At 38.7% G+C, this 115343-nt stretch carries 95 protein-coding genes, 5 tRNA genes, 3 rRNA genes and 1 riboswitch (2 of these 104 cut by a window edge); of the genes, 56 read left to right on the top strand and 47 right to left on the bottom strand.

Features of this window, described 5'->3' with window-relative positions; all coding sequences use genetic code 11:
• The 5 genes from QUE09_RS10335 to imuA form a co-directional block, all read right to left on the bottom strand.
• On the bottom strand, nucleotides 1-375 hold the 5' portion of the coding sequence (locus QUE09_RS10335; protein ID WP_286232679.1) for a flavin reductase family protein. 258 nt of this gene lie to the left of the window's left edge; 375 of the gene's 633 nt are visible here — the first part of the coding sequence; its start codon is at nucleotides 373-375; the stop codon falls past the left edge of the window.
• Between the two features lie 83 nt (nucleotides 376-458).
• The gene (locus QUE09_RS10330) at nucleotides 459-854 is read right to left on the bottom strand and encodes a hypothetical protein (RefSeq protein ID WP_286232678.1); all 396 of its coding nucleotides are present in this window, start codon (nucleotides 852-854) and stop codon (nucleotides 459-461) included.
• Complete coding sequence (locus tag QUE09_RS10325; protein ID WP_286232677.1) at nucleotides 854-3928, bottom strand: error-prone DNA polymerase; 3075 nt, start codon at nucleotides 3926-3928, stop codon at nucleotides 854-856. Before QUE09_RS10325 ends, QUE09_RS10330 begins: the two co-directional genes overlap by 1 nt.
• Nucleotides 3928-5349: a Y-family DNA polymerase gene (locus QUE09_RS10320; RefSeq protein WP_286232676.1), complete on the bottom strand. Its 1422-nt coding sequence runs from the start codon at nucleotides 5347-5349 to the stop codon at nucleotides 3928-3930. Before QUE09_RS10320 ends, QUE09_RS10325 begins: the two co-directional genes overlap by 1 nt.
• Nucleotide 5350: 1 nt before the next feature.
• Nucleotides 5351-6031, bottom strand: coding sequence for a translesion DNA synthesis-associated protein ImuA (imuA, locus tag QUE09_RS10315; RefSeq protein ID WP_286232675.1), 681 nt, complete (start codon nucleotides 6029-6031; stop codon nucleotides 5351-5353).
• Between the two features lie 100 nt (nucleotides 6032-6131).
• On the opposite strand from imuA, the gene QUE09_RS10310 reads away from it, so the two are divergent.
• The gene (locus QUE09_RS10310; protein WP_350226377.1) at nucleotides 6132-6902 is read left to right on the top strand and encodes an SOS response-associated peptidase family protein; all 771 of its coding nucleotides are present in this window, start codon (nucleotides 6132-6134) and stop codon (nucleotides 6900-6902) included.
• A 158-nt stretch (nucleotides 6903-7060) separates the two neighbouring features.
• Here QUE09_RS10310 and QUE09_RS10305 read toward each other — a convergent pair whose 3' ends face one another.
• The 4 genes from QUE09_RS10305 to QUE09_RS10290 all read right to left on the bottom strand — a co-directional run bounded on the left by QUE09_RS10305 (nucleotide 7061) and on the right by QUE09_RS10290 (nucleotide 10548).
• Complete coding sequence (locus tag QUE09_RS10305) at nucleotides 7061-7552, bottom strand: hypothetical protein (protein WP_286232674.1); 492 nt, start codon at nucleotides 7550-7552, stop codon at nucleotides 7061-7063.
• Nucleotides 7553-7782: 230 nt separating this feature from the next.
• Nucleotides 7783-8400, bottom strand: coding sequence for a PEP-CTERM sorting domain-containing protein (locus tag QUE09_RS10300; RefSeq protein ID WP_286232673.1), 618 nt, complete (start codon nucleotides 8398-8400; stop codon nucleotides 7783-7785).
• A 323-nt stretch (nucleotides 8401-8723) separates the two neighbouring features.
• Nucleotides 8724-9539 carry a hypothetical protein gene (locus QUE09_RS10295; protein WP_286232672.1) on the bottom strand — a complete coding sequence of 272 codons (816 nt, stop codon included), beginning with the start codon at nucleotides 9537-9539 and terminating at the stop codon, nucleotides 8724-8726.
• Between the two features lie 259 nt (nucleotides 9540-9798).
• Nucleotides 9799-10548: a substrate-binding periplasmic protein gene (locus QUE09_RS10290; RefSeq protein WP_286232671.1), complete on the bottom strand. Its 750-nt coding sequence runs from the start codon at nucleotides 10546-10548 to the stop codon at nucleotides 9799-9801.
• A 158-nt stretch (nucleotides 10549-10706) separates the two neighbouring features.
• Here QUE09_RS10290 and QUE09_RS10285 point away from each other — a divergent pair, with 158 nt between their 5' ends.
• Nucleotides 10707-10964, top strand: coding sequence for a DUF2999 family protein (locus tag QUE09_RS10285; protein WP_286232670.1), 258 nt, complete (start codon nucleotides 10707-10709; stop codon nucleotides 10962-10964).
• Nucleotides 10965-11006: 42 nt separating this feature from the next.
• Here the strand turns inward: QUE09_RS10285 and QUE09_RS10280 are convergent, their stop codons facing one another.
• A complete protein-coding gene (locus QUE09_RS10280) occupies nucleotides 11007-11588 on the bottom strand; it encodes a uracil-DNA glycosylase family protein (RefSeq protein ID WP_286232669.1) in 582 nt (193 codons plus the stop codon).
• 49 nt (nucleotides 11589-11637) lie between these two features.
• Here QUE09_RS10280 and QUE09_RS10275 point away from each other — a divergent pair, with 49 nt between their 5' ends.
• From QUE09_RS10275 to QUE09_RS10245, 7 genes are all read left to right on the top strand, one after another.
• Complete coding sequence (locus tag QUE09_RS10275) at nucleotides 11638-12003, top strand: Rieske 2Fe-2S domain-containing protein (protein ID WP_286232668.1); 366 nt, start codon at nucleotides 11638-11640, stop codon at nucleotides 12001-12003.
• A gap of 315 nt (nucleotides 12004-12318) precedes the next feature.
• Nucleotides 12319-12513 (top strand): hypothetical protein, encoded by a 195-nt coding sequence (locus QUE09_RS10270; protein ID WP_286232667.1) that lies wholly within the window; start codon nucleotides 12319-12321, stop codon nucleotides 12511-12513.
• A gap of 58 nt (nucleotides 12514-12571) precedes the next feature.
• Nucleotides 12572-13336, top strand: coding sequence for a DUF1835 domain-containing protein (locus QUE09_RS10265; RefSeq protein ID WP_286232666.1), 765 nt, complete (start codon nucleotides 12572-12574; stop codon nucleotides 13334-13336).
• 197 nt (nucleotides 13337-13533) lie between these two features.
• Nucleotides 13534-14751: a lytic murein transglycosylase gene (locus QUE09_RS10260; RefSeq protein WP_286232665.1), complete on the top strand. Its 1218-nt coding sequence runs from the start codon at nucleotides 13534-13536 to the stop codon at nucleotides 14749-14751.
• A gap of 530 nt (nucleotides 14752-15281) precedes the next feature.
• Nucleotides 15282-16955 carry a glutamine--tRNA ligase gene (gene glnS, locus QUE09_RS10255; RefSeq protein ID WP_286232664.1) on the top strand — a complete coding sequence of 558 codons (1674 nt, stop codon included), beginning with the start codon at nucleotides 15282-15284 and terminating at the stop codon, nucleotides 16953-16955.
• A gap of 97 nt (nucleotides 16956-17052) precedes the next feature.
• Complete coding sequence (locus QUE09_RS10250; RefSeq protein WP_286232663.1) at nucleotides 17053-17997, top strand: Gfo/Idh/MocA family protein; 945 nt, start codon at nucleotides 17053-17055, stop codon at nucleotides 17995-17997.
• A gap of 291 nt (nucleotides 17998-18288) precedes the next feature.
• Nucleotides 18289-18540, top strand: coding sequence for a hypothetical protein (locus QUE09_RS10245; protein ID WP_286232662.1), 252 nt, complete (start codon nucleotides 18289-18291; stop codon nucleotides 18538-18540).
• Nucleotides 18541-18650: 110 nt separating this feature from the next.
• On the opposite strand, the gene trpA is transcribed toward QUE09_RS10245, so the two are convergent.
• Genes trpA through aroF form a run of 7 tightly spaced genes read right to left on the bottom strand, consistent with a single transcriptional unit; the run spans nucleotide 18651 to nucleotide 26349 of the window.
• A complete protein-coding gene (trpA, locus tag QUE09_RS10240; RefSeq protein WP_286232661.1) occupies nucleotides 18651-19481 on the bottom strand; it encodes a tryptophan synthase subunit alpha in 831 nt (276 codons plus the stop codon).
• Nucleotides 19482-19483: 2 nt separating this feature from the next.
• Nucleotides 19484-20689: a tryptophan synthase subunit beta gene (gene trpB / locus QUE09_RS10235; RefSeq protein WP_286232660.1), complete on the bottom strand. Its 1206-nt coding sequence runs from the start codon at nucleotides 20687-20689 to the stop codon at nucleotides 19484-19486.
• Between the two features lies 1 nt (nucleotide 20690).
• On the bottom strand, nucleotides 20691-22082 hold the full coding sequence (gene trpCF / locus QUE09_RS10230) for a bifunctional indole-3-glycerol-phosphate synthase TrpC/phosphoribosylanthranilate isomerase TrpF (RefSeq protein WP_286232659.1): 1392 nt from the start codon (nucleotides 22080-22082) through the stop codon (nucleotides 20691-20693).
• On the bottom strand, nucleotides 22075-23097 hold the full coding sequence (gene trpD / locus QUE09_RS10225) for an anthranilate phosphoribosyltransferase (RefSeq protein WP_286232658.1): 1023 nt from the start codon (nucleotides 23095-23097) through the stop codon (nucleotides 22075-22077). The genes trpCF and trpD overlap by 8 nt, the downstream gene beginning before the upstream one ends.
• A gap of 11 nt (nucleotides 23098-23108) precedes the next feature.
• Nucleotides 23109-23708: an aminodeoxychorismate/anthranilate synthase component II gene (locus QUE09_RS10220; protein WP_286235920.1), complete on the bottom strand. Its 600-nt coding sequence runs from the start codon at nucleotides 23706-23708 to the stop codon at nucleotides 23109-23111.
• Between the two features lie 11 nt (nucleotides 23709-23719).
• On the bottom strand, nucleotides 23720-25336 hold the full coding sequence (locus tag QUE09_RS10215; protein ID WP_286232657.1) for an anthranilate synthase component 1: 1617 nt from the start codon (nucleotides 25334-25336) through the stop codon (nucleotides 23720-23722).
• Entirely contained in the window at nucleotides 25333-26349 is a 1017-nt protein-coding gene (gene aroF, locus QUE09_RS10210; RefSeq protein ID WP_286232656.1) for a 3-deoxy-7-phosphoheptulonate synthase, read from the bottom strand. The genes QUE09_RS10215 and aroF overlap by 4 nt, the downstream gene beginning before the upstream one ends.
• Before the next feature lie 322 nt (nucleotides 26350-26671).
• Here aroF and rnm point away from each other — a divergent pair, with 322 nt between their 5' ends.
• The 17 genes from rnm to QUE09_RS10125 all read left to right on the top strand — a co-directional run bounded on the left by rnm (nucleotide 26672) and on the right by QUE09_RS10125 (nucleotide 43251).
• The gene (gene rnm, locus QUE09_RS10205; protein WP_286232655.1) at nucleotides 26672-27553 is read left to right on the top strand and encodes an RNase RNM; all 882 of its coding nucleotides are present in this window, start codon (nucleotides 26672-26674) and stop codon (nucleotides 27551-27553) included.
• 58 nt (nucleotides 27554-27611) lie between these two features.
• Nucleotides 27612-28232: an L-threonylcarbamoyladenylate synthase gene (locus QUE09_RS10200; protein ID WP_286232654.1), complete on the top strand. Its 621-nt coding sequence runs from the start codon at nucleotides 27612-27614 to the stop codon at nucleotides 28230-28232.
• 42 nt (nucleotides 28233-28274) lie between these two features.
• Entirely contained in the window at nucleotides 28275-29084 is an 810-nt protein-coding gene (locus QUE09_RS10195) for a segregation and condensation protein A (protein WP_286235919.1), read from the top strand.
• Between the two features lie 3 nt (nucleotides 29085-29087).
• The gene (gene scpB, locus QUE09_RS10190) at nucleotides 29088-29705 is read left to right on the top strand and encodes an SMC-Scp complex subunit ScpB (RefSeq protein WP_286232653.1); all 618 of its coding nucleotides are present in this window, start codon (nucleotides 29088-29090) and stop codon (nucleotides 29703-29705) included.
• Nucleotides 29706-29746: 41 nt separating this feature from the next.
• A complete protein-coding gene (rluB, locus tag QUE09_RS10185) occupies nucleotides 29747-30610 on the top strand; it encodes a 23S rRNA pseudouridine(2605) synthase RluB (RefSeq protein WP_286232652.1) in 864 nt (287 codons plus the stop codon).
• Between the two features lie 7 nt (nucleotides 30611-30617).
• Entirely contained in the window at nucleotides 30618-31760 is a 1143-nt protein-coding gene (rnd, locus tag QUE09_RS10180) for a ribonuclease D (protein ID WP_286232651.1), read from the top strand.
• A 51-nt stretch (nucleotides 31761-31811) separates the two neighbouring features.
• Nucleotides 31812-32090 carry a YcgL domain-containing protein gene (locus QUE09_RS10175; RefSeq protein ID WP_286232650.1) on the top strand — a complete coding sequence of 93 codons (279 nt, stop codon included), beginning with the start codon at nucleotides 31812-31814 and terminating at the stop codon, nucleotides 32088-32090.
• Nucleotides 32091-32100: 10 nt separating this feature from the next.
• Nucleotides 32101-33135 (top strand): lytic murein transglycosylase, encoded by a 1035-nt coding sequence (locus tag QUE09_RS10170; RefSeq protein WP_286232649.1) that lies wholly within the window; start codon nucleotides 32101-32103, stop codon nucleotides 33133-33135.
• Between the two features lie 42 nt (nucleotides 33136-33177).
• Nucleotides 33178-33681 (top strand): YcgN family cysteine cluster protein, encoded by a 504-nt coding sequence (locus tag QUE09_RS10165; RefSeq protein ID WP_286232648.1) that lies wholly within the window; start codon nucleotides 33178-33180, stop codon nucleotides 33679-33681.
• 11 nt (nucleotides 33682-33692) lie between these two features.
• On the top strand, nucleotides 33693-34949 hold the full coding sequence (locus QUE09_RS10160; protein ID WP_286232647.1) for an ABC transporter substrate-binding protein: 1257 nt from the start codon (nucleotides 33693-33695) through the stop codon (nucleotides 34947-34949).
• Between the two features lie 90 nt (nucleotides 34950-35039).
• Nucleotides 35040-36254, top strand: coding sequence for an ABC transporter substrate-binding protein (locus QUE09_RS10155; RefSeq protein WP_286232646.1), 1215 nt, complete (start codon nucleotides 35040-35042; stop codon nucleotides 36252-36254).
• A 99-nt stretch (nucleotides 36255-36353) separates the two neighbouring features.
• The gene (locus QUE09_RS10150; protein WP_286232645.1) at nucleotides 36354-37892 is read left to right on the top strand and encodes a Re/Si-specific NAD(P)(+) transhydrogenase subunit alpha; all 1539 of its coding nucleotides are present in this window, start codon (nucleotides 36354-36356) and stop codon (nucleotides 37890-37892) included.
• 9 nt (nucleotides 37893-37901) lie between these two features.
• Nucleotides 37902-39305, top strand: coding sequence for a Re/Si-specific NAD(P)(+) transhydrogenase subunit beta (pntB, locus tag QUE09_RS10145; protein ID WP_286232644.1), 1404 nt, complete (start codon nucleotides 37902-37904; stop codon nucleotides 39303-39305).
• A 155-nt stretch (nucleotides 39306-39460) separates the two neighbouring features.
• Nucleotides 39461-39739 carry a hypothetical protein gene (locus QUE09_RS10140; protein ID WP_286232643.1) on the top strand — a complete coding sequence of 93 codons (279 nt, stop codon included), beginning with the start codon at nucleotides 39461-39463 and terminating at the stop codon, nucleotides 39737-39739.
• A gap of 78 nt (nucleotides 39740-39817) precedes the next feature.
• On the top strand, nucleotides 39818-41212 hold the full coding sequence (locus QUE09_RS10135) for an alanine/glycine:cation symporter family protein (protein ID WP_434017546.1): 1395 nt from the start codon (nucleotides 39818-39820) through the stop codon (nucleotides 41210-41212).
• Nucleotides 41213-41311: 99 nt separating this feature from the next.
• Nucleotides 41312-42595 carry a DEAD/DEAH box helicase gene (locus tag QUE09_RS10130; protein WP_286232641.1) on the top strand — a complete coding sequence of 428 codons (1284 nt, stop codon included), beginning with the start codon at nucleotides 41312-41314 and terminating at the stop codon, nucleotides 42593-42595.
• 2 nt (nucleotides 42596-42597) lie between these two features.
• Complete coding sequence (locus tag QUE09_RS10125) at nucleotides 42598-43251, top strand: hypothetical protein (RefSeq protein ID WP_286232640.1); 654 nt, start codon at nucleotides 42598-42600, stop codon at nucleotides 43249-43251.
• Nucleotides 43252-43279: 28 nt separating this feature from the next.
• Here QUE09_RS10125 and QUE09_RS10120 read toward each other — a convergent pair whose 3' ends face one another.
• Complete coding sequence (locus tag QUE09_RS10120; RefSeq protein ID WP_286232639.1) at nucleotides 43280-44170, bottom strand: GGDEF domain-containing protein; 891 nt, start codon at nucleotides 44168-44170, stop codon at nucleotides 43280-43282.
• Between the two features lie 295 nt (nucleotides 44171-44465).
• Between QUE09_RS10120 and QUE09_RS10115 the strand changes: the two genes are divergently transcribed.
• On the top strand, nucleotides 44466-46442 hold the full coding sequence (locus QUE09_RS10115; RefSeq protein ID WP_286232638.1) for a monovalent cation:proton antiporter family protein: 1977 nt from the start codon (nucleotides 44466-44468) through the stop codon (nucleotides 46440-46442).
• A 187-nt stretch (nucleotides 46443-46629) separates the two neighbouring features.
• Entirely contained in the window at nucleotides 46630-47325 is a 696-nt protein-coding gene (locus QUE09_RS10110; protein ID WP_286232637.1) for a hypothetical protein, read from the top strand.
• Here QUE09_RS10110 and QUE09_RS10105 read toward each other — a convergent pair.
• Nucleotides 47263-47517 carry an IS110 family transposase gene (locus tag QUE09_RS10105; protein WP_350226392.1) on the bottom strand — a complete coding sequence of 85 codons (255 nt, stop codon included), beginning with the start codon at nucleotides 47515-47517 and terminating at the stop codon, nucleotides 47263-47265. The genes QUE09_RS10110 and QUE09_RS10105 overlap by 63 nt on opposite strands.
• A gap of 54 nt (nucleotides 47518-47571) precedes the next feature.
• Nucleotides 47572-47754, bottom strand: coding sequence for a hypothetical protein (locus tag QUE09_RS10100; protein ID WP_286232636.1), 183 nt, complete (start codon nucleotides 47752-47754; stop codon nucleotides 47572-47574).
• A gap of 216 nt (nucleotides 47755-47970) precedes the next feature.
• Here QUE09_RS10100 and QUE09_RS10095 point away from each other — a divergent pair, with 216 nt between their 5' ends.
• Together QUE09_RS10095 and QUE09_RS10090 are read left to right on the top strand one after the other, a co-directional pair.
• Complete coding sequence (locus QUE09_RS10095; protein WP_286232635.1) at nucleotides 47971-48243, top strand: hypothetical protein; 273 nt, start codon at nucleotides 47971-47973, stop codon at nucleotides 48241-48243.
• A gap of 110 nt (nucleotides 48244-48353) precedes the next feature.
• Nucleotides 48354-48893, top strand: coding sequence for a manganese efflux pump MntP (locus tag QUE09_RS10090; protein ID WP_286232634.1), 540 nt, complete (start codon nucleotides 48354-48356; stop codon nucleotides 48891-48893).
• Between the two features lie 105 nt (nucleotides 48894-48998).
• Here QUE09_RS10090 and QUE09_RS10085 read toward each other — a convergent pair whose 3' ends face one another.
• From QUE09_RS10085 to QUE09_RS10040, 10 genes are all read right to left on the bottom strand, one after another.
• Nucleotides 48999-50150: a patatin-like phospholipase family protein gene (locus QUE09_RS10085; protein WP_286232633.1), complete on the bottom strand. Its 1152-nt coding sequence runs from the start codon at nucleotides 50148-50150 to the stop codon at nucleotides 48999-49001.
• A 200-nt stretch (nucleotides 50151-50350) separates the two neighbouring features.
• Nucleotides 50351-50710: a DUF3718 domain-containing protein gene (locus QUE09_RS10080; protein ID WP_286232632.1), complete on the bottom strand. Its 360-nt coding sequence runs from the start codon at nucleotides 50708-50710 to the stop codon at nucleotides 50351-50353.
• 66 nt (nucleotides 50711-50776) lie between these two features.
• A riboswitch (cyclic di-GMP riboswitch) is annotated at nucleotides 50777-50867 on the bottom strand.
• Between the two features lie 224 nt (nucleotides 50868-51091).
• Nucleotides 51092-51751 carry a CoA transferase subunit B gene (locus tag QUE09_RS10075; RefSeq protein WP_286232631.1) on the bottom strand — a complete coding sequence of 220 codons (660 nt, stop codon included), beginning with the start codon at nucleotides 51749-51751 and terminating at the stop codon, nucleotides 51092-51094.
• Nucleotides 51752-51760: 9 nt separating this feature from the next.
• Nucleotides 51761-52462 (bottom strand): CoA transferase subunit A, encoded by a 702-nt coding sequence (locus QUE09_RS10070; RefSeq protein ID WP_286232630.1) that lies wholly within the window; start codon nucleotides 52460-52462, stop codon nucleotides 51761-51763.
• Nucleotides 52463-52541: 79 nt separating this feature from the next.
• Nucleotides 52542-53447, bottom strand: coding sequence for a hydroxymethylglutaryl-CoA lyase (locus QUE09_RS10065; protein WP_286232629.1), 906 nt, complete (start codon nucleotides 53445-53447; stop codon nucleotides 52542-52544).
• The gene (locus QUE09_RS10060; RefSeq protein ID WP_286235917.1) at nucleotides 53447-55477 is read right to left on the bottom strand and encodes an acetyl/propionyl/methylcrotonyl-CoA carboxylase subunit alpha; all 2031 of its coding nucleotides are present in this window, start codon (nucleotides 55475-55477) and stop codon (nucleotides 53447-53449) included. The genes QUE09_RS10065 and QUE09_RS10060 overlap by 1 nt, the downstream gene beginning before the upstream one ends.
• 19 nt (nucleotides 55478-55496) lie before the next feature.
• Complete coding sequence (locus QUE09_RS10055; RefSeq protein WP_286232628.1) at nucleotides 55497-56312, bottom strand: enoyl-CoA hydratase/isomerase family protein; 816 nt, start codon at nucleotides 56310-56312, stop codon at nucleotides 55497-55499.
• Between the two features lie 8 nt (nucleotides 56313-56320).
• Complete coding sequence (locus tag QUE09_RS10050; protein ID WP_286232627.1) at nucleotides 56321-57928, bottom strand: carboxyl transferase domain-containing protein; 1608 nt, start codon at nucleotides 57926-57928, stop codon at nucleotides 56321-56323.
• Nucleotides 57929-58015: 87 nt separating this feature from the next.
• Nucleotides 58016-59185 (bottom strand): isovaleryl-CoA dehydrogenase, encoded by a 1170-nt coding sequence (locus QUE09_RS10045; RefSeq protein ID WP_286232626.1) that lies wholly within the window; start codon nucleotides 59183-59185, stop codon nucleotides 58016-58018.
• A gap of 55 nt (nucleotides 59186-59240) precedes the next feature.
• Nucleotides 59241-59636 (bottom strand): MerR family transcriptional regulator, encoded by a 396-nt coding sequence (locus QUE09_RS10040; RefSeq protein ID WP_286232625.1) that lies wholly within the window; start codon nucleotides 59634-59636, stop codon nucleotides 59241-59243.
• A 248-nt stretch (nucleotides 59637-59884) separates the two neighbouring features.
• On the opposite strand from QUE09_RS10040, the gene QUE09_RS10035 reads away from it, so the two are divergent.
• The 7 genes from QUE09_RS10035 to QUE09_RS10005 all read left to right on the top strand — a co-directional run bounded on the left by QUE09_RS10035 (nucleotide 59885) and on the right by QUE09_RS10005 (nucleotide 73254).
• Nucleotides 59885-61069 (top strand): acetyl-CoA C-acyltransferase, encoded by a 1185-nt coding sequence (locus tag QUE09_RS10035; RefSeq protein ID WP_286232624.1) that lies wholly within the window; start codon nucleotides 59885-59887, stop codon nucleotides 61067-61069.
• 138 nt (nucleotides 61070-61207) lie between these two features.
• Nucleotides 61208-61618, top strand: coding sequence for a hypothetical protein (locus QUE09_RS10030; RefSeq protein WP_286232623.1), 411 nt, complete (start codon nucleotides 61208-61210; stop codon nucleotides 61616-61618).
• Between the two features lie 217 nt (nucleotides 61619-61835).
• On the top strand, nucleotides 61836-64529 hold the full coding sequence (locus tag QUE09_RS10025; protein WP_286232622.1) for a glycosyl hydrolase family 18 protein: 2694 nt from the start codon (nucleotides 61836-61838) through the stop codon (nucleotides 64527-64529).
• A 325-nt stretch (nucleotides 64530-64854) separates the two neighbouring features.
• A complete protein-coding gene (locus QUE09_RS10020; RefSeq protein WP_286232621.1) occupies nucleotides 64855-68142 on the top strand; it encodes a TonB-dependent receptor in 3288 nt (1095 codons plus the stop codon).
• Between the two features lie 110 nt (nucleotides 68143-68252).
• On the top strand, nucleotides 68253-69767 hold the full coding sequence (locus QUE09_RS10015; protein ID WP_286232620.1) for a tryptophan halogenase family protein: 1515 nt from the start codon (nucleotides 68253-68255) through the stop codon (nucleotides 69765-69767).
• Nucleotides 69768-70014: 247 nt separating this feature from the next.
• On the top strand, nucleotides 70015-71052 hold the full coding sequence (locus tag QUE09_RS10010) for a glycosyl hydrolase family 18 protein (RefSeq protein WP_286232619.1): 1038 nt from the start codon (nucleotides 70015-70017) through the stop codon (nucleotides 71050-71052).
• 237 nt (nucleotides 71053-71289) lie between these two features.
• The gene (locus tag QUE09_RS10005) at nucleotides 71290-73254 is read left to right on the top strand and encodes an alpha/beta hydrolase family protein (RefSeq protein ID WP_286232618.1); all 1965 of its coding nucleotides are present in this window, start codon (nucleotides 71290-71292) and stop codon (nucleotides 73252-73254) included.
• A gap of 54 nt (nucleotides 73255-73308) precedes the next feature.
• On the opposite strand, the gene QUE09_RS10000 is transcribed toward QUE09_RS10005, so the two are convergent.
• Nucleotides 73309-74178, bottom strand: coding sequence for an AraC family transcriptional regulator (locus QUE09_RS10000; RefSeq protein ID WP_286232617.1), 870 nt, complete (start codon nucleotides 74176-74178; stop codon nucleotides 73309-73311).
• Between the two features lie 257 nt (nucleotides 74179-74435).
• On the opposite strand from QUE09_RS10000, the gene QUE09_RS09995 reads away from it, so the two are divergent.
• From QUE09_RS09995 to rrf, 9 genes are all read left to right on the top strand, one after another.
• Nucleotides 74436-77816, top strand: coding sequence for a methylmalonyl-CoA mutase family protein (locus QUE09_RS09995; protein ID WP_286232616.1), 3381 nt, complete (start codon nucleotides 74436-74438; stop codon nucleotides 77814-77816).
• Between the two features lie 119 nt (nucleotides 77817-77935).
• On the top strand, nucleotides 77936-78961 hold the full coding sequence (locus QUE09_RS09990; protein ID WP_286232615.1) for an oxidoreductase: 1026 nt from the start codon (nucleotides 77936-77938) through the stop codon (nucleotides 78959-78961).
• A gap of 8 nt (nucleotides 78962-78969) precedes the next feature.
• Nucleotides 78970-79731, top strand: a complete 762-nt coding sequence (locus QUE09_RS09985; protein ID WP_286232614.1) for an SDR family oxidoreductase — start codon at nucleotides 78970-78972, stop codon at nucleotides 79729-79731.
• Between the two features lie 82 nt (nucleotides 79732-79813).
• Entirely contained in the window at nucleotides 79814-80350 is a 537-nt protein-coding gene (gene gmhB, locus QUE09_RS09980; RefSeq protein WP_286232613.1) for a D-glycero-beta-D-manno-heptose 1,7-bisphosphate 7-phosphatase, read from the top strand.
• A gap of 512 nt (nucleotides 80351-80862) precedes the next feature.
• Nucleotides 80863-82405, top strand: a 16S ribosomal RNA gene (locus tag QUE09_RS09975).
• Between the two features lie 88 nt (nucleotides 82406-82493).
• A tRNA-Ala gene (locus tag QUE09_RS09970) sits at nucleotides 82494-82569 on the top strand.
• A 28-nt stretch (nucleotides 82570-82597) separates the two neighbouring features.
• Nucleotides 82598-82674, top strand: a tRNA-Ile gene (locus QUE09_RS09965).
• A 383-nt stretch (nucleotides 82675-83057) separates the two neighbouring features.
• Nucleotides 83058-85938, top strand: a 23S ribosomal RNA gene (locus QUE09_RS09960).
• Nucleotides 85939-86065: 127 nt separating this feature from the next.
• Nucleotides 86066-86180: ribosomal RNA gene (gene rrf, locus QUE09_RS09955) — 5S ribosomal RNA — on the top strand.
• Together the 16S, 23S and 5S rRNA genes with 2 tRNA genes alongside form the textbook arrangement of a ribosomal RNA operon.
• Nucleotides 86181-86750: 570 nt before the next feature.
• Here rrf and QUE09_RS09950 read toward each other — a convergent pair.
• The 6 genes from QUE09_RS09950 to QUE09_RS09925 form a co-directional block, all read right to left on the bottom strand.
• Nucleotides 86751-87167, bottom strand: a complete 417-nt coding sequence (locus tag QUE09_RS09950; RefSeq protein ID WP_286232612.1) for an ExbD/TolR family protein — start codon at nucleotides 87165-87167, stop codon at nucleotides 86751-86753.
• Nucleotides 87168-87397: 230 nt separating this feature from the next.
• Nucleotides 87398-87805 (bottom strand): ExbD/TolR family protein, encoded by a 408-nt coding sequence (locus tag QUE09_RS09945; RefSeq protein WP_286232611.1) that lies wholly within the window; start codon nucleotides 87803-87805, stop codon nucleotides 87398-87400.
• 116 nt (nucleotides 87806-87921) lie between these two features.
• Nucleotides 87922-88635 (bottom strand): 16S rRNA pseudouridine(516) synthase, encoded by a 714-nt coding sequence (locus QUE09_RS09940; RefSeq protein ID WP_286232610.1) that lies wholly within the window; start codon nucleotides 88633-88635, stop codon nucleotides 87922-87924.
• 674 nt (nucleotides 88636-89309) lie between these two features.
• A tRNA-Val gene (locus QUE09_RS09935) sits at nucleotides 89310-89385 on the bottom strand.
• 24 nt (nucleotides 89386-89409) lie between these two features.
• Nucleotides 89410-89485 (bottom strand) — tRNA-Val (locus QUE09_RS09930).
• A gap of 40 nt (nucleotides 89486-89525) precedes the next feature.
• Nucleotides 89526-89601: transfer RNA gene (locus QUE09_RS09925), tRNA-Val, on the bottom strand.
• 246 nt (nucleotides 89602-89847) lie between these two features.
• Between QUE09_RS09925 and gltX the strand changes: the two genes are divergently transcribed.
• The gene (gltX, locus tag QUE09_RS09920) at nucleotides 89848-91260 is read left to right on the top strand and encodes a glutamate--tRNA ligase (protein WP_286232609.1); all 1413 of its coding nucleotides are present in this window, start codon (nucleotides 89848-89850) and stop codon (nucleotides 91258-91260) included.
• A gap of 256 nt (nucleotides 91261-91516) precedes the next feature.
• Nucleotides 91517-94024, top strand: a complete 2508-nt coding sequence (locus QUE09_RS09915; RefSeq protein ID WP_286235916.1) for an acylase — start codon at nucleotides 91517-91519, stop codon at nucleotides 94022-94024.
• 29 nt (nucleotides 94025-94053) lie between these two features.
• On the opposite strand, the gene QUE09_RS09910 is transcribed toward QUE09_RS09915, so the two are convergent.
• Entirely contained in the window at nucleotides 94054-94518 is a 465-nt protein-coding gene (locus QUE09_RS09910; RefSeq protein WP_286232608.1) for a hypothetical protein, read from the bottom strand.
• A 128-nt stretch (nucleotides 94519-94646) separates the two neighbouring features.
• Here QUE09_RS09910 and QUE09_RS09905 point away from each other — a divergent pair, with 128 nt between their 5' ends.
• Genes QUE09_RS09905 through QUE09_RS09895 form a run of 3 tightly spaced genes read left to right on the top strand, consistent with a single transcriptional unit; the run spans nucleotide 94647 to nucleotide 96741 of the window.
• Nucleotides 94647-95987, top strand: a complete 1341-nt coding sequence (locus tag QUE09_RS09905; RefSeq protein ID WP_286232607.1) for a DEAD/DEAH box helicase — start codon at nucleotides 94647-94649, stop codon at nucleotides 95985-95987.
• 53 nt (nucleotides 95988-96040) lie between these two features.
• The gene (locus QUE09_RS09900; RefSeq protein ID WP_286232606.1) at nucleotides 96041-96331 is read left to right on the top strand and encodes a hypothetical protein; all 291 of its coding nucleotides are present in this window, start codon (nucleotides 96041-96043) and stop codon (nucleotides 96329-96331) included.
• Nucleotides 96332-96333: 2 nt separating this feature from the next.
• Nucleotides 96334-96741 carry a GFA family protein gene (locus QUE09_RS09895; RefSeq protein ID WP_286232605.1) on the top strand — a complete coding sequence of 136 codons (408 nt, stop codon included), beginning with the start codon at nucleotides 96334-96336 and terminating at the stop codon, nucleotides 96739-96741.
• A 47-nt stretch (nucleotides 96742-96788) separates the two neighbouring features.
• Here QUE09_RS09895 and QUE09_RS09890 read toward each other — a convergent pair whose 3' ends face one another.
• Both QUE09_RS09890 and QUE09_RS09885 read right to left on the bottom strand, forming a co-directional pair.
• Entirely contained in the window at nucleotides 96789-98315 is a 1527-nt protein-coding gene (locus QUE09_RS09890) for a carotenoid oxygenase family protein (RefSeq protein WP_286232604.1), read from the bottom strand.
• A gap of 10 nt (nucleotides 98316-98325) precedes the next feature.
• Nucleotides 98326-98745 carry a DUF2141 domain-containing protein gene (locus QUE09_RS09885; RefSeq protein WP_286232603.1) on the bottom strand — a complete coding sequence of 140 codons (420 nt, stop codon included), beginning with the start codon at nucleotides 98743-98745 and terminating at the stop codon, nucleotides 98326-98328.
• Nucleotides 98746-99017: 272 nt separating this feature from the next.
• On the opposite strand from QUE09_RS09885, the gene QUE09_RS09880 reads away from it, so the two are divergent.
• Both QUE09_RS09880 and QUE09_RS09875 read left to right on the top strand, forming a co-directional pair.
• The gene (locus QUE09_RS09880; RefSeq protein WP_286232602.1) at nucleotides 99018-99728 is read left to right on the top strand and encodes a LytTR family DNA-binding domain-containing protein; all 711 of its coding nucleotides are present in this window, start codon (nucleotides 99018-99020) and stop codon (nucleotides 99726-99728) included.
• A 47-nt stretch (nucleotides 99729-99775) separates the two neighbouring features.
• Nucleotides 99776-100603 (top strand): substrate-binding periplasmic protein, encoded by an 828-nt coding sequence (locus QUE09_RS09875; RefSeq protein WP_286232601.1) that lies wholly within the window; start codon nucleotides 99776-99778, stop codon nucleotides 100601-100603.
• A gap of 39 nt (nucleotides 100604-100642) precedes the next feature.
• Here QUE09_RS09875 and QUE09_RS09870 read toward each other — a convergent pair whose 3' ends face one another.
• The 5 genes from QUE09_RS09870 to QUE09_RS09850 form a co-directional block, all read right to left on the bottom strand.
• Complete coding sequence (locus QUE09_RS09870; RefSeq protein WP_286235915.1) at nucleotides 100643-102232, bottom strand: ABC-F family ATPase; 1590 nt, start codon at nucleotides 102230-102232, stop codon at nucleotides 100643-100645.
• Nucleotides 102233-102330: 98 nt separating this feature from the next.
• Nucleotides 102331-102942 carry a CPBP family intramembrane glutamic endopeptidase gene (locus QUE09_RS09865; RefSeq protein ID WP_286232600.1) on the bottom strand — a complete coding sequence of 204 codons (612 nt, stop codon included), beginning with the start codon at nucleotides 102940-102942 and terminating at the stop codon, nucleotides 102331-102333.
• Nucleotides 102943-103421: 479 nt separating this feature from the next.
• Nucleotides 103422-104153, bottom strand: coding sequence for a CPBP family intramembrane glutamic endopeptidase (locus QUE09_RS09860; RefSeq protein ID WP_286232599.1), 732 nt, complete (start codon nucleotides 104151-104153; stop codon nucleotides 103422-103424).
• 16 nt (nucleotides 104154-104169) lie between these two features.
• Complete coding sequence (locus QUE09_RS09855) at nucleotides 104170-105048, bottom strand: hypothetical protein (RefSeq protein WP_286232598.1); 879 nt, start codon at nucleotides 105046-105048, stop codon at nucleotides 104170-104172.
• 122 nt (nucleotides 105049-105170) lie between these two features.
• Complete coding sequence (locus tag QUE09_RS09850; RefSeq protein WP_286232597.1) at nucleotides 105171-107408, bottom strand: YgiQ family radical SAM protein; 2238 nt, start codon at nucleotides 107406-107408, stop codon at nucleotides 105171-105173.
• Nucleotides 107409-107665: 257 nt separating this feature from the next.
• On the opposite strand from QUE09_RS09850, the gene QUE09_RS09845 reads away from it, so the two are divergent.
• On the top strand, nucleotides 107666-110209 hold the full coding sequence (locus QUE09_RS09845; RefSeq protein ID WP_286232596.1) for a S9 family peptidase: 2544 nt from the start codon (nucleotides 107666-107668) through the stop codon (nucleotides 110207-110209).
• Between the two features lie 29 nt (nucleotides 110210-110238).
• Here QUE09_RS09845 and QUE09_RS09840 read toward each other — a convergent pair whose 3' ends face one another.
• Complete coding sequence (locus QUE09_RS09840) at nucleotides 110239-110559, bottom strand: hypothetical protein (protein WP_286232595.1); 321 nt, start codon at nucleotides 110557-110559, stop codon at nucleotides 110239-110241.
• Nucleotides 110560-110589: 30 nt separating this feature from the next.
• Nucleotides 110590-111348, bottom strand: a complete 759-nt coding sequence (cysZ, locus tag QUE09_RS09835) for a sulfate transporter CysZ (RefSeq protein ID WP_286232594.1) — start codon at nucleotides 111346-111348, stop codon at nucleotides 110590-110592.
• A gap of 137 nt (nucleotides 111349-111485) precedes the next feature.
• Between cysZ and smc the strand changes: the two genes are divergently transcribed.
• Together smc and zipA are read left to right on the top strand one after the other, a co-directional pair.
• Nucleotides 111486-114995, top strand: coding sequence for a chromosome segregation protein SMC (smc, locus tag QUE09_RS09830; RefSeq protein ID WP_286232593.1), 3510 nt, complete (start codon nucleotides 111486-111488; stop codon nucleotides 114993-114995).
• Nucleotides 114996-115004: 9 nt separating this feature from the next.
• Nucleotides 115005-115343: the beginning of a cell division protein ZipA gene (zipA, locus tag QUE09_RS09825; RefSeq protein WP_286232592.1), read on the top strand. 714 nt of this gene lie beyond the right edge of the window; 339 of the gene's 1053 nt are visible here — the first part of the coding sequence; the start codon lies at nucleotides 115005-115007; its stop codon lies beyond the right edge, outside the window.

The following is a 115343-nucleotide window of genomic DNA, read 5'->3' as shown; positions in this document are numbered from 1 at the left end:
AAAGGGCACTGTATTAAGTTCATTTTGAGCGATCATACTGAGCTCTGATTCATCATGAGGTAAGGTTGCTGCCGTTTGAGTCACGAGATCTGCTTGATCTTGGTTAGCGATGTGTATAACCATTTTTTTGTTTTCTAATACATTTGTTAATGTATCTTTTGTTTCGCTTGTTGGCTTTTTGCCTACGGATAGCATTAACAATGCAGGATCACTACTTATAGCGGTAAAATATGAAAAAGGGGCTAGGTTAAGTATTTGTTTTTCTGTGCCTAAATGTGAGGCGGTTAATGCCCAAGCAATTGGCCGTGGAATAATGGTTTGTGTCATTAAGTGATAACGCTGACTTGCGGAATATTCTGAAAAATTGAGGATCATAAAGAGATGTTCATTCGCTGATAAAGAGTATGTGCTTTATAACAATTTATCTTAGTTAGGGCTACCTGCGCGTGCTTGTTCAATTAAAACAATATATCTATCGAGTTAATCTCGCCAATTGCATCTCGATTTATTGCCGTCTGTCTTTCTTCTTCGTTTAGTATACCTACAAAGGGGGTTCGTCGGCGAAGTTTTCTCATTTTTGGTGTATCTTCTGTCATTGCTTGAATAAATACACTCGGCTGATCAATGAGCTCTAGTATGCTGTACCAGTTTATAAAGTGCCCATAGCTAATCTTTCCTTCATTTCTTTGGGTTTCTAATCGGCTTTTTACTTGTTCCGCAAGAGACAAATTTGCCAGTAATTTATCAGCAATTACTTTGTGTATTGCCGTAATTTGCCGATCAATATACTCGTCTTTTATACCTGTTTTCTTGATCGAATACGGTTTTCTACGTTTTTGTTGTTTATTATACATTAATGAAAGTCTCTTGATGTTATATTCAAATGAGTGAGTTCATGCGTTAAATCAATTAACTTGCCAGCAATAACGTGTATAACGTCACCGTCTCGTTCTAGTACCCCTTTAACCATTAGCATTCGTGCTGTCATGTAGGCTTGCTTTTGTGAACGCGATGTTGCTGACCACACAACAACATTGATATTGCCTGTATCATCTTCTAGTGTCATAAAAGTTACGCCCGATGCTGTACCAGGAGCTTGTTTTCCTGTTACAACGCCAGCAACCGTTACCAGAGCTTTATGTTGTTTTGTTGTTAATTCAGCCATGCGAGTGAACGCTTTTAGTTTTCCAGCTTCATCCATTAGCGTGATCGGATGCTTATTTAACGTTAACCCGATTGATGCGTAATCTTCCTTTAAGGAGGCTAGTTCATCAGGTACAAAATTAAATGTTTCTTGTGTAGAAGGCGTTTGATTAGCAAATAAGGGCATTTCACCTTCACTATCCATAATTTGCCAACGAGCAGTATAACGATTATCTGACATGGTATGAAAAGCATCAGCACTTGCAAGTTGCTCTATGGCGTAACGGTTAATGTTAAGTCTTTTAAGTTCATTTATCATGGTAAAGCCTTTAAGAGGACGATGTTTTAGTAAGACATCTGCTGCTTGCTTAGAAAAGCCTTTTATAATGCGTAAACCTAAACGTATTGCTTTGTTATGTTGATAATCAACAATACAATGATCATAATCAGAATGGTTTATACATACGGGTAATACAACAATATTATGGCGCTTTGCATCTTGTATAAGTTGCGAAGCTGAATAAAAGCCCATAGGAAGGCTATTAAGTAACGCGGTATAAAAAAGCGCAGGGTAATAATATTTAAGCCAAGCTGAAACGTAAGCAAGCACTGCGAAAGAGGCAGAATGACTTTCAGGAAAACCATATTCACCAAATCCGAGAATTTGATTAAAGATTTGTTCAGCAAATGCGGTGTCATAACCTTTTGCTTGCATGCCATTAATAAGTTTGGCTTTAAATGGCAGTAACTTCCCATTTTTTTTCCAACTTGCCATTGCACGGCGAAGTTGATCCGCTTCCCCACCGGTGAAACCTGCTGCAACCATTGCAAGTTTTATTACCTGCTCTTGAAATATGGGGACGCCTAGTGTGCGCGACAATACTGCTTTTACTTCTTCGGATGGATACTCGATAGGCTCAATACCATCACGTCTTTTTAAGAAAGGGTGTACCATTTCTCCTTGTATAGGGCCGGGACGCACAATGGCAATTTGAATCACTAAGTCATAATAATTTTTAGGCTTTAGCCTTGGTAACATGCTCATTTGCGCGCGAGATTCAATTTGAAATAGGCCAACTGTATCGGCTTTTTGTATCATGTTATAAACGTTTGGATCATCTTTCTTACGGGTAATGTCAGCAATACTGAGTTCACGTTGATTATGCTTTTTAATCAAGGTAAAACATTTTCTTATTGCACTGAGCATACCTAAAGCAAGTACATCAACTTTAAGTAGACCTAACGATTCTAAGTCATCTTTATCCCATTGAATAACCGTGCGTTCTTCCATGCTCGCATTCTCGACGGGTACTAATTCATACAAAGGACCTGCTGAAATAACAAAACCGCCTACATGTTGAGATAGATGACGAGGAAAGCCTTTTATTTCGTTAACTAGTTCTATGAACTGCTGTCCTTTGAGCGAGTCAGGTTGTAAACCTAATTCGATTAATTGTGATTGCCAATCTAGCCCGCTATCACGGCGATTGATATTTTTTATAAAAAATTCAAGTTGCGTAATATGTATGCCGAGTGCCTTGCCTACTTCACGGATAGCACTTTTTAATCGGTAAGTGACCACGGTAGCAGCTATGGCAGTACGTTCTCTTCCATACTTTTGATAAATGTATTGAATGACTTCTTCACGGCGTTCATGTTCAAAGTCAACATCAATGTCGGGGGGCTCATCTCGTTCTTTACTAATAAATCGTTCAAAAAGTACGTTGATTTGCCGAGGGTCAACAGAGGTGATCCCTAAGCAATAACATACTATTGAGTTTGCAGCTGAGCCTCTTCCTTGAAAGAGTATACCTTCGCGCATTGCAAACATGACGATATCGTGAATTGTGAGGAAGTAGTAAGGGTAATTTAGCGCTTCAATTAAGGCTAACTCTTTGTCGATAGTGTTTTGAATGCCCTGGTTGATACCTTCAGGAAATCGCTTTTTAATGCCGTGATTGACGAGTTCTCGTAAATAATCCATGGGTTTTTTATTGCTGGGAACAAGCTCTGTTGGGTATTCATAACATAATGTTTGCAAGTTAAAGTGACAACGTGCAGATAATAACAACGTTTCATCTAGCCATTGTTTATTAAAAAGTTTAGTAAGTTTTGGTATTGATCTTAGTGAACGCTCTGCATTAGAAAGCTTTTCGTACCCTAAGGTCTCGACAGTTGTTCTTGCTTTGATCGCTGTTAATATGTGTTGTAAAGCTTGTCGGTTAGCATGATGAAAAAGTACGCCACCACATGCTGTAATCGGTAAATTAAAGTTCTGAGATAATGTCGTGCAATGTTGAATATATGATCGGTCATTATTAAGTAGTCGCCTTTGCACGCCTAACCATAGTCGCGAGTGGTGGTATTTTTTTAGCCATTCTCCCCAATGTTGATCACTGGTGTGCTCGGATGGTAACCAAATAATCAAACAGTATTTGAGTGACATAAGATCCCATTCTTGGAGGTTGTATTTCCCCTTATTACCACGTCTTCGTGCATTTGTAATAACGCGGCATAATTCTGCATAGGCTTTACGACAAGGACAAAGTAGCACTACTTGCAATGTTTTACCAAGCCTAAACATACTACCGACAATGAGCTTTATCGCTAAATTGTGCTCTTTAATTGCAGTATGCGCTCTAACGACACCTGCAACTGAACATTCGTCTGTGATAGCAATGGCTTGATAGCCAAGAAAGTGAGCTTGTACTACTAGTTCTTCTGGATGAGAAGCGCCTTGTAAAAAGGAGAAGTTACTTTGACAAAACAGTTCACTATAAGCCATTAACTAAATACTCCATGAACAAACCAACGCTTATTTTTATCCTTGTATAGCCATAGCCATTTTCCTTGTGTTGTTCGGGCAATGAAGTAATCTCTTGCTACTTGGTACTCATCCCACCAACCAGTAACGATGCGTTCAGGGTAGGGAAGCAAGGTTACTTGCTCTCTTAGTGGCAAAGGAGAAGGTAATAGTATGCTAGGTCGTAATGTCTGTTTGATATTAATATCAGTACTCTTAGTGGTTAACTGTTTCTGTAAAGGAGAGCAAAGCTGATTGGCTATTTCGGGCCTATAATCTTCTTCGAGGTTAATACCTTTTACGCTATGTTGACCTAATTTAGCAATGAGCATTGCTATGAGTTCTTTTGAAGTGTACTTACCTTGAGGACCATAAAAAAGGTCTGTACCTTGTGCATATTTACTGATCGTGCGCTTTGTTTTGACGGTTAAACCAATAACAGGTGCTGATAGTATTGAAGACTCAAGACTCAGTTTCGTTAATTGTAACCACTTGTCTGCTTTATACTCTCCTTGAATTGCTGATATACATAACGTTAATTCTTCGGCGTCTCGTTGCTGAAGTAACAGTTCAATTTCAGTGGCCAATTTATCCTTTAATGTCAAATAACGTTCGAGTAGGCGGTAGAGTTTTAATATCGGTTTTTCTAATCGGTTACTACTTGATACTTCGTAATAGAGTTCTAAATATTGTTCGAAGCTTTCGGGAGGAATATAAAAATGTACCTGATGCTGAGTATTACCTTTTAGTTGGGCAACATAATTAACCACCTCAACATCAAAGCGCTTAGCGAGTGAACTGAGTGGAAGTGCTAATAAGTGAGAGAAGTGCGTTACTCCAACCTTTTGTAATCTCATTCGTGTGTTAGTAGCTAGATCTGAACTTGATAAAGGCTGTTTTTTTATTTGTTTTAGTAGCCACGCTTTGTCATCAGTAATATGATTTATCTGCTGCTTTGCTAAGATTTTTGCCATGTGCGGTGAGTAACCAGTGGCATAGCAATAATTAAAGGGGAGTCGATTTAAGTGTTGAGATAGCGTTTGCCAGTAACAGTCTAAGTTTTGATGTAAGGTCAACATATTATTGACTCGAAGGAGCAAGCCTTTTGGTGGGCATAATGCAATATCTGCTGTCACTGAATACAGCCATTTTGCGATACGTGTTAAGGTTCGCTTCTCTAACGTTTGATCGTAGGATTTAACGTGTAATCGACTACACAGTGAAGATGCGGTGCCTAAACCCATACCCACTTGTAGCCCCTCTGTACGAGCTGATGAATTTAGCTGAACAATTTCATTTTTATTCTCATCGATAATACTTAATGGCAAAGCTGGTTTTTCTTTGTGTAAGTACATTGCATCTAACTGTAGTGTAGGAAAATAAAGATAAAGCCATAAAGTCATATTAACTCACCTTTACCTTGGGAAATGGTACTAAATTATTTGGTAATGGCTGTAGCGTTAGCATTGGCCAGTACTTTTCCATGTTGATAATAAACTTATCCGAAGGCCAGCCACCTTTACGCTTGTTTATACAAGCTATTAAACCTTGAGGGTGAGGTTTTAAAGATAGACTTAACTCTACGGGTAATGACAAAGATTCTTGTTTGTTGGTACGCAAAATAAACTGATGACTATTGCCAGCTTCGCTAGCAATTTGTAAGCGTTTTATTTGGTGCATTGCTAATGATTTATCGAACCACATCACTACACTATGACAAACGCCACTACGAAGGCATTGCTCTGCAGTCCACAAAGCGTCTTGGTGTTTATCTGGATATACGAGTAAAAAGTTCTGGAGATCAAAACCTTGAGTTACCAACATTTGCGGACTAATTAACCCACGAGGGGCAATAAACACGACTAATCGTTGTTCTTCAATTGCATATTTAAGTGTTGGTAATAGTAATCGCAGTTCGCCAATGCCTTCCATGCTCCTTATTTCAGTAACACCTTGTAAGAAACCACCATCAAGGTGTTGATCCAATTCTTCAAAGCCTGTTGATTGTTTTTTTTGTGCTGGCGTTTTGATTGAACCTTGCCAAACCAAATGCTGATGTTGGAGTAATTCAATTAATTCATTCATAATAATACCTGTATTTATATACAGTATAAATGAAAGGTGGCGATTTTCTAGCACAAATTTGATAAATTTTAAGACAATTCGTTTTTCTTTATGAAAGTAATTGAATTTATTATTAAAAAATTACTTAGTATTTTTATCCTTACTTGCTTTTGGAGGCGTAATGTGTGGTCGATTAAATATTACAGATGATCAGTTTGTTTTGGCGTTGATAAAACAATTAGGTGTTGATTTAAATTTATCTCCTGTGCAACCCAAGCGCTTTGTACGCGCGGCGAGCCCTGTGCAAGTTATTGTTCAACAACAGGCACAACGTTATATGAAACAAGCGCTATGGTGGCTGTTACTAGAACCATCAAACAATGGCTTTAAACCTTCTAGATATACTAGCTTTAATACACGTTATGATAAGTTGAATGTACCTAGAACAGCCGGTTATCAACCATTTAGACAGTCTCGTTGTATTATTGTTGCTAAAGGCTTCGGTGAAACAGAATTTATACAACAAGGAAGTAGAAAAGTACCTCAACATTATTATGATATGACCGCGGTTAATGGTGCTATCGCATTTGGTGGTTTGTATAAAGAGTATGTGTGTAAAGAAACAGGGGAAGTGACTATTGGCTGCAGTATTATTACATTACCCGCTCACGAAAAACTTAAACGGATTCATACAAAAGCAAGCCCACTGATGTTACCGCAAGATACAATAACACTTGATGCATGGTTAGATCCTAACTATCAAGACGTACAAGCGTTTACACACTTACTTAAACCCGCGATTAGACAAGATTTATCTGCAGTAAAAATTGATAAACCCAGTACCTTTAAAGCGGTGGCAGATCCTATTTTTATTGAAGCCGATGCATACTAGCTTTTATGTTTATGTGTAATATTCGTAAAATATAATTGCTTGTTGGCTTTGTTTTCATGTTGCTTGCGATAACAAGTTATATCATTATTTTATGAAAAATAGATGCAGGGAATGCGACGTTAACCAAAAGGGTAAGATGCGATATGAGCGCCTATATCTTAGCTTGTTAACTTTTCATCTTGATGAAAGCTACGTTTAGCAAGTTCTTTTTGTGCAAGGCTTTCTTCAATGATTTTCTCTTTCATTTTTTCTAACTCTTCAAGCGCTTTTTGTTTTTGTTCTGGACTAAGATTTTCGTTATTTGCTATTTCTTTCATCATGGCTTCAATTTCTTCGAGTTTCTCACGATCAATACCCAATCTTTTATCCAAAATGCTTTGCATCATTTCATTGAAACGTTGAGATTTAGGTGACAATGAATCTTCTGAGGTACCTAGTGCTTCTGGTCTTGACGAAGATTTGCTTGGTTTGTCGTAGGTGTTAGCAACATTAGTTGTTTCTTGTCCTGCTAATTTATCTTGTGCTTCTTTTGAGAGTGTAACGGTATCTTGTGATACTGGCGTATTAATTGGTTTTGATAAATCTACAAATGTTGCCCCGCTTTGCCTTGCAAAGGTAACTATGTCGGCGTAATTGTTGTTGATAAGCATGTTTCGTGTCCTTACGTATTAATTCGTCAGTCATAAGTGTCATGTATTTACTCGGTAAAGTGCATGCATAAAGCAAGCCATAAAACTTTACTTTGTATATGCTGTTTTATAAGGGAAAGCGATTAATTGACTTATATGAATTTCATTTAAAAGGGCAATAATTGCCGTTTGTGGAAATTACGGCAACAAAAAAGGCCGCATTAGCGACCTTCGAATATATACTATGTTAGCTACTTTTTCACTGAAAGCTTAGTTCTTGCTGCTAAGCCAACTAAACCTAATGCAAAGATAATAAAAGTGCCTGGTTCCGGTACTTGCGTACAAGGTACACCCGGTGTTGGATTACAGCCGCCAGTATTACCGCCTTGGCCATCATCAACAATTAACACAGATTTTGCTAAGGTGACAAGCCAGCCTTCACTATTAGCATCAATATCCATTTTAACTTGAAGCCCAGCATTTACTTGATCGTTTGCCCAAGCGTAACCAGAAAGATCAAATTGTGTAAATTCCCAAGAATCATTAATACCTGTTAATGAGCCTAAGCTTATAAATGCATTACCATCCCAAACACTAATATTGTCAACTTCGTCTGGTGAATCAACATCATATGCAGAAATATCTAAAGTAATTGAAGTGAAAGTACCTGCGATACCGTTATGCATCCAACCCCAGTCTTCACCAGCACCTCTATAGTAAGGTGAATTATCTTTGTTGCTGTCTACATCAACAAAATATTCTGTTGCGGTATTGCTTGAGTGGTCTTGTTCATCAATGATGAGTGTCGCGGCGGCATTTAGTGAAATCATTCCTGATACTGCTAAAATTAATGTTCTAACTAACTTCATATTGTTCTCCATTACACCTGTTGGTAGTTATTGTTCAATACAGCGACTTAACGCTTAACGTACTGTAGTTCTTAATTTGGATTAACTTTAGCACTAATAATGCCATTTTAATTTTTTTCTTTATATTCAGTTGATTAGGTTGGTTTTTTGCCTGGGCTAACTAATTGTATTGGAAAAGTGTAAAAAAAACAGACAGTAAATTAACTGTCTGTTTTTTTATGTAAATCAAGCTAAAAATAGATAGATCAAATAAGGCAAGCCAGGCAGGCATAAGATGCCTTAACTTGCTTAAATTAATGGTGCATTTAATTACATATCACTCATTAAACAGTACGGTGAAAGAAGCGTAATGTTAAAAGCGCTATCGTAAATATAAAAATTGTCGATGGCTCAGGCACTTCTGTGGCCTCAAAATCAAAGGTTTTGTCAAAGTTTCCAACATTGATATTTACATTATCGACATAGCTAGTAACGCCTTGATTATACGTACCAATACCTATAGCTACATTAACAAGGGATGCACCTTCAAAATCAATATTAGCAGCTGTACGTGTATCAGCTAAGCTAATACAGCCAACTGAACCGCAGCCGCCAGCACCACTTGCTAATCCGAAACCACCTGTATTCCAAAAATTGCCTACATTGAGATCTATTTGCACATTTTGCCATTGCTCATCAACGAGTTGACTATTGAAGTAAGGTTCAAATATGAGTTGGAAATAGCAATCTCCGAGGCAGTTACTTTTATAAAAACCGAGTTTTAATGCAGGAGCAGCAAAATTGTTACCACTAGGATCATTTGTACGATAATAGTCATAAGAAAATGATAGATCCTGATTGAAAATATCTGAAACCAAGCCAAAGTCATTGCTTATTCCTACTTCTGCTTTATCATTATTTGCTAAACCAGTCGTTAACATTAATGCATCATTACCAAGCGGAGCATTTGACTCTAGATTACCGCCTAGCCCTGTTAGGCTGACGATATTGGCTGTACCGCCATCCCTCATATCACCATATTTCCATACATCTAAACCACTACTTTCGATAGTGTCTACAGGAGTGATGATACTAGCACTCGCATTGATAGCGAATAACGATAAAAGGGTGAAGCCCAATATTTGTTTTATGTATTGCACAGTATATTCCTTATTGATTGTTATTAAACGTGATGCATAGTTGCGTTACCGCTTCTTACAACCAAGCTAAATCAATAAAGCAATATTAATTCCATTAAGAAAAAGTGTTATAAAATCAGTTGGTTAAATTTTTCTCTATCAAGGTAGGGAGAGTGAATGTAAAATAATTGGACAATTGCACAATAAATATAAAATTGACCTAACGATTAAAATAGATAAGTTTAAATTTGCTAACTTATAGCTTCACTTTATGACGTGTTTAATCGCCAATGAGTTGATATTTATGTCTTAATTGTCGATATTGTTCAGTGCTTAAAAATATTTCTAATTGCTGATTAAAGTCGTTTAACAAACGACTATTTTTAAAGGCTGCACTGTAGTGTGTTTTTGGAAAAATTTGGTGAATAGCTAAATTTGTAAAGTCTTCACTTGGATAAAGTTTTTGTAAATAATAATTAAAGATATTTAAGTCCATGATAATCACATCGACACGCTCTTTAAACAGCATTTCCAATTGAATTTTTTGTTTTGCAATTTGAATATATACAGGGCTCACCTCAGCAGCTTTTGCAAATTCGTTGCCTAAAACTTTATGGGCAGATTGAAACGTTGCTAGGGAATGGTTTTTAAGATCTTTAATGGTATTGATAACAAAGTTATTCTTATTCAACGAAATAGCAACGTTTTGATAAGTGATATAGGGTTTTGAAAGATATGCTTTATTTTTAATAATAAAGTCATTTACCGTTAATATCATATCAATATCATGTTCTTTTAACATACGCTCTGAACGACCAAAAGGTACGTAAATAAATTCGGGTGATTTATTTTGTTGCGCTAATACATTTTCAATAAGCTCTAGCTCAAAACCTGAGTTTAAATCAGCAATAACGTAAGGGGGTTTAGTTAGACCTACCACGACATTTAGTGATTCTTTCGCTGATACAGAAAGCGAAATAAACAATGAGAGTGTGAAGAGGAGTGTCTTGGTAAAAATCGTCAAACGCATTTGAATATCCAAATATACTCGATAACTGTATTGTAATGAGGAATTTAATAATTCGCTAGCTTTAGCTCGCAAAGAATTAAAGAACGTTAATCAAAAGTTTTTCTTTCAATAAATTCACTTTATAATCGGTGTCATTGAAATTATGTATAGAGACGGTTATGAACCCTATTATCCAGTTACTAAAAGAAGAAAACATTGCTGACGATGAAATAGAATCTATTTTTGTTGAGTTAACGAACAACCCATTAATGGCAATGAATACTATTGCCCAATTGGGTATTGCTCAAGAAAAATTACAAGCAGTTATGATGCAGGTCATGACTAATCCACAACTCATACAAGATGCTGTAGCAGAACTAGGGTTGGACAGTGAAGCACTTGAAAAAGCAAAACAAACGCTTAATCAGTCTCAATAAGTTGCGGCATGCTTGTTTTTCACATGTTACGTAATGTACGTTTTATTGTATGATCGCTTCGACTTTTTGTTGAAGTACGGGTAAAAGTGTTGTTTCGAACCAATGATGTTTCTTAAGCCAAGGGTTATTTCGAGGGCTTGGGTGCGGTAAAACCACAATGTTGTTGTCGAGTAATGTTTGCCATTGGCGCACAAGTTCTGTTAATGAAGTGGTGTTTGACAAATGCCAGTTAGCAGCATGCTTCCCTAGCAAAATGGTTAATTCACAGTTTTTGAGATGTGAAAGCAATTGCTTTCTCCACGTATCAGCACATTGTTTAATTGGCGGTAAATCACCTGACTGTGCCTTTCCTGGGTAACAAAATCCCATAGGTAATATAGAAAAAAACTGTGAATTATACAGTTGTGATGAGGTGATATTTAACCAAGTCATAAGCCTTATACCACTTTGATCTGCAAAAGGTATTTGAGCTTGGTGTGCAGCAGTTCCAGGAGCTTGTCCTGCAATTAAAATTTTACTTTGAGGGTTAAACTGAAGTACAGGGTTGGCACCTAGTGGTAATGAATGGTGGCACAACGCACATTGCGTAATGTTATTCAAAAGGTTGTCCGCAGCATTCGTCATAAGCTTACTTGTTAATAACACCGTAAAATTTGGAAGTACTATAACAATTATGAACAAAGATGCATTAATTCAATATTTCCCAGCAGGAGGTGTTGTAGACCATGATATTGAAATTTTTGATGCCGTTAAACTGTCGTCTAATACTAATAGTGTATGGCGCGCAAATGCAGCATTACCGCCTGCGCATGTCGAAAAGGCCATATTAATCTTTGAATTAGAGGATGGAGAGCACAGGGAATATCGGGCAATTCCTGCAAAATGTCCACACCAAGGAGCGGATCTTTCTAATGATACGCTCAAGAAAGATGGCAATGTTTATTGTCATTTACACAAACGACCAATTTGTGTGTTTAGCGAATATAATTACGCATTTAATGTCGAGAAACGGGGTGATAACTTTGTGATCACCCCTTAGTCACTGTTACAGAAATTGAGTCAAGCTATTTGTCATTTCAGCTCAGTTTAAAATTTCTTCTATTCCTTCTTTTATCAAGACAAACTTTGAAGACTTATAAAATTAGTAATAGATAAAGGTCGCTGGTAAGCCTTGGTATTGCTAATAAAGCTTTTATATTCTGTTGACTATTAACGGTGTAGAAACGCGATCAGGTGTGTTGTAAACGATTGGAAATATAAAAACACATTTTTAGCAACGTTTACCTGTATTTGAACAACGATTTTTGGGGCATTGCTATACTCATTAAGTGAACTTACTATCAGGAGCAACAAAATGGTTTCTTCAATTTCAAATGATAATGGCTTATCGCAAGTATTAAGAGAACAGCAGCAAAAAGCATCGCAAACACAAGAAAAGACTCGTCGAGAGCAATTAGAGATTAAACGACAAGAAGAAAGGCAATCTAGTCAGCCTACGGAGCGTCAGACAGGTGAAACCAAAGGTATTAATATTGATGTTTCTGTCTAACGCGTTGTGTTATGAATCGTGATAAATTGCTGAGATATTTTATTGAGTATAAAAGGTGATGATACACATATTAAACGGTGATGCATTATTGCAGCGTTTTCCTGAATTGATTACAGGAGAGCGGATTGTTGCGCGTGAATGCTTAGTAGATGGAGATCTCGCTGGTAACACTTTCGACGAGTTTATGGTAATTCGCGCCAAGTTTATTGATAATTATCCGCAATGCAGTAAGCAACAATATTTATCAGAGTCTAAACCTGAATTTGCTAAAATAAAAAAGCTGCCTGAAAATAGTGATGTTGTGCTGTGGTTCGAGTTAGATTTATTTTGCCAAGCTAATATGTGGTATGTCCTACATTTATTGCAATCTGTTGGTGTTTCCTCGATTCGCTGGGCTCATCCCAATAAAGGTAACGAGTATAACTTTGCTGGTATGGCAGACGATGATTTGCTTCAGGCATTAAGTCATGCGAAGTTGTTATCTAACGAAGACGTTAATTTCTTTAATTGTTGCTGGCATGCGTTTAAACAACGTGATGTAAATGAATTAACGCAATTAAGAGATTGCATACCTACCAATATTAAATCAGTAATTGCAGCTATCGACGCTGAACTTGCACGACAACCTGATGAACATGGCTTGGGCTATCCAGAACGTGAATTATTGAATATTATGCATCAGGTTGCTGAAAAACATGCGCTAAGTTTTGCTGTTGTCTTTAAAGCGTACTATCAAAAAATGGCGGTTTATAGTTTCGGTGATCTCCAAGTACACCGAATGTACCAACAGCTAAAGCATCAATATTTTCCATCAGTTAAGTAACTAGTTGTGTAATTGAATCGGTGTTTTTGACTATATGAACTCGGTTAATTACGGTGAAAAAAGAGAAGACTGTATAACAAATATACCGTTGATATTAATAGCAACAGCTAAAGTACAAATTTTTGTAAAGCAGCTTTACTCCGATTGGTTAATTGTATAACGTGCAAGGCTCATGGTTTTTAAATTTGGATTTTTCAATGCAGCAATTAATTTCTCTTAAGCTATCCAAATCGCTTATCGGTTTATCAGCATCGTTAGCAATTTTTCATAGCACAGCCAGTGAAATGGAAACTTTTGAACAGTGCCAACAACGGTTTTCAACTCAAGCGAGTCAGCAAGGTTACTCAGAGCGTATTCAGCAAGTTATTCAATCACTCTCGCCTGTTGAACGTGTAATAAAGCTTGATAAAAGCCAACCAGAATTTGCGCAAAGTTTTGCTCAATACGTAGATAAGCGTGTAAGCCAATACCATATAAAGCATGGGCGTAAAATGCTTAAAGAGCATGCAAATTTATTGGCTCGGTTACAGAAAAAATATGGTATAGCCCCCCAATATTTGGTGTCTTTTTGGGGGTTAGAAACGGTATTTGGCCGACACAAAGGCAAGATGTCTATCCTAAACTCTATCGCAACATTAGCCTGTGATAAGAGACGTAAACAATATTTCACGAGTGAATTATTTAATTTGTTTACATTACTCGATAAAAACACTGTTGCTGTTGAGCAGCTTTCAGGCTCATGGGCTGGCGCAATGGGGCATATGCAGTTTATGCCTTCGGCGATGCTAAAGTATGCAATTGATGGCGACGATGATGGCAAAATTGATGTATGGCAAAGTGAAGCGGATGCATTAACGAGTGCTGCAAATTACTTGAGTAAAATAGGGTGGCAACCCTCCGTTCGCTGGGGGCGTGAAGTATTATTGCCTGATAACTTTGATTTCAGTCGTTTTAATTTTGATACACAATACCCGTTAAGTAAGTTTGCTGAGGCAGGTGTAAAGCAAGCCAATGGTCATTCACTGCCAAAGGCCAGTATTAAAGCAGAGTTAGTTTTACCTAATGGTCATAAAGGGCATGCTTTTTTAGTTTATCGAAATTTTGATATCATCATGAAATGGAATTTATCAAAAAATTATGCGCTTTCTGTTGGTATACTTGCCGACAAGTTAGTTGGTGCGCCTGGCGTACAAACGATTAAAGATCCTAAACCATTAAGCTTTAGCCGCAATCAAATGGAAAAACTACAAGCAAAACTTAATGAGATTGGCTTTGAAAGTGGTAAACCCGATGGAATTTGGGGGCCGAATAGCCGTAAAGCTATTAGAGCGTTTCAGTTAAAACATGCGTTAGTCGCTGATGGCTTCCCTAATAAAGAAGTATTTTCGGCATTGGAGTTAGCGGCTGATAGTTAACATAACACGCTAAGGTAATAATGGGAGGATTGCATCGACAATATACTCCCATTTTAACTAAACATGTCGGTGTGACTAAGTACACATTTATATACGCTAGCTTCTAGAGCGTGTTGATCTTTCATGTTTACTTTTGCCGCAATTGGTTTGGTATATATACAAGGCAGCGCTTACGCCGTGTAGTTATTCTACTCTAGTCAAGCGTTAACACAGTAGAAATGCCAAACAGATGCAGCCCGAAGGGTTCAATTAAACGCCTCTTGCTCTTTGTTACATGAGCTAACCATAGAATGACTATGCAATAATTCAAGTGCCACGATCAGAAGGCGTTTAATTTAAACAAAACTCAAACAGCAAAGAGCAACACGCTCTAGTTAATGAAATGTTGTCAAATCCCCATATTGATAGGTTTATGCATACAAGAAAAGAATTTCTTGTATGCAGCATTTTACGCTGTAAGTTCGTAACGCTTTTTGACATAATGCGCGATTAGTTTATCGCTTTTTTAGTTTTTTAAGGATTAACCGTTCATGTCGGAAGTTGAAAGCCGTCCAAGCAACTTTATTCGTCAAATTATTGATGCTGATCTTGATAGTGGCAAGCACACCACTATTCAAACACGTTTTCCGCCTGAGCCTAATGGTTATTTACATATAGGCCATGCAAAATCGATTTGTCTTAATTTTGGATTAGCTAATGATTATCAAGGTCAATGTAATCTGCGCTTTGATGATACTAATCCTGAAAAAGAAGATATTGATTATGTTAATTCGATTAAAAATGATGTTCATTGGTTAGGCTTCGAGTGGGCTGGTGACGTTCGCTATTCTTCTAACTATTTCGACCAACTATATGGTTTTGCCGTAGAATTGATTGAAAAGGGTTTAGCTTATGTTTGTTTCTTAAATAATGAAGAGACACGTGAATATCGTGGTACGCTTAAAGCGCCAGGCAAAAATAGCCCATATCGCGATACTAGCGTTGAAGAAAATCTAGCGTTATTCGATAAAATGAAGCGTGGTGAATTTAAAGAGGGTGAATGTGCATTACGTGCCAAAATAGACATGAGCTCAAGTTTTATGTGTATGCGTGATCCTGTTATTTACCGAATTAAGTTTGCACATCATCATCAGACCGGTGATAAATGGTGTATCTACCCAATGTATGACTTTACGCACTGTATTTCAGATGCGATTGAAAATGTAACTCATTCATTGTGTACACTAGAGTTTCAAGATAATAGGCGCTTATACGATTGGGTAATTGAACATATTACAATTGATGCTGAGCCTCACCAGTATGAGTTTTCTCGTTTAAACCTCGAATATACGGTAATGAGTAAGCGAAAATTAAATGCCTTAGTAGAAGAAAAACTGGTTTCAGGATGGGATGATCCTAGAATGCCAACTATTTCTGCATTACGCCGTAGAGGGTTTACTCCACATTCAATTCGTGAATTTGCTAAACGCATCGGTGTTACTAAGATGGATAACACCGTTGAAATGGGCGTATTAGAAGCTTGCATTCGTGAAGACCTTAATGATAATGCGCCGCGTGCCATGGCCGTGCTTGACCCAATTAAACTTGTTATTGAAAACTATCCAGAAGAACAAGTAGAAGAGCTAACGGTTAAGAATCATCCTAGTGATGAATCGCAAGGCACACGTATCGTGCCTTTTAGCAAAGAATTACTTATCGAATCAGAAGACTTTCGAGAAGAAGCGAATAAAAAATACAAACGTTTGGTATTAGGAAAAGCAGTTCGTTTACGTGGTGCTTATGTGGTTACGGCAACCCGCTGCGATAAAGATGCTGATGGCAATATAACGACGGTTTATTGCTCTTATGATGATAAAACATTAGGTAAAAACCCGGAAGATGGCACTAAGCCTAAAGGTGTTATACATTGGGTGTCAGCTGCTCATGCGCTTGATGCAACAGTGCGTTTGTATGATCGTTTGTTTACGGTGCCAAATCCTGGGGCTGCAGAAGACTTTCATGCAGTGATTAACCCTGAGTCTTTAGTTGTTATTGAACATGCTAAAGTAGAGCCAGCATTAGCGAGTGCTAAGCCTGAATTTGCATATCAGTTTGAACGTCAAGGTTATTTTTGTCTAGATAACAAAGACGCAACAGATGGCAATTTAGTTTTTAACCGCACTGTTGGGTTACGCGATACTTGGGCAAAAATATCAGGTTCGTAATCACGAACGTTTGTTTTTATAAAAAGCGCTACTCTTAGGACAGCGCTTTTTTTGTTTTTGAGTTCGGCAATTCATATCTAAGATACAAAGGAATAACATGTTACAACAGACCTCATCAGTTAAGAAAAACATTGCCTTAATAGGGTTAGGAGATATTGCCAAAAAAGCTTATCTACCTATTGTTGCTGCACATGGTGCTATTGCACCAATACTTGTGACGAGGAACCTTGAAACACTTGATGTGCTGTCAAGAAAGTATCGTATTGATAAAAAATATCAAACACTTAATGAACTGTTTATATCACAACCTGACGCGGCAATGATCCATAGTGCAACGCCGACGCATTTTACAATGGCTAAACAATTGTTGGCGGCAAACATACCAACTTTTGTTGATAAACCATTAAGTTTTGACATAGATGAATGCCGACAACTTGTCACCTTAGCGAGAGAGCAAAACGTTCCCTTGTTTGTGGCTATGAATAGACGTTATGCGCCATTAATTGGCACATTGAAATTAAAAAAGCCTGTTCACGTTAGATGGCAAAAAAACAGAGATAATATTCTATCATCGGCAATTGATACCATTTTCAATGACTTTATTCATGTGGTTGATGGTTTACTGTTTCTTTCAGGGGCTACCTTAACTGAAGCCATAGAAACGCTAACCGTTGATACTTATTTTGTTGGAGAAGCGCTAGGTAATATAAGTATTCGTTTTAGTGCTGCAGGCGCACTATTTGAAGGTAGTATGAATAGAGTAGCAGGCATAAATGAAGAAAGAATTGAGTATTTTTCTGAGCATTGTAAAACAGAAATTGAAAATTTGACCCATGGATACCATGTGCAATCAGGAAAACGCACTCAGCTAGGTTTTTCTGATTGGCAAAGTTATTTGCATACAAGAGGGTTTGAAGACATGTTAGCTGACTGGTTAAGGATGATTGATAATTCTGGGGGAGCGGATCAAACTCACCTCGATAGTGTATTGGCTACACATGAGTTGTGTCAGGTTATTGCGGATAAATCGCGTATTGATTAACGATAATGCTTTATGGAAGGCTGGCATACGATAGTATTTTTTAGAAAAATGTTCGTAGGGGTGTAATAAACCCGGTTGCCGATAGACTAATCGTTTAAATATAACGAGTAATTATTTACGAAAATATCAAAAACAACGTAAGTTAGGGGCAACTTTACTTTGGCCTACGCTTTTTACATCTTTGGCTTCTGCCATTTCTTAAAATGTTGAAAGCCGCTTGTTGGAATTTTTACTCGAGTTGTATTATTTCAAGGTTGTTCTGAATCAAAAGAGATAAAATAAAGGTTTAACATGGAACGAATTGCATATTCAGTTTTTGCTAAGGCTATAGGTACGTGCTTGCTAGTTTGTAGTATTATTTTAGCGTTTAATTTATTGCAAGGTGAACCCGCGGCTATTGTTATGTGGTTGACGCATCAAGCATTACATATTGAAGTTGATTTATACGGTTACTTCGACAAAATGCTCACTGTAGCCTTGATCACGATTATTGCTTATTGTGCAGTTAGAGCATTGTTTTATAATAAAAGCGCTAAAGTATAGGTCTATGGGCCTACCAGATTAGGTGGTAATGATTGCGCTTATTATGCATGTAAATTACTTAGGTTAAAAAGCCAACTAGTTTCACTAGTTGGCTTTTTGCTTTCTAGCCACTATTTAGTTGCTGCTTTCATATCGCTAATAAAATCATGGAGAGCACTTAACATAGTCTTTTTATCATTCAAGTTATTCTCTATCACTTTAACAACCGCGGAGCCGCTTATTGCTCCTCTTGCTCCTGCTTTTAGCGCGTCTTTCACTTGTGATGGTGTTGATATACCAAATCCAATAACAGCTGGTGCAGCTTGATGCTTAGCTAATGTTGTTATCAAGTGTTCAGCTGGCGTACTCGCCTTAGTTTCAGTGCCTGTTACCCCAGCTCTACTTAATACGTAGGTATAGCCTTTACTGTGTTGGGCTACAGCAGCAAGCTTTTCGTCGCTTGCATTAGGTGGAGCGATAAAAATAGGGGCAATGCCTGCAGTATGAGCTGCCTCGACAAACGGTTTGCTTTCCCTTATTGGAAGATCGGCAATTAGTACTGAATCTACACCCGCCTGCGCCATATCCTGATAAAATTTATTTATCCCTCGCGCAAAAACAAGGTTTCCATAAAGTAATAAACCTATGGGGATATCTGGGGCGTAAGCGCGAATTTCAGCTAAAATTTCTATGCAAATATCGGTATTTACGCCTGCAGCTAAAGCACGCTTTGCTGCCTCTTGAATTGTGATACCATCAGCGCTCGGATCTGAGAAGGGAATACCTAATTCGAGTGCATCTGCGCCTGCGTCTATCAATGTTTTAATGATCTTAACGGATAGCTGAGGGGTGGGATCTCCGATAGTCACAAACGGAATAAATGCCCCTTGTTTTTGTTCTGCAAGTGAAGCAAAGCAATTTGTGTAGCGTTGGCCTAGGGTATTTGTTGATACTTGAGTCATCTTTATTGTTCCTCTCCATGTAACACTGTGTGTACATGCGCTAAATCTTTATCACCACGTCCCGATAAATTCACTAAGAAAATTGTTTCTTCGGTTACGTCTTTCGCCATTTTTAGTGCTTGAGCAAGCGCATGCGACGACTCTAACGCCGGTATTATACCTTCTGCTCTGGCTAGTGTTTGAAAGGCCTCTAACGCTTCATCATCGTTAATTGGCACATACTGTGCTCGACCTGTCTCTTTTAAATGCGCATGCTGTGGCCCAACTGCTGGATAATCTAAGCCTGCAGACACAGAGTAGGACTCCTCAATTTGGCCATAATTATCTTGCATAATATAGGTGTAATTGCCGTGTAGCATACCTTTAGTACCAGCAGACAATGTTGCGCCATGCTCATGAGTATCAATACCTTTACCGCCTGCTTCTACGCCAATAATGTTGACACTTTCTTCATGTATAAAGTCGTTAAACATACCTATGGCATTTGAACCGCCTCCGACGCAAGCAATAACGTAATCAGGTAAACGTCCTTCTTGGCTCAATAGTTGTTGCTTTGCTTCTTCGCCAATCATTTTTTGGAAATCTCGAACAATGGTTGGGAAGGGATGTGGGCCCGCTGCTGTGCCCAATAAATAATGTGCGTTGTCGTAATTTGCTGACCAGTCTCGTAGCGCTTCATTAACGGCATCTTTTAGCGTGCCTGCACCAGCGGTTACTGGAATTACTTCCGCCCCCATTAATTTCATTCTAAAAACATTTGGTTGCTGACGTGAACAATCTAATGCGCCCATATATACGCGACATTTTAGCCCTAAGAGTGAACAAGCGATTGCCGTAGCTACACCATGCTGACCAGCGCCTGTTTCAGCAATAATTTCGGTTTTTCCCATGCGTTTTGCAAGTAGTGCTTGCCCAAGTACCTGATTTGTTTTATGTGCACCACCATGCAATAAATCTTCACGTTTAAGATAGATTTTGGCTAATGGATTTGGCGAAACATTTCGCGTTAACGTTAATGGTGTTGGTCTACCCGCGTAGTTCTCCAGTAGGTCGTTAAACTCTTTTATAAACGACTCATCTTGCTGTGACTCGAGATAGGCTTGTTCTAATTGTTCTAAAGCCGGTACCAATAGTTCTCCAACAAACATGCCACCAAATTCACCAAAGTAGGCGGGCAGTGTTGTCTTTTTCTGTGAAATTTTAGTCATGTTAATAATTCCGTATCTGTTTGAAAGTGCGAGTCAATTTTTCTCGACTTTTAATACCCGGTGATGTTTCAACACCTGAGTTGATATCTAGCCCAAAGAGCTCTTGTTGTGTAAGAAGTTGCAATGCCTGTTCAATATTGTCTGGACACAACCCACCGGCCAAAAAGCTATCTGACAATGAAAAATGCGTGTTTTCTAACAACTGCCAATCAAAAGGCTGTCCACTGCCAGGGTTGCTACCGTCTAAGACTAAATGCTCTATGTCTGAATGTTGCATATTGTTTAACGAAGAAGACACTTTGTTGGCACGCCAAATTTGGCAGGTGTCGCCTAATAACGCTTTTAAGTCGCTTATATAGCTGTCGTCTTCACTGCCGTGCAGTTGCACAGCATATAATCCGAGCGACTTTGCTAATGCTGCAACAAATGTAATATCACTGTTGACAAAAACACCGACATAATTCAACAAAGGCGCGTTAGTAACAATATCCTTTGCTTGTTGCTCATCGATAGCCCGAGGCGATTTTTCAGCGAAAATTAATCCTCCATATATGGCGCCTGACTTGGCCGCCTGTTGCGCATCTTCCGCGCTCGTTAAGCCACAGACTTTATTCTCTCCATAAATTAGCTTACGACACGCTAAGTCAATATCATGTTGAGCCATGATAGAACTCCCTACTAAAAAGCCATCAACAGCTGGCGCTAACTCTCTTACCTGTTGATTGGTATAAATACCTGATTCTGAAATAATGATTCGATCATCGGGTATTTTTGGGGCAAAGTCGAAAGTACGAGAAATGTCGGTGGAAAGATCACGTAAGTTACGATTGTTGATGCCAATGAGTTTCGCGTTTAGCGTTACGGCTCTTGCGAGTTCTTCATCGGTAGATACTTCGGTTAACACATTTAAGTGCAGTTTCTCAGCAACCCTTGCAAGCTGCGAGTATTCTTCATCGTTTAGGACGCTAAGCATTAGTAAAATAGCATCAGCACCATAATATCTCGCCAAATAAACTTGGTAAGTATCGATAAAAAAGTCTTTGTTAAGCACAGGGCAACTCACCATTTCTGTAACGGTTTTTAAGTATTCAAAGCTACCCTGAAAGTATTTTTCGTCAGTTAATACTGAAATTGCTGCAGCGTATTTGTCATAGGTACGGCAGATATCTGCCACGTTAAAGTCTTGTCTTATTAACCCTTTTGACGGTGACGCCTTTTTACATTCTAAAATAAAGCTTGCATGTGAGGAACCGTGTTTTCGATCTAGCGCTTGATACATATCTTTTGAGGATGGTGTTAATGTATCAACAAAAGACGCTAACGGTTTTTGCTTCTTTAAGGCGTCAATTTCAATGCGCTTATCGGCAATGATTTTTTCTAATACATTAGCCATTAAGGCAGTCCTCTTGATTTGAAAGTTTTACGAGTTGTTCTAATGTTAATAAACCTTTACCTGAGGCAAGTACTTCACTGGCAATGGTTGCAGCCATGGTTAAATCTTTAGCTTTACCGTGTAAGTAGAGTAAAGCAGCACAATTAATGATCACTGCACTATTATGTGCTGGTTGTCCTTCGCCTGACAGTATTTGTCGTATGATATCTGCGTTTTCTTTTGGTGTGCCACCTTTAATATCATCTAAGGTATAACGACTTAAACCAAAGTCTTCAGGTGTAATGATTTTGTCGATAAGTTGACCATTCGCTATTTCACAAACTTGCGTTTCTCCGTGTAGCGCTATTTCATCAAGGCCACTGCCGTGAACAACCCAACCACGTTCAACACCTGTGAGCTGTAAACTCTTTGCCATCGTGTGAATTAGGCTAGGTGTATACACGCCTAATAACATAACATTTGGCGATGATGGGTTAACTAAAGGGCCTAGAATATTAAACAAAGTACGAATTCCCATTGCTTTACGTACAGGGCCAGCATATTTAAATCCAGGATGATACGCGGGCGCATATAAGAAGCAAAGGTTCGCTTTTTGTAAGCAATTATTCGCCGTTTCAGGCGACATCGTTAAATTTACGCCGAAAGCCTCCAGTAAGTCTGCTGAGCCAGACATGCTCGAAACGCTGCGATTGCCGTGTTTCGCCATTTGAATTCCACATGCAGCCGCTAAAATAGCCGCCGTTGTTGAAATATTGATAGTATTAGCGCCATCTCCTCCGGTGCCTACGCAATCGCTTACTGGTGCGTGTTGTGTCGGGAATGTTGTTGCAAACTCTCGAACTGCAATAGCAGCGCCAGCGATTTCTTCGGGAGTTTCACCTTTAACCTTTAAAGCTGTTAATACCGATGCAAGTAACTCAGCAGATACTTTACCTTGCATCACATCACTAAAAAATGCCTGTGATTGTGTTTGGTTAAGTGCTATACCATCTACAAGTTGTTGTAATACGTTCATTGAGTAATCCTTTATACAAATTCGGTTAAACAGCGAATGCTTTGCGCAAGTAATGTGCTGCCATAAGTCGTTAAAATAGATTCCGGATGAAATTGAAAACCGATGGCTCGGTCAGTTGAATGTTCTATTGCCATTGGTAAAATGTCACCTTGGTCGGTAGAAATTTCAGCAGTAATATTTAAACAATCAGGTATGTCGATACCGACAAGAGAATGATAACGGGCTACAGGCAAAGGTTGTTGCATATGAGCGAAAGTACCAACGCCGGAATGGCTAACACTGCCTGCCTTACCATGGACAATCTCAGGGGCACGGCCAACGCTGCCACCATAATGTTCTATTAAAGCCTGATGACCTAAACATATACCTAGCATTGGATACTTTCCTGCTGCTTTGGCGATAAGCTCCATTAAGCAACCTGCATCCGCAGGTGTGCCAGGACCAGGTGATAACACGAGTAATACTTTAGACTGGCATGCTTCAATTTGTTCAAGGATAAAGGATGCTGACAGTGTATTTCGGTAGATTACAGGATCGAAACCTAATACTTGTAGTTCATCAACTAAGTTATAAGTAAATGAATCTACATTATCGATCATAAATACTTTAATGTCTTGGCTCATTATTCATGCTCCTGCAGCGTTTTAACATTTTCTAACGTGGCTGCCTTTTGAATTGCATTTATTACCGCTTGTGCTTTTTGACGTGTTTCATTAGCTTCTGCTTGCGGATCTGAGTCATAGACAACACCAGCACCAGCTTGTATATAAGCTGTTTGGTTATTAACAAAAGCGCTACGAATAACGATGCATGTGTCCATATCTCCTTCACCGGTAAGGTAGCCTACCGCGCCGCCATAACTGCCTCTGCGTTTACCTTCATGTTGCCGTATGAGTGACGTTGCACTGACTTTTGGTGCACCGGATAGTGTGCCCATATTCATACATGCTTGATAGGCGTGTAAGGCATCAAGATCGTCTGAAAGGGTGCCACATACGCGTGAAACTAAATGCATTACGTGGGAGTACCTATCTGTTTTCAATAAATCTGCTACGTGCCTTGTGCCAGGTTTACATACTCTTGCAACATCATTTCGAGCAAGATCAACTAACATAATATGTTCCGCTAGTTCTTTTTGATCTTGGCGAAGCGCTAATTCAATACGACAATCTAAGTCAGGTGAGAAACTTCCATCTTCGTTAAAACCTCGTGGTCTTGTACCCGCGATAGGGTAAATTTCAACTTGCCGGTTATGTTGTTGGTATTTTATCGCCGATTCTGGCGATGCCCCAAACATACAAAAATAATCATCTTGTAAGTAAAACATGTAAGGGCTTGGGTTACTCTCTCGCAAACACAAGTAGCCATTAAAAGTATCTTCACAAGGTAAACTAAATGTGCGGGATGGAACGACTTGAAAAATGTCTCCAGCGCGAATATGTTCTTTTAATTGCTCAACGGTTTGACAAAAATCTTCGTCACTTACATTAGTATGAACAGCTAATGGTGGCTGTTTTTTCTCTATGGTTTGAGGTGGAGCGATATCTGATTCAACAAGTGATTTAATAGCAGATAGACGTCGCGCGATTTCAAAGTGACATTTTTGTTGTTCAGGCCCTGAAAAAACATTACCGATAACTTCACTAGAACGTTTTTCGTGATCAATAACAACAAGTGTTTCAGCTAAATAAAAGACAAAGTCAGGGCATGTGTTTTCGCCTTTGTCTACTGCAGGTAGAGACTCTGACATGGTAATCATGTCAAAAGCAAAAGCGCCAGCTAAAAACACGGCAAAAGGGTGATGATTTTTATTATCAAAAGCCTTGAATTGTCTTAGTGCTTGAAAAGCATTTGCGGCTAACAAACGTGATTTTTCATCTAACTGGTGGTCAACTTCTGGAAACGTAGCGATTAATGACGTTTCTTCCATGGTAAGTTGAGCACAATCAAAGAGTTTTTCTTTAGCGAATGCTATTGCTGCTTCGCCATTGAGTGATAACGGGATAAAACGAACCTTGTTACCTTCACAAACTACTTTTAGTGCAGCATCGATCAATAACAGACTTTTTAGTTGATGTTTTTTGTCTATTTCTGCCGATTCAAGTAATAGGTTATTTTTCTTATTACCACATAACTTTTTAAACAACGTTAAAGGGTCTGCTTGATATTTTGCTTTGCCCGATAATGTCGTTACTTTACCAAATGATGTATCGGTGTCTGGTGTAAGTAAGGCATTCATAAGGTTTTACCTGCAGCTGTTACGAAAGGCTTAATATCAGCCATTAAGGTTGCAAAATCATCACCAGTTAATGCTTGGTGACCGTCAGAAAGTGCCTCTTTAGGATTAAGATGAGTTTCAACAATGATGCCATCGGCACCGACAGCCACGGCAGCACGTGATAATGGGTTTATTAGTGATTTAACGCCTGTTCCATGTGAAGGATCTACTAAAACCGGTAGGTGAGTTTTTTCTTTTAATAGGGCAACTGCATTAAGGTCTAATGTATTTCTGGTTGCGGTTTCGAAAGTGCGTATACCACGCTCACACAAAATAACATTTGGATTACCGGCATTAATAATATATTCAGCAGCTAATAATAATTCTTCTATTGTCGCACTCATTCCTCGTTTTAATAGCACAGCTTTATCTGGATGTTTGCCAACGGCTTCTAACAACCGAAAGTTTTGCATATTGCGTGCGCCAATTTGGTAGCAGTCGATGTAGTCGTGCATGAGCTCTGCATCATTAGGGTCAATAATTTCTGAGACGATACCAAGGTCATACTTTTCTCTTGCCGCTTTAAGTAAAGTTAGTCCTTCAACACCTAATCCTTGAAAGGAGTATGGGCTTGTTCTCGGTTTAAAAGCTCCGCCTCGTAAAAGCGTAATATTTTGTGTGTTTAGCATTTCACTAATGCCAAAAAGTTGCGTTTGACTTTCGACTGAGCAAGGTCCCGCAATTACGGTAAATGCACCGCCGCCAACTTTTACACCACCGATGGATACGATAGAGTCATGTGATTGTAACTCTCTGCTTACAAGCTTATAAGGACTAAGAACGGGTTTGATCTCATCAACCATTGGGTAGGCATCTAGGTGTAGTTGACTGAGAATACGTTCATCACCTAATGCACCAAGAACAGTACGTTCAATACCGGGCATATAAAGGGGCTTTAAGCCAAGACTTGCTATTTTATCTAATATTTCATTGGCATCTTTTTCAGATGCTTGGGGTTTTAATACAATTATCATTTTTTAATTCCTAATTTATCTGTTTGTGTGTCATCCGGCATAAATTGGCTGAAGCCACCAGATAAACCAGCTTTTTACTTTCGTTGTTAGCATGTTATTTCTCTTTAATATACGGATAATAAAAAACCCGCTTAGTAAAACTACGCGGGTTTTTCTTGAATTTTTCGCAAATACAGCAAACGTTCACAACCCACTATGTTGAGTTATGCCACCACCAAATGTTTGTCATTATAGTTTTCATTGATTTCATGTTTTTTAGTTGGCTATTTGCCATTTCCCATTTACAATGCGTTTGCTTAAATCCCCTATAGAAAACCTTATTATGACCTTGATGTCAACCGAAAATTTAGCAAGCTTATCAACTCAACGTGTCGACCTACATAGTCATACAAATTGTTCAGACGGTTCGCTATCGCCCAAAGAGCTGATAGACAGGGCGATTAACTTTCAAATTGATGTGTTAGCGATTACTGATCATGATACGGTGGCAGGTCTTGATATTGCTAAAGGTTATATTCAAGAAAAAAATTATCCAATCACACTCATTGATGGTATCGAAATATCAACCCGTTGGCATAACTTTGAAATTCATATTGTTGGCTTAAATATTGATGCTAGCGATCCTAAATTAACCGCTTTAATTGAGGAGCAGCAAGCAGCAAGGGAGTCTCGTGCAACTCAAATGGGTGAAAAGTTAGCCAAATGTGGTTTTAGTGATGTATATCTGCAAGCGAAGCAGTTAGCGGGGCAAGGATCAATAACTCGCGCTCATTTTGCTAAGGTGTTGTTGCAGCAAGGTCATGTAAATCACCTACAGGCTGCCTTTGATAAATATCTAGGTAAAGGCAAGCGAGCCTATGTAAAACCGCAGTGGTGTGACATAGAAACTGCAATAGCGGCGATTCATAGCGCTGGAGGAACAGCCGTAATGGCTCATCCGATACGATATGATATGACAACTAAGTGGTTAAGGCGTTTAGTGATTGAGTTTAAAACACATGGTGGTGATGGTTTAGAAATTGTTTTACCGCAAATGAATAACGAACAACGAAAATTAATGCTAAGCTTTTGTTTAGAGTATCATTTACTTGCTTCGCTGGGGTCTGATTTTCATTACCCAAGCAAATGGTCTGATCTTGGCAAAAATTTGGTACTTCCAAGTGAGGCAAAACCGATTTGGCAGGCATGGCAACAATGTGGCTAACCATTGAATAAATGACTAATTTTCTATGTATGATTAGTTAATTAACAAGGATTTCATTATGAGTCAGTTTTTCTATGTACACCCTGATAACCCGCAAGGTCGTTTGATGAAACAAGCCGCTGAGATTATTAACCAAGGTGGTGTTATTGTTTACCCTACAGATTCTGGTTACGCTTTAGGTTGTCACATCGGAGACAAAAAAGCGCTGGAACGTATATGCCGTATTCGTGATATCAGTAAAGACCATAATTTTACGCTAGTATGTAAAGATTTATCAGAATTGTCTGAATATGCGCGTGTTGATAACACCGCATTTAGGTTGTTAAAAAACAATACACCTGGTGCTTACACGTTCGTGTTTAAGGCGAGTAAAGAAGTGCCGAAAAGGTTAATGAACCCTAAAAGACGCACAATTGGTATTCGTGTGCCAGATAACGCTATTGTGCAAGGTTTACTCAGTGCACTTGAACAACCGATCATGTCTACGAGCTTAATAATGCCTGGCAATATCATGGCTGAATTTGATCCTGAAGAAATTCGTGACAAATTAGAACATCAAGTTGATTTAATTATTCACGGTGGGCACTTAGGAGAACATCCAACAACAGTTGTTGATTTTTCTGATGGAGACGGGCAAATTATCAGGGTAGGCGAAGGTGATCCTAGCCCCTTTGAGTAATAAAGTTTTCAATGCAATTGAGGCGTAAGTTTGATTGAATCAATGAGTAGAAAAGGGGAGATGCAACAGCAAGCGTTACCCTTAGCATTTATTCGTGGTGAAGCACTCGTTGAGAAACCTCAAGATCTATTTATACCCCCTAATGCCTTAGAAGTTATTTTGGAAGCGTTTGAAGGGCCGCTTGATCTCTTATTGTACCTAATAAGAAAACAAAAGTTTGATATTCTTGATTTACCCATCGCGCCTATTACAACACAGTACATGCACTATGTTGAGTTGATGAAAGAACTTAACATGGAACTTGCATCAGAATACCTCGTTATGGCGTCAATTCTGGCAGAAATTAAATCTAAACTGCTACTGCCAAAGCAACCTATGGAAGATGAAGAACATGACCCTCGCGCCGAACTTATTCAACGATTAAAGGAATATGAAGTGATAAAGCATGCCGCAGAGTCACTTGATCAATTACCGCGTTTAGAGCGTGATTATTTATGTGCAAGCGCGGTATTGTCTTCGGATCTAGGTATTGAGACAATTCTGCCGAGTGTAAGTTTAGTTGATATTACTGACGCTTTACTGAGTGTTTTACAACGGGTTCAAGCGTTTGAACATCACCATATTACCAAAGAAGTGCTATCTACTCGTGAACGCATGAGTGCGATTCTTTCAACACTTGAGCACTCCGATGATCAGACTTTTATTAGATTCGAACAACTCTTTGCATTCGATGAAGGACGCCAAGGCGTATTAGTAACTTTTCTTGCAATACTAGAATTATTAAAAATGCAGTTGATAGAATGTCAACAATCTAGTGAGTTTGGTGTTCTTTATGTCCGGCAGAAAAGGTAATTAATGAATACGCCTGAAAAGTTGCAAAAGCAACAGCAAATGAAGATGTTAGTAGAAGCGGCATTATTTACTGCCAGTAGCCCGCTATCGTTACAGTGGATTAAAACACATACTCTTGGTCAATATCGGGTAAATACTAAAGTGTTACAACAGATACTTGAAGAGTTACAACAAGATTATGAAAATCGTGGGGTACAATTAGTAGAGGTTGCTTCAGGTTTTCGTTTTCAAGTGCCCATAGGCATTAGCGAACAACTTGTAGATATTGCTCAGAGTAAACCGACAAAATATTCACGTGCATTGTTAGAAACCCTTGCGTTAATTGCTTATAAACAACCAATTACGAGAGCAGAGATAGAAGATGTGCGTGGCGTTGCTGTCAGTAGCCATATAATGAAGACACTACTTGAACGAGAATGGATCAAGGTTATTGGTCATAAAGAAGTGCCCGGTAAACCTTCACTGTATGCTACAACGAAAGAATTTTTAGATTATTTTTCACTAAAATCACTGGATCAGTTACCTGATTTAGTGCCGATAGCAGATTCTGCTATCAACCAAGAGGGGATACAAGATATAATGCATTCCTATGATACACTGACAAAAGAGACAGAGACTTAGCAATAAACAATATTGTGATGTTACTGCCGGGAAACTAAACGATGTCAGAAAAACTACAAAAAGTACTTGCAAGAGCTGGTAAAGGCTCTCGCCGTGAATTGGAAGCTATGATAAGCGCAGGACGCGTAAGTGTTGATGGTAAGGTTGCTAAACTGGGCGACCGTGTTGAAGGCAATGAACAAATCCGCCTTGATGGCCACAATGTTAACATTCAACAACCAACTGAAGATATTTGTCGCATATTAATGTACCACAAACCTGAAGGTGAAATGTGTACGCGAAAAGATCCAGAAGGTCGTCCTACCGTTTTTGATCGTTTGCCGCCAATAGAAGGTTCTCGCTGGATAGCTGTAGGTCGCTTGGATATAAATACCTCTGGTATGTTGTTATTTACAACTGACGGAGAACTAGCCAATAGGTTAATGCATCCTTCTCGTAAAGTTGAACGTGAATATGCGGTACGTATCTTTGGCGAAGTAGATGATGCGATGCTTCAACGCCTTAAAAACGGTGTTAAATTAGAAGACGGCCCAGCAAAATTTCAGCAAATTTTTTATCGTGGTGGTGAAGGTAGAAACCATTGGTTTCATGTGGTTATCTCTGAAGGGAGAAACCGAGAAGTTAGACGCCTATGGGAAAGCCAAGACGTACAAGTAAGCAGGCTTATCCGCGTACGGTACGGTGATATTGAACTTCAGCGTCAATTACCATCAGGTGGTTGGACCGAGTTGTCGTTAAAAGACGTGAATTATTATCGTCAACTTGTTGAATTACCACCTGAACGTAAATCTAAAGTGAAAGTGGACGAAAAAGCGATTGATAACGCAAAGGCAAGACGTATTCGTCGTAGCGTTAAAAAACACCAACATCGAAACATGCAAAAAACAAGAAGACGTAGAAATTAGGTAGGTTGTGATCGAGCACTTAATCATAGAACAGCAAACGCTCATTGATATTTGCCAGCGCTTTGCAGAAAAAGACGTTTTAGCGGTTGATACTGAGTTTGTTCGTACAAGAACATATTTCCCTAAGCTTGGGTTAATTCAGTTATGTGACGGTGAAGAAGTCGCGTTAGTTGATCCGCTATCGGTTGACGACTTGTCACCTGTTTGGCAATTATTTGAAAACCCTAATATCGTGAAAGTGCTTCATGCGTGTTCAGAAGACGTAGAAATATTTGTTAATCAAGGTAAATGTAACTTAAAAAATATTATAGATAGTCAAATCATGATGAGCTTCCTCGGACATGGCTTGTCTGTTGGATATGCAGCAATGGTTCAGCATTACCTTGATATTGAGTTAGATAAATCAGATTCTCGTACAGATTGGTTAAAGCGCCCTTTAACACCGAGTCAACTCGCTTATGCCAGTGCTGATGTTACCCATCTAATAAAAATATACCCTAAGTTGCTTAACGATCTTAAAGCAACATCTTGGTTTGAAGCTGCAATTGATGAAACTAATCTATTGATCGAAAAAAAGCAGCAAGTAATAGATGAAAATACCCTTTATAAAAACATTAAAACAAGTTGGCGGCTTTCACCAAAGCAGCTTAATAACCTGAAATATTTAGCACGTTGGCGATATCAACAGGCAATTAAACGAGACTTACCATTAAGTTTTGTTGCTAAAGATACGACACTGATCATGTTAGCTCAACATGCACCTAAAAGTACGAGTGCAATGCTAAACCTTGAAGGTGTTGATACGCTAGATGTCAGACATAAAGGCAAGCAAATGTTGATGGTATTAAAAGAAGCACGTAATGTTGAGCCGGACAATTATCCAGAGAAAATAAAGCGACTTGATCAGTTTCCAGGTTATAAACAACTTTATAAAAAGATAAAAGATTTTGTTGCAAGTGTTGCTGAAGCACAACAACAACCTGTTGAGAACTTTGCCTCTAAAAAACAGATTAATCAATTATTATCATGGTATTACGGGCAAAATTCATCTACAGAGAAAATTGAAGTCCTCGCGACATGGCGTGCTGAATTATTTGGTGATGCATTACTTGAGCATGCAAACAATCAATTTAAATCATTACCACTATAATTAGCGTAATGTAGTTCTCAATAAAGGCATATAATTTGTTAAAGGTTTAACATGCTAACTGCAATATATAAAAGTACGAAGAAAGAACAAACATACTTATTTGTAAAACAAAGAGATGACTTTACAGATGTACCAGAAGCGTTAATGGCTATGTTTGGTAAACCATCACTAGTCACTATTGTAAATCTACAAACAAAAGAAAAACTCGGTTTTGCAGATATTGATAAAGTGCGAGAGAGCCTACTCGAACAAGGGTTTTACTTGCAATTACCTCCTCCTAAAGAAGATTTATTAGCAGAACATAAAGCGGCGAACAAAGCTGCAAATTAAGAGTAATACTATGAAACACAGAATTTCACGTTACCTCGTTGCTACTGTCCTTTTATTTACAACCTTCGTTAGCGTGGGTGTTGAGTTAACAAAAGAAAATTTTCTTCGTTATGTTGAAACATTAAAAGTAGAAGCGAAGAAAAAAGGATTTTCAGATCAACTTATCGAGAGTAGCTTTAAGGGAGTCACCTTTCACAAAAGAGCAGTTAAAGCAGATAGAAGCCAACCTGAAATTGTAGAAACGCTTGATACCTATTTACCTAAACGTGTGCCAACATGGAAGGTAAATAAAGCCCGTGCTTTGTATAAAAAGCATGAGGCATTGTTAAAAGAAGTGACAGAAAAATACGGTGTACAACCGCGGTTTATTGTTGCACTTTGGGGGCTAGAAACAAATTTTGGTAAGATAACGGGTAACTATAATGTCATCTCTGCCTTAAGCACATTAGCGTTCGAAGGGCGCAGAGAGGCATTCTTTAAAAAAGAGCTCTGGGCAGCGATGACTATTCTCGAACAAGAGCATATTACTGTTGATAAGATGAAAGGCTCTTGGGCAGGCGCAATGGGACAGAACCAATTTATGCCAAGCTCATTTCTAGCTTATGCCGTTGACGGCGACGGTGATGGTAAAAAAGATATTTGGAATAACTTGGCTGATATATTCGCGTCGATGGCGAATTATTTGGTGCAAGAAGGTTGGAATGGTAATTACACTTGGGGTAGGCAAGTGAAACTACCGCCAGGATTTGACCATACGTTAGCGATCCCAAAAAAAACCGGTGGTAGGGCAAACTGGTTAAAAGCTTGGGCAAAGAAAGAAAAAAACATGTCACAGTGGCAAGCGTTAGGGGTTAGACGAGCGGATGGTACTGACTTACCAAAAGTGAATATAAAAGCCGCTTTGGTTTACCCTGATGATGAAAATGGTCGTGTGTATTTGGCGTATAATAACTATAAGAGCTTAATGCATTGGAACCTTTCTTACTATTTTGTTAGTTCAGTTGGGCATTTATCTGATCGAATAAAATTTCCGCCTATTCAGTAAAATAATAGACGCGCAGTAACGACAGTAGTTGAGGCTAATTACATGACGATACCTTTTTGGCAAGCTAAAACGTTGAATGAAATGACGCGTGAAGAGTGGGAGTCTTTATGCGATGGTTGTGCAAAGTGCTGCTTACACAAATTTATTGACGACGAAGAAACGACTGACGATACCGAGCTAAAACCAACAGATTATATTAAAGAAAATGAGCAAATGGTGTACTCGAACATTGCTTGTCATTTGCTCAATGATAAAACATGCCAATGTTCACAATATGAAAAAAGAACAACATTAGTGCCAGATTGTGTGCAATTAACACAGGATAACCTTGATGATGTGTTTTTTATGCCGCCAAGCTGCACATATCGACGGATTAAAGAGGGAAGAGGTTTACCATCTTGGCATCCTTTGTTGCATAAAGGTAAAAAATCGGCAATGCATAAAGCAGGTATGTCTGTCAGAGGGAAAGTGATTAAAGATAATGAGGTCGACGTAGAGTTTTTTGATGAGTATATTGTTACATGGCCCTTAGCTGATTTAGATTAAAGGTACTATAAATGATCATTAAGCGGTTTTATTGGTTTCAACTTTTAATTTGGTGCTGTTTGTTATCGTTGAACAGTGCGCCTGCTAAAGCAGAAAAAGAAGTCTTAACTTTTGCAATGATGGGGTTTTCAAAAGTAAAAGAACAAATATATCGCGATCAAATTAATGCTTTTGAGCAAGAATATCCGCAATATAAAGTTCGCATGGTCAAGTTAATCTCTCGCAGTTACCCCGAGCTACTAGCAGAGACACTCGCCTTAAAAGATAAAATTGATGTAATTAATTGGTTTGCAGGTGATCGACTTCATAGCCTTGTAAAAGAAGACATGTTGGTGAGTCTATCTCATTTTTGGCAAACACATGATCTTGAACAGCAATTTAACAGTGCAACCAAAAGTGCTGTGACTTATAACGGCGAAGTGTATGGGGTGCCGATTACATCTTATGTCTGGGGGTTTTATTATAAAAAGGCCTTATTTAAACGACTATCATTAAAAGAGCCACAAAATTGGCAAGGGTTTCTTGATGTATTAGAACGTCTTAAAGCTGAACGTATTGCTCCTATTGCTCTAGGGAGCCGCTATCCATGGCAAATTGCGGGATGGTTTGATTATATAACATTGAGATTGCATGGTGAAAAAATTTACCGAGAAATTGTAAAAGGCAATCGCTCTTTTAAATCACCTGAAGTGTTAGAGGTTTTTAAGTATTGGCGTGAGTTATTAACAAACGAATACTTTTTTCCTCAGCATAAGTTTTATGATGGCGAAGAATTGATGCCACTGCTATATCGTGAAGTGGTTGGTGTTAATCTTATTGGTACGTTTGTGCTAAGCAGTTTGCCAGAACATACACAAAAGGAAATTGGTTATTTTGCTTTTCCGCAAATGGGTACACGTAACAATAATAGTGTATTAGCACCTTTGTCTTTAATTGCATTAACAAAGCAAGGCCAGCAGAAAAAAAGTGCCATGCAGTTAGTTTCATTTTTTACATTACCAAGCGTACAAAGAAAGTTAAACGAAAATTTTTATACGTTTTCACCGATAAAAGGGATTGGAACACCGAGTAATGAGCTCATGAGTTCTGCCTACCAAACGTTATTGCAGGCAGAATATCAAAGCCAATATTTTGATATTGAAATGCAATTTGAAATGGCTGAATATGCCAAAGAGAAGTTCGCAGAGTTTATTGAACATTATGATATTGATAAAGTAACAAGCGAGCTAGAAAGTAAAAGAAAACAATTGTTTAGCATTGAAAACTAGCAAAGTAATTATTGCATTTATGTTAAGGCTCTTTAATATTAAGGGTATTTATTTGCGAAAAGTTACGTAAAGTAATACTGATGGGGTAATGTGAGTCTAACCAAAACTATACTTATCGCAGTAACCTTGTATTTTGCGAGTTGTGTACATGCAGAGCAAAATATTGTTAATTTTGCTGTTCTTTCGCAATCTGAAAAACAAGAAACAGTTCTACGCCAACAAATTCGGATATTTGAGCAATTATACCCAACCGCTAAAGTTCGTCTACGTATGTTAGACGGTAAAAATTATGTAGACCTCCTTGAAAACTATAAAAAGATTGCTGACTCGGTTGATGTTGTAAATTGGTATGCAGGAGAGCGTCTACAATACTTCATTGAGAAAAACTATGTCGTTAATATCGATGCTTTCTGGCATAAACATAACCTAGAACGGCGGTTTAGCAATGCTGTCGTAACCCAAGTAAAGTATCAAAATAAAGTCTATGCGATACCTCTGAGTTTGTATGTTTGGGATGTTTTTTATAAAAAAAGTGTATTCTTGAAGTTAGGGTTAACCCCTCCGGTTAATTGGCCAGACTTTTTAGAACTTTTAACGACACTTAAAGCACATGATATTACGCCTATTGGCCTTAGTACCAACCCTCCTTGGCATGTCGCTGGCTGGTTTGATTATTTAATGTTGAGGCTTAATGGTGCTGAGAAATATCAAAAATTAATTGAAGGTAATTTAGCTTTTAATTCACCAGAGGTTATTAACGTATTTGTTTATCTAAAATCACTACTCTCACGTGAATACTTTAATGAAAACCACAAATATATTCATGGTGGCAAAATTATGCCGATACTTTATCGTGAATTAGTGGGCGTTAGCTTAATCGGAAGTAGTTCTTTGGGAGGCATTGCGCAAGAGGTAAGGGACCAAATAGGATCTTTCCCTTTTCCACAAATAGGTGATTCATCAGACAACAGCATTATTGCACCCATGTCGATACTTGCTTTGACACCTAAAGGGGAAGGTAAACCGTATAGTGAAGAATTACTTGCTTTCTTTTCACAACAAAAGGTACAGAAAAAGCTCAATTTGGCCACAGCAACAATATCACCAATTATTGGTAGTAAAGGTTCACAAACATCGGTAGAAAAAGAAATTAATAGTGCCGATTATATCTTTCAATTTTTAGACCGAGAAATGCCATATGATATGGCTGAATTTACAAAAAACGCGTTGGCAGAGTTTGTTGTGCATAGAGATATCAAAAAGGTAACGGAGTTACTAGAAGCCTACCGAAAAACACAACCTTAAATGTGTTTGCTAAAAACATATTTTTAAAATAGCTTGAATTTTAAACACCAAACGGTTAATTATTTAACAAACAACAATAATTAACTTAAAGGTCTTTTTATGATCATTGGTATTGTAAAAGAGTCTTTGCGGGGCGAAAATCGTGTCGCTGCATCGCCTTCAAGCGTTTCTTCACTCATTAAACTTGGTTTTACTGTCACAGTGCAAAAGGGAGCCGGCACCAAATCAAGCTTTGAAGAGCAAGCATATATTGACGCTGGTGCTGAAGTTGTACCTAAAAAGAAATGTTGGCAAAGTGATGTCTTGCTAAAAGTTAACCCACCATCGCTTGATGAAGTAGACCACATTAAAGAAGGTGCGATACTGATAAGTTTTATTGCACCTGCACAGTCACCTGAACTGCTAGCTAAGTTAAAAGAAAAGTCGATTACAACCCTTGCTATGGATATGGTTCCTAGAATGACACGTTCACAGTCATTAGATGCATTAAGCTCAATGGCTAATATTGCAGGCTACCGTGCTGTTATTGAGGCAACCAATGCCTTTGGTCGCTTTCTTACCGGTCAAGTTACCGCTGCTGGTAATTTGCCGCCAGCAAAAGTACTGATCATCGGTGCCGGAGTTGCAGGGTTAGCAGCAATAGGCACAGCTGGAAGTTTAGGGGCAATTGTCCGTGCTTTTGATACTCGCCCTGAAGTGCAAGAACAAATAGAAAGTATGGGAGCAACATTTTTATCTTTAGACTTTGAAGAAGATGATGCAGGCACAGACGACGGTTATGCAAAGGAAATGAGTAAGGCCTTTATAGATGCTGAGATGGCGTTATTTGCAGAGCAAGCTAAAGAAGTTGATATTATTATAACAACTGCAATGATCCCTGGTAAAACTGCACCAATACTAATCACTGAAGCCATGGTAAAATCAATGAAACCTGGCTCTGTTATTGTTGATATTGCTGCTGCAGGTGGTGGTAATTGTGAATTAACTACTGCAGGTAAAGTTGTTAATAAAAATGGGGTTACCATTATAGGTTATACTGATCTAGTCTCAAGATTACCTAACCAATCTTCTCAGCTTTATGCGAATAACCTGGTGAATTTAGTCAAGTTACTTTGTAAAGAAGCAGATGGCGTTATAGAGCTTAACTTGGATGACCAAGTCATTAGAAATATGGTCGTCGTAAATAAAAATGAAATTACTTTCCCGCCCCCAGCGATTAAGGTTAGCGCAGCTCCAACTATTACTAAAAAACCAGAAACTATCAAAAATGAGAGTAAAGAAGAAGTTCAGCAGAGTAACCCAGTTAAAAAGCTTGCCTTTGCAGGGGGAGGAGCACTTTTGTTTACTTGGATTGCAAGTGTAGCGCCAAGTGACTTTTTAGCACATTTTACGGTGTTTGTATTGGCATGTGTGATTGGTTATTACGTTGTGTGGAATGTTACTCATGCTTTACATACGCCGCTAATGAGCGTTACAAATGCAATATCAGGCATAATTATCGTTGGTGCTTTGTTACAAATGGGTAATCAAAGCCTTATTGTGCAAGTGTTGTCCGGCATTGCAATATTAATTGCGACAATTAATATTGTCGGTGGCTTTGTGGTGACTAAACGCATGTTAAAAATGTTTCGGAAGTAGGGGCGGCACATGGAATTTAATCAAGGAATCATTGGCGCTGCTTATTTAGTTGCCGCATTGCTGTTTATTTTTAGTCTTTCAGGCTTAAGTAAGCAAGAGTCAGCGCAAGCGGGCAATAACTATGGTATTGCTGGTATGGTTATCGCGTTGCTTGCAACGTTAGCAGACCCAAGAGTAGACAATATTGTTTTTATCTTTATTGCGATGGTCATTGGCAGTGTTATCGGCTTAAAGTTGGCCAAGAAAGTTGAAATGACACAGATGCCTGAGTTAGTTGCAATACTTCATAGTTTCGTTGGTTTGGCTGCGGTTTTAGTCGGTTATAATAGCTACTTTTCTATTGAGCATACCACTGTTCTTATGTCAGATGAGCAGTTAATTAAAGCCAATATTCATTTAACTGAAGTCTTTTTAGGCGTATTTATTGGCGCTGTAACGTTTACCGGCTCTGTAGTAGCGTTTGGTAAATTAAGGGGAGTTATTAATTCTTCTGCATTAATGTTACCGCATCGACATAAAATGAATTTGGCGGCGGGCATATTTTGCTTTTTATTAATGATAGCTTTTGTTCAACAAGGAGGTATGGATTCTGCCTTGTATTTAATGACAGTTATTGCGCTAGTTTTTGGCTGGCATTTAGTGGCATCTATCGGCGGTGCAGATATGCCAGTTGTTGTTTCTATGCTCAATTCTTATTCAGGTTGGGCTGCAGCAGCAGCGGGCTTTATGCTCAGCAATGATTTATTAATTATTACGGGGGCGTTAGTTGGTTCATCAGGTGCAATTTTATCGTATATTATGTGTAAGGCGATGAATAGATCCTTTATCAGTGTTATTGCAGGGGGGTTTGGTACTGATGTTGTGGTGGATAACGATAAAGACTACGGTAGTCATGTAGAAATAAGTGCTGAAGACGTCGCGAATCAGTTGTCAAAGGCTAAATCAGTTATTGTTACCCCAGGTTATGGTATGGCGGTAGCGCAAGCACAATATCCTGTTTTTGAGTTGATAAAAAAATTGCAAGCGAAGGGCATTGATGTTCGGTTTGCTATTCACCCTGTTGCTGGTCGTTTACCTGGTCATATGAACGTACTACTTGCAGAAGCTAAAGTACCTTATGATATTGTTTTTGGTATGGATGAAATCAATCAAGATTTCAAAGAGACAGATGTCGTTTTGGTTATCGGTGCTAATGATACCGTTAATCCTGCTGCCGCAGAAGATCCTTCTAGCCCAATAGCGGGTATGCCTGTATTAGAAGTATGGCATGCAAAGCAAGTTGTTGTATTTAAGAGAACGATGAACACTGGTTATGCAGGCGTACAAAACCCACTGTTTTTTAAAGAAAATAGTAGGATGCTGTTTGGTGATGCAAAATCATCCGTAGAGAGTATTACGGCTGCGATGAAGTAATGTGTAACGTTTAGTGATAAGCTAGGCGCTTGTTATTTTTTGATCACTACCTTAGAAATAAACCTTTGAGCAGTCGTTTTGGGCTAATAAACGTATATAAAACCTATGTAATGACATGTCTGTTAAGCAAATGAATATGAAAGCGTCAATTTAATATGGTTAGTCGAAAATCAATATATCAATTTGCAACACTCTTTGGTTTGTTTGGGCTTGTTTTAGCTGTTCTGGCTCACACCATTCATTTTTACTTTGCAGATATCACCATGCCCGGCTACTCAGTTTTTATGGCGCCAGGCATGTTATTACTTAGCTTTTTTACCGAAGAACTCAGTTATAAAGTGAAAATGATTTTACTTTTGAGCGGACAATTTATCGGTTATGCAGTTATATCGGCTTTTATCGCAGTAATTAGACGTAAGTTATTCAGTGAATAACTTAGTCGATATTGAAAACTGAAAGTAAGTAAATTCTTTGATATCCTACCGAAAACAATTAAATAGAGTAAGTTTGTGATTTTTGATGCTGTTAGCCAACTCAATGGTTATTTATGGGGTAGTGTTTTAATTTATCTGTTAACCGGCTGTGGAATTTGGTTTTCCTTTAGGCTCAAGTTCATTCAACTTCGCCATTTTTTTCATATGTTTACTTTGTTACGTCATAGTAGACAAAAAAGTCATCATGGTATTTCCTCCTTTCAGGCATTATGCACCTCATTAGCGGCTAGGGTTGGCACTGGTAACTTAATGGGAGTCGCTGTAGCTATTACACTTGGTGGTGCGGGAGCTGTATTTTGGATGTGGGTTATTGCTTTCGTAGGTATGGCAACGGCTTTTGCAGAAAGCTTATTAGGTCAGCTCTATAAAGAAAAGGATATCTTAGGTAACTATAGAGGTGGGCCCGCTTATTATATGCGTAAAGGGCTAAACAGTAAGTTTCTCGCGATTACTTTTTCTCTCTGTTTGTTTTTTGGCTATGGCTTTGTATTTAGCTCTGTGCAGGCAAATTCCATAACAAGTGCATTTTCAGGTTCCTTTGGTGTAGAGCCAATTTATACCGGCGTGTTTATTGCAATTTTAACTGCTTGGGTAGTGTTAGGTGGGTTAAAGAACATTGCTCGCTTTTCTGAAATTATTGTTCCATTTATGGGGCTTGCCTATTTTGCAATTTGCATTGTAGTGATGGGGATGAATGCTGAACATTTACCAGGTATTTTTTCTTTAATCATAAAATCTGCATTAGGCTTAGAGCAGGCGGGTGGTGGCTTAGTGGGAGCCGCGATTGTTCAAGGTGTAAAACGAGGGTTATATTCAAATGAAGCTGGTATGGGGAGTGCGCCTAATGTTGCAGCAGCTGCAACAACATATCCAGCACACCCAGCATCACAAGGCTATATTCAAATGCTTGCGGTATTCTTCGACACGATTATTATTTGTACTTGTACAGCGTGTTTAATTTTACTGTTTAATAATACAGAGCAAGGTATACAAGGTATTCAACTTACTCAACAGGCGTTAGCGTCTCAAGTTGGTGCTTGGGGCAGTGACTTTATCACGTTAGCGATATTATTTTTCGGGTTTACTTCAATTATTGCGAGTTTTGCTTATGCAGAGACGAACCTTAAATATTTAAATCTTGATAGTCGTTTAGGGCACTGGATATTAAGAGTTGGCTTTTTGTTTATGTTAATTTTTGGTTCTGTAGCAAGCTTACCGCAAGTTATCGCACTAGCTGATTTGTCTACAGGTGTAATGACTGTTATTAACGTAACGGCATTATTTTTACTTTCAAAAGTTATCGTTCATGTTACTAAAGATTACCACCAACAATTAAAAAATAACGTGATACCAAGTTATCAACCAAGTGATGAAGAAAAAGCTAAATTTAAGCTGACTCCGAAAATTTGGTAAATGCTAAAGGTAATATTTACTACTGCGCGGATAAAAGTACTGCATCGTGAGTGAAACTTGCTATAATTCGCGCGATTTTTTATGGCTAAGGTGAATAAAGTGAGTGTAGATGCAATTGGCTTGTCGGCTGAACTATTAAGGGCAGTGAAAGCTTGTGGTTATAAATCCTTAACACCTATACAACAAAGAGCAATTCCTGCGATTAGAAGTGGGCAGGATATTTTAGCGAGTGCGCAAACAGGCACAGGTAAAACCGCGGCTTTTACATTGCCGTTACTTGATTTACTAGCACAGCAAAAACATGAACAACAGTCTGTTTTACGTGCTGTTATTTTAACGCCAACCCGCGAGCTTGCTATTCAAGTTGCTGAAAATATAAAACAATATAGTCAAAATTTGCCGCTCAATTCTGGTGTTATTTATGGTGGTGGAAAAATGGCTGCCCAGGCAAATATGCTAAAGAGTGGTCTTGATATTTTAGTAGCGACACCTGGTCGTTTATTGGAACATTTAACATTGCGTAATGTTTCTTTGTCTCAGGTAAAGTACTTGGTACTTGATGAAGCTGATCGTATGCTTGATATGGGCTTTCTTACCGACATTGATAGGATTCGAGCCAGTATTAAAGTGGCGCCACAAACCATGTTGTTTTCAGCAACGTTTTCTGAAAAAGTAAAGTCACTTGCAAAACAAATGCTTAATACGCCTAAAACCATTGAAGTTTCAAAGCAAAATACAACATCCGGTAAGGTAAAACAGTTTGTTTATCGAGTGAGTGAGTCGAGAAAGCGTGAACTGCTATCCGAACTGATTGGTGTTAATAATTGGCAACAAGTTCTTGTGTTTGCAGGGACAAGAGAAAGTGCGAATCAACTAGCGAAAGAATTAAAACTAGATGGCATTAAAGCTGTACTGTGTCATGGGGAAAAATCGCAAGGTGCACGTAATAAAGCGTTAGAACAATTCGCTACTGGTCAAGCTAGAGTCTTGGTAGCCACTGATGTTGCAGCGCGCGGATTGGATATTCCTGATTTACCTTACGTGGTGAATTTTCATTTACCATTTCTTGCAGAAGATTATGTTCATCGTATCGGGCGTACAGGTCGAGCTGGCAAGTCAGGGACCGCGGTTTCATTAGTAAGCCCTAAAGACGAAAAATTTCTTGGTAATATTGAGTTACTTATTCAACGAAAATTTGATTATGTGGTATTACCCGGCTACGAATTTGATCCAATGAGTGAGAAAAAACAAACTGCTTCACCTAAGAAAGTCTCTGAGAGCAAAAATCGTTATCAAGCAACACGTGAAAAAAATATTGCCATAAAACAAAAGCAGAACATTAAAGCAAAGAAGAAACTAAAAGGTAAAAAGAAACGTAAATAGTCATGACGGTGGAATATTTAGCGACAGAAACTCCTTTTGCTTTTCGCCATCATTGTTGGTTTTGTGGTGAGCCTTGTGACAAGTTTTTCGCTTTTCCACAAGGTAATCATTACGTACCTTCTTGTATTCATCCGCCACTTACTATTCCGAGTTGTACAGAATGTTTACGTTTCGCTAATGCCAGTAAAGCCGATAATATTTGGCAAGTAAATGTTGTAGTTAAAAATAATTTAATTAAGAAATATCGTAACCATTTGGCTATTGGCATAAATTGGACAAAGCAAGAGCTTGAAGATAGTCAGTTTGAACATGGCAACTTTGCATCTTTTCAGAAAAGTGCGTGGAAGATGTATGAAATTGCACGTGAACGCGTGAATTTTACTGGTTGGCGGTTAGAAATTAATGGCGTTAAATTAGAAGTAGAAGGGGCTTTTGCAGAGCAGTCCTATACATTTGATGGGGTTACTTATCCTTCCATTGATCGGGCTATTGAACATTATGCAACGACGTTTTCATTACATAAACAATATCTTAGACAGGTACTTTCTATAGTCGGCATAGCGCAGTTTTCAAAAGCAATTCGGTTTTGTCGATTACAAATAAACGCAACGCCTCAAGAAAGAGCACAAGCATTGCGAACATTGAAACAGGATTAGTCACGGTTAAAATGTTCGCTAAACGATACTAAATGACACTAAGTCGACAAGGTTGTTTTAACTTTTGTTGATATAAGTGGCTGTCAGCGCGCTCAAATAACGTATCTTCGTTGTCGATACGCGTCATTAACGTACTGCCAAGTGATGCACTGACTTTATAATTATTTAGCAGTGTGTCGCAACTTACTGCGTGGTGTATTCGACTTTCGATAATTGTTAAAGTCTGCTCGCAGGCATCTTCTACGATGATGGCAAACTCATCACCACCAAACCTAAATAGACTTTCAGAGTCTCGCACACATTCTGATAATGCATTAGCAAAGTTTATTAGTACTTGATCACCAATATGATGGCCAAATGAGTCGTTTACTGCTTTAAATTTATTAAGATCGCATACAATTAAGCCTACTTTGCTACCTTGCCTGTTTGCATGATGCATCGCTCGTTTCAACTGTTGATCATATTGGCGTCTGTTACCAAGGCCTGTTAAACCATCTTGCATTGCTAGGCTAAGTGCTTGCTGATACAGCATTGCATTATTCAATGGATGCACGAGCAATTTATGTAACTTTTTTAACTTATTAAAAGTGGCCAGACTCATAGGCTTGTTTATTGCGTAGCTTAGCGTACCTATATAGCGATTGTTGATTTTTAGTTCAAACAGTCGCTCTTTTCTCGCCAGTTTACTACCGCGCATTTCACCACTAATAGCATCACTTTTAAAGTATAATCCTGTAAATTCTACAAACCTCGCTGCTTCCATGGCAAAGATATTTAAAATACTGTTTAGCTCCAAGCTTGTTTGTAATTGCTCGGCTAAGGCAAGTTTCCTGTTATTTTCTTGGTGATCTTGCGTATCAAATAACGTAAACGCGTTAAACTCAACGTGATCAGTATTGACCAAATTTAGCGTTTGCATAAAAGCACCTCTATCGTGTAATTAAACTTTTTTTGCAAGATAAGTGCCAAAAATATAACCGCATGATTATGCTTGTAATTGTTTGTGAGTAACTAAATTTTTAATGCGATAGTACCTGTTTTAATTGGCGTTGACGGCAATTTGACGGCAACGATTGCCGCAAAAATTTTTAAACAGCATTGCCGTTTATTTATGTTGGCATGAAAAAAATTTCATCGTCCCTGAAAGAGTTTGAGCTTAAACGGTGAGCAATATACTATGATTATAGTTAGTTTATATTTTTATTAGGTTTTTTGTGACTTCTCATATCGAAATACTGGCAATTTTAACAAGTGCAGTGGTTATTGTTTGGCTGTTTAGAAAGCTACATTTACCCGCAATACTCGCTTATTTAGTGGCTGGTATGCTGGTAGGTGAACATGGATTAGCATTTGCTCAAGAGCATGTAGATTATGAGCATTTTGCAGAGCTTGGTATTGTATTTTTACTGTTTACGTTAGGGCTTGAGTTTTCATTACCTAAATTAATGGCTATGCGTCATTTAGTACTTGCTGTTGGTAGCCTTCAAGTTGTCTTATCGCTGACATGTTTTACTGTCATCGCCATGTTTTTTGGTCAATCATTTGGTAGCGCGCTTGTTATTGGCGGAGTGCTTGCGTTGTCATCAACAGCAATTGTTATACGTCAGCTAAGTGAATCTGGCGCCATGAAACGAAAATCTGGCCAAATTGCCGTTGCAATATTGCTTTTCCAAGATGTTGCCGTTGTACCACTGCTTATCATTATACCTATGCTTGCACCGAGTACGGAAGGCTCAATGGTGCTTGCTCTATTTTCGGCGTTAGTGAAAGGTGTTTTTGTAGTTGGTATTTTACTCGCAGTTGGTAAGTGGGTTTTACCAAGATTATTCAATTTAGTCGCACAAGTAAGAACTGATGAGTTATTTGTATTGACTACCTTGTTGGTTACGCTTGTTGCTTCTGCATTGACACAATGGTTTGGTTTATCAATGGCGTTAGGAGCCTTTCTTGCCGGTATGATGTTAGGTGAAAGCCAGTATAAGCATCAATTAGAAGCGGATATTCGTCCTTATCGAGATATTTTATTGGGGTTATTCTTCGTTACGGTTGGTATGAAGTTAGACATAAAGGTATTGATTGCTTCACCTTTGATGATTGTTAGCTTAGTGATGGGGTTTATGCTGTTAAAAATCATACTTATTAAGGTGTTGGCGATCAAAGCAGGAGAGCAAGAAAAAGACGCTTGGGCCTCAGGTATTATGCTTGCTCAAATGGGGGAGTTCGGTTTTGTATTAATTGCATTAGCTACTCAAGTTCAAGTGTTACCTTTAGACGTTGCTTCGATGTTACTCGGTGCTGGTATATTGAGCATGGGGGTTACGCCTTTTATGATCACTAATGCAAGACAATGGGGTGGTTGGTTAGCAAATGAAAAAACAGTAGATCTTGATGAACATCAGGAATTAAAAGAACTACACGTAAATACTGAGCTTAAAGATCATGTTATTATTTGTGGTTTTGGTCGTATCGGGCAAACGGTTAGTCGCTTTTTAAAGCAAGAGCACATTGATTTTGTTGCGATAGATATTGATCCACTTAGAACAACAAAAGCGAGAGAAGCTGGTGAACATGTATTATTTGGTTCATCTAGAAAAACAGAGCTTTTAGAAGCGGCTAGGTTATCTAGCGCTAAACTTGTTGTGATTGCATTTGGTGAAGATAAGCAGTCAATTGAAGTGATAAGAAAAGTACGAAGTTTATCACCTAAAGTACCAATATTAGTGAGAACACGAAATGATGATCAGCTTGATAAATTGCAAGCTGCGGGGGCTGATCAAGTTGTACCGGAAAGCCTAGAGGGCAGTTTAATGCTTGTCTCACAAGTTTTGTCACTTTCCGGTGTACCTTTCTCTCACATTGTAAAAAGGGTTCAAAAGGAGCGTAAAAACCATTACAGCCATCTTCATGGCTTCTTTCAAGGTGAGCATACTGATATGAGTCCAGATGCTATTGATAGGATCGAGTTTGCTAACGCGATCAATTTAACCAATGATTCTTTTGCAGTTGGGCGTACTTTAGAATCTTTAAAGCTGCCTGCTCGTCGAGTAACAATAGTTGCCTTACGCAGAGGGGGTATTGAAGAGGAAGAACCTGACGACCAAACAATTTTAGCGCCACAAGATACGGTGATTATTCGTGGTAAACCTCGACGTGTTGAGCGCGCAGAGCGTTATCTACATGAAGGTGGTTAATGCTTTATCTGATAGGTAGTTAAGAGCGAACAACGGACACTCAGGTTTATAAATTGATGGATATAAAGTAAGCTATTTCGTACTTTTCTGATATTGTTAGGTATCACTACGATAGCTTGTGAAACTTTTAGAGTTACAGCTTACAAGGATGTATAAACTATTGTTTTTTAATACTTCAAGATTTCCATTGAACCGTAAACATAATTACGATGCCTTTGGCAACAGCATCGTAGGTCATATTCAAGAACGTGAAAATACACGTAAACTTCAAGAGCAAATCAGTAAAGCGTTCTCTCGTTCAGGCGAGCAAGGTGCTGTTAACCTTAACCTCGGTGAGTTTGAAAACCCTGTCGCAGAATGGAATCGACTTGAGCAATCTGGCCAATTAGATTCGTTACCTGATGATGAATACTATGCACTGGCAAAAGCTGCAAATTCTGTTGAGTACCTAGCAGGTACAGAAGGTAGAGTTGAAGCTGCCAACAATGCATCACTTGCAAGAAATGCGGCTCGTTCTCAATATGTTGCTGATTATGGTAATTACCTAACAGACATGGCTAATTGGAGTAGTTACAAATTAGCTTATGACACATTCCAAGACAGAACAGAAAGCCTTAATAATAGGATGGAGCTAGCTGCTGCGCAGCAAAGACGTTTTGCTTATGGTAATGCTCAAGCAGCGGCTAGTTTTGATGCGTTAAGACCAACCGGTTTTGATGGTAACTTTACTGATGCTGAGTGGCAGGCAAAAATTAACAATAAGGTAAATCAGTGGGCACAACCTGTTTATGACACGTTTGGGTATGTAACAGATGCTGCGTTATTGATGACTGGTGTTGGTGCTATAGCGCCCTTTAGCGATAACAATACCAAATTCAGATAACAAGCCTCGCAGTTGATTAATCATGGTGGTGCGCTCTTTCACTAACCCTTGGCGTACACGATGTAACGTCATGACGGCTTGTTGGTCAGCTGTTTTCACTGGCACATGCCAAATATTAGGTCGCATTGCTGCTTCACAAATCGCTTCGGCATCGTTATTATCGTTTTTACCGCCAGTGCGAAAAGGTTCGATGAACTTGGCGGCAATAATCGCGACTTGGTGTCCGAGAGATTTACACTGACGCGCCTAATAATGCGCGCCACTACATGCCTCCATGGCAATGAGGCAAGGATTGAGTTGAGCAATAAAGGGAAGTAGTTTTTTACGTGATAACGTTTTCCTTAATACAATTTTTCCAAACTCATTCATGCCAACCAGGCTAAACGTATTTTTTGCTAAATCGATACCAAGTGTTTTAATGTTATTCATGATGGGCTCCTTTTTTAAGTTTCGCACCTTAAGTTTGGCAAAATTTTACAAAGTCAGGGGGAGTCCATCTCATTCGTTATGTTTCCGTAAATTGAGAGTGGCTAATTTATGAATGTGTTCCTATTATTGGCAGGTTTTTTAACGATATTAGTTGGGTTAGTCCACTCATTCTTAGGTGAAAAGCTAATATTTTCCCATTTAAAAAGGGGGCAAGTAGTGCCTACGCACATTGGTACACCACTTAGAGAGCGGCATATCCGTATAATTTGGGCGACCTGGCATATCGTATCAATACTTGGCATTGGAATGGCTGGCCTCCTGTTCTGGTTAGCCTTACCCTCAACAAGTATTGAAAATGTGCCGTTAATAAAAAATATTATTGCGATTCCAATGTTCATATCCGCTATGTTGGTTCTATGGGCAACAAAAGGTAGGCACCTAGGCTGGTTAGGTTTGTCGCTAGTGGCTATATTTGTTTGGGCCAGTTGAAAATGAATAAAAAACATAACAATCGCTTCAAAGGCGACGCTTGTAACTCGCGGGCGTTATATGGGTGAAGTTATTTACCTCATTGATTTTTTTAGAAGAGAATTTATTAAGTGCTTGAAGTTATAATTTTAGCAGTGGCATTAAGTATGGATGCTTTTGCGGTATCTATAGGCCTAGGATCAAAACATGTTAAGCAAACAAAGTCTCTGGCTCTTATGTCAGGTATATATTTTGGTCTATTTCAGGGGGGAATGCCTTTAATTGGCTATATGGGGGGAAAGGGAGTTCTCGGTTGGGTTGAGGAGTATGCAAAATGGGTAGCATTTGCTCTTCTGATATTGATTGGCGGAAAAATGATTTATGAATCAATTACCGAAGGTATCGAAGAAGATATAATAAAAATCACGCATAAAGTAATGCTTATTCTTGCTATCGCCACAAGTGTAGATGCAATGGCTGCTGGTTTTACGCTGACCCTTATTGAAATAAATCCATTATTAGCCTGTGCAATTATCGGGGCTGCTACACTATTCTTTAGTTGGATTGGCGTATTTATCGGAGCGAAAAGTGGAACATGGCTTGAGAGTAAGGCTGAGCTATTGGGCGGTATGGTACTTATCTTAATAGGCTTTAAGGTATTACTCTTCTGAAATATAGCAGTTCCAACAAACCTCATATAATGCTCGCTTTTGGTTGTGAGATTTGATGAAGTTCTGTTCATCGAATCTGATGGATCACGTTAAAACTTACTCGCCTTATTTTAATGCTAAAAATGCCCTAATTTTTGTTTCATTTTCTAAAGCGTCTTGATAGCCAAGTTTGATCAATTGTTGGCAATAAGTTCGGTCAAAGAGTAGGTAACTTACAATACTTGACTCGGAGTCATTTGTTATGCCAATTGCTCTAAGTAATAGCCGTATAGCCAACGGTAAATTGTGATAGTACTCAACAGCAATGGCATTAAAGTCATGGCTAGGGTTAATCACAAGAGTTTCAATTGGCTTTAACCCCTCTTGTGAGTTTTTATCTTTATCTGATATTAACGATAATGTTTTATTAACGCGCTTAAGGCGTTCTAAATCACTTTGTAAAGTATCAGAAAATATACCATCAAGTAGGTGACCCGCAATTGTTGCACTTGTTGGCGGGTGAGGATTATTCTCTGTTTGATGTAAAGGCTCTGAAGGTTGTTCAACGCCGATAATAAAAAGTTTCTCTCCCCCTAAATGAATAGCAGGGCTTAATGGAGATAACTGGTGTATAGAGCCATCACCATAATGCTCTTTACCTAATTTTACCGATGGAAATACTAACGGTATTGCCGCAGATGCAAGCAAATGGTCGCTATTTATTTGGCAAGGCAATCCTTTTCTTTTCTCTCTAAACCAAGGTGAAATTGTTGCGTTTGATTGATAAAAGCTAATCGAATCACCACTGCTATAACTGGATGCAGTGACTGACAACGCGCTTAAATGCCCCTTTAACAAATTGTTGTCAATTCTATTAAAATCAACGACTTCGTTTAATAACTCTCGTAATGGTGCGTTATTTAATAAACTACGTGCTCTTTTATTGGCATAATCTGCTTGAAAGCTTGCAAGCGCACCTCGCGTGATATGGCTGAATACGCGAGCAGGATCACTGTGATAAATTCTGCTTGTGGTTAGATTTTTCCATATCCATTCAAGTTTCTTCACCCCAAGTTGAAAGCATGAGGCGTAACAAGCTAAACCTGTCGAATTAATTGCGCCTGCCGACGTACCACAAATGATTGAAAAGGGCGTCGGGTAATGTCTTGGTGAAAATTTGGAAACAGCCGATAATACACCGACTTGATATGCTGCTCTTGCACCACCACCTGTTAACACTAAAGCTGTTTTTTGATGTTGGCGTGATCGATATGTCACTGGTTAATCACGTATACTTAATAGTTAATTAGCTTAAAGTTTATCGCTTATTAATAAGATTTCCAAATGAAATTAGCGAGGATATCGCTAATTCGCAGATAAAAAAAAGCCAGCATAAGCTGGCTTTTTTAAATCGACAGAAGAATTATTAACTAGTAAAGCTATTTACTAAACAAATAACGCCTACTAAAAAATAATTTTTAGCTGCTAACGCGTTCGTTAGCTGCATCTATCAATGGTTGCGATCCATTCTGGATATTTGCAAGATTATCTGAAACAACTTTCTTTGGTAGCTTACTTACTATCATTGAACCTGTTTCAACTGAACCTCGATCTGAAGCAAATACCAGCAAGTTTTTACCATTACACTGAATACCATCAAAAACTCTACGGATTTTAATTTTATTCGTTCTTAAAAATGAGCGCATACGTTTCTTATCGTCTGCTGCTACATATTCACATAAGCTCTGAGCTATGTTTGATGCTTCTGCTTTCGGAGCAGAAACGATAGACGTCATTGTTAACGCTGTAATAGTAGAAACTAGTAATAATTTTTTCATTTTAATAACCTTTAATTCATGAATGAGTTTATTAAAAGAAAAAACCACAGGACGTACCTAATTGAACTCGGTAACTCCGCTGTCATAGATAAGATAACTTACCCTTAGACCGGTGGTTTTGCGTAACATGTTTTCGCATGTTTTGCCTTTTCTTTGTCAATTTTAGTATTACGAATTTGAAAGATAAAATCAAGTCTTGTGAAAATTATGTAAATCTTAGTGTGTCAATAGTATTTATAATAATATAAATTACAATGAGTTAGCGTTAAAAACCTCGTGAAAGGGGATGCGGATTATTACATAAGCGTACAAAATATTATGACAAAGGAGCACTAAGGCTCCTTTTAATATTCTGATTTGTTATAGGTTTATTCTTTTTGGTTATTTAAATGTCATTTCTGGTACGTGCTCCGGTATAATAAGTTCACCTGCCGTTAATGACTTAATTTCTTCGACTGATACACCCGGTGCGCGTTCAATTAGATGAAATTTATTATCTTTAATTTCAATGAAAGCTAAATCAGTTAATACTTTATTGATACAGCCTTTACCGGTAAGTGGTAGTGTACATTGTGGGAGTAATTTTGATTCGCCATGTTTAGATGCGTGTGTCATGGTGACGATTATATTATCAGCACCTGCAACTAAATCCATAGCTCCCCCCATCCCTTTTATTAATTTACCTGGGATCATGTAAGAAGCAATATTTCCTTGAACATCAACTTCAAAAGCACCGAGTACAGTCAAATCAACATGACCACCACGGATCATGGCAAATGATTCTGCGGAATCAAAAATAGAGGCGCCTTTTGCTGTGGTTACCGTTTGCTTACCTGCATTGATAAGGTCTGCATCAATTTCTTCTTCCGTTGGAAATTGTCCCATACCCAGTAACCCATTTTCAGACTGCAACATTACTTCCATACCTGTTGGTACGTAATTAGCAACTAAAGTAGGAATACCAATGCCAAGGTTTACGTAGTAACCATCTTGTAATTCTTGTGCTACGCGTTGCGCAATTTGTTCTCTTGATAAAGCCATGTTAACTCCTTATGCGCTTCTCGTTGTGCGTTGTTCTATACGTTTTTCGAACGTGCCTTTGATAAGACGATTTACGTATATACCTGGTGTGTGGATTTCATCGGGTGCTAATTCACCAGGCTCTACAATTTCTTCAACTTCAACAACGGTTATTTTACCTGCTGTTGCTGCCATAGGATTAAAGTTACGTGCTGTTTTTCTAAAGATAAGGTTGCCATATCTGTCTGCTTTCCATGCTTTTACAATGGCAAAATCACCCGTGATCGCTTTTTCAAGAATATAATGTCGTCCGTCAAATTCGCGCTCTTCCTTACCTTCAGCAACAGGGGTACCGTAACCCGTTGCTGTGTAGAATGCTGGAATTCCAGCACCACCAGCACGCATTTTTTCTGCAAGTGTACCTTGAGGCGTTAACTCTACTTCCAATTCACCACTCATCATTTGACGCTCAAACTCGGCGTTTTCACCAACATATGAAGCAATAATTTTTTTAATTTGGCGGTTGGGTAATAAGACGCCTAAACCAAAGTCATCGACACCGCAATTATTGGAAACCACGGTTAAACCAGTTGTGCCTTTGCGTTGAATTTCGGCAATAAGGTTTTCCGGAATACCACATAGGCCAAAGCCACCCGCGATAACTGTCATGTTGTTTGTTAATCCAGCTAACGCTTCTTCATAGCTTGACACCACTTTGTCAAAACCTGCCATGATTTACTCCTTGATAAAAGTAAGAGCACCAATACGTTTAGTTACTCTCAAATTAAATTTCAATTGTTGTTGATATTATTTATTCGCATTTTGCTCTAAGCGCATTGGATACCTTAGAAACAGGCTGCTTACCAAGCTTGTCACTAATAAACCAGCCTGCTTTGAGCAACTTGTTCAAGTCAATGCCTGTTTCAATAGCTAAACCATTTAGCATGTATACAACATCTTCTGTTGCCACATTGCCTGAAGCGCCTTTAGCATAAGGACATCCACCTAAACCGGCAACGGCTGAGTCAATAACACTGATACCATGTTGTAATGCCGCGTAAATATTCGTTAACGCTTGGCCATAGGTATCATGGAAGTGCACAGCGAGGTATTGTATGGGTACTCGGGCGCTTACTGCCTGTAACATTTTATTGACAGAGGCTACTGTGCCCACGCCGATTGTATCGCCAAGTGAAATTTCATAGCATCCCATTTGGTAGAGCTTCTCGGCAACATTTGCAACTGTATTTGGTGAAATCTCACCATCATATGGGCAGCCTACTACGCAGGAAACATAACCTCTTACGGGAATATTATGTTCTTTGGCGGCATTAATAACGGGTTCAAATCTCGCTAAACTTTCATCGATTGAACAATTAATGTTTTTTTGGCTAAATGCTTCAGATGCCGCACCAAAAATAGCAACTTCGGTTACACCTGCAGCGAGCGCTGATTCAAAGCCTTTTAAATTGGGGGTTAAAGCAGCATAGGTAACACTAGTATTACGTTGAATCCCTGCCATGACTTCCGCAGATGTTGCCATTTGTGGCACCCATTTTGGGGATACAAAGCTAGCGGCTTCAATGTAACTGAGTCCAGTTTCGCTTAAAAGGTTTATCAGGTGAATTTTATCATTTACGTCAATGGAAGTTTTCTCGTTTTGTAGGCCATCTCTAGGGCCTACTTCAACAATCTTAACCTTACTTGGCATTGCCATTATGATAACTCCTTTGGTGTAAATGCGAGTAACTCTGCACCACCATCGACCATTTCACCTGATTGATAAAAGATAGTATCAATAGTGCCATCAGTTGGCGCTTTGATTGTGTGCTCCATTTTCATCGCTTCCATGATCATTAAAGGCTGGTCTTTTGATACCGTATCGCCAGCAGAGACAAGTACACTTACCATCGTACCGTTCATTGGTGCCGTTAAACCATTTGTTTGGTCTTCAGTATTATTCAAGCCGCAATCAGGACGAATATAAGTGAAATTAAACACACCGTTAGCTCTAAAGAGGCTGATATTGTCATTTTCTCGACTGATTGTTGCTTGGCTTCTGTAGCCATCAATACTTGTGTATAGCTCGTCACCATCAATCCAACCTTGGCAGTCTAGTGCGCGTTCTTGGAAGGTTTCATGTTCAACTCTAATTAGATAATAACGACGGTTTCCCATGCGTTTCTGCTCAACAATAACCGGATAATGTATATCGTTGTGCGCCAATGTTAGCTTATGAATATGCGCTTCATTTAACCGCCATGCGTTAGTATGATTCCACGGTGAAAAGGGGTCTGTTGTGTCTTTTGCAATCGACTTAGAACGCTGTGCTAAAGATAACACCATATAAAGGGCTGCCATTGGCAATTCGTCCGTCAAGGCTTGCTCACTGTTATGGAAAATGTCGTCGTGATTTTTTTCGATAAAACCAGTATCGATATTACGTTCAATAAACGCCTTACTTGTCGCCAAGTTATATAAAAAGTCTAAATTAGTTACCACACCGTTTATACGGTATTCAGTGAGTGCTTTTGAAAGTCGTTGTAACGCTTTCTCACGGTTTTCATCCCATACAATGAGTTTTGCAATCATAGGGTCGTAATAAACACTGACTTCATCACCTTGTCGTACACCAGTATCAACTCTTACATGGTTACTTTCTTGAGGCGTACGTAAAAAGCTTAAGGTACCTGTTGCAGGTAAAAAGTCGTTATTGGCATCTTCAGCATAAATACGTGCCTCAAAAGCGTGCCCATGGATCTTTAGTTGATCCTGACTCTTTGGCAGTACTTCACCAGCAGCAACACGTAATTGCCATTCAACGAGATCTTGACCAGTAATAAGCTCTGTTACAGGATGCTCAACTTGTAGACGAGTGTTCATTTCCATAAAGTAAAAAGAACCGTCTTGATCTAGCAAAAACTCAACGGTTCCAGCACCTCTATAGCCAATGGCTTTCGCCGATTTTATTGCCGCTTGACCCATTTTTTCACGTAATGTTTGTGACAAATTAAAGGCTGGTGCTTCTTCAATTACTTTTTGATGTCGACGTTGCACTGAACAATCACGCTCAAATAAATAAACAGCATTATTGTGATTGTCACAAAATACTTGAATTTCCACGTGGCGAGGTTGTGTTAAGTATTTTTCAACTAACATCGTGTCATCGCCAAATGAAGATTTTGCTTCGCGTTTGGCTGCAGCAAACCCTTCGGCAAATTCGGCTTCACTCCATACTTGGCGCATGCCTTTACCACCGCCACCAGCAGTGGCTTTTAATAAAACGGGGTAACCCATTTCGTCTGCGGCTTGTTTGATTACCGCTTCTGATTGATCATCACCATGGTAACCCGGTACCAATGGTACCTTTGCTTTCTCCATGATGGATTTCGCTGCTGACTTAGATCCCATTGCTTCAATTGCGCTAACAGGAGGACCGATAAAGATAATTTTTTCTTGCTCACATAAGCGGCAAAATTCAGCATTTTCCGATAAAAAGCCATATCCAGGGTGAATTGCTTGTGCGCCTGTGCGTTTCGCCGCTTGAATGACTTTTTCGGATAATAGATAGCTTTCACGGGAAGGAGAGGGGCCAAGGTAAACTGCTTCATCGGCCATACTTACGTGTAATGCGTTTGCGTCGGCATCCGAATAAACCGCTACGGTAGAAATACCCATTTTTCTAGCCGTTTTAATGACTCTACAGGCTATCTCACCGCGATTGGCGATGAGTATCTTGGTAAACATTGTTGAAGACTTATGCATATTATTGTCCTTCATTATGTGGTTCTTTTTGCCAAAATGGTTGACGCTTTTCAAAAAAAGCATTGAGTCCTTCTTGGCCTTGCTCAGAGACGCGAATTGAAGCAATACGTTCACTGGTTATGCCCATCAGCTCATCATCAATTTCTTGGTAAGCAACATCTAAAGCCAGTTGTTTTGCTTGAGTTACAGCGTCCGGTCCATTAGCTAAGACCGTTGAAACCATGTTATCAACCGCGCTATTTAACTCTTCTAGTGGGACAACTTCATCAACCAGGCCAAGTTGTGCGGCTTTGTCGGCAAAAAACCTTTCTGCTGTTTGAAAATAGCGTCGTGCAGCTTTCTGACCTATAGCAGCAACAACGTATGGGCTGATAGTCGCAGGGATCAAGCCTAATTTTACTTCACTTAAACAGAAACTAGCGCGATCACTTGCAAGCACAATATCGCAACAACTTGCTAGCCCAACGGCACCACCAAATGCTGCGCCCTGTACTTTTGCTATTGTCGTTTGAGGTAAGAAGTTTAGTGCATGTAGCATCTGTGCTAAGTTGTTGGCATCATTTAAATTTTCTTCATAACTATAGGTTGCCATGCGTTTCATCCAGCCTAAGTCAGCACCCGCTGAAAAACTTTTTCCATTTGCTGCTAAAACCATGATACGAATATCACGACGCTTGGCGATATCAATGAACAAAGTTTTTAAGGTGTCAATAATAGCGTCGTCGAAAGCGTTATGTTTATCGGGAGTATTTAACGTGACTGTAGCGACACCATACCTATCAACATCAAAAAGCACGGCTTTATCGATTGTATTCATGTTGTCTCCTACATTCTGAAAATACCAAACTTGGTATCTTTGATCGGTTTATTTAATGAAGCAGAAATTGCAAGGCCTAATACTTGACGCGTGTCTGCAGGGTCGATAACGCCGTCATCCCATAGTCTAGCCGACGCATAATAGGGATGCCCTTGATGTTCATAGGTATCGATAATAGGCTTTTTAAAGGCGTTTTCTTCTTCTGTTGTCCAAGACTCTCCGCGTTTATCTTTTTGATCACGTTTTACCTGAGCGAGCACACCTGCCGCTTGCTCTCCTCCCATCACCGAAATACGGGCATTTGGCCACATAAACAAAAATCGAGGATCATAAGCACGGCCGCACATACCATAGTTACCAGCACCGAAGCTTCCGCCTATAAGTACGGTAAATTTAGGTACCTGCGCTGTAGCAACGGCGGTTACCATTTTGGCACCATGTTTTGCTATGCCACCTGATTCGTATTGTTGACCAACCATAAATCCGGTGATGTTTTGTAAAAATACCAGAGGGATTTTACGTTGAGCACATAGCTCAATAAAATGTGCGCCTTTTTGAGCTGATTCGCCAAAGAGAATGCCGTTATTGGCAATAATGCCGACCGGGTATCCAAAGATGCGAGAAAATCCACATACTAATGTTGTACCGTACAATGCTTTAAACTCATCAAATTCACTACCATCGACTACTCGAGCAATAATTTCTCTAATATCAAAAGGTTGCTTAGTATCCTTTGGAATAATGCCGTAAATTTCTTCGGCAGGGTATTCGGGTTCAATAACGGGTTTGATATCTATTTGTACAGGCTTAACACGATTAAGGTTTTTAATTGCTGTTCGTGCTAGTTCCAACGCATGATTATCATTTTGGGCGTAGTGGTCGGCTACACCAGAAGTACGACAATGTACATCTGCTCCGCCTAAATCTTCTGCAGATACGACTTCTCCGGTTGCAGCTTTTACGAGTGGAGGACCTGCAAGGAAAATAGTACCTTGCTCTTTTACAATAATGGATTCATCAGCCATTGCTGGTACATAAGCACCACCAGCTGTACATGACCCCATCACTACAGCAATTTGGGGAATTGCATTGGCTGACATGTTTGCTTGATTAAAGAATATACGACCAAAATGTTCCTTATCAGGAAATACATCATCTTGATTGGGTAAGTTAGCTCCACCGGAATCTACTAAATAGATACAAGGGAGGTTATTTTCTTGCGCTATCGTTTGTGCTCTTAAATGTTTTTTAACAGTGAGCGGGTAATAGGTTCCACCTTTTACCGTAGCATCATTAGCAACAATGACACACTCTTGTCCACCTACGCGGCCAATACCCGTAATAATACCTGCTGCAGGCACGTTATCATCATAAACTTCATATGCAGCAAGTTGCGAAAGCTCAAGGAATGGTGAACCTCTATCGAGTAATTCGTTAACGCGATCGCGTGGTAAAAGCTTTCCTCTCGACAAATGGCGCTCTCGGCTTCGCTCACCACCACCTTGCTTTATTTGTCCCAATTTTTCTTTTAAGTCGTTGACTTGAAGCTGCATATGTTCAGCATTTTCAATGAATTCAGGGCTTCTAGCGTTAACTTTTGAAATGATCTTAGCCACGTTGCTACCTTTATAATTTTATAAACAACTACAATGTAAGTTGAAACGAGAAAGACGACGTAATAGGGTCGCCTCTTTCAATGCAATTTATTTACTTTCGTTGAAGAGTTCTCGCCCAATTAACATTCGACGAATTTCTGAGGTGCCAGCACCAATTTCATAAAGTTTTGCATCACGCAATAAACGTCCAGCAGGAAATTCATTGATATAGCCATTACCCCCCAATAATTGAATAGCATCTAATGCCATTTTAGTTGCTAATTCCGCCGAATATAAAATGACAGCAGCGGCATCTTTACGCGTTGTTTCACCGCGATCACATGCTTGTGCAACCATATAAACGTAAGACTTAGCTGCATTCATTTGTGTATACATGTCTGCGACTTTCCCTTGTACAAGTTGAAATTCGCCAATAGATTGACCAAACTGCTTGCGATCATGAATATATGGGACAACAAGATCCATACAGGCATCCATGATGCCTAATGGGCCGCCTGACAGTACTAAACGTTCGTAATCTAAACCTGACATTAATACGCGAACACCTTTGCCTTCTTCACCAAGGATATTTTCAGCTGGTACTTCACAATTTTCAAAAACAAGTTCACAAGTGTTAGAGCCGCGCATGCCTAATTTATCAAGTTTTTGATGACGACTAAAACCAGGGAAATCACGTTCAACAATAAAAGCGGTAATACCTTTTGAACCGGCCGAAACATCAGTTTTCGCATAAATGATATAAACATGTGCATCAGGACCATTCGTGATCCACATTTTATTACCATTTAAAATGTACTTATCGCCTTGCTTTTCGGCGCGCAGTTTCATGCTAACAACGTCAGAGCCAGCATTGGGTTCTGACATTGCCAAGGCGCCAATATGTTCACCAGTACAAAGTTTCGGTAGGTATTTCAATTTTTGTTCGTGGCTGCCATTTTTACGTAATTGGTTTAAACATAAATTAGACATCGCGCCATAACTTAAACCTACAGATGCAGATGCTCGAGAGATTTCTTGCATTGCAACAACATGTTCTAGATAGCCAAGTTCAGAGCCACCATACTGCTCTTCTACGGTCATACCAAGTAATCCCATATCACCAAATTTTCGCCATAGGTCATGAGGGAATTCATTGTCTATGTCTATTTGGGCTGCACGCGGAGCAATCTCATCGCGAGCGAATGCATTAACTTGATCGCGGATCATCTCAACGGTTTCGCCAAGATTAAAGTTAAGTGATGAAAATGTAGAAATCATGTTGTTTCCTTAATTTGTAATATTTTGCCTAGCATTGGGTGCGTTATTTATCTTTTTAATTATCTTGTATTGCTTCTAAAGCAACTTTACAGTTTTCTTCTAACCCCGTTAGTTCTACTAAAACTGCTTTAATATCTTCAAGTTGCTGCGTTAGATCAGATTTCTTTTGGTTAATTAAGTCCATAATTGTTATTAATTGCGTAGCACTTGATTTATCAGCGTCATATAACTCGAATAACCTGCCTGTTTCTGCTAATGAAAAACCTAGACGTTTCCCTCGTAAAATTAACTTTAGACGAACTTTGTCTCTTTGGTTATAAATTCTTGTTTGGCCTTTTCTTGTTGGATGAATTAACCCTTGGTCTTCGTAAAAACGAATACTTCGCGTGGTCACATCAAATTCTTTTGCCAACTCTCCAATAGAGTAGGTTGCATTATTTTTCTTGCTCATTTAGCACCCATTATGAATAATAGTATTGTTAACATAGCATGAAGTTTACGTTTACGTAAACTTCCTTTTCTTCAAAATCACAAATCCTCTAAAAATATGACTATAGTGTGATACGCAGAGTGGAAATTTTCTAATACACTGTTACTAGATTTCAATTTTTATATACTTAAGTTTACGTTGGCGTAAACGTAAATATGAGTTAGTCTGTTTTTAAGTCGAATGACAATGTTTTAATTTTGGAGAATTTTATGTCGACACATGACCCGGTTGTTATTGTTGCTGCGAAGCGCACGCCTATGGGAGGTTTTCTTGGCGGCTTATCCGCTGTTGCTGCGCCAAGCTTAGGAGCTACGGCGATAAAAGCTGCTGTTGCTGAATCAGGCGTAAGTGCAGATCAAATTGATGAAGTCATTATGGGCTGTGTTTTACCAGCTGGTTTAAAGCAAGCACCTGCACGTCAAGCTGCGCTTGAAGCAGAACTAGACCTTTCTACTGTTTGCACAACGATTAATAAAGTGTGTGGCTCTGGCATGAAAGCGACGATGCAAGCACATGACGCATTATTAGCAGGTTCTATTGATATTGCTGTTGCAGGCGGAATGGAAAGTATGACCAATGCACCACATATATTACCTTCTGGCCGCTCGGGTATTAAAATGGGAAGTGGACAGCTACTTGACCACATGATGGTCGATGGGCTTGAAAATGCATATGATGGTATTTCAATGGGGTGTTTCGCTCAAGAAACCGCCGATGAGGCAAGTTTTACCCGTGAAGAAATGGACGATTATGCAATTCGTTCATTATCTCGCGCCAATGCAGCGATAGAAAAGGGCGCCTTTGATAGTGAAATTGCCCCAGTATCTATTAAATCCCGTAAAGGTGAAGTTATATTTGATACCGACGAACAACCTGGTAATGCTCGACCAGACAAAATCCCTTCTTTGCGTCCGGCATTTAAAAAAGATGGGACGATCACAGCAGCTAACTCAAGCTCAATCTCTGATGGCGCTGCAGCATTAGTGATGATGAAGCTGTCAGAAGCAGAAAAGCGTGGATTAACCCCGTTATGTAAAGTTGTAGCACATGCGACGCATGCTCAAAAGCCGGCTGAGTTTACGGTTGCACCTGTTGGCGCGATGCAAAAAGTGTTAAATAAAGCTAACTGGAGCACCGATGATGTGGAGTTATGGGAAATTAACGAAGCGTTTGCAATGGTAACGATGCTAGCGATAAAGTCACTTGAATTAGATGTGGAAAAAGTGAATGTTAATGGTGGAGCTTGCGCATTAGGCCATCCTCTTGGAGCGAGTGGCGCACGAATAATGGTGACGTTAATTCATGCCTTAAAGAATAAAGGACTAACCAAAGGCGTAGCATCACTATGTATTGGTGGAGGAGAGGCAACCGCCGTTGCCTTAGAAATGCTATAAGCTGTAGTAGTAGTTTTAAAATAATAGCCACCTAATTTTTGGGTGGCTTTTTTGGTTAAATGCCTAGTTGGTATGTGTTTTGAATAAAAGTATATTAATACTTTATTTCGTCAATTTATTAACACTATGCTTGCTATTATGTCTGAAACATTACCTATTTCGCTTCATGTTGCCAGCGACGCTCAACATTCATTAGTGAAAATCTGCTCAGTAGCAAACAGATTAGAAGCACAACTTAATTTCATTACCATGACTGCTGGTTGGTTTGCGGATCCTGAAAATGAAATATTGATTGAATTTTATATCAATAGCTCGCCGTATTTCCCTGAAAAACAATTTCCAGCATCTGACGAGTTTATTGTTTTAGCCGATGATGTTCACCTTGCGTATTATAAATCCGAGCACTGTTATCAATGTTACATTGAATTAACGGTTGCAGAGGTTAATGCAGCTAAACAAAAAAATGCAGTATTAACAGCAATACTCGATAAAAAGCTATCGATTGTACTAAATAAAATAGCGAATAAGCATGAGATGCCGAGCATTTAATCTTTTTGTGTATATAAAACTAGTAAAAAAGAATACTTATTCACATTGGTGGTGTTTTTCGTTATGCTACAACCATAATTAAAATAACGACATGCTGTTGAAATGTATCAACTTCGGGTAAATGCTACTTACATTTAAATCTTCTCTTTTCCTTAAAAAACATTCATTGCGCCTGTTCTGTTTGTCTATTTTTTTATTGTTACCCATTGGCAACTCATTGGCATTCAATAGTGGCGAACTTAATAAATCTCCAGCAATAATGGGGTACTATTCTCAGTGGTCTATTTATAGCCCCAATATACATATTCGTGATCTGCCAACCCACTTAATGACACACCTTGTTTATAAGAGTGCTGACTTAACCAAAGAAGGCGACGTTATTCTTGGTGATTCGTATGCTGATATTGAATTTCTATATCCTGGTGCTGATAGAAACGATCAATTTCTTGGTAGTTTTGGGCAATTAATAAAGGTAAAAGAACGCCAACCTGAGTTAAAGGCAATAATTAGCATTGGCGGGTGGGGGCGTTCTGAGCACTTTTCGACATTGGCATCATCTAAAAATGGTCGAATTAAGCTTGCTAAAAGTGCTATCCAATTTATGCAAAAATATCAATTTGACGGTATAGAAATTGACTGGCAGTTTCCGATATATCGAGCATCAAGTACAAAAATTACTAGTTATCGTAAAGAAGATGCTAAGCACCTAAACTTGTTGCTCGCTGAATTAAAACGCCAATGCGAACAATTGAACATAGACTGTTGGATACAAGCAGTATTAGCTCCTTATTCACTTGAAAAGCCATGGGATGCATCTCTACTTAGTAATAGTGTTGATGCAATTGTTGTCGATGTAACTCGATTACCTGGTGATGTTGGAGAATTAGCTGAACCGCAATCTCCATTGTTTGCTAAAGAGGGTGAACGCTCAGTTGATACCGTTATTAATACCATGGTTGGCTATGGTATGAAGCGAGATAAAATAGTGATGTCGATTGCATCTTTTGCCGTTGGTTGGGAAGGCGTACCGGCAAAGAACAATGGCTTTAAGCAACCCCATAAAACATTGAGTTGGGGCAGTTGGGATAGTAGAAGCAGTGGGGCGACAGGGATATATAATCAAAAGAATCTGACCTACTTTTTAGCGACTGGAGAGTATAAGCATTACTGGAATGAGTTCGGGAAATCTGATTATGTCTATAACCCTGATAAATATGATGGACACTTTATTAGTTATGAAGGTTACAAATCGATAGCGGCTAAAACTGATTATGTAAAACAGAACAAACTTGCAGGCGTTGCGATTATACAGTTACACCATGGTGATGCAGCTTTGTTTAATGTTTTTGCTCAATTCCATTTTGTAAAAAGTAGCTATTACAAATTGATTCAATTTTGGCAAGATAACAGCGCGGCTTTGATTGTATTATTTCAAATGCTTACTGTTATGGTTATTGGTATTACTGTTTTTATTCTTTTGCATACCAAAAAAACTAAAGAGTCTTATTTGCAAAAACAGCAGTTTAAGCGCATACAATATTGGATGCAAAGTATTGAGTGGCCTTTACTTAATGTCGTGACCGTTGCCAAGCATGCACAAGAAAAAAGACTCCTAAGAACAGAGCAAGTGGAATTACTATCGAAATTATCTGCTGAGGTATTGCGTCCTATCTCTTCAATTATTTCAGAAACAACATTAAAGTCTTCAGTAAATCAGGGGTTGAAGGAGGTTGTTGATTTACAACAGATTATCCAAAATGTTGCTACACTATTAGCGATAGAAAATAAGCGACTTTTAACGTGGAATAAAGACGTTAAAGCGCGTTTATTGATTAATCCTGACAAATTTCAACAATTTTTATTTTACATCTGTGATTATGTAAACCAGCAATCGAGTTCAAAAGAAGCGATTGTATTAAACATCGTTGCGATAAATGAACGTTTACAGCTTAACGTGCTATTGCCGCTTGATACTGAAAATAATCACGTTAGCCATACGCGATTAAATACGTTATTTCATCAGGCAAAATTACTTGGTTTGACAATAAGTTTTGACAAAGGTGAACGGCAGTTATCTGTACTAATTAGCAAAGATGTTTTTGCGAGTAGCAAGTATTTAGATGCACTAATTTTTAAGTTCGATCAGAAAGTGATGCCAATATCTTCATTGCAAATAGGTGAAGATAAAAGCGAAGAGCACAATGAAAAACAAGCATTAGTCACGCAAGAAGGCCCAAAAAGTATAGAGGAGTATTCTACTCTTTTTACTGCTATCACCTCATTTAATATGTCGGCAGAGCCAAGTAAGGATATTTATAAAGGCCTTGAACAAGCCTGTCAGTATTTTATTGATATATTGCAACAAGACGCAAAAGTTAACATCATTCATCATGAGCATGTCGTTTCAAAACTGGGCAAGGAGACATTGATATCTCGTCATGAGATCCTCGTTAACTCGGACGATGTAACCGTCGAGGTTGTTACTCAGCAAGAGCTTAGTGAGGCCGAACAACAATTAATACAAGTATTGGTTTATCAAACGTTGATGGTGCAAAAAGCCATACAGTCTCTATTAAAGGAGCCGTCAATTTTAGCCGAGCTTTATGAGTTAACAAGGTATAAAGAACGAATAAAGTACCTTAAGGCCGAATCTGGGTATACAGGAATATACATTCAATCACTTAAAGAGCCACGTTATATTTCGATGCGCTTACGCACAATTAAACAATATTTTGATGATATTACATTGGTGCAAGTGCATCGTTCTTATTTGGTCAACCCGAAGAAGGTTAATAGAATTAATGCAATTGCCAAATTGAAATTTGAGTTAGAATTAGGCACTACTAAAATTCCCGTTAGTAGAACATATATTCCCATGCTCAAAGAAAATTTCCCACACTGGTTTTCTTAAGCGCTCGCGTCTCTGGTTAATCATTTCATCGCTTTTCCTTAAAACAGTGGTTCATTTCATGATTATATAACAAATCAACATTGCTGATTTAAATTAAATATATCAAAGGGTTATGTTGTTCTTAAGTACGCTTCGTGATGGATACTGTTGCGCAATATATTACTTCATAAGGTTGATTGATATAGTCAGAATCGAGGTGACAGCGCTGTCAAATGTTGTTATTAATATGTATAAGAAATAAACAAGTATTGTTATGTAATAGGGGTTGACTAAAATTACACCAAGCGCTCCCTCAAAGACAAATTAACGCTAATGAGAGTGGAACATGACTAAACAATTTAACAAGAATTTATTATCGATAGCCGTTTGTAGTGCATTAGCATATTCAAATACGGCCATTGCTTATCAAGAAGAATCGCAAGAAAATAAAGCTGAAGATAAAAGTGTTGAAGTCATTGAGGTGCTAGGGATACGTAAGAGTATTGCTTCAGCTCAAGACCTGAAACGTATGGCTGATACGGTTAAAGATGTTATTACGGCAACAGACATTGGTTCCTTGCCTGATAAGTCAGTAACAGAAGCGTTACAACGTGTACCAGGGGTAACTATTGAGCGTTTTGCAGCTTCGGATGATCCTAAGCATTATGCCGATGAAGGTACGGGCGTGTTAGTGCGTGGTCTTGATCGTGTGCGTAGTGAAATTAATGGTCGAGACGCTTTCTCAGCAAACCCCAGTGGTGGTTTAAGCTACGAAGACTTTCCAGCAGAATTACTTGGTGCCGTAGAAGTTGTTAAAAACCAAACTGCTGATCTTATTTCAGGCGGTATTGCTGGTACTGTTAATCTAATTACACGTAAGCCGTTTGATTCCCCTGACAGAATGTTTGCCTTTGGTGTTAAAGGAAATTACGGTGATTACCGTAAAGAGGCTACACCATCATTCAACGCGTTATTTTCTGATAACTGGGAAACAAACTCAGGTAAATGGGGTTTACTCGTTGCAGGCTCTAGAACTGAATTTAAAACTAAAGGTGATGGTTTTGGTTTAGGTAATTATCATAGTCGCGGCCCTTTCTCTGCTTTCTCTTATGAAAGTTGGGGGGAGTTAAGAGGTCCTGGTGTAGAGGCTGGCTTTTGGGATGGCCCTTGTTCGCCTTCTGTTCAAGCTTGGGATGGTACCTGTGAACCGTCAAACCTTTATACCGAAGAAGATGAAGAAAACTACGTAAGCGAGTATGAAGGTGGTCCCGTAGAAGGGCAACCAGATGGCGTTACTTATTACACACCCGCAGCGTTAACAATTACGACGGCTGAAAATGAACGAAAACGTACTGGGCTTACTGCATCTGTACAATGGGAAAGTCCAGATGAAAGAACGTTAGTGACAGTTGAGCATATATACTCGAAAGCATCGTTAGATTGGCGAGAGTATGTTATTAATAATGGTGAGCGAGGTTTTATATCAACGGTACCAGACGGTATTAAATGGTCTGCAGGCAGTAATCGTTATCCTTTAACGGTAGATAAAAATGGTTACGTAACCTCAGGTGTTGGCGATTTAACCACGACTCAATACCATCACAATTTCTTTTCGCGTTATAACAATACAGAAAGCGAGATCGCTGACTCTTCAATCAATATTAGATTTAAAGCGACTGATAGCTTAACAGTACATTTTGATTATCAGAACGTTGACTCTGAACGAACTGTTGATAATTATCAGCTTACAGCTTCAATGCGTGGTGGTGATTATACTGACCAATATGCACCATTTTTCTTAGACCTTCGTAATGAAACGCCATCTGTGGAGTTTCTCAATCCTGGGATTTCTAATCCACCAGATGTTCCTGGACCAACATTGAACGATGAGGGTGATCTTGAATTTACCCACCCAGTATTGAGTTTATACTCAGGCTTGCCTCACATAGAAGCGAATGATGCTGAGTCAGATTCATTTAAATTAGACTTAGAATATGTGATTGAAAAGGGCGTGTTTACGCGAATTCATGCAGGTGCGTATTACTCAGATAAAGACTTAGTGGCACGCAGTACTGAGTATGAAGGGTGGCAACCGCTAAATAAGCGGTGGGTTGCAGAAGAGGCATATCTTTCTTCAACGCAAGTTGCACCAGAATTATTTGAACGAGTAAATTTTAGAGATCATTTCAGAGGTGATACGTTTGAAGGGCCGTTTACCAGTTTCTTATTCCCGAGAATGAACTTAACTGAAAACTTTAATCAAACACTACGTGAAGGTTGTGGTACTTACTTTTCACCCGATAATGCTTGGGATCAAAGTGGCAATTGTGCGCTACCCTATGATGACATGACGGGCAGAGTTGATGGGCCATTTGCTGCTCGACATATTAGTGAAACCAACACTAAGCGCACCGAGTTCTATTTACGTGCAGATTTCGAAGTAGATTTATCAGATGATGTATATCTTACTGGTAATATTGGCTTACGCTCTGTCGATTATGATCTTGAATCAACAGGTGCTGTTACACTGCCAGCGCCTGCTTCGGTAAGTGAAGTAGGTAGTGTTCGTCATCAAGTTTGGCAAGATCTTTATCCTGAATTAGTTAGTCTATCAACCGGTGAAGCATTTTTCTCCACGGTAGATCATAATTATTCAACTGTATTACCAAGCTTAAACTTAAATTTTGGTATTGGTGATGACTTTGTTGTGCGTTTTGGCGCATCAAAAGGGATTTTCTTTCCTAGTTTAACAGACTCAGTGAATAAGATGTTTGTCAGTTTAAGTGCGGAAAGTGTACTTCAAGATCCAAACCAAGCAGAGAACGATGAAACAAATCCCGTTATTGATTATAAAAATATAGAAATAACAGCGAATGCCCGAAACCCATATTTAGATCCTGAAGAGTCGGTTAATTTAGATGTGACCGCTGAATGGTACTTTGCAGAAACTGGTTCTTTGACGGCTGGTTTATTCCGTAAGAAGTTAGACGGTATTATTCGAAATAAATCTTTTGCATCAACTGTTGAAGCGAATGAACAAGACTATACGGTGTCTGCTTATGGGCCAAGTAATGTAGGTTCAGGAACCATTCAAGGTTATGAAGTTTCATATACCCAGTTTTACGATATGTTACCTGGTGCATTGAAAGGTTTGGGACTACAGTTGAACTACACCTATATCGACCAAGATGGCCTTGAAGATCCAAATGAGAATCCAACAGTACAATCTCGTTTCTCAAATGGCTCATTGGAAGCACCTGATGGTCGAAATACTTTTAGGCAATTCAGTGGTTTACCCTTGGTTGGCTATTCAGATCAAAATGTCAATATTGTTGGTATGTATGAATATGAAGGTATTTCAGCACGTTTAGCATATACATGGCGTTCTGAGTACTTATTGGCACTGCGTGAGTCGACAGAGTTTGTCCCTGTATATTCAGAAGCACAGGGCTTGATGGACTTTAGTATACATTACAATATTAGTGACAATTTTAAAGTTGGTTTCGAAGTAAGTAATGTTCTTGGGGAAAATACAAATACTAAGTATCAACAAAATCAAGAAGGTACTTTGACCGATGCATTTACCTTTACGACTGATCGTCGTTATGCATTATCACTAAGAGGAAGTTTTTAATTGAAATATCATTAGTGATGTTTATTGCCACGCAGTAATCGCTGCGTGGCAATATAGAATGCTAAATTAAAAAGATTAAATTCTTCAACAATGATTAACATGGTAAGAGCATGCAGCAAGGTATTAATTCAATTTGTATTGTAGGTGGTGGCACGGCGGGCTGGATGGCAGCCTCGTTGCTATCTAATGTACTTAAAGGATGTCAAATTAAGATCACCGTTGTCGAATCTCCCGATATTTCAACGATTGGTGTCGGTGAGTCCACAGTACCTTCGATCACAGGGTTTTTAAATACCAGTCAAATAGATGTAAAAGAGTTTATAAAAGCCACATCTGCTACGTTTAAGTTAGGTATTCGTTTTGACGATTGGTATAGCGTAGATGAGCAGTACTTTCACCCATTTGGCCACATAGGTAGAGATCTAAATGGTTTTGATTTTTATCAGGTATGGCTTAAGTCATTATCGGAAGGAAATCCCGCTTCTTTGATGGATTATTCTGTAAATGCTGAAATGGCTAAAAATAACCGTTTTGTTTTCAGACCTAAGCAAACGAAAGACTGGGTATTGGCTAATAGTTCACATGCTTTGCACCTTGATGCGACACAAGTTACTTGTTTTTTACGAGATGTTTGTTTGAAGCGCGGTGTTGAGCGAGTTGAGGCGACTGTTAACGAGGTAGAGCTTAATGAGGACGGTTTTATAAAGCAATTGCATACCGATTGTCAAAAGCTAATAAGTAGTGATTTTTTTATTGATTGCACCGGATTTAAAGCGTTACTCATAGAAAAGTCATTAGGTGTTTCCGTTGAAGAGTGGTCACAATATTTGCCATGTGATCGCGCTGTAACTATACAAACAAAAACTGACCAACCGCCCGTACCTTATACCATAGCAAAGGCTCAAGCAGCTGGTTGGACATGGACTATCCCATTACAACACAGGACGGGTAATGGTTATGTCTTTTCAAGTCAATATTGCAGTGATGAACAAGCAATAAAAACGCTCACTGACAATATACAAGGCACAATGCTGACTGAACCTAAAATTATTCCATTTACCACTGGCAAAAGAAAAAAAGTATGGCATAAGAACTGTTTAGCTTTGGGGTTAGCTGGTGGCTTTTTAGAGCCATTAGAATCTACTGCTATTCATTTGGTTTACAAAACATTAGTGAATTTTATTCAGCATTTTCCTGATGCTGATATTGGCATACAAAATGAGCAATTATTTAATAAAAAGATGGATTGTGATTATCTCGAAATAAGAGATTTTATTATTTTACATTACGCGACAGCACAGCGCACGGATACAGACTTTTGGCGATGGTGTAAAGATATGCCAATTCCAGACAGTCTTGACCATATAATATCAGTGTTCAAAGAACGTGGTGAACTTCAAAATGTTTATGGTGATTTCTTTACTAAAAACAGTTGGTGTGCAGTGTTAGAAGGGATGCATATTCGTCCTAAAAAATATAACCCTTTAATCGACGGGTTTCATCAGCAGGAGCTTGCTAATATGTTGATGCGAAGTGTCAAGTCGATTCAAGACACGGTAAGTACCATGCCACTTCATGATGAGTTCATTCGACAACATTGCCGAGCGAACATGCCAGAAACTTGAGGGTTGTAAAGCGCAAAAAAATAGTACTTATCAGTACTACTGTAACGAAGTTAAAGCATTTAATCTCTCCAAAATAGTTAAAACTTTTTGTCATCACAATGATGTGTTTTAGCGTTTAATAATATGCAAAGCATTGATTAGCCTGCATATAAAACTTAGCGTTCCTGTAGGTCCTGTGGGCTTATTCCCGCTAATTAAATTTTTTAAACATCAGGTTAACTGATGATGTATACAAGGTTATTGAAATATGTGTAGATTGTTAAAAAGTATGTCTGTAGTGATAGGACTCGTTTTGCCAATATACGGACATGCAATGCCAAAGGTGATCGGCTATTTACCGAGTTATCATGGCATAGAGAATCAACTAGAACGTATAAATTTATCGAAAGTCACGCACTTAATGCTCGCTTTTTTACACCCTAACAAGCAAGGTAAGTTTGTTGAAAATAACCAGCCGAGTTGCATGGTAGGACAACATGGTTTTCCATTAAGGTTAGGGGAAATACATCATCTAATTGATAAAGCACATCGCTCAAATGTCAAAGTGCTGGTATCTATTGGTGGTGCGGCTTATCCAGATTGTGCCGGGGATTGGCGTATATTATTATCGTCAGAAAATCGTGACAAAACGATAAAAAATCTGTTGGCTTTTGTCGATGAATTAGGTTTCGATGGTCTGGATATAGACATTGAAAGTAAAGTGTTAACTGACATTGACAACAACGGCGACTTTTTACCTTTCATTAAATCATTACAACAAAACCTGATATTGCAAGATAAATTACTGACTGCTGCAACTGGTTCATATGTTGGTGGAATGTTACCTGAGTCTACTTTGCCTTACTTTGATTTTGTTTCCGTTATGTCATATGACGCCGTAGGTCCAACTTGGGGAAACGTGGGGGTTGAGCATTCTACATTAGCAAAAGCTAAAGCTGATCTAGCGTTATGGCGAAGTAAGGGACTCACTAAAGAGCAATTAATATTAGGATTACCTTTTTATGGCTATGGCTTTGGAAAATATAAGAAAAATTATACTTTTGACGATATTTTAGGTGAGTTTGGACCTGAAAAAAGCCAGGGCGATTTGATTGGAAAAAATTGCGCTCAGTGCGATTACATTACCTTTAATGGTTACCAAACAATCAAAGCTAAAACCGAACTTGCGTTACAATTTGGCGCTGGTGTAATGATTTGGGAACTATCGCAAGACTTACCTTCTAGTTTAGGGTTGCTTCACACGATTAACGAAACGATCAATAAAAATAAAAATGAGAGCAGGTGACCATAGTTCACACCTAGGCAAATTAGACTTTCCCTAATATATGCCACCGTAAATACTTCGGTATTTACGGTTTTTTTATTAAATAAAGTTGTGTTATTGCATCTCTATGACCTTATTATAATAAACGAAGCGTTTCGCCTTTTATTCATACGATATATCAGCTTCTATCCAGCAATCAGTGTTACCCCTTATTGTTTTATTTCAATGTGTTACAAATTGTAAAAAAAGTGTTAACCTTTGACGAAACATACAGCAAAGGGATTTGAAATGCTCAAACACTTTTTATTTTTAATATTGATTATTCTTACTGCAAACAGCCTTGCATTTGAAGGTGAGTACCTGTTTGATAACCCTACCTATACCGATGTTCAGCTGTCACCTGATGGCAAAATAATGGCTGTTAAGGCAGAGGTAGAAGAGAAGTTTGTTATTATTTTTATTGATACCAAACAGAACAAACCTGTAAACATTGTGAGTTTAGCTGGAAGCCAAGAGGTTGGTGATTTTGGCTGGGTAAACAATGAACGCGTTGTCATGACAATTAAGTATCGAAAACCTTGGGTTAAAGAGCTTTCATCTTATGGAGAACTGTTTGCGATTAATTATGACGGTAGCCAAAGTGAAATGATTTATGGCTACCAGAGTGGTGAGCAACAAGTTGGATCAAATATTAAGAAGAAGAAAAGTATAAGAGGATGGGCAAATATTATCGATATGTTGCCTGAGGACAAAGAGCATATTCTCATATCATCAACCCCTTGGAGTGCTTCTCGCGACAAATTAAGTACCGTATATAAGTTAAATACTTATAGTGGTAAGTTGGTAAAGAAAATTGCTAAAGCGCCTATTTCATATGCTAGTTTTGTGACAGATGAAACAGGAGAAGTCGTGATTGCTACAGGCAGAGATGAGGACAATAACCAACAAGTCTTCATTCGTCGGGGTGAAGAATGGCAAAAATTATCTCAATCAGGCTTTGGTAGTAGTTTTATACCGTTAACTGTGACTAAATCGGGAAATGAGCTCTATGTGCTTGATCGTTATCAACAAGACAAAACGGGTTTATTCACGTTTAATTTAGACGATTTAAGTTTTAAGCATATTTATACCAATAAAAATGTTGATATTACAAATGTTTCTCGAACGATTGATAAACGTAACATTTATGCGATAAGAGTTGATGATGGTCGACCAGCGTATGTATTAATTGAACAAGAGCTAGATGAAGCGAAGATATTTCGCTTATTAACACAGTCGTTCCCTGGTAAGAAACTTGATATTACTAGTCATACTGAAGATGGCTCTAAATATGTTGTTAGGGTATCTTCAGATACAGATCCGGGTGCTTTCTATTTATATGATAGTAATAAAAACCAACTAGGATTAATTTTTAAATATTACCCTAAAATTGATGAGCGTAAACTTCAAACAATGGAACCAATAACATTTACGTCTTCTGATGATTACAACGTTCATGGGTTTTTTACACAGGCAGTCGGTAATAATACAACAAATCCGCTCGTTATTTTGGTTCATGGTGGCCCTCACGCGAGAGATTATTGGGGCTTTTCTGCACAAGTTCAATATTTAGCTCAAAATGGCTTTTCAGTGTTACAAGTAAACTTCCGTGGTTCCACTGGCTATGGTGAGGCTTTTAAGGAAGCAGGCCATGAACAGTGGGGGGGAAATATTCAACGAGATATTTATGAGAGCTACTTGTGGGCAGTAAAAAATAAAAAGGTAGATGAAAATAATGTATGCATTATGGGAGCAAGTTTTGGTGGCTATTCAGCCATTCAGAGTGCGGTAAAGTATCCTGATGTTTATCGTTGCTCTGTTGCTAACGCAGGTGTTTATGATTTACCTCACTTGTTTAACGAAGGCGATGTGAAAGACTTAAGCTTTGGTGAAAGTTATTTATCAATGACACTAGGTACAGATGAGGAAAAAATGAAATTATTTTCTCCTAATTATCACGCCGATAAAATTAAAGCTGCTTTATTTTTAGCACATGGTGAAAAGGATGTACGTGCACCTTATGAGCATGTTGTTCGTTTAAGAAAATCACTCGATCGCATTGATAAACCTTATGAATGGTTTGTATTAGAAAAAGAAACACATGGCTTTCATGATCCTGTTAATCAATCAGCTTATATGAAAAAAGTTGTACATTTCTTAAAATCACATCTAACAATGAATTAACCTTAATTGGTGTGTATAGCGCAGGTTAAACATGCTCTATGCACACATCATATATTAATTTTCTCTATATCGTTTTGGTGACATACCAACGATTTTTTTAAATAATCGTGAAAAGTAATATGGGTCATTATACCCTAACGATTCACCTATCTGTTTCACCGTATCTACAGTATTATCTAATTGAAAGCACGCTTGTTGCATCTTCATATTGATGAAGTATTGAATGGGTGATGTATCCGTGAGTTCTTTAAATTTTTTAGCGAAATGAAATTTCGATAATTGACTGTAGTGGGCAAGCGTATCTAAATTGAGCTCTTGATGCAGGTTGTCTCTCATAAGCTCGTCGATTGCATCAATGCTAAAACTTGTACCCTTATTGAATGACTCTATTCTCAATTGCAACGCTAAAAAGCTTAATGTTTGTTGAAGTACATGAACAGCATGTATAACATTTGTAGCCGTGTAACCTCGACTACCTAATGCAATCAGATTATCGTAATCTTTGTAGATATTTTCTTGTACATTTACAAAGCCTAAACCATCCTCCATTTTCATTAATAAACGTTCAGCAAAATCATCAGCTAGTTTCCCTGTAAAGTTAATCCAATATACGGCATTTTTACTGCCCGTTTTTCGTTTATATTGAAACGGTTGGTTTGGCGATATCAACACAAGATCACCACGTTTTACGGTTCGTGTTTTATTCTTATAGTTCAAACAACCTTCACCGTATTGACAATAAATCAGTTGGTGCTGCTCAATTTGTGATTGTTCGATTTGAACGGAAGTTTGCTGTGAATATTTTCCTAGTGCAGTAGGATAAAGTCCTGCAGTTAGCGGATGTATTCTTAATTTTTCTAGCAGAAACTTAGGTATAACTAATCGAATATCGGCAAATGAGCGTGTATTACTTAGAGTATTCATTAGAAGATAACTTGAAGATGTAATGACAATATAGTCCATCATTGAGACAATAAAATCAATGTCGTCCAGATTCTATATATGCTTAAATGTGTATTAATAGCGATTTAAATAACAAACAGGCACAAAAATAACGCATTGCACATGAAACGCTAGTTATTGATTAGCGAAAAAAGCAATTGTGAGCAATAGTTGTAATTCAACGCCTGTGGTTTGATGTTGCGGTACTAAAGCAACGTGCATAACGGAAGAGACTCAAAATGACGACAGAAAGATATCAATTGAAAAATAAAGTACGAGTTGTAACAGCCGCATCTTTATTTGATGGTCATGATGCTGCAATAAATATCATGCGAAGAATATTGCAGGCGAGTGGCGTAGAAGTAATTCACCTTGGCCATGATCGTAGTGTGGAAGAGGTAGTGAATACCGCTATTCAAGAAGATGCAAATGCTATCGCTATGACCTCATATCAAGGCGGTCATAATGAATACTTCAAATATATGTATGACTTGCTAAAAGAACGTGGTTGTGAGCATATTCGCATTGTCGGTGGTGGTGGTGGTGTAATATTGCCTGAAGAAATTAAAATGCTGCACGACTATGGTATTACGCGTATTTATTCGCCTGATGACGGTAGAGAGCTAGGGTTACAGGGTATGATCGACGATATGATCATGCGATGTGACTTTAAAACAGGTGTTAATGTTAAAAAAGATGACGTTGCTAATTTAAAGAAAAACGATAAACAGGCAATCGCACGGTTGATTTCAGCCACCGAAAACGCCCCCGAAGAAAATAAAGCTGCATTAGATAAAATTAAAAAAATAGCCGCTGTAAGTAAGACCCCTGTTTTAGGTATTACGGGGACCGGTGGTGCAGGTAAATCGTCATTGGTTGATGAATTAATAAGACGTTTTTTACTTGCTACAGAAGACAGCAAAATTGCCATTGTATCTGTTGACCCATCCAAACGTAAAACCGGTGGTGCATTGTTAGGTGATAGAATTCGTATGAACGCTGTCAATAATGATCGTGTTTATATGCGTTCATTAGCGACACGTCAATCAAATTTGGCGTTGTCGGTTTATGTTAATGATACCTTAGACATACTTAAAGCGTCTGATTTTGACTTAATCATCCTTGAAACATCTGGTATCGGTCAATCAGATACAGAAATTGAAGAACATTCTGATGTTTCGCTTTATGTAATGACGCCAGAATACGGTGCGGCAACCCAATTAGAAAAAATCGATATGCTTGATTTTGCTGATATTATTGCTGTAAACAAGTTTGATAAGCGTGGTGCCCAAGATGCGTTACGTGACGTTAAAAAACAATATAAGCGCAACCGCGGTATGTTTGAAGCGGGCGATGATGAAGTACCTGTATTTGGTACAATTGCCTCTCAGTTTAATGATCGTGGTATGACAGAACTTTATAATAAAGTGATTAGTGAGTTGGCGCAAAAGTCAGAAGCACTTAAGGCTGATGTATTAGAGCTTTCAGGAACACAAGCTGAAAAAGCAAGTGTTATTCCAGGAAAACGTACGCGTTATTTATCAGAAATTGCTGATAATAACCGTGGTTATGATGAATGGGTAGAAGTTCAAGCAAAAGTAGCACAAAAACTTTACGGCATTCAACAAGCCATTGATGCTGCGCTAGAAAGTAACGAGGAAAGTGGCAAGGCACTGGCTGAAAACCTTCAAACGCTATTTGATACCGTTGCGTTAGAGCTTGATCCAAAGAACAAGCTAATTATCGAACAGTGGCATGAAAAAGTTGAAAAATACAAAGCCCCTTTATTTAAATTCCAAGTCAGAAACAAAGAGCTTGCGATAGAAACACATTCTAAATCATTATCTCAATTGGATATTCCTAAAGTCTGTTTGCCTAAATATCAAAGTTGGGGGGATATTCTTAAATGGAGCTTACAAGAGAATGTACCCGGTGAATTTCCGTATACAGCAGGTTTATTTCCATTTAAACGCGAAGGCGAAGATCCAACGCGTATGTTCGCAGGTGAAGGTGGACCAGAACGTACAAACCGTCGTTTTCATTATGTATCGAAAGGTATGCCTGCTAAACGTCTTTCTACTGCCTTCGATTCAGTAACACTTTATGGTAATGATCCTGATATTCGTCCTGATATTTACGGTAAAATTGGTAATGCAGGTGTATCGATATGTTGTTTAGATGACGCGAAAAAGCTTTATTCAGGCTTTAACTTGGCAGATCCTGCAACATCTGTATCTATGACGATTAATGGTCCTGCGCCAATTCTTCTTGGCTTTTTCTTAAACGCAGCAATTGACCAACAATGTGAACTTTATATAAAAGAAAATGGTTTAGAGAAAGAAGTTGAAGCTAAAATCAAAGCCATTTACAAAGAGAAAGAGGGCAAACGACCAAGTTATCAAGGTGCTCTACCTGAAGGTAATGACGGTTTAGGGCTTATGTTGCTCGGTGTGACAGGTGACCAAGTTTTACCCACCGATGTTTATAGCGAAATAAAAGCGAAAACATTGACGCAAGTACGTGGTACGGTTCAAGCAGATATATTGAAAGAAGATCAGGCGCAGAATACTTGTATTTTTTCCACTGAATTTGCATTGCGTCTAATGGGGGATGTACAAGAATACTTCATTGATAAAGGTGTACGTAATTTTTATTCGGTTTCTATATCTGGGTACCATATTGCTGAAGCTGGTGCCAATCCCATCACGCAGTTAGCACTGACACTCGCAAATGGCTTTACCTTTGTGGAGTATTATTTGAGTCGAGGTATGGATATCAATGAATTTGGTCCAAACCTATCGTTTTTCTTCTCAAATGGTATTGATCCAGAATACGCGGTAATTGGCCGAGTCGCGCGACGAATTTGGTCAAAAGCAATGAAGATGAAATATAGCGCAAATGCTCGCGCGCAAATGTTGAAATATCACATTCAAACATCAGGTCGCTCATTACATGCGCAAGAAATTGACTTTAACGATATTAGAACAACATTACAGGCATTATACGCTATTTATGATAACTGTAACTCTCTACACACTAATGCTTATGATGAAGCGATCACAACACCAACGGAAGACAGTGTTCGTCGTGCAATGGCTATTCAACTAATTATTAACCGTGAACTAGGGTTAGCAAAAAATGAAAACCCCATTCAAGGTTCATTTATTATTGAAGAGCTGACGGACTTAGTTGAAGAGGCGGTATTAACTGAGTTTGATCGCATCACTGAGCGTGGTGGTGTATTAGGTGCAATGGAAACAATGTATCAACGTAGTAAAATTCAAGAAGAAAGCTTGTACTACGAAAATTTAAAACATACAGGAGAGTACCCCATTATTGGCGTAAACACTTTCTTAAGCTCAAAAGGTTCACCGACAGTGATCCCTGCAGAAGTTATTCGAGCAACAGAAGAAGAGAAAAACTATCAAATTGATATGTTAGCAAATCTACATACTGCGAATGCAGAGAAAGCGAGTAAGGATCTATCGGTATTACAAGAGGCGGCAATTAAACATGAAAATCTATTTGAACACATGATGAGTGCCTGTAAAGTTTGTTCTCTTGGGCAGATTGTTAATGCTCTATTTGATGTTGGTGGTCAATACCGTCGAAATATGTAGTTTGTTTATCGCAATAGGTAACAATACTTATTGCGATATCTCCAAGGACTAAAGTCGTGTAGTTGAGTGTAGCTTTACGCAATAGCCTCAAATTAATGAGAACAATTCAAGGAGCAATAATGGCTGAACTAAATGTACCTGAAAAATTTACTGCATTTCGTATTCATCGAAATGAAGATAAGTCTATTCGTAGTGGCTTTGAACAAATTACGTTATCGGATCTAACTGATGGCGAAGTAGTGATAAAAGTAGCTTACTCTGACATTAATTATAAAGATGCATTAGCGGCTACAGGTAAAGGACAGATATTACGTACTTATCCACTTGTTGGCGGCATTGATTTATCAGGTGTTATTGTGAGTTCCGCTGATCATCGTTTTTCTTCAGGAGATAAGGTGCTCGTTTGTGGGGCGCAATTATCTGAAGTCTATGATGGCGGTTATAGTGAGTTTGCTCGTGTTAAAGCAGACTCAGTTGTAACTTTACCACAAGGTTTAACGCTAAAAGATGCAATGGCATTGGGTACCGCAGGCTATACGGCGGCAATCGCTGTTCAACGAATGGAAGACAATGGCCAAATACCAGAACGTGGCACAATATTAGTTACAGGTGCAACAGGAGGTGTTGGCAGTTTTGCCATTAATATGCTTTCAAATATCGGCTATCGCGTTGCAGCTTTAACGGGAAAACCAGACCAATATGATTACCTAACCAAGTTAGGCGCGAGTGAAATTGTAGATCGTCATGAAGTAGAGATGGGTAAACGACCTTTAGAAAAAGCTATTTGGGGAGGAGCCGTGGATAATCTCGGTGATGAAACGCTTTCATGGCTGACGAAAACTGTTGTGCCGTGGGGAAATATAGCATCTGTAGGGTTAGCAGCAGGGTTTAAACTCGATACAACAGTAATGCCTTTCATTCTTCGTGGAGTAAGCTTACTTGGTATAAATTCAATTGAAATGCCGTTTTCAGTGCGTGATAAAGCATGGCAACGAATAGCAACTGATCTAAAGCCTACTCAACTTGAGCTCATTGCGCCTAGAACTATACCATTTAAAGAATTAGAAACAGCGTTTAGTGCATATATAGATGGCACAGTAACGGCAAGAACGATTGTCGAAATAGACGCTTCATTAGATAACTAGAGGAAATTATGAATATTCAAGATAAAGTCATTGTCATTACCGGCGGTGGGCAAGGTTTAGGCCGTGCAATGGCGGTTAATTTAGCATCAAGTGGCGCTAAACTCGCGTTAATTGACCTAAATGAAGAGTTGTTAAAAGAAACGGTTACATTGATAGAAGCTGCAGGATCTTCAGCCAAGTATTATTTAGCAAATGTGACTAATGAAACGGAAGTTGAACAAACGTTTAATCAAATTAATAACGATTTTAATGGTTTTGATGGCCTTATTAATAACGCAGGCATTTTGCGAGACGGCATGTTATTAAAAGCTAAAGATGGTGAAATTGTTAAGAAAATGTCTTTAGAGCAATTCCAATCAGTCATTGACGTTAATTTAACTGGGGTATTTCTGTGTGGTCGTGAAGCAGCTGCGCATATGGTAAAAAATGAGCGTAAGGGTGTAATTATTAATATGTCGTCAATTGCTCGAAATGGCAACATGGGGCAGACGAATTACGCAGCGTCAAAAGCAGGTGTTGTTGCTATGACGGTATGTTGGGCTAGAGAGTTAGGTCGCTATGGTATACGTGTTGGTGCCATTGCTCCTGGTGTAATTCGCACAGCAATGACTGATGCGATGAAACCAGAAATGCGTGAACGTCTAGAAAAAATGAAACCTGTAGGTCGCTTAGGTGAAGCCGATGAAATCGCTCATACCGTAAAGTATATCTTTGAAAATGAATTCTTTACTGGCAGAGTTGTTGAAATAGATGGCGGCTTGTCGATGTAATCAAGAGATAATTGGATAAAAAGCGAGTTTTACTCGCTTTTTTCCTCTAAGCTTTTAAAAAATAGAGTTTTCTAGGTAAAGTATGAATAAAGCGTTATTTTTAGATCGTGACGGTATTATTAATATTGACCACGGTTATGTTTATCAACAGCAAGACTTCGAGTTTGCAGAAGGTATCTTTGAGCTTTGCCAACATGCAGCTAAATTAGGATATCTGCTTATTGTGATCACCAACCAATCTGGTATTGCGAGAGGGAAGTATAGCGAGTCAGATTTCCACGCTTTAACGCAATGGATGAAAACTGAATTTAGCCAACATCATTGTTCTATAACAGATGTGTATTTTTGCCCTCATCACCCAACTAAAGGTAAAGGACAGTATCTGAAAGCGTGTGAATGCCGCAAACCAAAGCCGGGTATGATACTTAATGCTGCAAAAGCACATAATATTAACTTAAAGCAAAGCGTCTTCATTGGTGATAAAATTTCCGACATGCAAGCTGCAGAATCTGCTGGTATTCATAATCGTATCCTTGTTGCTAGTCATTATGACGATTACCAACAGATAACAGCTCATCGAATAAGTAATATAGGTCAAGCGAGCGCGTTTATTGACTAAATTGGATGATAATTAACCGAATGAACGTTTTTTTTTAATTATATGAAAATAGTTGTTGACGTAGGTGCAAAAATCCCTAAAATGCGCATCCACTTCTCGGGGACAAGCCAAGAAGCTGTTTTGATAAGTTTAGTGAAGCGAAAGCGACATAAAACACATCACCAAACATTAAAAAATAAATTAAAATTTTTTAATAAAAAGGTTGACATCAAAACTGGGTTGCGTAGAATGCGCATCCTCGCTTGAGGCAACGGCCACAAGCAAGATTGACAAGCGAATGTGACTTATCAATTTATTCGAAAGAATAGTTCTTTAACAATTAGTTATCATGCAATTTGTGTGGGCACTCACAGTGATGATGTTTTACCAGTAACTTAGGTTACAAAAATGTCTTAGTGAATGTTCATACAAAAACTTATTTAAGTTTTTACTTTTTGTCTAACTTTTTAAAGTAAGTCAAAAAGATGTACAGAATTCATTGAGCAGCATCTTCGGATGCACAAACGATTTTTTAATTGAAGAGTTTGATCATGGCTCAGATTGAACGCTGGCGGCAGGCTTAACACATGCAAGTCGAGCGGAAACGAAGAGTAGCTTGCTACTCTGGCGTCGAGCGGCGGACGGGTGAGTAATGCTTGGGAATATGCCTAGAGGTGGGGGACAACAGTTGGAAACGACTGCTAATACCGCATAATGTCTACGGACCAAAGGGGGGGCTCTTCGGACCTTTCGCCTTTAGATTAGCCCAAGTGAGATTAGCTAGTAGGTAAGGTAATGGCTTACCTAGGCGACGATCTCTAGCTGGTTTGAGAGGATGATCAGCCACACTGGGACTGAGACACGGCCCAGACTCCTACGGGAGGCAGCAGTGGGGAATATTGCACAATGGGGGAAACCCTGATGCAGCCATGCCGCGTGTGTGAAGAAGGCCTTCGGGTTGTAAAGCACTTTCAGTCGTGAGGAAAGGGTGTAAGTTAATACCTTGCATCTGTGACGTTAGCGACAGAAGAAGCACCGGCTAACTCCGTGCCAGCAGCCGCGGTAATACGGAGGGTGCGAGCGTTAATCGGAATTACTGGGCGTAAAGCGTGCGTAGGCGGTTAGTTAAGTCAGATGTGAAATCCCGGAGCTCAACTCCGGAACTGCATTTGAAACTGGCTAACTAGAGTATTGTAGAGGGTGGTGGAATTTCCAGTGTAGCGGTGAAATGCGTAGAGATTGGAAGGAACATCAGTGGCGAAGGCGGCCACCTGGACAAATACTGACGCTGAGGCACGAAAGCGTGGGGAGCGAACAGGATTAGATACCCTGGTAGTCCACGCCGTAAACGATGTCAACTAGCTGTTTGTGTTCTTGAAACGTGAGTAGCGTAGCTAACGCGCTAAGTTGACCGCCTGGGGAGTACGGCCGCAAGGTTAAAACTCAAATGAATTGACGGGGGCCCGCACAAGCGGTGGAGCATGTGGTTTAATTCGATGCAACGCGAAGAACCTTACCATCCCTTGACATCCAGAGAATTTTCTAGAGATAGAATTGTGCCTTCGGGAACTCTGAGACAGGTGCTGCATGGCTGTCGTCAGCTCGTGTTGTGAAATGTTGGGTTAAGTCCCGCAACGAGCGCAACCCCTATCCTTATTTGCCAGCGAGTAGTGTCGGGAACTCTAAGGAGACTGCCGGTGATAAACCGGAGGAAGGTGGGGACGACGTCAAGTCATCATGGCCCTTACGGGATGGGCTACACACGTGCTACAATGGTACATACAGAGGGCAGCAAGACCGCGAGGTGGAGCGAATCCCATAAAGTGTATCGTAGTCCGGATCGGAGTCTGCAACTCGACTCCGTGAAGTCGGAATCGCTAGTAATCGTAGATCAGAATGCTACGGTGAATACGTTCCCGGGCCTTGTACACACCGCCCGTCACACCATGGGAGTGGGTTGCAAAAGAAGTGGCTAGTTTAACCCTCGGGGGGACGGTCACCACTTTGTGATTCATGACTGGGGTGAAGTCGTAACAAGGTAACCCTAGGGGAACCTGGGGTTGGATCACCTCCTTATCTTGAAGTAAGACAGATTATTGTTGAGTGTTCACACAAATTGCATAGATAACGAATATAGAAGAAGTCACCCTGACTAAGTCTAAAAGGGGCTATAGCTCAGCTGGGAGAGCGCCTGCCTTGCACGCAGGAGGTCAGCAGTTCGATCCTGCTTAGCTCCACCACTTTTTACCTAGTGAAGGGACGTGAAATAGGTCTGTAGCTCAGCTGGTTAGAGCGCACCCCTGATAAGGGTGAGGTCGGCAGTTCAAGTCTGCCCAGACCTACCAAATTTTGCGTTATGCTTCGTTACTTCAAAGCTCATTTGCAGATGCAAACATCGCTTTAAAGTGCCTTGCTTAACTGAAATTGATTTTACTTCTTCATAAAGAACGAAAGACCAAATTAAAGGTTACTTTTTAGTGATTTTCAATTTGGTTTTTTTAACCAAGTTTTTAACCGAATGTGTGTTGATTACTACTTCTTTAACAATCTGGAAAGCTGATATTTATATCCCTTAAACATAAAGTTTTATGTTTAAAACCCTTAATAACGTGTCGCGCGTTGTTAAGTGAATTCTAATTCAAGTGCTATTTATAGTACGTGAAAATGTCAGACATACATTTACACACTGGTTTGTCTCAGTGTGACTTAAGACTACTTAGGGTTGTATGGTTAAGTGACTAAGCGTATATGGTGGATGCCTTGGCAGTTAGAGGCGATGAAGGACGTGTTAATCTGCGATAAGCTGTGTTAAGTCGATAAAAGACGTTATAGACACAGATTTCCGAATGGGGAAACCCACTTGCATAAGCAAGTATCTTTATGTGAATACATAGCATAAAGAGGCGAACCGGGAGAACTGAAACATCTAAGTACCCCGAGGAAAAGAAATCAACCGAGATTTCGTTAGTAGCGGCGAGCGAACGCGAATTAGCCCTTAAGCGGCATGGCGTCAATGGAAGTATCTGGAAAGGTACACGATACAGGGTGATAGTCCCGTACATGAAGACAAAATGTTTGTGAAATCGAGTAGGTCGGCACACGTGAAATGTTGACTGAATATGGGGGGACCATCCTCCAAGGCTAAATACTCCTAACTGACCGATAGTGAACCAGTACCGTGAGGGAAAGGCGAAAAGAACCCCTGTGAGGGGAGTGAAATAGAACCTGAAACCGTATACGTACAAGCAGTGGAAGCCTTCGGGTGACTGCGTACCTTTTGTATAATGGGTCAGCGACTTATATTTAGTAGCAAGGTTAACCGATTAGGGGAGCCGTAGCGAAAGCGAGTGTTAACTGCGCGTTTAGTTGCTAGGTATAGACCCGAAACCCGGCGATCTACCCATGGGCAGGTTGAAGGTTGAGTAACATCAACTGGAGGACCGAACACACGTATGTTGAAAAATGCGGTGATGACCTGTGGGTCGGAGTGAAAGGCTAATCAAGCCGGGAGATAGCTGGTTCTCCCCGAAATCTATTTAGGTAGAGCCTCGGACGAATACCATTGGGGGTAGAGCACTGTTAAGGCTAGGGGGTCATCCCGACTTACCAACCCTTTGCAAACTCCGAATACCAATGAGTACTATCCGGGAGACACACTATGGGTGCTAACGTCCGTAGTGAAGAGGGAAACAACCCAGACCGCCAGCTAAGGTCCCAAAGTCATAGTTAAGTGGGAAACGATGTGGAAAGGCATAGACAGCTAGGAGGTTGGCTTAGAAGCAGCCATCCTTTAAAGAAAGCGTAATAGCTCACTAGTCGAGTCGGTCTGCGCGGAAGATGTAACGGGGCTAAACTATGCACCGAAGCTGCGGATTCAAAATTTATTTTGAGTGGTAGGGGAGCGTTCTGTAAGCCGTTGAAGGTGTGTTGTAAGGCATGCTGGAGGTATCAGAAGTGCGAATGCTGACATGAGTAACGATAATGGGGGTGAAAAACCCCCACGCCGAAAGACCAAGGTTTCCTGTCCCATGTTAATCAGGGCAGGGTAAGTCGGCCCCTAAGGCGAGGCTGAAAAGCGTAGTCGATGGGAAACAGATTAATATTTCTGTACTTCTATATATTGCGAAGGAGGGACGGAGAAGGCTAAACAGGCATGGCGTTGGTAGTCCATGTGAAAGATTGTAGGCTGGAGACTTAGGCAAATCCGGGTCACCACTAGGCTGAGAGTCGAGACGATACTCTACGGAGTAGAAGCTGTTGATGCCCTGCTTCCAGGAAAAGCTTCTAAGCATCAGATATATAGGAACCGTACCCCAAACCGACACAGGTGGTTAGGTAGAGAATACTAAGGCGCTTGAGAGAACTCGGGTGAAGGAACTAGGCAAAATAGTACCGTAACTTCGGGAGAAGGTACGCTGGCTTTGGTGATGGGACTTGCTCCCTAAGCTGAGGTCAGTCGAAGTAACCAGGTGGCTGGAACTGTTTATTAAAAACACAGCACTGTGCAAAATCGAAAGATGACGTATACGGTGTGACGCCTGCCCGGTGCCGGAAGGTTAATTGATTGGGTTAGCTCTGCGAAGCTCATGATCGAAGCCCCGGTAAACGGCGGCCGTAACTATAACGGTCCTAAGGTAGCGAAATTCCTTGTCGGGTAAGTTCCGACCTGCACGAATGGCGTAATCATGGCCACACTGTCTCCACCCGAGACTCAGTGAAATTGAAATTGCGGTTAAGATGCCGTATACCCGCGGCTAGACGGAAAGACCCCGTGAACCTTTACTATAGCTTGACAGTGAACATTGCTCCTACATGTGTAGGATAGGTGGGAGGCTTTGAAGCATGCACGCCAGTGTGTGTGGAGCCAACCTTGAAATACCACCCTTGTATGCGTGATGTTCTAACCTAGGGCCCTTATCGGGCTTGGGGACACTGTCTGGTGGGTAGTTTGACTGGGGCGGTCTCCTCCCAAAGAGTAACGGAGGAGCACGAAGGTTGGCTAAGTACGGTCGGACATCGTACGGTTAGTGCAATGGCATAAGCCAGCTTAACTGCGAGACAGACACGTCGAGCAGGTGCGAAAGCAGGTCATAGTGATCCGGTGGTTCTGTATGGAAGGGCCATCGCTCAACGGATAAAAGGTACTCCGGGGATAACAGGCTGATACCGCCCAAGAGTTCATATCGACGGCGGTGTTTGGCACCTCGATGTCGGCTCATCACATCCTGGGGCTGAAGTCGGTCCCAAGGGTATGGCTGTTCGCCATTTAAAGTGGTACGCGAGCTGGGTTTAGAACGTCGTGAGACAGTTCGGTCCCTATCTGCCGTGGGCGTTTGAGAATTGAAGAGGGCTGCTCCTAGTACGAGAGGACCGGAGTGGACGAACCGCTGGTGTTCGGGTTGTTATGCCAATAGCATTGCCCGGTAGCTACGTTCGGAACTGATAACCGCTGAAAGCATCTAAGCGGGAAACAGGCTTTAAGATGAGTTCTCACTGGAGATTTAATCTCCCTAAAGGGTCGTTGGAGACTACAACGTTGATAGGTCAGGTGTGTAAGTGCTGTGAGGCATTGAGCTAACTGATACTAATTGCCCGTGAGGCTTAACCATACAACACCCAAGTGGTTTTGTTGTATGATGTTTGACAAGTATATTCACGTACTGTGCATTGAATTAGAAAATATAAATATTAGATTTCCGAGATTGTGTTTACGAAAGTAGACAATAAAAGTTTATGCTTGATGACAATAGCATTGTAGAACCACCTGATCCCATGCCGAACTCAGTAGTGAAATGCAATAGCGCCGATGGTAGTGTGGGAGTTCCCATGTGAGAGTAGGACATCATCAAGCTTCTATTCCAAAGAAAGGCCGCCTATTTAGGCGGCCTTTTTTATGTCAAAAATTCAGGAGTACTCTCACAGGAGTAGGGTAAAAAGGGTTGACTGACAACATGAACAGTTTCATGTTGGCCGCTTTTTACCGAATGAGCTCTGCGAGTTCGCGGGCCTGAATCAAGCTTCTATTAAAAGAAACCCGTAGCGAAAGCTGCGGGTTTTTTGCGTTATAGGTGTTAAAATAAACAATGATAAGGGGGTACTTGGTCTAATATCTTATTATACAAGAATAGTTATCATAGACGTTCAGTTAGGGCGAAATCCTCAAAAACTCCAATATATTAATATTTCAGGTTGTCGTAGGTTAATGGCAATAACAGCAGTCGCCACGACTTCATGCATCTATGTATTTCAAGTAAGTATCACTAACGTTTGGATAATGGCTAAAATGAGAGATTAGGAAAATTCCTCTTGATATTCAATTGATGCAAAAGAACAATGAATGTTACTTAAAAACAACAAAAAATTTATTGTAGAATAAATATGTGATTGAGTATTTCTTAATTAGTTAAAACTAAATCTGTTGTTATTTACTCTGTTGCTTGTACAAGCCTATTGATATTTTTAAACGTTTAAATTGTTGTAGTTCATCGAGCACTGTCACTACACGTTGATAATTTGTTTCTTTATGCGGGAGAAAAATGATATTTTCAGTAGCATGATTTGCGACAAAATTTTCTACACGAGCTGTTAACCTCTCTATATCAACAGGTTTAGTGTTGAAATAGAGAATATTATTTTCATCAATGTGGATCATAATGTTATCAGATGGAGCACTACTCGCCTTATTGTTTTCAGATTTGTTGATTAAAAAACCTTGAGATTTCGCAAACGAGGTTGTGACGATAAAGAATATTAAAAGAATAAAGATAATGTCGAGCATTGGCGTCATATCAACAGACGCATCTTTTTCTGATAGTTGCACCATGTTTCGTCTTCGCATGACAGCACCTGCCTTGCTAGTTATTTTCTAAATCAGGCTTAACTCATTACAAGCTTGCAAAGGCGTGTGAGCCTTTTGTATTGCTTTAAATCAATGTTTAAGATGTCTTTATAAGTATAGACAGTAATAATGGAAGTAGGCTAAACAATTAAATAGCTTTAACCGTAATTTTGGGGCAATAAAAAAGCCAAGACAGAGCTTGGCTTTTTGTTTACATAATTGTTAAGTCGTTAAGACTTCGATTTACCAATTGATATGACTAGTTGATCAAATAGCTTTACCTGATCCATCACTTGTACTACTTTGTCGTGTGCTGTGTCATATTCTGGAATAATAACTGCGCTATTAGTTTGGTTTTCAGCTAAAAAGCTTTCTATACGTGCCGCTAGTCTTTCAATATCAACCGCTTTACCATTGAACTTAACTTGTCCACTTTCGCTAATCTGCACCACTACAGTTGGAGAGGCGTTATTAGGAGGATTATTTTGTGCTTTTGGTCTATTAACCAAAATACCTTCTTCGCGGACAAAAGACGTTGTTACGATAAAGAATATTAATAATATAAATACAATATCCAACATTGGCGTCATATCTACATCGCTTTCGTTGGTTTCTTCTACGTGTCTTCTTCTACTCATGTTAACCCTTATTCTAATCGCAATTATGGAGAATATTACGATTTACTTCGTATAGTTTTGATGTAATGTACTGATAAATTCTCTGGTGGTCAATCTTTAATCCTAGAAATTATCTATTAAAAGGCCTTTTTTTTGACGTTGTTTATTTCTTCGTCGGTTAAAATTCTCCATTTACCAATTCCGAGTTGAGTATCAAGCGCAATGTTGCCTACGCTTATTCTATGGATTGATAAGACCTTATTTTTAAAGCGACCAAACATTCTTTTTATTTGATGGTACTTACCTTCATTTAAAATGACGAGTGCTTTATGTGACGATATTATTGTCAATGTTACAGGCAATGTAACAATATCTTCAAATTGAAAATAGATGCCGTTGGCAAAAGCATTAATATAATCTGACGTTATGGGCTTTTCTACGGTTACTATGTAGTGCTTCTCGACTTTAGATAATGGGTTAGTGATCGATTCAGACCATTGACTATCATTCGTTAACAATACTAGTCCTGAGCTATTAAGATCTAATCGGCCGACAATATGTAAGTCTTCACGTTTAGGGTGATCTATAAGATCAATAACTGTTCGGTGCTTGTCATCTTTTGTTGCCGATACAACGCCTTTTGGTTTATTTAACATTAAATAGCACGGACAATCATATGGCAATGTGTTTTCTTCAATGGTTATTTTGGAAAAGCGATTTACGATTAAATCAGCGTCTTTGATCACTTTACCATTAACAGTAATTAACTGCTTCGCTAGCAGGTATTTTACTTTTTTTTTATTAATATCGAGCTCAAGCGATACGCGTTTGTCTAGGCGTTGCGAGTTCAATGATTTGTTCTTAGTTATTTTCTTAATCCTTTTATCTTAAAAAATATTTATCTTATGACTTTATCAACAAGAGATTGGTGGACGATATAAGGCTTGAACCAGTGATTCTGCCTATGTAGTTAGAGTATAAGGTGCTTAGACCGTAGTATTCAATTAATTAAATAAACAAAAGATTGGTGGACGATACTGGGCTTGAACTAATGACTCGGCGCGGGTGGTAAAGAGTAGAAGGTGCTTACACCATAGTATTCAATTGATTATATAAACAAAAGATTGGTGGACGATATTGGGCTTGAACTAATGACTCGGCGCGGGTGGTAAAGAGTAGAAGGTGCTTACACCATAGTATTCAATTGATTATATAAACAAAAGATTGGTGGACGATATTGGGCTTGAACTAATGACTCGGCGCGGGTGGTAAAGAGTAGAAGGTGCTTACACCATAGTATTCAATTGATTATATTAACAAAAGGTTGGTGGACGATACTGGGCTTGAACTAATGACTCGGCGCGGGTAGTAAAGAGTAGAAGGTGCTTACACCATAGTATTCAATTGATTATATAAACAAAAGATTGGTGGACGATACTGGGCTTGAACTAATGACTCGGCGCGGGTAGTAAAGAGTAGAAGGTGCTTACACCATAGTATTCAATTGATTATATAAACAAAAGATTGGTGGACGATACTGGGCTTGAACCAGTGACCCCCGCCTTGTAAGGGCGGTGCTCTCCCAACTGAGCTAATCGTCCATTTAAGAACAAAATATAATAAAGTGGTGGACGATACTGGGCTTGAACCAGTGACCCCCGCCTTGTAAGGGCGGTGCTCTCCCAACTGAGCTAATCGTCCGTATTATATCTTTCAGAAACGTCCACTTGCTATTCAGAAGTGGTGGACGGTACTGGGCTTGAACCAGTGACCCCCGCCTTGTAAGGGCGGTGCTCTCCCAACTGAGCTAACCGTCCGTCTCTGTGGGGGCGTATTATAGGTAGTTCGAATTTACTGTCAATACAATCGAGAGAAATTTTTTAACTTTTTTCATAAATTTGAATCAAGTGCAGAATATTTCAGCAGAGTGAGTGAAATATCGTCTTTTTCGCTAGCAACTGCTTGTAAAGGTGTTATCAAAAGAAATTGCCTGTTAAAATAACGTCAAAATCTAAAGACGGTTTTGTAACCGTCAAACCTTTATCAGTTTTAGTGAGAATTATATGAGCTTAACAACTCGATTTGCACCAAGCCCAACTGGGTACTTACATGTTGGCGGTGCACGAACTGCGCTATATAGTTGGTTGTATGCGCAAAAGAATGGTGGTGATTTTATACTTCGTATTGAAGATACTGATTTAGAGCGTTCTACACAAGCTTCTGTTGATGCCATTATGGACGGAATGAATTGGCTCAATTTATCTTGGACCAAAGGCCCATATTTTCAAACAGAACGCTTTGATCGTTATAAAGAAGTCATTCAACAGCTGATAGCATCAGGTAATGCATACCGTTGTTATTCAACAGCAGAAGAAGTTGAAGCAATGCGTGAAGAAGCTCGTGCTAAAGGTGAAAAAGAAAAGTACAACGGTATGTGGCGTGATAAAACAGATTACCCAGATAGTAAACCATATGTAATTCGTTTTAAAAATCCATTAGATGGCAATGTTGTTATTAATGATCTAGTGAAAGGTGAAATTGTAATTTCAAATGAAGAGCTTGATGACCTAATTATTGCTCGTTCTGATGGTTCACCAACTTATAATTTGACTGTTGTGGTTGATGATTGGGATATGGGCGTTACACATGTAGTGCGTGGTGATGATCATGTGAACAATACGCCGCGTCAAATTAATATACTTAAAGCGCTAGGTGCGCCATTACCAGAATATGCTCACATTCCTATGATATTAGGTGATGACGGTAAACGTTTATCTAAACGTCATGGCGCCGTTTCTGTCATGCAATATCGAGATGATGGTTATTTACCTGAAGCATTACTTAACTATTTAGTTCGCTTGGGTTGGTCACACGGTGACCAAGAAATCTTTTCACGAGAAGAAATGATTGAGTTATTTGATTTAACCGGCTGTAACAGAGCACCATCAGCCTTTAATACTGAGAAACTCATTTGGGTAAATCAACATTATATTAAGTCTTTAGATCCTGAATATGTTGCAAAACATCTCGCATGGCATATGCATGATCAGAATATTGATACTGATAACGGCCCGGCATTAAGTGATATTGTGAAAGTACAGGCAGATCGTGTTAAAACGTTGAAAGAAATGGCAGAAATATCGCGTTATTTCTACCAAGATTTCACAGAGTTTGATGCTAAAGCTGCGAAGAAACATTTACGACCGGTTGCAGAGCAGCCATTACAAGTCGTTAAAGAGAAACTTGCAGGCTTAACTGAGTGGCAAGCAGACAATATTCATAAAGCCATTAACGATACTGCTGAAGCATTAGAGCTTGGTATGGGGAAAGTGGGCATGCCACTGCGCGTTGCGGCTACTGGCGCAGGTAATTCGCCATCATTAGACATTACCCTTGCGCTTTTACCACAGGATAAAGTTCTCGCTAGAATTGATATGGCATTAGCGGTTATTGAAGAACGAAAAGCTAATAGCTAATCGCAATTATGATGGGAAATTAAAGCGCTTTTTTGGCGCTTTAATTTTTTGAGAGGTTAAAAAATTAATAAAAACAGGTTAACCAGTGTTGCACTTGTATCTCTTGTGCTGTGAGTGATGTATTGCGTATATTCGCAAATATATCTAGCTGTTCTATGATATTCCTAGGTTGTCCAATTTATTTTTATGTGCTAAATACTGGTACGATCAGATAAAAATAAAAACACTATATCTCTTGGGGAGTTAGAACGTGAAAATGAAGATACAAAAAGCGTTAAGGCCTGCTATTGCTTTAAGTATAGCCAGTTTAGTTACTGCCTGTGGCAATGATTATAAATATGAAAGTGTAAATCAATTAACACCGGAAGAGCCTGATACACCGACAACACCGGTTGTCAGCGATCCTTTACCTGCATTTGCACCAGAAGGTATGTTATCTGCTAATATACGTTGGACAGATTACGGCGTACCGCATGTAAAAGCCGATAACTTGGAAAGTCTAGCTTATGGAGTAGGCTTTGCGTATGCAAAAGATAATATGTGTATTCTTGCGGATCAGGTTATTAAATATAATTCAGAGCGTGCTAAATATTTTGGTCCTGATTTAGTCCCCGGCTCAGGAGATTCTGAGCACCTTATCAACGACTTTGGTTTTCTTACTCTTGGTATCAGGAAAAAAGCCGAACAACAATTTAACGGTATGTCTGAAAACAGCCGAGCATTGTTAACGGGTTACGCGGCAGGTTATAACAAATATTTAAGTGAACATGCTGATGAAGTTGACATTAGTTGCGCAGGACAACCTTGGCTAAAGCCTTTAACTAACTTAGATATTCTGACGTATTCTTTAGGGGTTGCATTATTACCTGGTGCGGCAAACTTTTTAGGCCCTATGTTTATCGCTGCCCCTCCAGGTGAAAGTTATTTACCTTACCCTAAAGCATCAGGTGCTCCTGCACCTAGGATGAATTTTTCGCCTAACATTAAAGTGCCTGAACGAAACCCACTAGATCTTGGTTCCAATGGCTGGGGCTTAGGTAAAGATAAAACAGAAAATGGTAAAGGCATGGTGTTAGCTAATCCTCATTTTCCCCATACGGGCAACCTAAGGTTTTGGCAATTCCATAGTATTATTCCAGATCACATGAATGTAATGGGTGGCTCTTTAACTGGAATGCCAGGGGTTGTGAATATTGGTTTTAACGAAAATGTTGCTTGGACGCACACATTTTCAACGGCGGAACACTTTGTTGTTTATCAACTTACACTAGATGAATCTTTACCAGGTCATAACCAAATTATTGATGGAACACCAAGAGCAATTGAAGAACAGGAACTAGTGATTGATGTGGCCATTGGACCAGGACAAACCATACAGCTTGCAAAGAAAAGCTATTCAACTGTGCAAGGACCTATGATTGTTGTCCCCGGCAATTTTGAATGGTCAGAAACTGGTGCTTATGCAATAAAGGATGCGAATTTAGGTAATTTTGACATTGTAGATCATTGGCTAGCAATGAATGTTGCAAGTAATATGGAAGAATTTAAGCAAGCCTTTAAAGCACATGATGGTGTAATTTTTAATAACACCATGTCAGCTGATAAAGATGGTAACGTCTTTTATATTGATGACTCTACGGTACCACACTTAACGGATGTTGCGATAAATGAACTAACAACAAATCCACTGTTGATTGGTGCTAAGCAGTTAGCTGGTTTTACAATTTTACCTGGCCATATTTCTGCATTTGTTTATGACGATGCGGTACCTTATGAAAAGGCACCAAAATATGAAGGTAGTGATTACGTCCAAAACTCAAATGATAGCTTTTGGTTGACCAATGCTGAATCACCAATTACAGGCGTTTCACCGTTGTACGGAAAAGTGGGTAATCAACAGTCACTACGCTCTAGAATGGCTCATAAACTGTTGGCAGATGCTGCGGGCAGTGATGGCTTGTTCAACCCTACTGAAGTTGAGAATGCTTTATTAGGTAATCGAAACTATTTAGGCGAAGCAATTTTAGACGATTTATTAACTGCGTGCGCAGCACAAGGTGATGTACTTGTTGGTACTACTGATATAAGTGCAGGATGTGGTGCTTTAGCTGCATGGGATGGGAAAATGAACCTAAATAGTAGTGCTGCGCACTTATTTAGAGAGTTTGCGTTTCAGTTTGCGACAAGCCCACAATGGTCAGTGCCATTTAGTGCGGAAGACCCTATTAATACTCCAAATACTTTAGCTTCTAACGCGACGATTTTATCGCACTTCGCAACAGCAGTGGAAAAAGTTGAGCAAGCGGGAATAGCTTTAGATGCCACGTTAGGCGAAGTTCAGTTTGTAGAGCGCAGTTTACCTAATGGACAAGCATCTGGGGTGAAATTTCCTTGGGCAGGGGCGCATAATATAGAAGGTGGTTTTAATGTCTTTAATAACCGTCGTCACTCAGCAAATAATGGTACGTTATTACCTAACCATGGCTATGAAACACAAGACAACACATCTATATTAAGTTCAGATGCTGGTGGCTATCATATTGGCTACGGTAGTAGTTGGATGACGGTTGTAAACTTTACTGATGAAGGGCCTAAAGCGAGAGGGTTACTTACCTATTCTCAATCTAGAGCTTATGGAACGGAGCACAGCGCCGATCAAACCGCGTTATACTCTATGGAACCTCAATTACGACCTTTACGCTTTACAGAAGCTGAAATTGAAGCCCATAAGATTAAGGAAGTAACTATTAGCAATGCGCAATAGTTATGTAGTTTATTAATTAAAAACGAGTGCTAGTCACTCGTTTTTTTATGTCTAGCAATAAATTCATCACAATTTCCTTGGTGTGTGTTATCGATAAGGTATTGAATTTTCCATTTATTATTTACTTTTATTAATTGAAAACTATTTACGCCACAGTGGCTTAATTTTTCATCCAAATAAAATGCATAAGGTGTCCAAACACTTGCAAGATTATCACTGGTTCGAACATCGATATTTAACAGATGTTCATCTAAATATTTTGGGGTTTGTTTTACAAACTCGGCAAATTTCTGTAAATCTGATACTTCAATTGTGTCTTCTTTTGTTGCTCTTTCAAGCATTGCACCAGCAGTAAATTGGGCCAGTAACTTATCGCCATCATGTTCACGCATAGCATCAAACATGTTAGTAATTGGTTGAACGATTTGAGAGTCATTTGCAAAAGTTTGTTTCATGGCAAAAATAAGAAACAAAGCGATCGTAATTTTTTTCATTGTGTATCCTTTTTTATCGTTTTAATGAAAATTATGGTACCTGAACAAGACAAAAGTTAAATAGCGAAAGCATCTGAATTTGTAACGAGTTATAATAACCCAGTATTAAAGTTAATAAGGTAAACATTTTGCAATTTAGTGATTTTGGTTTTGATAAACGTTTGATGTCAACGATTGAACATTTAGGCTTTGAACAACCAACTGATATTCAACATCAATCTATCCCGCTTGCTATGCAGGGACATGATTTAATAGCGTCTAGTAAAACAGGCTCAGGGAAGACCCTTGCCTTTATATTACCCGCAATGCATCGTGTTGCTAAAATGCGGGCGTTATCTAAAAAAGATCCAAGAGTTGTTATTTTAACGCCAACTCGCGAGTTAGCTAAGCAAGTTTTTACCCAATTACGTTTATTTACCAGTGGTAGTTCATATAAAGCAGCGTTGATTTTGGGCGGGGAAAATTTTAATGATCAGGTTAAAACATTAGAAAAAGATCCCCATTTTGTCGTTGCAACACCAGGTAGACTTACTGATCACTTAACCAAAGGGCATTTTTATTTAAATGGCTTAGAGATGTTAATACTAGACGAAGCTGATCGTATGCTTGATCTTGGCTTTGCTCGTGAATTAAACATTATTAATGATAGAGCTGATCATCGAAAACGCCAGACACTGATGTTTTCTGCAACATTAGATCATGCGCAAGTTAATGAATTTGCGCTTAAATTGCTAAAAAATCCAAAACGTGTCGCGATTGATGCTGCTCACACAGAACATAAAGATATTGTTAAACGCTTTTATTTAGCTGATAACTTAGACCAAAAGCAGGAATTATTGGAACACTTCATTACCTCTGAGTCATTTCAACAAGCGATTATTTTTACTGCAACAAGAGCAGATACTGAAAGGTTGGCAATTGAATTAGAGAAACAAGGCCATAATACTGTTGCTTTGAGTGGTGAACTGTCGCAAAGCAAACGTAATCAAATCATGGAAAGCTTTGCAAAAGGACAACATAAGATACTGGTAACCACTGATCTTGCTTCACGAGGATTAGACTTAACGAATGTATCTCATGTTATTAACTTTGATTTACCCAAACATACAGAAGAGTTTGTTCATCGTATTGGTAGAACGGGAAGAGCCGGAAACAAAGGTGACGCAATTTCATTTGTTGGCCCTAAAGACTGGTTAAGCTTTAAAAATATTGAAGGCTTTTTGCAACAATCCTTTGAGTTTGCATCAGTTCCTCATATTAACGTAAAGTTTAAAGGGTTAAAGCCTAAAGTAGATAAAAAGGCGTCAGTTAAAAAAGCTAAGCCGATTAAGTCAAAAGCAGCGCCGAAGAAGTTAGCACCGAAAAAAGTAAAGAAAATTACCTTTGCACAAGATGCTGGCGACTTACCTATATTGAAACACAATAAACCAAAGGCGTATAATGATATTGATCGCGATGATGAAAGCTAAATAAAGTTTTATTATCACTAAAAAATGTCTTTAAGTAGTCATGAGGAAGGAAAATGGCAAGGAAGTTCGAAATCATAGAAAAAGACTGGTATAAGCGGCGTACTTTAATGGGTAGGGAAATTAAACCTGTTCATGTTGCAATACCCGATTATCAACCGATCCATAATTACATTTGCAATATGATAGTGAGTTACAATGATGACTCGCTTAAAACGTTGATTGCTCGTGTATTATATAATGAACTTACAGGGAAGTGGACGGTAGATGGTATGGAGGTATCTGTAACGGTTATTGAGTTATCTAATGAAAATGCCGGTGATATGTTCAATCAACGGGTAGGCTAATTGTGGCCAATATAGCAAGTTGCTTATGTGGTAAAATAGTATTTAAGGTTGAAGCCTTTTTACCAGCGGTAGCTCATTGTCACTGCTCTATGTGCCGAAAATTTCATGGGGCTGCTTTTTCTACATTTGCGGAAGTCAGTAATGACAAATTGCTTTTTGTGCAGGGAAAGCCATATCTACAAAGTTATGTTGCTGATAATAATACTGTAAGAAAATTCTGCAAATGTTGTGGGTCAAGTCTGATCTTTGAATCTACCTACAATAGAGCTGATAACACGATTGAAGTGGCGTTAGCTGCTTTTGATCAACTTGAGGCGATAAAACCTACCGCACATATTTATGTTGCAAATAAAGCAGCATGGTTTGAAATCACAGATAAAGTACCTCAATTTAAAAACTTTAGGGAATAAAAGTTAATCGGTACTTTATTACTCAGTAGCGATTGTGCTGTTAAAGATTAGCTGGCGGCAACAAAATTACCGTGAAACCCTAATGGAATATGGTAAGGTAACCAGGCTCTACATACAGGACCATTTGATAATGCTTTCACATCAAAAATGTTTAAGCAGGTTCTTTTTGACGGAACATGTAAAGCGGTTCCAACAATATAGCCTTCACCTTCTTTATTCGTTGGGCTAACTGCGATATGTTCCTCTACTAAAAAGTCCTTGCCGTAATGATATTGTTGAATTTTTCCTGTTGAGATGTTGTATTTAGAAACGGTATCATTCCAAAGTCCATTGTTAGTCGAACCAACCGTATAAAGTTCATGGTTTCTTAAACCAACGTTCATATTATGAATACGTGGAAATTCACTATTTTCGCCTATAACTTCTTGTTGTACAACGCCATTGGGTTTTAGTGTAAAGAGTGTTGTTTTAGCGTGTGTTAACGAACCCGAATTGATACCTTTCATTAACTCACTCATGTGGTGCAGTGCATCTGTATTTGGATATAAACTTGCATCAAAATGAATAGTACCATCACTTTCTTCCCATGCATTTCCGTAATGAAAAGCAAACCCTGCTGGTAAGTCAAAGCGCTTTGTTAATGTTAACGTTGCTTTGTCGACAACGAGTACTTGCATAGGGGATTGGTCATTAAATTCAATGGCATTAAAAAATCCTTTTTTCGTTTTATCGGTTATTAATGAGGGTAAAATGAGTAATATATGTTTATGAGTAATAAGGAAATCATGCAGCATGCCACCACGATAATCAGTGTTAATTAGATTAACATGCTTAGTTTTACCTTTGGCATTTAATTGATAGAGAACAATATGACCTGTAGGCGACATACCAAAATTCCATATATCTCCATTAGCTTCTATTTTTGGGTGTGCTGAAAAGGCCATGCCTTTTAATTTATCGCCATATTGACTGTTCTCGCCAAGGTTCACAAAACCATTAGTCGTTAAACTATCTGCAGATATTGCTACAGGAGAGCCTGCTTCCCATAATGCCCATAATTCACCATTGACAGGAATTACATTAGTATTTGCTGTGTTGATGTCGTCTGCATTAGTCACTGATCTTGAGTGTTTAATGTAACTATCTGGACCAGAATACAAAAATTTTCCAGCTTGCTGCTCTTGGATGAACTTCTTTGTTTTGACAAATTTGCCACGATGATAAATTTCCCCGTCTTCAAAATGAAAAGCTTGGATCATACCGTCACCTTCAAATAAATGATGATAACGTTGTTGAGCTCGTTCATGTAATGCAGCCCCATTTCGGTAAAAACTTCCTTTGAGCGCTTTTGGGATATCACCTTCTATGTATAATCGTGTTTTAGAAAACTCTTGATGAGTGCCTTGAAAACCGATAAGTTTTGGATTGTTAATCAATGCGTTATCAAATAACGTTTTATTTTCAGCAAGTGAATCTGTGTCATCCGGCATAAACGCTGCAATAGATTCAGTCACTGGTAGCATTGTTGTAGCTGCGCCTACGACTATAGACTTTAATACTTGGCGTCTTTCCATAACCTTTTCCTTAATACATGATTGTTGACTGGGTAACTACGTCACCATCTATAATATTAACTTTCATATCTTGGTATTTGGCGGGGCCAAAATTGCCCGTGGCATTGTTTGAGTATCCATAGCCTTCAGTTGGAATGCCAAATAGGTTAGTAGCAAGTTGGTTATCATTGTTTTCATCATGAAAGTACCGAATGGCGTATTCACCATTTTCTAAATTGTTAAAGGTTAGTACCAACGTTCCTTTTTTAGCGACTGATTGCAGAGCCATAATAGGATCATTAGTTTTATAACTTGTTTCTCCTTTAAACAATTGCGCTAAAATTTTGCCTTGATCACTTTTAACATCCTGTATTTCTAATTGTAATGAATGGCTAAAAACGTTGGTTGTTACGGCTAATAATGTTGTAGTAATGGCTAATTTAATTTTCATTTCTTCTCCTAAGTTTTACGTTAATTATTTGTGGATTACTTACGCCTAAAAAGACGTTAAAATGAAAATTAATAAACAACGAGTAAACATTCGTTTAGCATGACAATTACTTCGTGAAATAAACATGAAAGGAAGAAAGCGATTTGACGAATCGTGAAATAAACATTAAAAATCATAAGTTAATAAAAGCTTTTCGTTTTAGAAGTGTGGTTAGCGAGTCGGTACTTTTACTGATATTTAGCTTTTTTATGGCGTTTTTAAGGCCTTTTGGCATGGATGAAATAAGTCTAGCGTATGCTTGGTTATTCTGGGTGGTTGTTTGTTTTTGTGGTTTTACTATCTATAGCCCAATCATCACTTATGGTAATAATTTTCTCATTCAATATCTTCCTAACAAGCTTAACAAATATTGGTTAAGAGTGGCCATAGCTACATTTGTAGCTAGCATCGTTATGGCCTTTGTTGTGCCTTTGATTATTATATTATTCTTCGATATATCAATGTCATACTTTCAATCAATACCGCAACACTTTATAGCAGGTCTTTTTATTGGCGGTATTATTACGTTTATATTGACCGTATACGATTTATATCAGGAACAAAAAGCAATAGTTGTTCAGCAAAAGGTTGAACTTGTTAATCAGCAGAAAAGTGGTAATGATCGCCAGTCACCCTTAGTGAAAAAATTTATGGCGAAATTACCTGTAGCAATTAGAGGTGACTTGCTCTGCTTACAAATGGATGATCATTATTTAAATGTTTATACGGACAAAGGTAAACACTTGTTGTTAATGCGCTTTAAAGATGCATTAGCCATGCTTGAAGAGTACCCTGGATTACAAACACATCGCTCTTGGTGGGTTGCCCATCAGGCGATCATTGGTAGTAAAAAAGATGGAAGAAAACTTATCCTTAAGTTAAAAGGCGATATTGAAGCACCTGTGTCTAATACTTACTTAACGAAAGTAAAATCTCTTTTGTAGAGTGCAATTACGCTTGATTTTTTGTAATACTGTGGTTTACTGAACGCATGAGTCCGTACAAAGGTAATCGAAAGATTAATATTCCAATAAGCATTTTTGTAGTTGTATTTGCTTTTATCTTATTAGTTATACCTACCTCAGGAAATACTGAACAACTGATAACACTAGATAAACAAAAGCTACCACATAAGTTTTCAATTGCTGCGCCTGAAATTCGTCCTTTGGTTTATATTGATAAGCAAGGAAACATCGCTGGACAATTTATAACGATGTTTGAACACTTTAGTGAACAAACGGGTATAAAGGTCGATATTAAAGTCATGCCATGGGGAAGGGCAGTTCAACAAGCTAAGTCAGGTAATAGCGATGCAATTATGCCTGCGCTTTATACAAATGAACGTGCTGCCTTTTTTGCATATCCTTCTGAGCCACTTGTTATTTTTTCGGGTAGTGTTGTTCTACAGCATAGACAAGATACGCGCAAAATTGATTCTTGGCATGATATTCACGATAGTCAAATTGTAAAAGTGAGATCAATGAACTTAGGTGAAAACGTAGGACGCTTATTTGTTAACAATAGAAATGAACTTGTTGAAGTAGTAAGAATTGTAGATGGATTGCAGATGTTGCAACACAAACGCGTTGATTATGTAGTAATGGATGCCTTGATAGCGAGTTCACTTATCGAAGAATTAAAATTACAGGATGAAATAAAAGTGATTGTACATCCTGAAGAGTCACGTTTGAGTAACTCTTATTTGGCTTTTTCAACGTCATTTGCCGCTCAATTTGATGTTGAAAAAATCATGGCGTTAATTAATCAATATAATGATCCAGATAAATATATAAAACAACTAGAAATTTATTCACATTAAGTGCCCCTATATGTTTTAAAGGGCACTTAATGTTTCGCGTTAGCTTGTTTGACTTGCCAAATATTCGTCATATCCACCCGCAAAATCAACAATACCATTTTCTTTAATTTCAATGATACGCGTTGCGAGGCTAGAAACAAACTCTCGGTCATGAGAAACAAATATGAGCGAGCCTTCAAATTGTTCTAATGCCATATTTAATGATTCAATAGACTCCATATCTAAATGGTTTGTTGGTTCGTCCATGACGAGAATGTTTGGATTTTGCATCATTAACTTACCAAACAGCATTCTACCTTGTTCACCACCAGATAATACTTTGACTGACTTTTTAATATCGTCAGCTGAAAATAACATACGGCCTAATGCACCACGAATTGATTGCTCATCATCGCCTTCTTTACGCCATTGGCTCATCCAATCAAATAAATTCATGTCTTGTTCAAATTCATGTGCATGATCTTGTGCGTAGTAACCAATGTTATGGTTTTCTGACCATTTTACTTCACCACTATCGGGTTCAAGTTCGTTCATTAACGTACGCAAAAAGGTCGTTTTACCAACACCATTTTCACCAATCACAGCAATGCGTTCACCCACTTCTGCCATTAAGTTAATGTTCTTTAAAACATGGTTATCGTCAAAACTTTTGTTTAAATTTTCAATTTCTAATACATTACGAAACAGTTTCTTTTCTTGTTCAAAGCGAATAAATGGGTTTACCCGGCTTGAAGCTTTCACTTCATCTAATTGAATCTTATCAATCTGTTTAGCGCGTGATGTTGCTTGTTTCGCTTTAGATGCATTAGCTGAAAATCGCGCGACAAAGGCTTTCAAGTCAGAGATTTGCGCTTGTTTTTTCGCATTATCAGCAAGTAAACGTGCACGAGCTTGCGTTGCAGCAAGCATGTATTCATCGTAATTCCCAGGATAAACACGCAACTCACCGTAATCTAAATCAGCCATGTGTGTACAAACTGAGTTTAAAAAGTGGCGATCATGCGAAATAATGATCATGGTTGAATCACGTTCGTTTAACGTATCTTCTAACCATTGGATTGTGTGAATGTCTAAGTTATTGGTAGGTTCATCAAGTAACAGAATATCTGGGTCTGAGAACAGTGCTTGTGCGAGAAGTACCCGTAATTTCCAACCCGGCGCTACTTCACTCATTTTTCCATAGTGTTGGTCAACAGGAATACCAACACCTAGCAGTAATTCACCGGCGCGACTTTCAGCGCTATAACCATCCATTTCAGCATACAATGACTCAAGATCACCAACGCGCATACCATCTTCTTCACTCATTTCAGGTAAAGCATAGATACGATCACGTTCTTCTTTTACTTGCCACAACTCGGTATGTCCGAAAATGACAGTATCAACAACGGAATATTCTTCAAAACCAAATTGATCTTGTCGTAATTTACCTATACGGTCATTTTGATCAAGGCTAACATTGCCGCTAGTTGGCTCTAAATCACCACCAAGTATTTTCATAAAGGTTGATTTACCACATCCGTTTGCCCCGATAAGACCATAGCGGTTACCATTGCCAAACTTTTGTGAGATATTTTCGAATAAGGGTTTTGCAGCGAATTGCTGCGTAATGTTATTGGCGACTAAAATAACAGACTCCTAACGAGCTTGATTGAAGTAAAGAAATTGCGCGCGATTATACAGCAACTAATTAGTAGGTGAAATTATTAATCCAACAATGTGTTATTTTACCAGTTGATAAGTGATGTTAGATAATAGTGAAGATTTAACAGTGCGTGCACAATCATAACTGTGATTAAGCCATTTTTTTTCTTAACAAATACACAAAATATGATACCGCTTATAAACAGCGCTACATAATAGAATGGTGTCGCATTACTTTGATAATGCATAATTGTCCACAGTCCAGTTGACAACACGCTGGAAGAAATAAAAGAATGATGGGTAAATAGTTGTTTTAATAATAACCACCTAAAGCAAAGTTCTTCGGTAATAGGACTGACAATAACTATCGATAAAAAGATAATAACATGCTGATTGTTATTGATTTTATTTACTTGTGTAAAGGGTTCCCCGAAAAACCAGAAGAGTATTTTATCTATAAGAAATATAAGTAAAAAACATAAAATGATGTCTTTGGTTAATGTTTTTGATATCTGTGGTTTTTGTATTGATTCATCATAAAGATAGTAAAGCCAAGCACCTATGGCCATAAAAACACTTATTAGAATATCATTTGTGCTATTTGATATACTTAGTTCATTGGGAAGTAGGACAATCGCGATCATGGGAAAGAGAACAATTGCCAACAAGCAAAGTAAGGTATTGATAATTTTCACAATGCAGTCCTCGTAAAAAGGGAGCTTGCTCTCTTAATAATTATCTTATATAAGAATTGATTTCTTTTGCGATGGGTCAACCAAGCATCGATAACTCCTTCAGCCCTATCAGACAAAGCTTCTCCTGCATTTCTCATTGCGTGAGCCTGTTTTACTGTAGGTGTTTTGATCGTAATATCAATTGAATGTCGTTCTGTAATATTATTTTTTATTATTGTGTTGTTTAAAGGTATGAATTTATTGGGTAAATTTTATAATGTATTTATATTGTAAAATTATTGTGAAACGTTTTAAGTAGCGGTTTTTTGCTGCGTAATATTATTAGCGACTAAAATAACTGACTTATAACGCGCTGATTGAAGTAATAAAAATTGTCCGCGATTATACAGTATAACAGTGTTCGAATATGTTAATCTCAATTAACAGGAAATTATATGGGAAGTTAATTGCAAGTTAGCGCAAGCGTAAAATGAAGGTACTTATTTTGCGGTCAATAGAATCGATAGTGAAAACATCAACCAGTCATTAATAATGTGTGCACCGGCTGATACCCATAAGTTTTTAGTTCGTAAATAAATAAAAGTAAGCATAACCCTCGCAAAGCCTACGCCAAACAATACCTGTACTAAATGCCATTGGTAAGTTGGCAAATGGATCAGTGCAAACCAGACACTTGAAATAACCCAAGCACTAAAAAGTGAAGTAGATCTTGGCCACTTAACATGTTGATTTAAAAAATAAAATATAGCAATGAGTGGAATTATCGTAATGACTTCCTCGCCAAACAATTGAGGAATTGAAAACAGAAAAAAGAGTGCTTTATCTATTGTAGCCAACTCTGCTAGCTTATTTACAGTTTGATTTGGTACAGTATCTAAAACTTGTAACATTAAATATGAAGATAAAATTGATATGGCAAATACAAGTAGTCCGTAGCCAAACATTTGCGCAATTGCATGCCGATTAATTTTTCTAAACAACGATTTAGCACTATCTGGTGTAAGCCATATCAATGTGCAAATTGGTAAAACTGTAAAAATAACGATGGCAAATTTGTCAATTAATGGCAGTTTTATGACCAGGTTGGCGCCCATCAATATTGCAACAGAAAGCAATACACTTAAACATAGTACTCCCCATCGTTTTAATGACAGTACCGTAGGCGGAGAATTATAGGGTAACATTGTCAATGTATTATCTAACTTTGTCATATCGCGAAACACTCTATTAGTTTGTCGTTTGTGTTGGCGTATTTTCTGTTGAAATCTCTAACGTGTGTAATTGGTCTTTCTTGAAATAATGAACACCAAATAGTAGTGCGCCAGCTGTGCCAGCAACCGTCATATCACCGCTGTGGCGAAAAATAACGTAATCTTGACCTTCCTCAATTAATTGTCCATCAGGTAAATGCATCATGTAAGGAGAGGCAATACCACCTAAACGGCTCCCATAAATATATAAACTGCCAAAATCAACAAGTTGATTGGTTGATTTTAACGAGTCAGTAATATCTCGCTCTATAAGACCTGTAAGTATTGAGAAACCTTTTTCAATTTCATTCGTTAATATCGATAATTCTTCTTCAGTCGGCTTTTCAATGTCATCGGCTGGTATTTTGAAGGGAACGTGATAGAGATATCGTCCTTGCCAAGTTTTTGTTTTTGTTTTTGTTTTTGATTCAAGGTGAAATGCCAAAGTAATACGAAAAACATCATCAATACATTCCTGAATATATGCTATAGGGTACAATTGCATGGAAGATGGTGTTGAAGTATAAAAGTTACTTTGCGACAGTGCTTTTTTTGCATGTTGCATGATATCTATACTGGCATAATGTTGTTCATATGAATTACTTTTTTGGGTTTTAATTTCGCTTTCGATGGCGGTACCAATAAAAGGAACTGGCATAAGCATTGTCGCTGCGCTGTCAGCGAAGATCATTGCAAAATGAGTATTTGGAATGAATTTAGCGTCAGATGGGATCGACTTAGGAATATCGCTACTTATTGAAACTTTTAAATTAGGCTGACTCGGTATTGGCGTGTTTTCCGCCATAGATACACACCCAGTTAACAATATTACTCCGAATAAAAGTAAAATACGCATCTAAAATCCCTGTAGGCAAATGAAGTCTCATCAGCATTATAAACACGACTCATGAAAAAGCTAATCTGTTATTTTTTGTAGCGCTATCCATAACTATGCGTAATAGCGCCGCTTTTGGCATGTTATTTTCTTTTTGTAAACTGATTATCACTAAAACGGGTTAATCCTTGTTTTCCTTTTTTAATGCCACTACGTTTATTGATACCTTCACCTTTTTTAAAGCCATGGGCATTATTTTTACCTTTGCCAGATTTTTTATAATGTTGATAATTGCCTTCTTGGCGACCTTCAGGCGGCACTAAACAACCAGGCTTTGTACCAATAAGTTTTCGCGCTAAGCCCATTTTTGTTAGAGCTTCACGAATTATCGGCCAGTTATTTGGATCATGGTAACGTAAAATGGCTTTATGTAGCCGGCGTTGACGACCGCCTTTAGGTACAACAACAGAGTCGCTCGTTTTTTTAACATTTCTTAACGAGTCTATTTCTGTATGATACAAGGTTGTAGCGTTGGCTAACGGAGAAGGATAAAAGTTTTGCACTTGATCTAATTTAAAGTCATTTTCTTTGAGCCATAGGGCTAAATTGACCATATCCAAATCTGTGGTGCCAGGGTGGGCTGAGATAAAATATGGAATGAGATACTGTTTTTTGCCTGCAGCTTTTGAATATTTATCAAATAACGTTTTGAAGGCATGATAACTCCCCATTCCAGGCTTCATCATTTTGTTTAATGGGCCGTCCTCAGTATGCTCAGGCGCAATTTTAAGATAACCTCCAACATGATGTTCGGCCAATTCTTTTACGTAATCAGGATCTTCAACTGCCAAATCGTACCTAACACCAGATGCAATAAGTACTTTTTTAATGCCTTTTACTTTACGTGCTTTACGGTATAGGTTTATCGTAGGAGTATGATCTGTATCTAAATGGCCACAAATAGTTGGCCAAACACAACTAGGTTTTCTACATGTTGCCTCAGCCTTAGGGCTTTTACAGCGCAGCTTATACATGTTTGCCGTTGGACCACCTAAGTCTGATATAACACCAGTAAAACCAGGTACTTTTGCTTTAATATCTTCTATTTCATCAAGAATAGATTGTTCTGAACGAGACTGAATGATCCTGCCTTCATGCTCAGTAATAGAACAGAAAGTACAGCCACCAAAACACCCACGCATAATATTGACCGATGTTTTGATCATATCATAGGCTGGGATTTTTGCTTTGCCGTACTTAGGGTGAGGTATACGTTGATAAGGCAAACCAAACACGCCATCCATTTCAGACTCACTTAGCGGGTACGCTGGCGGGTTTAGCCAAATTATTCTATCACCGTGACGTTGTACAAGCGGTTTAGCTGAACCTGGATTAACTTCTTGATGAAAAATGCGTGAGGCATGCGCATAAAGCATTTTATTGTCTTTTACTTGCTCATAAGTTGGCAGGTTAATATAAGTTGTCAACCAAGGTTTTGTTTTATTTTTCCAACTCTTGTTTTTGTGCTTATCGCTTTTAAATTCAACAATATTTACCACTTGCGTGTCTGAATTTTCGTCAACCGATTTTTCTTTTTCTGTGGCGCAGTTAGTTTGATTAATTTCTTGGTATGGGCTTGCTATTGGATCGATTTTTCCCGGTTTATCTATTGCCCGTGAATCAATACCATGCCATCCAGGTAGTGCTTGCTTGGTTAAAAATGCTGTACCTCTAATGTCGGTCAGCGTCTCAATAGCTTCACCTTGTGCTATGCGATGACTTAATTCAACTAATGGGCGTTCGGCGTTTCCATATACTAACAGGTCTGCTTTAGCGTCAAATAATACCGAGCGACGTACTTTTTCAGACCAATAATCGTAGTGGGCAATTCGACGTAAACTTGCTTCAATTCCGCCGATAATAACAGGAACGTCTTTAAAGGCTTCTTTACATCGCTGTGAGTAAACTAATACCGCTCTATCGGGGCGTTTACCTCCCTCATTATTCGGCGTGTATGCATCATCATGGCGTAATCGTTTTTCTGCGGTATAACGATTGATCATTGAATCCATATTGCCTGCGGTAACACCGAAATATAGGTTAGGTTTGCCAAGGGACATAAAGGCATCTTTAGATTGCCAATCAGGTTGCGCAATTATTCCAACGCGAAAACCTTGCGCTTCTAGCATTCTGCCAATTACAGCCATGCCAAAGCTAGGATGATCAACGTAAGCATCGCCCGTCACCAATATAATATCGCAACTGTCCCAGCCTAGGTCATCCATTTCCTGTTTACTTGTCGGAAGAAATGTTGATGTGCCATAACACTCTGCCCAGTATTTTGGATAATCAAACAAAGTGGTTTTAGGTAATGGGATCATTGTATTGCCTATAGCTGATGAAAACGCTTATATCGAATAAGTACAAACCGTAAGCCCAATTAAGGGTTGGGCGCGCGATTATAGCAATAATTAATGGCCTTTGTAAGTTTAACGAGAGGTTGTTTCCCCGTGATGCTAGATAATTCAGCGTTAAAATTATACAGGTTAACCTGTTCTTGTTGCCAAGTGTTTGCTTTTTACGTCACACTAGCGCCATCGCTAATTTCATTATTTCGACTAAATATTAAGAATAAACTATGAAAAATAATACCTTACTTATGGCCGCTGTCAGTGTTGCTTTGTTTGGCTGTGTTGCCACAACAGGAGAGCAAACAGCTGAATCTGTGTTAAATGAACCGGTTAATACAGTGCAACCAATAAATACAAACATAGAGCAACCAGTGTTTGATCAAGAAACGCAATCTACGGTTGTTCAAAAGGTTACACCTAAAAAAACAATTGCTCAAAAGACGCTTGCATCCGGTGATATTGAAATCACTTTAGAGCAAATTATGTCAGACCCTGATTGGATGGGGCGAAGCCCAGAAAGTTGGTACTGGGGTGACGATAGTCAAACCATTTATTATCAGCAAAAACGAGAAGGTAGCCCATTGCGTGATTTATATCGCAAATCGCTTTTAGAAAAGGGAAATGGTCGTAAAGTTTCACTTGCTGAGCTTCATGTTGCTAATGATAAATATGCCGTTAAAGATAAAGCAGGGCGCCGTGAAGTATATATCTTTGAAGGTAATGTGTTTGTTAAAACGTTAGCAACAGGAAAAGTTAAACAGTTGACTTATACCTCTGCGGTTGAACGTTCTCCAATGTTTTTAAATAATGGCAACGTTGCTTATCGTGTAAAAAATAAATTTTTTGAGCATAGCTTAACAACGAATACTATTCGAGAGTTAGCGAGCTTAGTTTTATCTACAAAGCCTTCAGCGGATAAAACATCTAGTTATTTAACACAAGAGCAGCGTAAATTAATTGACTATATTGCTCTTCAGCAGAAAAATAAAGCGTTAAGAAAAGAACAGAAAGAACAGTTAAAGGCGCAGAATAAGACGTTAACCAAGTCAGAATTCTACTTAGGTAATGGAAAAAGAATTGTTCATGCGTCGTTATCACCAAAGGGTGATAAACTTATTGTAAGTATTGCGTCGAGCAAATCAGCCAGAGCCGCAACGGATATAATGCCAAACTATATTACTGATAATGGTGATATTGAGGCGAAAAAGGTAAGATCTCGTGTTGCAAATAACCGTAAATATCAAGAAGAGATTTTTCTGCTAGATCTGAAGACAGGCCAACAATTCCCTTTAAATTACGAAACACTCCCTGGTTTTAACGAAGACGTACTTGCTAGCGTTAAAAAAGAAAACTACCAACGAGATGGTAAAGAGTACCAAAGTGAAAAATCGCCTCGTAATATCCACGTAATGCGCACAAGTGGTGCGATTAAATGGCATGAAAATGGTGATAAAGTCGCTATTTTATTAGAAGCATGGGATAACAAAGACCGATGGTTAACTACCGTAGATCTTCTTGAGAATAAGCTCGTGTCGCAACATCGCTTGCATGATGATGCTTGGATTAACTGGGCATTTAACGAGTTTGGATGGTTAGGTAATAAACTTTATTATTTATCAGAAGAGAGTGGCTATTCACATTTGTATATTAAGCCTCTTAAAGGTAAAGCCAAAAAGTTAACAGCAGGTCAATTTGAAATCAGCAACGTTACATTGTCTGCAGATAATAAGCACTTTATTTTTAAAGCAAATAAGAAACACCCTGGTATTTATGAAATTTACCAAGTAGCCGTTGATTCCGGCAAGTTAACTGCTTTAACTGAACTTGGTGGTATGAATGATTATGCGTTAAGCCCTGATGGTAAAAAGCTTTTAATTCAGCACTCAGAAGTGACTATGCCTCCAGAATTGTACATTAAAACCATTGGCGAAAGTTCGAATGCCCAACGAATTACTCATACGGTATCAAAACAGTTTTTATCAATGCCTTGGGTCGCTCCAAGTGTTGTAGCTGTTCCTTCGTCTTATCAAGATGCACCGGTATATTCACGCGTATATTTACCCAAAAACTATGATAAAACAACACAGAAAAACAAAGCGGTTATGTTTTCGCATGGTGCAGGTTATTTACAAAACGCACATTTAGGTTGGTCTGGCTACTTTCGTGAATTTATGTTCCATAGCATGCTCGTACAACAAGGATATGTAGTTATCGATATGGATTACCGTGCGTCTAAAGGTTATGGACGTGATTGGCGCACAGCAATATATCGTCATATGGGCAAACCAGAGGTTGAAGATATGCGCGATGGCGTTGAATGGCTTATTGAAAATGCCAATGTAGATCGTCGACGTATTGGTACCTATGGTGGTTCGTATGGTGGCTTTTTGACATTAATGGCAATGTTTAAAGAACCTGACTTATTTGAATCAGGCTCTGCGCTAAGGTTAGTGTCTGACTGGGCTTACTACAATCATGGTTATACGTCTAATATTTTAAATACACCTGAAGACGATGCTATTGCGTATGAGCGTAGCTCACCAATTTACTTTGCAGAAGGCTTAGAAAAGCCATTATTAATTAATGCCCCAATGGTTGATGATAATGTCTTTTTTGAAGATACTGTTCGATTGGTACAGCGTTTAATTGAATTAGAAAAGCAAGATTTTGAGACCGCTATTTACCCAGTAGAACCACATGGTTTTGTGCAACCAAGTTCATGGTTAAATGAGTATCGTCGTATTTATAAGTTGTTTGAAAACACGCTATAAATAAGCGAGGTTAGTAGTAAAAAATCCAGCTAATTAGCTGGATTTTTTACTTTTATAATACTGACTTCGGTCGCATTAATTTGACTAGAAATAATAATGCGTATTTCGTCTTTTTCATGACTAAAAGTGAGTTGACGATGGCCACGTTTTAGTTCATTTACACTAGGTGTACCTAAGTGAGATTGATAGTAGTTGACGAGTTCTGTTTCTGTAAATGTTGTAAAAAAATTAATAAGTTGAGGGTAGTTATCCGATTGTTCATAAAACACCTTCGCTTTCGCCGGAATTGGTATTTCTTCAGCAATACAGTTACTCGATAATATTAATACCAGGGCAATTTTTTTTAACATACCTCTACTCCACCTCATGTTTTCTATATATTAATGACTACTGCCAATAACTTGTGTTCTATATCTGTCTACCCAGAGTGCAGTGGCACCGCAAATTGCAACTGGCATAATAATTAGGTTTACAAAAGGGATCATTGAAAATACCGCTGTTGTTATACCGAAACTATAGCTCAACCCTTTATGATCAGCTAATACACGCTTCATTTGATCAAAGGGAATTTTATGGTTGTCAAAAGCATAATCTTTGTATTGAATAGCCATCATCCAGGCAACAAAAAAGAACCACATTATTTGGCCCAATAGAGGAATAAAACTCAAGATAAAAAAGCCAACAGCCCGTGGTAGATAATACCTAAATTTACACCATTCTCTAGAAAGCGTGCGAGGAATGTCTTTAACAATATCCACTGTAGATCCAGAAGGAGGTGTGTTGTTAGTTAATTTAGCTTCGAGCTTTTCAGCTAATAAACCGTTAAAAGGTGCAGCAAGCCAGTTCGCAACAGAGCTAAAAATAAATGAAAAAAATACTAAAAAGAAAAGCAATGTTAATGGTTGTGCTATCCATGTAAGCCACTGTAATGAAGTGGGCAGCCAAGCTTCAAATGCGGCCATCCATTCTCCTAACTGTGTAAAAATGTAGCTAAATGCAACGGCAAATAAACATAAATTGACAGTAAGAGGAATAAAAACAAACCGTTTAATACCTTTGGATTTGATTAAAGAAAAACCAAGCATTAAATAGCCTGCGCCACTATGTGCTAAAGGAGAGTCGTGTTTATTTTTCATCATTTACCTTCTGTTAAATTCAGAGAAAAATAGTATACCTAGCAAATGATGTGCAGAGAAGGATACGCAGGTGCTAAAAGTAACATTTTCTGATAAAGTCATTGTATAAAAATAACATCTTATGCAGGCTATAAGCGTTAATGCGTTTAAAATATATCAAACTGGCAGGATTTAAATCTTTTGTAGATCCGACAAAAGTGCCATTTGAGCAGCAAATGACAGCAATTGTAGGCCCTAATGGCTGTGGCAAGTCTAATATTATCGATGCAGTGCGTTGGGTATTGGGTGAAAGCTCAGCTAAAAACCTTCGTGGTGACGCGATGACAGATGTTATTTTTAACGGAGCAGCAAGTCGAAAGCCGGTAGGGCAAGCAAGTGTTGAACTTATGTTCGATAATATGGCGCAAAGCATGCAGGGTTCTATGGCAGACCGCAATCAGGTTTCTATTCGCCGTGTTGTTAATCGAGATGCACAAAGCACCTATTTTTTAAATGGTACCAAATGCCGTCGTAAAGATATTACTGATATCTTCTTAGGTACAGGCCTAGGACCTAGAAGCTACGCGATTATAGAGCAAGGTACAATATCACGTTTAATCGAGTCAAAACCGCAAGAACTTAGGGTTTTTATTGAAGAAGCTGCAGGTATTTCTAAATACAAAGAAAGACGACGAGAAACTGAAACTCGTATTCGCCATACGCGAGAAAACTTGGCGCGATTAACAGATATCCGCTTTGAGTTAAATCAGCAAATTGATAAATTGTACCAACAAGCTGAAGCTGCCAAACGTTTTAAAACTTTAAAAGCTGAAGAGAGACAATTAAAAGCAGAGCTTGCTTGTTTACGTTGGCAAAATTTTGATCGGCAAGCGCAATTAAAGCGTGAAAAAATACAACATCTTCTCGACAATATTAATGAGTTAAATCAGACCCAGAAGACTGACCAAGCCTTACTTGCAAACACTAAAATGCAAATTCAAGTGGCGAATAGTCAAATTCAACATTGCCAGCAAGATAAAATTAAATTAACCAATAATATTGCTAGGGCTGAACAAAAGCTTGCGCATGAACAGTCGCAAAACAAGCAACGAGAAGAGCGATCCCAAGCGTTAAAAGCCCAAATGGCAAAAACGCAAAAAATGCTTATACATGAACAACAGCACCATGCCAATACTCAGAAAAACCTTGATAATTATACTCAGCAAATAGAGATATTAACTGCACAAGTTGCGGAGCAAGAAACTACTCAAGAAACACTGCAAGACGAGTTACACCAATTTCAGCTTGATTGGCAGCAATACAATATACAGTACCGAGAACGTTTAACCGCAAAGAACAGCGTTGAACAACAACGTTCGGTGCTAACATCAGCGTTACAACAATTACAGTTACAATACACGAATATTAGTGAGCAACTCTCAACATTAGCCAATGAAAAAGCGTTACTGGCAAATGAATCTTTAGAAGATGAAAATGCGCTAAAAGGTACTATCTTAACAAGCGAAGAAAAGCAGCTAGACATTAAGGCTGTTTTAAAAGACACAACCACTCAGAGTCAATTACAAGCTGAAAAGCTGTCTGAATTACGTGCAAATATTGCCAGTAAGCAACGACGCCTTGATGACATTAACCATCAACTCGCGCAAAAAGAGCAGTGGCAAAAAGTACAACAAACAGCATTAGCGCCTTTATTGCAAAATGAAATGTCGCGTATACAAGAGCTTTTAGAGGTTGAGCCAGGTTGGGAATTGGCAGTGGAAATGGTACTTGAACATGTATTGCAGGCTCATGTTTTTGAAAGTACTTGGAATGATCAATGTTTTGATAAAATTGCGTCGCTAGAATCTTGCTTTATTTGGTTTACAGATGTGTCAAAAGACAACACAGACAATGTAAGTGATGCATCTCGGTTAGCAAGTAAAATAAAGAGTGAACATATTAAGCTCGACGTGTTTTCTACGATATTTATAGCCTCTGATGAAGCAGCCTGTATTGAAAAAAGGGCAACGTTATCAGCGCATCAATCTGTTATTTGTCAACAAGGTTTTTGGTTAAGTCATGAGTTTGTTCGGAAAGGAAAGTTAACTCAAACAGATAGTGCGTTGTTGTTAACCAATGAGCAACATCAATTGCAACAAGATATTTATCAATTAGAAAAACAACTGACACAAGCGCAACTTATACATGAGAACATTGCTAGTAAAATTGAAACGTTAGAGCAAGAACAGAATGATAATTCAAAACAGCAGGCGAACGCTCAAGAACAGTTATTAGCTGTTACGCAACGAAACGCTACTTGGCGACAGAAGTGTCAACATATTGAGCAGCAAGAGCAAAAATTAGCACATGATCTTAAATTGAACACTGAAACGATTGAAGATAAAGAACGTCAAATAAATGATATCGATACAGAAGAAGGAGGTCATCATTCACTCGATGATAGTGAATTAATATCAACGATGACAAACATTGAAGCACATATGGAACAACATCGTGAAACATTAAAAGATGTGACCAGTCAATGTCAGTCGCTCAAAGAATCATTACACCACCAGCGTATTTTAACGGAAAGAAGTAAACATCAATGCCAGCAGGCTGAGCAAAATATTTCGCGTTATCAGTCAACAATAGAAAGTATTGCAGAGCAACAACATAACCTTGAGCATCATGAAGGAATGCCAAGAGAGGAACTGGAAGCACTTAACGGTGAATTACAGAAATGGCTGTCTGCGTCGAGTTCCCTTGACAAAGAAATAGAGCAACAGCATCAAGTAATTGTTGATCAGCAAGTTATTTTTCAACAGTTGGAACAAAATGCATTCAAAATCGTCGAACAGATTGATCAGAAAAAACAAACATTGTCACAGTTGCAGTTAAGTGCTGAAAGTTTCGTGATCAAAGCTGAGAATGCACTGGAACAACTTGAAGAACTCGGTAAAAATTCATCAATCATTGCTCAATCTTTGGCGGAAAATGCAAATGAATCTTTATGGCAAGCGAAGTTAACAAAACTTCAAAAAGATATTTCAATGCTTGGACCGATTAATTTAGCAGCAATTGATGAGTATGAAAGTCAATTAACGCGAAAAAACTACCTTGATCAACAAGATCAGGATTTAAATCAGGCAATTTCAACGTTAGAATCAGCGATAGCAAAAATTGATAAAGAAAGTCGACAGAAGTTTAAAATGACTTTCGACAAGGTGAATCAAGATTTACAGTCTTTGTTTCCAAAAGTGTTTGGCGGCGGTGATGCCTATTTAGCATTAACGGGTGACGACTTATTAGAAACAGGTGTAACAATAATGGCTAGACCTCCGGGTAAAAAGAATAGTACGATTCATTTACTTTCAGGTGGTGAAAAAGCATTAACAGCTTTATCATTGGTATTTGCCATTTTTAGGCTTAATCCTGCACCGTTTTGTATGTTGGACGAAGTAGATGCACCGCTTGACGATGCAAACGTGGGACGATTTTGTAATTTGGTACGAGAAATGTCGAGTACCGTACAATTTATTTATATTAGTCATAATAAAATTGCCATGGAAATGGCTTCACATTTAACAGGGGTTACTATGTTTGAACCGGGAGTATCTCGCATGGTAGCTGTCGATGTTGATGAAGCGATTGCTATGGCTGATGTATCATAAACAGGCTAAATGATGGAAGATAATTTTAGAAACGTATTAATTATTATCAGTGCTATTGTGATAGCAGCTATATTTGTTCATGGCTTTTGGACAATTAGAAAAAATAAGAACCCATACAAACTCAAGGCTAAACCAGATACGCTACCGACTGCTGAAAAAGGTATTGATAGCGAAGGTTTTGATCAAGACGGTATAGGTAAGGTGCGTGTCGTTAATGAACACAATTTATCGGATGATGAAGTGCCTACGGCGCCAGCTCCTGCACCTGATTATGATGAAGAACCGTTACCAAAAGATATTGATAAGCCTTCACTCGATGCTCCGTCTTTAGAGCCATCTTTGGGGGAT

This window comes from Thalassotalea sediminis, assembly GCF_030295915.1.
GTDB classification, from domain to species: domain Bacteria; phylum Pseudomonadota; class Gammaproteobacteria; order Enterobacterales; family Alteromonadaceae; genus Thalassotalea_C; species Thalassotalea_C sediminis.
Note: the sequence above shows the minus strand (reverse complement) of the source record. Positions and strands in the feature narration are given on the sequence as shown.

Excerpts from the sequence above, each read along its gene's own strand:
- QUE09_RS10330 (WP_286232678.1), bottom strand. The coding sequence starts at position 854 with ATGTATAATAAACAACAAAAACGTAGAAAACCGTATTCGATCAAGAAA.
- QUE09_RS10325 (WP_286232677.1), bottom strand. The coding sequence starts at position 3,928 with ATGGCTTATAGTGAACTGTTTTGTCAAAGTAACTTCTCCTTTTTACAA.
- QUE09_RS10320 (WP_286232676.1), bottom strand. The coding sequence starts at position 5,349 with ATGACTTTATGGCTTTATCTTTATTTTCCTACACTACAGTTAGATGCA.
- imuA (WP_286232675.1), bottom strand. The coding sequence starts at position 6,031 with ATGAATGAATTAATTGAATTACTCCAACATCAGCATTTGGTTTGGCAA.
- QUE09_RS10305 (WP_286232674.1), bottom strand. The coding sequence starts at position 7,552 with ATGCTTATCAACAACAATTACGCCGACATAGTTACCTTTGCAAGGCAA.
- QUE09_RS10300 (WP_286232673.1), bottom strand. The coding sequence starts at position 8,400 with ATGAAGTTAGTTAGAACATTAATTTTAGCAGTATCAGGAATGATTTCA.
- QUE09_RS10290 (WP_286232671.1), bottom strand. The coding sequence starts at position 10,548 with ATGCGTTTGACGATTTTTACCAAGACACTCCTCTTCACACTCTCATTG.
- QUE09_RS10285 (WP_286232670.1), top strand. The coding sequence starts at position 10,707 with ATGAACCCTATTATCCAGTTACTAAAAGAAGAAAACATTGCTGACGAT.
- QUE09_RS10280 (WP_286232669.1), bottom strand. The coding sequence starts at position 11,588 with ATGACGAATGCTGCGGACAACCTTTTGAATAACATTACGCAATGTGCG.
- QUE09_RS10275 (WP_286232668.1), top strand. The coding sequence starts at position 11,638 with ATGAACAAAGATGCATTAATTCAATATTTCCCAGCAGGAGGTGTTGTA.
- QUE09_RS10270 (WP_286232667.1), top strand. The coding sequence starts at position 12,319 with ATGGTTTCTTCAATTTCAAATGATAATGGCTTATCGCAAGTATTAAGA.
- QUE09_RS10265 (WP_286232666.1), top strand. The coding sequence starts at position 12,572 with ATGATACACATATTAAACGGTGATGCATTATTGCAGCGTTTTCCTGAA.
- QUE09_RS10260 (WP_286232665.1), top strand. The coding sequence starts at position 13,534 with ATGCAGCAATTAATTTCTCTTAAGCTATCCAAATCGCTTATCGGTTTA.
- glnS (WP_286232664.1), top strand. The coding sequence starts at position 15,282 with ATGTCGGAAGTTGAAAGCCGTCCAAGCAACTTTATTCGTCAAATTATT.
- QUE09_RS10250 (WP_286232663.1), top strand. The coding sequence starts at position 17,053 with ATGTTACAACAGACCTCATCAGTTAAGAAAAACATTGCCTTAATAGGG.
- QUE09_RS10245 (WP_286232662.1), top strand. The coding sequence starts at position 18,289 with ATGGAACGAATTGCATATTCAGTTTTTGCTAAGGCTATAGGTACGTGC.
- trpA (WP_286232661.1), bottom strand. The coding sequence starts at position 19,481 with ATGACTCAAGTATCAACAAATACCCTAGGCCAACGCTACACAAATTGC.
- trpB (WP_286232660.1), bottom strand. The coding sequence starts at position 20,689 with ATGACTAAAATTTCACAGAAAAAGACAACACTGCCCGCCTACTTTGGT.
- trpCF (WP_286232659.1), bottom strand. The coding sequence starts at position 22,082 with ATGGCTAATGTATTAGAAAAAATCATTGCCGATAAGCGCATTGAAATT.
- trpD (WP_286232658.1), bottom strand. The coding sequence starts at position 23,097 with ATGAACGTATTACAACAACTTGTAGATGGTATAGCACTTAACCAAACA.
- QUE09_RS10215 (WP_286232657.1), bottom strand. The coding sequence starts at position 25,336 with ATGAATGCCTTACTTACACCAGACACCGATACATCATTTGGTAAAGTA.
- aroF (WP_286232656.1), bottom strand. The coding sequence starts at position 26,349 with ATGATAATTGTATTAAAACCCCAAGCATCTGAAAAAGATGCCAATGAA.
- rnm (WP_286232655.1), top strand. The coding sequence starts at position 26,672 with ATGACCTTGATGTCAACCGAAAATTTAGCAAGCTTATCAACTCAACGT.
- QUE09_RS10200 (WP_286232654.1), top strand. The coding sequence starts at position 27,612 with ATGAGTCAGTTTTTCTATGTACACCCTGATAACCCGCAAGGTCGTTTG.
- QUE09_RS10195 (WP_286235919.1), top strand. The coding sequence starts at position 28,275 with ATGAGTAGAAAAGGGGAGATGCAACAGCAAGCGTTACCCTTAGCATTT.
- scpB (WP_286232653.1), top strand. The coding sequence starts at position 29,088 with ATGAATACGCCTGAAAAGTTGCAAAAGCAACAGCAAATGAAGATGTTA.
- rluB (WP_286232652.1), top strand. The coding sequence starts at position 29,747 with ATGTCAGAAAAACTACAAAAAGTACTTGCAAGAGCTGGTAAAGGCTCT.
- QUE09_RS10175 (WP_286232650.1), top strand. The coding sequence starts at position 31,812 with ATGCTAACTGCAATATATAAAAGTACGAAGAAAGAACAAACATACTTA.
- QUE09_RS10170 (WP_286232649.1), top strand. The coding sequence starts at position 32,101 with ATGAAACACAGAATTTCACGTTACCTCGTTGCTACTGTCCTTTTATTT.
- QUE09_RS10165 (WP_286232648.1), top strand. The coding sequence starts at position 33,178 with ATGACGATACCTTTTTGGCAAGCTAAAACGTTGAATGAAATGACGCGT.
- QUE09_RS10160 (WP_286232647.1), top strand. The coding sequence starts at position 33,693 with ATGATCATTAAGCGGTTTTATTGGTTTCAACTTTTAATTTGGTGCTGT.
- QUE09_RS10150 (WP_286232645.1), top strand. The coding sequence starts at position 36,354 with ATGATCATTGGTATTGTAAAAGAGTCTTTGCGGGGCGAAAATCGTGTC.
- pntB (WP_286232644.1), top strand. The coding sequence starts at position 37,902 with ATGGAATTTAATCAAGGAATCATTGGCGCTGCTTATTTAGTTGCCGCA.
- QUE09_RS10140 (WP_286232643.1), top strand. The coding sequence starts at position 39,461 with ATGGTTAGTCGAAAATCAATATATCAATTTGCAACACTCTTTGGTTTG.
- QUE09_RS10125 (WP_286232640.1), top strand. The coding sequence starts at position 42,598 with ATGACGGTGGAATATTTAGCGACAGAAACTCCTTTTGCTTTTCGCCAT.
- QUE09_RS10120 (WP_286232639.1), bottom strand. The coding sequence starts at position 44,170 with ATGCAAACGCTAAATTTGGTCAATACTGATCACGTTGAGTTTAACGCG.
- QUE09_RS10100 (WP_286232636.1), bottom strand. The coding sequence starts at position 47,754 with ATGAATAACATTAAAACACTTGGTATCGATTTAGCAAAAAATACGTTT.
- QUE09_RS10080 (WP_286232632.1), bottom strand. The coding sequence starts at position 50,710 with ATGAAAAAATTATTACTAGTTTCTACTATTACAGCGTTAACAATGACG.
- QUE09_RS10075 (WP_286232631.1), bottom strand. The coding sequence starts at position 51,751 with ATGGCTTTATCAAGAGAACAAATTGCGCAACGCGTAGCACAAGAATTA.
- QUE09_RS10070 (WP_286232630.1), bottom strand. The coding sequence starts at position 52,462 with ATGGCAGGTTTTGACAAAGTGGTGTCAAGCTATGAAGAAGCGTTAGCT.
- QUE09_RS10065 (WP_286232629.1), bottom strand. The coding sequence starts at position 53,447 with ATGGCAATGCCAAGTAAGGTTAAGATTGTTGAAGTAGGCCCTAGAGAT.
- QUE09_RS10060 (WP_286235917.1), bottom strand. The coding sequence starts at position 55,477 with ATGTTTACCAAGATACTCATCGCCAATCGCGGTGAGATAGCCTGTAGA.
- QUE09_RS10055 (WP_286232628.1), bottom strand. The coding sequence starts at position 56,312 with ATGAATACAATCGATAAAGCCGTGCTTTTTGATGTTGATAGGTATGGT.
- QUE09_RS10045 (WP_286232626.1), bottom strand. The coding sequence starts at position 59,185 with ATGATTTCTACATTTTCATCACTTAACTTTAATCTTGGCGAAACCGTT.
- QUE09_RS10040 (WP_286232625.1), bottom strand. The coding sequence starts at position 59,636 with ATGAGCAAGAAAAATAATGCAACCTACTCTATTGGAGAGTTGGCAAAA.
- QUE09_RS10035 (WP_286232624.1), top strand. The coding sequence starts at position 59,885 with ATGTCGACACATGACCCGGTTGTTATTGTTGCTGCGAAGCGCACGCCT.
- QUE09_RS10030 (WP_286232623.1), top strand. The coding sequence starts at position 61,208 with ATGTCTGAAACATTACCTATTTCGCTTCATGTTGCCAGCGACGCTCAA.
- QUE09_RS10020 (WP_286232621.1), top strand. The coding sequence starts at position 64,855 with ATGACTAAACAATTTAACAAGAATTTATTATCGATAGCCGTTTGTAGT.
- QUE09_RS10015 (WP_286232620.1), top strand. The coding sequence starts at position 68,253 with ATGCAGCAAGGTATTAATTCAATTTGTATTGTAGGTGGTGGCACGGCG.
- QUE09_RS10010 (WP_286232619.1), top strand. The coding sequence starts at position 70,015 with ATGTGTAGATTGTTAAAAAGTATGTCTGTAGTGATAGGACTCGTTTTG.
- QUE09_RS10000 (WP_286232617.1), bottom strand. The coding sequence starts at position 74,178 with ATGAATACTCTAAGTAATACACGCTCATTTGCCGATATTCGATTAGTT.
- QUE09_RS09995 (WP_286232616.1), top strand. The coding sequence starts at position 74,436 with ATGACGACAGAAAGATATCAATTGAAAAATAAAGTACGAGTTGTAACA.
- QUE09_RS09990 (WP_286232615.1), top strand. The coding sequence starts at position 77,936 with ATGGCTGAACTAAATGTACCTGAAAAATTTACTGCATTTCGTATTCAT.
- QUE09_RS09985 (WP_286232614.1), top strand. The coding sequence starts at position 78,970 with ATGAATATTCAAGATAAAGTCATTGTCATTACCGGCGGTGGGCAAGGT.
- gmhB (WP_286232613.1), top strand. The coding sequence starts at position 79,814 with ATGAATAAAGCGTTATTTTTAGATCGTGACGGTATTATTAATATTGAC.
- QUE09_RS09950 (WP_286232612.1), bottom strand. The coding sequence starts at position 87,167 with ATGCGAAGACGAAACATGGTGCAACTATCAGAAAAAGATGCGTCTGTT.
- QUE09_RS09945 (WP_286232611.1), bottom strand. The coding sequence starts at position 87,805 with ATGAGTAGAAGAAGACACGTAGAAGAAACCAACGAAAGCGATGTAGAT.
- gltX (WP_286232609.1), top strand. The coding sequence starts at position 89,848 with ATGAGCTTAACAACTCGATTTGCACCAAGCCCAACTGGGTACTTACAT.
- QUE09_RS09915 (WP_286235916.1), top strand. The coding sequence starts at position 91,517 with ATGAAGATACAAAAAGCGTTAAGGCCTGCTATTGCTTTAAGTATAGCC.
- QUE09_RS09910 (WP_286232608.1), bottom strand. The coding sequence starts at position 94,518 with ATGAAAAAAATTACGATCGCTTTGTTTCTTATTTTTGCCATGAAACAA.
- QUE09_RS09900 (WP_286232606.1), top strand. The coding sequence starts at position 96,041 with ATGGCAAGGAAGTTCGAAATCATAGAAAAAGACTGGTATAAGCGGCGT.
- QUE09_RS09890 (WP_286232604.1), bottom strand. The coding sequence starts at position 98,315 with ATGGAAAGACGCCAAGTATTAAAGTCTATAGTCGTAGGCGCAGCTACA.
- QUE09_RS09885 (WP_286232603.1), bottom strand. The coding sequence starts at position 98,745 with ATGAAAATTAAATTAGCCATTACTACAACATTATTAGCCGTAACAACC.
- QUE09_RS09880 (WP_286232602.1), top strand. The coding sequence starts at position 99,018 with ATGGATGAAATAAGTCTAGCGTATGCTTGGTTATTCTGGGTGGTTGTT.
- QUE09_RS09875 (WP_286232601.1), top strand. The coding sequence starts at position 99,776 with ATGAGTCCGTACAAAGGTAATCGAAAGATTAATATTCCAATAAGCATT.
- QUE09_RS09860 (WP_286232599.1), bottom strand. The coding sequence starts at position 104,153 with ATGACAAAGTTAGATAATACATTGACAATGTTACCCTATAATTCTCCG.
- QUE09_RS09855 (WP_286232598.1), bottom strand. The coding sequence starts at position 105,048 with ATGCGTATTTTACTTTTATTCGGAGTAATATTGTTAACTGGGTGTGTA.
- QUE09_RS09850 (WP_286232597.1), bottom strand. The coding sequence starts at position 107,408 with ATGATCCCATTACCTAAAACCACTTTGTTTGATTATCCAAAATACTGG.
- QUE09_RS09845 (WP_286232596.1), top strand. The coding sequence starts at position 107,666 with ATGAAAAATAATACCTTACTTATGGCCGCTGTCAGTGTTGCTTTGTTT.
- QUE09_RS09840 (WP_286232595.1), bottom strand. The coding sequence starts at position 110,559 with ATGTTAAAAAAAATTGCCCTGGTATTAATATTATCGAGTAACTGTATT.
- cysZ (WP_286232594.1), bottom strand. The coding sequence starts at position 111,348 with ATGATGAAAAATAAACACGACTCTCCTTTAGCACATAGTGGCGCAGGC.
- smc (WP_286232593.1), top strand. The coding sequence starts at position 111,486 with ATGCGTTTAAAATATATCAAACTGGCAGGATTTAAATCTTTTGTAGAT.